Origin of the sequence: uncultured Shewanella sp. (genome assembly GCF_947501665.1) — a bacterium.
In the GTDB taxonomy this organism is placed as follows: domain Bacteria; phylum Pseudomonadota; class Gammaproteobacteria; order Enterobacterales; family Shewanellaceae; genus Shewanella.
In genome coordinates this window covers 57,672-173,014 of record NZ_CANMWS010000008.1, presented here as the reverse complement: position 1 = coordinate 173,014, position 115,343 = coordinate 57,672, and the positions used below count along the sequence as shown (strand labels likewise).

The 115,343-nt window shown below is 40.9% G+C and carries 92 protein-coding genes and 1 pseudogene (1 of these 93 only partly in view); 55 read left to right on the top strand and 38 right to left on the bottom strand.

The features are described 5' to 3' along the window. From Q0976_RS07960 to Q0976_RS07950, 3 genes are all read left to right on the top strand, one after another. Positions 1-1,003, top strand: partial view of a class I SAM-dependent DNA methyltransferase gene (locus tag Q0976_RS07960; protein ID WP_299492766.1) — the 3' portion only. The gene continues 728 nt to the left of window position 1, outside the view; only the last 1,003 of its 1,731 coding nucleotides appear in the window; its start codon lies beyond the left edge, outside the window; the stop codon is at positions 1,001-1,003. Next, on the top strand, positions 993-2,348 hold the full coding sequence (locus tag Q0976_RS07955) for a restriction endonuclease subunit S (protein ID WP_299492764.1): 1,356 nt from the start codon (positions 993-995) through the stop codon (positions 2,346-2,348). Before Q0976_RS07960 ends, Q0976_RS07955 begins: the two co-directional genes overlap by 11 nt. Before the next feature lie 319 nt (positions 2,349-2,667). Next, positions 2,668-5,955 carry an HsdR family type I site-specific deoxyribonuclease gene (locus Q0976_RS07950; RefSeq protein ID WP_299492762.1) on the top strand — a complete coding sequence of 1,096 codons (3,288 nt, stop codon included), beginning with the start codon at positions 2,668-2,670 and terminating at the stop codon, positions 5,953-5,955. Positions 5,956-6,300: 345 nt separating this feature from the next. On the opposite strand, the gene Q0976_RS07945 is transcribed toward Q0976_RS07950, so the two are convergent. Beyond that, entirely contained in the window at positions 6,301-7,209 is a 909-nt protein-coding gene (locus Q0976_RS07945; protein WP_299492760.1) for a LysR family transcriptional regulator, read from the bottom strand. 137 nt (positions 7,210-7,346) lie between these two features. Between Q0976_RS07945 and Q0976_RS07940 the strand changes: the two genes are divergently transcribed. Then, on the top strand, positions 7,347-9,365 hold the full coding sequence (locus Q0976_RS07940) for an alkyl sulfatase dimerization domain-containing protein (RefSeq protein WP_299492758.1): 2,019 nt from the start codon (positions 7,347-7,349) through the stop codon (positions 9,363-9,365). Positions 9,366-9,609: 244 nt separating this feature from the next. Here the strand turns inward: Q0976_RS07940 and Q0976_RS07935 are convergent, their stop codons facing one another. Together Q0976_RS07935 and Q0976_RS07930 are read right to left on the bottom strand one after the other, a co-directional pair. Then, complete coding sequence (locus Q0976_RS07935) at positions 9,610-10,950, bottom strand: hypothetical protein (RefSeq protein ID WP_299492756.1); 1,341 nt, start codon at positions 10,948-10,950, stop codon at positions 9,610-9,612. A gap of 828 nt (positions 10,951-11,778) precedes the next feature. Continuing rightward, positions 11,779-12,828 carry an OmpA family protein gene (locus tag Q0976_RS07930; RefSeq protein WP_299492754.1) on the bottom strand — a complete coding sequence of 350 codons (1,050 nt, stop codon included), beginning with the start codon at positions 12,826-12,828 and terminating at the stop codon, positions 11,779-11,781. A 938-nt stretch (positions 12,829-13,766) separates the two neighbouring features. Here Q0976_RS07930 and Q0976_RS07925 point away from each other — a divergent pair. Next, complete coding sequence (locus Q0976_RS07925; RefSeq protein ID WP_299492803.1) at positions 13,767-14,360, top strand: LysE family translocator; 594 nt, start codon at positions 13,767-13,769, stop codon at positions 14,358-14,360. Positions 14,361-14,639: 279 nt separating this feature from the next. Beyond that, positions 14,640-15,500: an alpha/beta hydrolase gene (locus Q0976_RS07920; RefSeq protein ID WP_299492752.1), complete on the top strand. Its 861-nt coding sequence runs from the start codon at positions 14,640-14,642 to the stop codon at positions 15,498-15,500. Positions 15,501-15,591: 91 nt separating this feature from the next. On the opposite strand, the gene panC is transcribed toward Q0976_RS07920, so the two are convergent. The 7 genes from panC to sfsA all read right to left on the bottom strand — a co-directional run bounded on the left by panC (position 15,592) and on the right by sfsA (position 21,619). Next, entirely contained in the window at positions 15,592-16,437 is an 846-nt protein-coding gene (gene panC, locus Q0976_RS07915) for a pantoate--beta-alanine ligase (RefSeq protein WP_299492750.1), read from the bottom strand. 42 nt (positions 16,438-16,479) lie between these two features. Continuing rightward, complete coding sequence (panB, locus tag Q0976_RS07910) at positions 16,480-17,274, bottom strand: 3-methyl-2-oxobutanoate hydroxymethyltransferase (protein WP_299492749.1); 795 nt, start codon at positions 17,272-17,274, stop codon at positions 16,480-16,482. A gap of 30 nt (positions 17,275-17,304) precedes the next feature. Next, positions 17,305-17,814 carry a 2-amino-4-hydroxy-6-hydroxymethyldihydropteridine diphosphokinase gene (gene folK, locus Q0976_RS07905; protein ID WP_299492748.1) on the bottom strand — a complete coding sequence of 170 codons (510 nt, stop codon included), beginning with the start codon at positions 17,812-17,814 and terminating at the stop codon, positions 17,305-17,307. After that, complete coding sequence (gene pcnB, locus Q0976_RS07900) at positions 17,811-19,115, bottom strand: polynucleotide adenylyltransferase PcnB (RefSeq protein WP_299492747.1); 1,305 nt, start codon at positions 19,113-19,115, stop codon at positions 17,811-17,813. Before pcnB ends, folK begins: the two co-directional genes overlap by 4 nt. A 225-nt stretch (positions 19,116-19,340) precedes the next feature. Next, complete coding sequence (gene gluQRS, locus Q0976_RS07895) at positions 19,341-20,219, bottom strand: tRNA glutamyl-Q(34) synthetase GluQRS (protein WP_299492746.1); 879 nt, start codon at positions 20,217-20,219, stop codon at positions 19,341-19,343. Between the two features lie 83 nt (positions 20,220-20,302). Beyond that, on the bottom strand, positions 20,303-20,746 hold the full coding sequence (gene dksA / locus Q0976_RS07890) for an RNA polymerase-binding protein DksA (RefSeq protein ID WP_299492745.1): 444 nt from the start codon (positions 20,744-20,746) through the stop codon (positions 20,303-20,305). A 168-nt stretch (positions 20,747-20,914) separates the two neighbouring features. Then, on the bottom strand, positions 20,915-21,619 hold the full coding sequence (gene sfsA / locus Q0976_RS07885) for a DNA/RNA nuclease SfsA (RefSeq protein WP_299492744.1): 705 nt from the start codon (positions 21,617-21,619) through the stop codon (positions 20,915-20,917). A gap of 182 nt (positions 21,620-21,801) precedes the next feature. On the opposite strand from sfsA, the gene pepB reads away from it, so the two are divergent. From pepB to Q0976_RS07815, 14 genes are all read left to right on the top strand, one after another. Continuing rightward, a complete protein-coding gene (gene pepB / locus Q0976_RS07880) occupies positions 21,802-23,112 on the top strand; it encodes an aminopeptidase PepB (protein ID WP_299492802.1) in 1,311 nt (436 codons plus the stop codon). 379 nt (positions 23,113-23,491) lie between these two features. Beyond that, complete coding sequence (locus tag Q0976_RS07875; RefSeq protein WP_299492743.1) at positions 23,492-24,010, top strand: Hcp family type VI secretion system effector; 519 nt, start codon at positions 23,492-23,494, stop codon at positions 24,008-24,010. A gap of 217 nt (positions 24,011-24,227) precedes the next feature. Continuing rightward, a complete protein-coding gene (tssI, locus tag Q0976_RS07870; protein ID WP_299492742.1) occupies positions 24,228-26,942 on the top strand; it encodes a type VI secretion system tip protein TssI/VgrG in 2,715 nt (904 codons plus the stop codon). Next, entirely contained in the window at positions 26,926-27,414 is a 489-nt protein-coding gene (locus Q0976_RS07865; protein WP_299492741.1) for a hypothetical protein, read from the top strand. Before tssI (Q0976_RS07870) ends, Q0976_RS07865 begins: the two co-directional genes overlap by 17 nt. A 7-nt stretch (positions 27,415-27,421) precedes the next feature. Continuing rightward, the gene (locus Q0976_RS07860; RefSeq protein WP_299492740.1) at positions 27,422-27,910 is read left to right on the top strand and encodes a hypothetical protein; all 489 of its coding nucleotides are present in this window, start codon (positions 27,422-27,424) and stop codon (positions 27,908-27,910) included. 276 nt (positions 27,911-28,186) lie between these two features. Then, entirely contained in the window at positions 28,187-28,663 is a 477-nt protein-coding gene (locus tag Q0976_RS07855; protein WP_299492739.1) for a hypothetical protein, read from the top strand. Continuing rightward, positions 28,605-29,969 (top strand): hypothetical protein, encoded by a 1,365-nt coding sequence (locus Q0976_RS07850; RefSeq protein WP_299492738.1) that lies wholly within the window; start codon positions 28,605-28,607, stop codon positions 29,967-29,969. Before Q0976_RS07855 ends, Q0976_RS07850 begins: the two co-directional genes overlap by 59 nt. Continuing rightward, positions 29,962-30,372 carry a hypothetical protein gene (locus Q0976_RS07845; RefSeq protein ID WP_299492737.1) on the top strand — a complete coding sequence of 137 codons (411 nt, stop codon included), beginning with the start codon at positions 29,962-29,964 and terminating at the stop codon, positions 30,370-30,372. Before Q0976_RS07850 ends, Q0976_RS07845 begins: the two co-directional genes overlap by 8 nt. Positions 30,373-30,547: 175 nt before the next feature. Then, positions 30,548-30,895: a hypothetical protein gene (locus Q0976_RS07840; RefSeq protein ID WP_299492736.1), complete on the top strand. Its 348-nt coding sequence runs from the start codon at positions 30,548-30,550 to the stop codon at positions 30,893-30,895. Further along, positions 30,888-31,301 carry a hypothetical protein gene (locus tag Q0976_RS07835; RefSeq protein WP_299492734.1) on the top strand — a complete coding sequence of 138 codons (414 nt, stop codon included), beginning with the start codon at positions 30,888-30,890 and terminating at the stop codon, positions 31,299-31,301. Before Q0976_RS07840 ends, Q0976_RS07835 begins: the two co-directional genes overlap by 8 nt. Positions 31,302-31,536: 235 nt before the next feature. Then, on the top strand, positions 31,537-31,986 hold the full coding sequence (locus Q0976_RS07830; RefSeq protein ID WP_299492732.1) for a hypothetical protein: 450 nt from the start codon (positions 31,537-31,539) through the stop codon (positions 31,984-31,986). Then, a complete protein-coding gene (locus Q0976_RS07825; protein WP_299492731.1) occupies positions 31,976-32,203 on the top strand; it encodes a hypothetical protein in 228 nt (75 codons plus the stop codon). The genes Q0976_RS07830 and Q0976_RS07825 overlap by 11 nt, the downstream gene beginning before the upstream one ends. A 165-nt stretch (positions 32,204-32,368) precedes the next feature. Next, the gene (locus Q0976_RS07820; protein WP_299492729.1) at positions 32,369-33,850 is read left to right on the top strand and encodes a hypothetical protein; all 1,482 of its coding nucleotides are present in this window, start codon (positions 32,369-32,371) and stop codon (positions 33,848-33,850) included. A gap of 30 nt (positions 33,851-33,880) precedes the next feature. Further along, the gene (locus Q0976_RS07815; protein ID WP_299492727.1) at positions 33,881-34,132 is read left to right on the top strand and encodes a hypothetical protein; all 252 of its coding nucleotides are present in this window, start codon (positions 33,881-33,883) and stop codon (positions 34,130-34,132) included. A 144-nt stretch (positions 34,133-34,276) separates the two neighbouring features. Here the strand turns inward: Q0976_RS07815 and Q0976_RS07810 are convergent, their stop codons facing one another. Further along, complete coding sequence (locus tag Q0976_RS07810; protein ID WP_299492726.1) at positions 34,277-34,549, bottom strand: hypothetical protein; 273 nt, start codon at positions 34,547-34,549, stop codon at positions 34,277-34,279. A 975-nt stretch (positions 34,550-35,524) separates the two neighbouring features. On the opposite strand from Q0976_RS07810, the gene Q0976_RS07805 reads away from it, so the two are divergent. Both Q0976_RS07805 and Q0976_RS07800 read left to right on the top strand, forming a co-directional pair. Continuing rightward, on the top strand, positions 35,525-35,998 hold the full coding sequence (locus tag Q0976_RS07805; RefSeq protein WP_299492723.1) for a hypothetical protein: 474 nt from the start codon (positions 35,525-35,527) through the stop codon (positions 35,996-35,998). Further along, complete coding sequence (locus Q0976_RS07800; protein WP_299492721.1) at positions 35,986-38,238, top strand: hypothetical protein; 2,253 nt, start codon at positions 35,986-35,988, stop codon at positions 38,236-38,238. The genes Q0976_RS07805 and Q0976_RS07800 overlap by 13 nt, the downstream gene beginning before the upstream one ends. Positions 38,239-38,772: 534 nt before the next feature. On the opposite strand, the gene Q0976_RS07795 is transcribed toward Q0976_RS07800, so the two are convergent. Continuing rightward, on the bottom strand, positions 38,773-39,762 hold the full coding sequence (locus tag Q0976_RS07795; protein WP_299492719.1) for a transposase: 990 nt from the start codon (positions 39,760-39,762) through the stop codon (positions 38,773-38,775). A 641-nt stretch (positions 39,763-40,403) separates the two neighbouring features. Between Q0976_RS07795 and Q0976_RS07790 the strand changes: the two genes are divergently transcribed. The 9 genes from Q0976_RS07790 (at position 40,404) to Q0976_RS07750 (ending at position 55,145) form a co-directional block, all read left to right on the top strand. Further along, a complete protein-coding gene (locus tag Q0976_RS07790; RefSeq protein ID WP_299492717.1) occupies positions 40,404-40,922 on the top strand; it encodes an Hcp family type VI secretion system effector in 519 nt (172 codons plus the stop codon). Between the two features lie 266 nt (positions 40,923-41,188). Beyond that, positions 41,189-43,438, top strand: coding sequence for a type VI secretion system tip protein TssI/VgrG (gene tssI / locus Q0976_RS07785; protein ID WP_299492708.1), 2,250 nt, complete (start codon positions 41,189-41,191; stop codon positions 43,436-43,438). 5 nt (positions 43,439-43,443) lie between these two features. Then, on the top strand, positions 43,444-44,373 hold the full coding sequence (locus Q0976_RS07780) for a DUF4123 domain-containing protein (RefSeq protein ID WP_299492706.1): 930 nt from the start codon (positions 43,444-43,446) through the stop codon (positions 44,371-44,373). Then, a complete protein-coding gene (locus Q0976_RS07775; RefSeq protein ID WP_299492704.1) occupies positions 44,363-47,911 on the top strand; it encodes a hypothetical protein in 3,549 nt (1,182 codons plus the stop codon). The genes Q0976_RS07780 and Q0976_RS07775 overlap by 11 nt, the downstream gene beginning before the upstream one ends. Before the next feature lie 39 nt (positions 47,912-47,950). After that, on the top strand, positions 47,951-48,955 hold the full coding sequence (locus Q0976_RS07770) for a hypothetical protein (RefSeq protein WP_299492702.1): 1,005 nt from the start codon (positions 47,951-47,953) through the stop codon (positions 48,953-48,955). A gap of 113 nt (positions 48,956-49,068) precedes the next feature. After that, complete coding sequence (locus Q0976_RS07765; protein WP_299492700.1) at positions 49,069-49,944, top strand: hypothetical protein; 876 nt, start codon at positions 49,069-49,071, stop codon at positions 49,942-49,944. A gap of 186 nt (positions 49,945-50,130) precedes the next feature. Further along, the gene (locus tag Q0976_RS07760) at positions 50,131-50,301 is read left to right on the top strand and encodes a hypothetical protein (RefSeq protein WP_299492698.1); all 171 of its coding nucleotides are present in this window, start codon (positions 50,131-50,133) and stop codon (positions 50,299-50,301) included. 255 nt (positions 50,302-50,556) lie between these two features. Beyond that, positions 50,557-50,841, top strand: a complete 285-nt coding sequence (locus tag Q0976_RS07755; protein ID WP_299492696.1) for a type VI secretion system PAAR protein — start codon at positions 50,557-50,559, stop codon at positions 50,839-50,841. A 356-nt stretch (positions 50,842-51,197) separates the two neighbouring features. Continuing rightward, on the top strand, positions 51,198-55,145 hold the full coding sequence (locus Q0976_RS07750) for a DUF6531 domain-containing protein (RefSeq protein ID WP_299492694.1): 3,948 nt from the start codon (positions 51,198-51,200) through the stop codon (positions 55,143-55,145). A gap of 134 nt (positions 55,146-55,279) precedes the next feature. Here Q0976_RS07750 and Q0976_RS07745 read toward each other — a convergent pair whose 3' ends face one another. Then, positions 55,280-56,065 (bottom strand): oxidoreductase, encoded by a 786-nt coding sequence (locus Q0976_RS07745; RefSeq protein ID WP_299492692.1) that lies wholly within the window; start codon positions 56,063-56,065, stop codon positions 55,280-55,282. A gap of 260 nt (positions 56,066-56,325) precedes the next feature. Beyond that, positions 56,326-57,669: an aldehyde dehydrogenase family protein gene (locus Q0976_RS07740; protein WP_299492690.1), complete on the bottom strand. Its 1,344-nt coding sequence runs from the start codon at positions 57,667-57,669 to the stop codon at positions 56,326-56,328. Positions 57,670-57,837: 168 nt separating this feature from the next. Between Q0976_RS07740 and Q0976_RS07735 the strand changes: the two genes are divergently transcribed. Continuing rightward, positions 57,838-58,734: a LysR family transcriptional regulator gene (locus Q0976_RS07735; RefSeq protein WP_299492688.1), complete on the top strand. Its 897-nt coding sequence runs from the start codon at positions 57,838-57,840 to the stop codon at positions 58,732-58,734. 11 nt (positions 58,735-58,745) lie between these two features. Here the strand turns inward: Q0976_RS07735 and Q0976_RS07730 are convergent, their stop codons facing one another. After that, complete coding sequence (locus Q0976_RS07730; protein WP_299492686.1) at positions 58,746-59,228, bottom strand: hypothetical protein; 483 nt, start codon at positions 59,226-59,228, stop codon at positions 58,746-58,748. A gap of 248 nt (positions 59,229-59,476) precedes the next feature. Here Q0976_RS07730 and Q0976_RS07725 point away from each other — a divergent pair, with 248 nt between their 5' ends. The 6 genes from Q0976_RS07725 to Q0976_RS07700 all read left to right on the top strand — a co-directional run bounded on the left by Q0976_RS07725 (position 59,477) and on the right by Q0976_RS07700 (position 67,039). Further along, on the top strand, positions 59,477-59,734 hold the full coding sequence (locus tag Q0976_RS07725) for a hypothetical protein (protein ID WP_299492684.1): 258 nt from the start codon (positions 59,477-59,479) through the stop codon (positions 59,732-59,734). A gap of 30 nt (positions 59,735-59,764) precedes the next feature. Continuing rightward, on the top strand, positions 59,765-60,421 hold the full coding sequence (locus Q0976_RS07720) for a hypothetical protein (protein WP_299492682.1): 657 nt from the start codon (positions 59,765-59,767) through the stop codon (positions 60,419-60,421). Continuing rightward, positions 60,418-60,870 carry a hypothetical protein gene (locus Q0976_RS07715; protein ID WP_299492680.1) on the top strand — a complete coding sequence of 151 codons (453 nt, stop codon included), beginning with the start codon at positions 60,418-60,420 and terminating at the stop codon, positions 60,868-60,870. Before Q0976_RS07720 ends, Q0976_RS07715 begins: the two co-directional genes overlap by 4 nt. A 184-nt stretch (positions 60,871-61,054) precedes the next feature. Continuing rightward, positions 61,055-63,697 (top strand): ATP-dependent helicase HrpB, encoded by a 2,643-nt coding sequence (gene hrpB / locus Q0976_RS07710; protein WP_299492678.1) that lies wholly within the window; start codon positions 61,055-61,057, stop codon positions 63,695-63,697. A gap of 25 nt (positions 63,698-63,722) precedes the next feature. After that, the gene (mrcB, locus tag Q0976_RS07705) at positions 63,723-66,068 is read left to right on the top strand and encodes a penicillin-binding protein 1B (protein WP_299492676.1); all 2,346 of its coding nucleotides are present in this window, start codon (positions 63,723-63,725) and stop codon (positions 66,066-66,068) included. A 209-nt stretch (positions 66,069-66,277) separates the two neighbouring features. After that, a complete protein-coding gene (locus tag Q0976_RS07700; RefSeq protein WP_299492674.1) occupies positions 66,278-67,039 on the top strand; it encodes a hypothetical protein in 762 nt (253 codons plus the stop codon). A 3-nt stretch (positions 67,040-67,042) separates the two neighbouring features. Here the strand turns inward: Q0976_RS07700 and Q0976_RS07695 are convergent, their stop codons facing one another. The 3 genes from Q0976_RS07695 to Q0976_RS07685 form a co-directional block, all read right to left on the bottom strand. Continuing rightward, positions 67,043-67,612 carry a DUF4879 domain-containing protein gene (locus Q0976_RS07695; protein ID WP_299492672.1) on the bottom strand — a complete coding sequence of 190 codons (570 nt, stop codon included), beginning with the start codon at positions 67,610-67,612 and terminating at the stop codon, positions 67,043-67,045. A 590-nt stretch (positions 67,613-68,202) separates the two neighbouring features. Beyond that, entirely contained in the window at positions 68,203-69,144 is a 942-nt protein-coding gene (locus Q0976_RS07690; RefSeq protein ID WP_299492671.1) for a hypothetical protein, read from the bottom strand. A 160-nt stretch (positions 69,145-69,304) separates the two neighbouring features. Beyond that, positions 69,305-69,766 (bottom strand): hypothetical protein, encoded by a 462-nt coding sequence (locus Q0976_RS07685; protein WP_299492670.1) that lies wholly within the window; start codon positions 69,764-69,766, stop codon positions 69,305-69,307. 326 nt (positions 69,767-70,092) lie between these two features. Here Q0976_RS07685 and Q0976_RS07680 point away from each other — a divergent pair, with 326 nt between their 5' ends. Then, on the top strand, positions 70,093-71,052 hold the full coding sequence (locus Q0976_RS07680; protein WP_299492668.1) for a DUF4097 family beta strand repeat-containing protein: 960 nt from the start codon (positions 70,093-70,095) through the stop codon (positions 71,050-71,052). 74 nt (positions 71,053-71,126) lie between these two features. On the opposite strand, the gene rsuA is transcribed toward Q0976_RS07680, so the two are convergent. Continuing rightward, positions 71,127-71,819 (bottom strand): 16S rRNA pseudouridine(516) synthase RsuA, encoded by a 693-nt coding sequence (gene rsuA / locus Q0976_RS07675; RefSeq protein ID WP_299492667.1) that lies wholly within the window; start codon positions 71,817-71,819, stop codon positions 71,127-71,129. Between the two features lie 241 nt (positions 71,820-72,060). Between rsuA and Q0976_RS07670 the strand changes: the two genes are divergently transcribed. The 4 genes from Q0976_RS07670 to Q0976_RS07655 all read left to right on the top strand — a co-directional run bounded on the left by Q0976_RS07670 (position 72,061) and on the right by Q0976_RS07655 (position 76,119). Next, positions 72,061-74,145: a M13 family metallopeptidase gene (locus Q0976_RS07670; protein ID WP_299492665.1), complete on the top strand. Its 2,085-nt coding sequence runs from the start codon at positions 72,061-72,063 to the stop codon at positions 74,143-74,145. A 183-nt stretch (positions 74,146-74,328) separates the two neighbouring features. After that, on the top strand, positions 74,329-75,117 hold the full coding sequence (locus tag Q0976_RS07665) for a RelA/SpoT domain-containing protein (protein WP_299492663.1): 789 nt from the start codon (positions 74,329-74,331) through the stop codon (positions 75,115-75,117). Positions 75,118-75,163: 46 nt separating this feature from the next. Further along, entirely contained in the window at positions 75,164-75,571 is a 408-nt protein-coding gene (locus Q0976_RS07660; RefSeq protein WP_299492661.1) for an SMI1/KNR4 family protein, read from the top strand. Positions 75,572-75,618: 47 nt separating this feature from the next. Next, the gene (locus tag Q0976_RS07655; protein ID WP_299492659.1) at positions 75,619-76,119 is read left to right on the top strand and encodes a DUF4447 family protein; all 501 of its coding nucleotides are present in this window, start codon (positions 75,619-75,621) and stop codon (positions 76,117-76,119) included. 71 nt (positions 76,120-76,190) lie between these two features. On the opposite strand, the gene Q0976_RS07650 is transcribed toward Q0976_RS07655, so the two are convergent. The 3 genes from Q0976_RS07650 to Q0976_RS07640 all read right to left on the bottom strand — a co-directional run bounded on the left by Q0976_RS07650 (position 76,191) and on the right by Q0976_RS07640 (position 81,293). After that, the gene (locus Q0976_RS07650) at positions 76,191-77,468 is read right to left on the bottom strand and encodes a glycerophosphodiester phosphodiesterase family protein (protein ID WP_299492801.1); all 1,278 of its coding nucleotides are present in this window, start codon (positions 77,466-77,468) and stop codon (positions 76,191-76,193) included. Positions 77,469-77,912: 444 nt separating this feature from the next. Further along, positions 77,913-78,578 carry a glutathione S-transferase family protein gene (locus Q0976_RS07645; RefSeq protein WP_299492658.1) on the bottom strand — a complete coding sequence of 222 codons (666 nt, stop codon included), beginning with the start codon at positions 78,576-78,578 and terminating at the stop codon, positions 77,913-77,915. Between the two features lie 102 nt (positions 78,579-78,680). Beyond that, on the bottom strand, positions 78,681-81,293 hold the full coding sequence (locus tag Q0976_RS07640; RefSeq protein ID WP_299492656.1) for a TonB-dependent receptor: 2,613 nt from the start codon (positions 81,291-81,293) through the stop codon (positions 78,681-78,683). Positions 81,294-81,773: 480 nt separating this feature from the next. Here Q0976_RS07640 and Q0976_RS07635 point away from each other — a divergent pair, with 480 nt between their 5' ends. The 4 genes from Q0976_RS07635 to Q0976_RS07620 all read left to right on the top strand — a co-directional run bounded on the left by Q0976_RS07635 (position 81,774) and on the right by Q0976_RS07620 (position 86,809). Next, positions 81,774-83,039, top strand: coding sequence for an Nramp family divalent metal transporter (locus Q0976_RS07635; RefSeq protein WP_299492800.1), 1,266 nt, complete (start codon positions 81,774-81,776; stop codon positions 83,037-83,039). Between the two features lie 134 nt (positions 83,040-83,173). Then, positions 83,174-84,199, top strand: coding sequence for a methyltransferase (locus tag Q0976_RS07630; protein ID WP_299492654.1), 1,026 nt, complete (start codon positions 83,174-83,176; stop codon positions 84,197-84,199). An 88-nt stretch (positions 84,200-84,287) separates the two neighbouring features. Beyond that, positions 84,288-84,752 (top strand): DUF1456 family protein, encoded by a 465-nt coding sequence (locus Q0976_RS07625; RefSeq protein ID WP_299492652.1) that lies wholly within the window; start codon positions 84,288-84,290, stop codon positions 84,750-84,752. Between the two features lie 368 nt (positions 84,753-85,120). Continuing rightward, entirely contained in the window at positions 85,121-86,809 is a 1,689-nt protein-coding gene (locus Q0976_RS07620; protein WP_299492650.1) for an NAD-dependent malic enzyme, read from the top strand. 83 nt (positions 86,810-86,892) lie between these two features. Here the strand turns inward: Q0976_RS07620 and Q0976_RS07615 are convergent, their stop codons facing one another. The 7 genes from Q0976_RS07615 to Q0976_RS07585 form a co-directional block, all read right to left on the bottom strand. Continuing rightward, on the bottom strand, positions 86,893-87,339 hold the full coding sequence (locus tag Q0976_RS07615) for a DUF3069 domain-containing protein (protein ID WP_299492648.1): 447 nt from the start codon (positions 87,337-87,339) through the stop codon (positions 86,893-86,895). Between the two features lie 71 nt (positions 87,340-87,410). Further along, the gene (locus Q0976_RS07610; RefSeq protein ID WP_299492646.1) at positions 87,411-87,764 is read right to left on the bottom strand and encodes a cupin domain-containing protein; all 354 of its coding nucleotides are present in this window, start codon (positions 87,762-87,764) and stop codon (positions 87,411-87,413) included. Between the two features lie 69 nt (positions 87,765-87,833). Then, positions 87,834-88,334, bottom strand: a complete 501-nt coding sequence (locus tag Q0976_RS07605; RefSeq protein ID WP_299492644.1) for a phosphatase PAP2 family protein — start codon at positions 88,332-88,334, stop codon at positions 87,834-87,836. 177 nt (positions 88,335-88,511) lie between these two features. Next, positions 88,512-91,673, bottom strand: a complete 3,162-nt coding sequence (locus Q0976_RS07600; protein WP_299492642.1) for a CusA/CzcA family heavy metal efflux RND transporter — start codon at positions 91,671-91,673, stop codon at positions 88,512-88,514. A gap of 12 nt (positions 91,674-91,685) precedes the next feature. Next, entirely contained in the window at positions 91,686-92,945 is a 1,260-nt protein-coding gene (locus Q0976_RS07595) for an efflux RND transporter periplasmic adaptor subunit (RefSeq protein ID WP_299492640.1), read from the bottom strand. After that, entirely contained in the window at positions 92,945-94,264 is a 1,320-nt protein-coding gene (locus Q0976_RS07590; protein ID WP_299492638.1) for a TolC family protein, read from the bottom strand. Before Q0976_RS07590 ends, Q0976_RS07595 begins: the two co-directional genes overlap by 1 nt. Before the next feature lie 100 nt (positions 94,265-94,364). After that, positions 94,365-94,748 (bottom strand): hypothetical protein, encoded by a 384-nt coding sequence (locus Q0976_RS07585; RefSeq protein WP_299492636.1) that lies wholly within the window; start codon positions 94,746-94,748, stop codon positions 94,365-94,367. A gap of 317 nt (positions 94,749-95,065) precedes the next feature. On the opposite strand from Q0976_RS07585, the gene queG reads away from it, so the two are divergent. After that, positions 95,066-96,271, top strand: a complete 1,206-nt coding sequence (queG, locus tag Q0976_RS07580) for a tRNA epoxyqueuosine(34) reductase QueG (RefSeq protein ID WP_299492799.1) — start codon at positions 95,066-95,068, stop codon at positions 96,269-96,271. Between the two features lie 805 nt (positions 96,272-97,076). Further along, positions 97,077-97,961, top strand: coding sequence for a hypothetical protein (locus Q0976_RS07575; protein WP_299492634.1), 885 nt, complete (start codon positions 97,077-97,079; stop codon positions 97,959-97,961). 99 nt (positions 97,962-98,060) lie between these two features. On the opposite strand, the pseudogene Q0976_RS07570 reads toward Q0976_RS07575, so the two are convergent. Continuing rightward, positions 98,061-98,298: pseudogene (locus tag Q0976_RS07570) on the bottom strand (fructose-1,6-bisphosphate aldolase); the annotation flags it as partial. Between the two features lie 342 nt (positions 98,299-98,640). Between Q0976_RS07570 and Q0976_RS07565 the strand changes: the two are divergent. Then, on the top strand, positions 98,641-100,311 hold the full coding sequence (locus tag Q0976_RS07565; RefSeq protein ID WP_299492632.1) for a trypsin-like serine protease: 1,671 nt from the start codon (positions 98,641-98,643) through the stop codon (positions 100,309-100,311). 103 nt (positions 100,312-100,414) lie between these two features. On the opposite strand, the gene fba is transcribed toward Q0976_RS07565, so the two are convergent. The 4 genes from fba to tkt all read right to left on the bottom strand — a co-directional run bounded on the left by fba (position 100,415) and on the right by tkt (position 106,120). Further along, positions 100,415-101,479, bottom strand: a complete 1,065-nt coding sequence (gene fba / locus Q0976_RS07560) for a class II fructose-bisphosphate aldolase (protein ID WP_299492630.1) — start codon at positions 101,477-101,479, stop codon at positions 100,415-100,417. A gap of 203 nt (positions 101,480-101,682) precedes the next feature. Then, on the bottom strand, positions 101,683-102,858 hold the full coding sequence (locus Q0976_RS07555; protein ID WP_299492628.1) for a phosphoglycerate kinase: 1,176 nt from the start codon (positions 102,856-102,858) through the stop codon (positions 101,683-101,685). Positions 102,859-102,900: 42 nt separating this feature from the next. After that, positions 102,901-103,926, bottom strand: coding sequence for an erythrose-4-phosphate dehydrogenase (epd, locus tag Q0976_RS07550; RefSeq protein ID WP_299492626.1), 1,026 nt, complete (start codon positions 103,924-103,926; stop codon positions 102,901-102,903). Between the two features lie 202 nt (positions 103,927-104,128). After that, complete coding sequence (gene tkt / locus Q0976_RS07545; protein ID WP_299492624.1) at positions 104,129-106,120, bottom strand: transketolase; 1,992 nt, start codon at positions 106,118-106,120, stop codon at positions 104,129-104,131. A gap of 1,112 nt (positions 106,121-107,232) precedes the next feature. Between tkt and metK the strand changes: the two genes are divergently transcribed. Both metK and Q0976_RS07535 read left to right on the top strand, forming a co-directional pair. Beyond that, complete coding sequence (gene metK / locus Q0976_RS07540; RefSeq protein ID WP_299492622.1) at positions 107,233-108,387, top strand: methionine adenosyltransferase; 1,155 nt, start codon at positions 107,233-107,235, stop codon at positions 108,385-108,387. 82 nt (positions 108,388-108,469) lie between these two features. Beyond that, positions 108,470-108,898 (top strand): GNAT family N-acetyltransferase, encoded by a 429-nt coding sequence (locus tag Q0976_RS07535; RefSeq protein ID WP_299492620.1) that lies wholly within the window; start codon positions 108,470-108,472, stop codon positions 108,896-108,898. Positions 108,899-108,912: 14 nt separating this feature from the next. On the opposite strand, the gene Q0976_RS07530 is transcribed toward Q0976_RS07535, so the two are convergent. Continuing rightward, positions 108,913-109,458 (bottom strand): GNAT family N-acetyltransferase, encoded by a 546-nt coding sequence (locus tag Q0976_RS07530; protein WP_299492619.1) that lies wholly within the window; start codon positions 109,456-109,458, stop codon positions 108,913-108,915. 158 nt (positions 109,459-109,616) lie between these two features. Between Q0976_RS07530 and Q0976_RS07525 the strand changes: the two genes are divergently transcribed. After that, positions 109,617-110,069, top strand: a complete 453-nt coding sequence (locus tag Q0976_RS07525; RefSeq protein WP_299492617.1) for an META domain-containing protein — start codon at positions 109,617-109,619, stop codon at positions 110,067-110,069. Between the two features lies 1 nt (position 110,070). Beyond that, a complete protein-coding gene (locus Q0976_RS07520; protein WP_299492615.1) occupies positions 110,071-110,511 on the top strand; it encodes a GNAT family N-acetyltransferase in 441 nt (146 codons plus the stop codon). A gap of 68 nt (positions 110,512-110,579) precedes the next feature. Here the strand turns inward: Q0976_RS07520 and glpT are convergent, their stop codons facing one another. The 3 genes from glpT to Q0976_RS07505 form a co-directional block, all read right to left on the bottom strand. Next, positions 110,580-111,920 (bottom strand): glycerol-3-phosphate transporter, encoded by a 1,341-nt coding sequence (gene glpT, locus Q0976_RS07515; protein WP_299492613.1) that lies wholly within the window; start codon positions 111,918-111,920, stop codon positions 110,580-110,582. 879 nt (positions 111,921-112,799) lie between these two features. Then, the gene (locus tag Q0976_RS07510; protein ID WP_299492611.1) at positions 112,800-113,237 is read right to left on the bottom strand and encodes a hypothetical protein; all 438 of its coding nucleotides are present in this window, start codon (positions 113,235-113,237) and stop codon (positions 112,800-112,802) included. 87 nt (positions 113,238-113,324) lie between these two features. Continuing rightward, entirely contained in the window at positions 113,325-114,182 is an 858-nt protein-coding gene (locus Q0976_RS07505) for a PA4780 family RIO1-like protein kinase (protein ID WP_299492609.1), read from the bottom strand. Positions 114,183-114,455: 273 nt separating this feature from the next. Here Q0976_RS07505 and cobA point away from each other — a divergent pair, with 273 nt between their 5' ends. After that, positions 114,456-115,223, top strand: a complete 768-nt coding sequence (gene cobA, locus Q0976_RS07500) for a uroporphyrinogen-III C-methyltransferase (protein ID WP_299492608.1) — start codon at positions 114,456-114,458, stop codon at positions 115,221-115,223. Positions 115,224-115,343 lie beyond the last annotated feature (120 nt).

Sequence of the window (115,343 nt, the reverse complement as noted above, 5' to 3'; positions counted from 1 at the left end):
CATCGCTATTTATGGTCAAGAGCTGACCTCGACCACCTATAAACTGGCGAAGATGAATTTAGCCATTCGTGGCTTATCGGGCAACTTGGGTGAGCGTGCAGCCGATACCTTTTTTGCTGATCAGCATAAAGACTTAAAAGCCGATTACATCATGGCCAACCCGCCGTTTAACTTAAAAGCTTGGCGCAATGAGGCAGAATTAACCGATGATCCCCGCTTTGCTGGCTACCGCACACCGCCAACAGGTAATGCCAACTACGGCTGGATTTTACACATGCTCTCGAAATTAAGTGAAACAGGCACGGCGGGCTTTGTCTTAGCGAACGGCTCTATGAGCTCAAACACCTCTGGTGAAGGTGACATTCGCCAGCAGCTTATTGAGAACGACCGCGTAGAATGTATGATTGCGCTGCCGGGGCAGCTGTTCTTCACCACACAAATTCCAGTGTGCATTTGGTTTATCACCAAAGATAAAACCGAGAACATTGCCAAAGGCTTTCGTAACCGCCAACAAGAGACCTTGTTTATTGATGCCCGTGAAATGGGCACTATGATCAGCCGCACCAATAAAGCATTGACAAAAGATGACATCGCGCTGATTGCCGACACTTACCATGCTTGGCGTAGTACCGATGAAGCGTGGCAAAAACGTCGCGTGGAGAGGGTGACCGCGAAGGAGGAGGTGGCCGACAAGCATGGCGAAAATGCCAATCCTTTGCCAAAAGAGGGTACAGGCGCGCTTATCGGCGAGAAATATCCAGTCGAGAAGTATCAAGACCAAGCAGGCTTTTGCAAATCCGCCAGCATTACTGATATCAAAGCCAATGATTTTGTGCTGACGCCGGGGCGCTATGTGGGCGCAGCCGAAGTTGCAGATGATGGCATTGCGTTTGAAACTAAGATGCGCGCGCTTTCACAAACCCTATACAGGCAAATGGATCAATCCAAGGAATTGGATAAAGCAATTCGCCACAACTTGGAGGCGTTGGGTTATGGGGAGTGATACTTGGGAATTAGTTAAACTTTCAGATTTAGGGGAAGTGGCGAGAGGTCGCTCAAGGCACAGACCGAGGTATGCTGAGCACCTTTATGGTGGAAATTACCCGTTTATTCAAACAGGGGATGTTAAAGCTTCACAAGGTCGGATTACATCACATGAACAAACATACTCTGAAGCAGGTTTAGCTCAAAGCCGAATATGGCCTGCTAATACTATGTGTATCACTATTGCTGCGAACATCGCAGAAACAGGGATTCTGCAATACCCTGCCTGTTTTCCTGATAGTGTTATTGGGTTCGTTGCTGATGAAAGTAAAGCCGACGTTTATTTTATCGAGTATGTATTTAGGAAACTAAGAAAAGATCTTCAGAGACAGGCGACAGGTTCCGTACAGGATAATATTAATCTACAAACTTTAGAGAGGTTAATGTTTAAGATACCGTCGTTACAGGAACAAAAGGTGATATCAAGCTTTCTGAATAAGCTTGAGGATAAAATTACCCTCAACAACCAAATCAACCAAACTCTAGAGCAAATGGCGCAAGCGCTGTTCAAGTCTTGGTTTGTCGATTTTGATCCCGTTCGTCACAACATGCGCAATAAAGAGCCAGACAATATCAATGGTGAGCAAGCAAATGGGTTGGATGCGCCCTTGCTTGCAAAAGAGGTTGACCTTGCCTCGCTTTTTCCAGATAAGCTGGTTGAGTCTGAGTTGGGGTTGATCCCTGAGGGTTGGGAAGTAAATCAGCTATCTGATATCTGTAAGAATCATTCCCAATCATATAACTTGAAGAGTGTTGATGAAGTTGTTTTTGTGAATACCGGTGATGTTCAGGAAGGCGACTTTTTACATAAAAACTACTCACCTGTTGTAGGGTTACCCGGACAAGCAAAGAAAGCCATCAAAGAAGATGATATTCTTTACAGTGAGATTAGGCCGAAGAACAAGCGATTTGCCTACGTAGATTTCGATGTAAGTGATTATGTTGTATCAACTAAGTTCATGGTTATACAAGCAAACGAGAAGGTTCACCCTCGGTTGCTATATATGATATTGACTCGTCAAAACACCATCGATGAATTTAATATCATTGCAGATTCGCGCTCAGGGACATTCCCTCAAATTACTTTTAAGGCAATTTCAAATCTTGAGTTCTGTATGGCTCCAAGAGAAATCCAAGACGCTTTTGTTTCTCAAATAATGCCAATGATTAAATTACAAAGCTCCCTTAAGAGTGAAAATAAACAATTGGCTGAGTTGCGTGACACCCTGCTGCCTAAATTGCTTTCCGGCGAAATTGATTTAGAAAGCGTGCAAGTAGCACAAGCGCAAGCGATGGTGGGTTAACGCTGGGTTAGTATGGGGCTAGCAGCCCAATAATAGGTTAGCAGCCCAATAATAGGTTAGCAGCGCAATTATAGCCAATAACTCTATTATTCACTGAGTAAAAGCTTCCACTGAATAGCAGCCTTACCCCTGTGGCGCGACTCAGACTCAGGATTCAGTCAGACTCAGGCTCAGACTCTAAATAAACAGGCAAACAGATAAACAGGTAAACAGGTAAACAGGGGCAAGCTTTTTTGTTGTATTTGTTGTTGTAGTTTTTGTTGTATTTTTTGTTGTAGTTTTTTTTGTATTAGCGCAGTGATAGGACGGATCCCACACCATGAGCTTAACCTTTACAGAAGCCAAATTAGAGCAAGCCATTATTGAACTGCTCACTGAGCAGGGCTACCCGCACTTTATGGGGAGCGACATTGAACGTAGTGATCAAGAGCAAGTATTGATTGTCGATGATCTGCGGCGCTACCTTGCCAAGCAGTACCGAGGCGATGGGATCACCGAGAGCGAAATCGACACTATCCTTCGTATGCTTTTAACGCTGTCTGCCAGTGATTTGTACCATAGCAATAAAACCTTCTGCCAATGGCTCAGCAATGGCTTTTTGTTTAAGCGTGAAGATCGCGCCAAGAAAGACCTTCATATTGAGTTAATTGACACTAAACATTTGGCACCAGCCTTACGTTTAATGTTTGTTCCGCTGCTAGAAGATAAGCGCACAACAGAAGACAGGAAAGTCGCTGAAAGTGAGGTCAGTTATTCGCACCCAACGGACACTAATATCTATAAAATCGTCAATCAATTAGAGATTGAAGGCGTCACGCCTGAAAACGGAGAACAGTTAAGGATCCCTGATGGCATCCTTTATGTGAACGGCTTACCGCTGGTGGTGTTTGAATTCAAAAGTGCCGTGCGCGAGAAAGACGCCACCATCTTTGATGCTTGGAAGCAAATCTGCGTGCGTTATCGCCGTGATATTCCAAAGCTGTTCGTCTACAACGCCATGTGTATCATCAGTGATGGCGTGAACAACAAAATGGGTAACCTGTTTGCGCCCTATGAGTTCTTTTATGCATGGCGCAAAGTCACGGGTAACGAGTCTACCGAAAAAGAGGGCATTAACTCTCTCTATACCATGATTGCCGGGCTCTTTAACCAAACCAGGTTGCTTGATGTGGTGAAGAATTTTGTCTTTTTCCCTGATACTTCTAAAAAAGAGATAAAGATCTGTTGTCGTTACCCGCAGTACTACGCAGCGCGAAAGCTTTACTACAACATTGATAAAGAACGTAAGCCACAGGGCAGTGGTAAAGGCGGGACTTACTTTGGCGCAACAGGATGTGGTAAGAGCTTTACCATGCAGTTTCTATCGCGCCTATTGATGAAAAGCATCGATTTTGAAAGCCCAACCCTAGTGCTTATTACCGACCGTAACGATCTTGATGATCAGCTTGCTAAACAGTTTTGTAATGCCTCTAATTACATTGGCGATGAAATGGTAGTGCCAGTTAAAAGCCGTCAGGACTTACGAGACAAGCTACAAGGCATCAAGAGTGGTGGCGTGTTCCTGACGACCATTCATAAGTTCACCGAAGACATCGAACTGCTTTCTGAGCGGACGAATATCATTTGTATTTCCGATGAAGCGCACCGCTCACAGGTGAACCTCGATAAGAAAGTGGTGATTAAATATCAAGATGGGGTCGCCGTCGATGTGAAAGAGACATACGGCTTTGCTAAGTATCTGCACGACTCTTTACCCAGCGCCACTTACGTGGGTTTCACCGGCACCCCTATTGATGCCACTTTGGATGTATTTGGCGATGCAGTAGACAGCTACACCATGACAGAATCGGTTAACGATGACATTACGGTGCGTATTGTGTATGAAGGCCGAGCGGCTAAAGTCATTCTTGATAACAGCAAGCTTGAAGAGGTAGAGCAATACTACCAAGCGTGTGCAGACGCTGGCACCAATGAACATCAGATAGAAGAGAGTAAGAAAGCCTCTGCCAATATGAACGCCATTCTTGGCGATCCTGATCGCATTGAAGCTTTGGCGAAAGACTTTGTTGAACACTACGAAGGGCGAGTGAAAGAAGGTGCTACGATAAAGGGCAAGGCAATGTTTGTCTGTGCGAGCCGTGAAATTGCCTTTGATTTTTATAAGCAAGTCAAAATCCTAAGGCCAGAATGGTTTGAGGAAAAGCTATCGATTGATGGTGTAGAGTTAACCGAGAAAGAGAAACAAGCATTAAAGCCCCTTGCAATGGTGCAAATGGTGATGACCCGCGGCAAAGACGATGATCCAGATCAGTACAGCCTGCTAGGGACAAAGGAGCATAGAAAATCCCTCGATCAGCAGTTTAAAAATCCTAAGTCGAATTTCAAAATAGCCATTGTGGTGGATATGTGGTTAACAGGTTTTGATGTGCCCGAGCTCGATACGATTTACATCGATAAGCCGTTGCAAAAGCATAATCTTATTCAAACCATCTCACGCGTTAACCGTAAATTTGAAGGCAAGTCGAAAGGGCTGGTTGTCGATTACATAGGTATCAAGTCGCGTATGAATCAAGCCTTAGCTCAGTATTCAAAGGCTGATGAGACTAACTTTGAAGATATTCGTTTTTCCGTTATTGAGGTGAAGAACCATCTCGATTTATTAAGGCAGATGTTTCACCAGTTCGATACGTCAGGGTATTACACCCAAGAGCCCTGTAAGCAGCTAGAGTGCCTCAATCAGTCGGCAGAATACATTCTTCAAACCAAGAAAGGCGAAACCCGATTCATGGCGTTAGTCGGCCGTATGAAGGCGGCTTATGATGTTTGCTGTGGCAGTGAATTGTTATCTCAGCAAGAGCGTGACCAAATTCACTTCTATATCGCAGTGCGCTCTATTATCTTTAAGCTAACCAAAGGCGATGCACCAGATACGGCGCAAATGAATAAGCGTGTTCGTGAGTTAGTGGCAGAAGCACTACGCGCTGATGGCGTCGAAGCGATCTTTACCATTGGCGATGAGCACGCCGAAGCCATCGATATTTTTGATGAAGATTACCTCGCTCGCATCAACAAGATTAAGCTGCCAAACACTAAGATCCAGTTACTTCAAAAGCTGTTAGAGAAGGCGATAAGCGATTTTAAAAAGGTCAACCAGCTACAAGGGCTGAATTTCTCTAAGCGCTTCCAATCGCTGGTGGAGCAGTATAACGAACGCCGTGAAAATGATGTGTTAAATGGTGAGGAGTTCGATAATTTCTCTCAAGAGATGACCGACATTATCTTTGATATCGCAAAAGAGATGGGCTCGTTTGAAGACTTAGGTATCGATTTAGAAGAGAAAGCCTTTCTCGATATTTTGACGCACATGCGCAAGAAGTACGATTTCACTTTTGATGATGACACGATGCTTGAACTGGCGAAGGAGATGAAAACCACGGTAGACAATGTCGCCCAATACCCAGATTGGGCTGGGCGTGATGACATCAAAGCCAAATTGAAAGTGGATTTAATCTTACTGCTGCACAAATACGGCTTCCCACCCGTCGCCAACGATGATGTTTACAAAGGCGTGTTAGAGCAGGCTGAGAATTATAAGAAGAATAACTAAACGACTATTTTAACAAAATTAGAAGGAAATCAACTAAGTCACCCATTGTTAAATTCCCTGATTATTGAATGAGAGTTTGTCTGAAGTCGTGCAATATGATGCCTCATGTACAAAAGCGCTTGGCTCACAAATTCATGTGAGCCAAGCGCTGATTTACATACTGATTTAAATACTGGCTTAAACAAGACGTGCTGACTTAGCCTTAATAACCCCATCTTAATTCATCAGGTAATCACAAATGTTTTGGGCTCTTGTCCTGATAAGTCACCCACTGTTAAATTTAAAAGAAAAGAGAGTTGTCTGCTTTTTAGATTGAGAAAGAGTAACAAGTGCAGATTGGTATTATTAGGCCTCACTATTTTGAATAAAATAAGATTTCAATTTCTCTCTTAACCAGATATTAGAGGGGCTTTTACGTTCTCGATTATGAGCAATCATTCGATAAAAAACAGGCAGGGTGTTAAATGGGCAGTTAATGATCTGAATCCTCATATTATCCGCATGTAGTTTTGCGGTACTCGCAGGCATAACTGCAATGGAATTCGTCGTTGAAACCATTGCCATTTGTGACATAAGAGAGGTACATTCTGCAGCTATATTTCTATCTTCAATAGCTTCTTCTGTAAAATAATCGATGAGATAGGTATTTTCTCGGCGCAGTTTTAAGGTGATGTGTTTTTCTTTGTAATACTGCTCCCTCGATATGTGATCTGAAATACGAGGATGACCTTTTCTTGCTATCACGCAAATGTCTTCCTTTAGAAATTCTTCTGAAAACAAGGAAGGTCGATAATTACTGGCATATTCAATAGCCAGATCAGCTTGGCTACGACTTAGATCATCTGCCAATTGTTGATCATCTGTAGATGTAGATTGAAGTTCTATCTTAATGTTACCCAAGCTATCGTCTGTTTCAATTTTTGGAGCCAATAACAGCATTGCTGGCTCAGATGCGTAAACCACAAATGTTCTTGAAGACTCAATGCTAAAGGTTTTTAAGTTTTCGATTGCATTATTAAGTTGAATAAGAGCGGGCTCCACAGTGCGGATAAACTCTTTTGCTTGGGTGGTAGGGACTATTCCTCTACCTGAGCGGACAAATAACTCTACGCCTACCTGCTGCTGCAATCTTTTCAGTAGAGCACTCACACCGGGCTGAGTTAATCCCATTTCTTCTGCTGCAAGCGTTATAGAACAATGTCTGTAAACAGCGATAAATACTGTTAATAGGTTTAAATCTAATTTATTCAGCATGTGAACACCAGTCTAACTTCATTAGATAATACATATAAATTTGTTATGTATTATATACGAAACTGATTATTTATTCGTATATTTTCACGTGGTAATTTCAGCTCAAGAATTGAAAAACACAATTTTGGAGGCTCAAAATGAACAAGATTTTTACACCATTAACTGTTTCTCTTGCAATCCTAATGTCTTTCGGCGCACATGCTGATTACACATCACTAGAGAACTACGAGGGGCTGCCAGCGACAAAGCATACCGTTAAAGCCAATGCAGAAGTGGCAAAAAATCTACCATGGGCTGATAGGGCTGCATTTGAACGCACTTCTCAAGGACTCATCGCAGCATTTGACGATCATGATGCGGGTGAGTTAAAGAGTCGATTTGACTACATGAATGGCCAAACGCCTGAGAAATACCCATCTTCTGTAAACCCTTCTCTGTGGCGTCAAGGCCTACTTAACTATGCGGCAGGGGGTCTGTACGAAGTCACTGATGGCGTCTATCAGATCCGTGGCGCTGATCTTTCAAACATGACCATCTATCGTACTGAAAATGGTTATGTTATTCATGATCCACTTCTTTCTGATGTTGCAGCCGCAGCCGCTTGGGATTTTGCGAAAAAACATCTTCCTGCCATTAATGGTAAGCACAAAATTACTGGTATGATTTACTCTCACATGCACGCAGATCATTTTGGAGGCTCTCGAGCCATTATTGATTCTGGTGACTTTGCCGACAATGCTGAAATTTACGCACCCAAGGATTTTCTGAAAGAACTTGCTGATGAAAATATTATTGCTGGTATCGCAATGGGACGCCGTGCTGGTTACCAGTACGGCATGAATCTTGAAAATAGTACTAAAGGTATCGTTGATAATGCTCTAGGCCTTGGCACTTCCCGTGGTACGGTAACCTTAGTCGCACCAACGGTGGAAATTAAAGATCGCGAAAAAGTTGTGACTATCGACGGTCTAGACTTCCACATGATTAACATGCCTGGAGCGGAAGCACCTGCTGAGGTAGTAATGTATGTACCTAAGTATCGAAGTTTAAATACAGCAGAGCTTACTTACGATGGTATGCACAATATTTATACGTTTCGTGGCGCTAAAGTGCGTGACTCCCTGCTCTGGACTAAGTATCTAACGGAAATGAAGGTGCGTTTCATTGATAGCGGCCTTGTCGATAATATTCACTCCGCTCACTCTGCACCTGTTTGGAATGATCCTAATACGGAGGAAAATGAAATCTCTGATTACATCACACTACAGCGTGACAACTATGGTTTTATCCACAACCAAGCGATGAGACTGGCTAACCACGGTGTCAGTATCAATGATGTTGGTCGTGAAATTGAAAAACTCGTTCCTCAGGCACAATTAGATACATGGCATACTAACGGTTACCATGGTTCATATAACCACAATGCGCGTGCAGTTGTGAATTTATATCTTGGCTACCATGATCTTAATCCTGTCAACACGAACCCATTACAAACTAAAGATAAGTCATGTGTTTATGTCGAAGCTTCTGGTGTAGAAATACTTTACAAAGCGGGTATGTCGCACTTTAAGGATGGTGAGTATCAAGCAGCATCACAGCTATTCAATGACTTAGTTCAATGTGATCCCAATAACGTTGAATACCGAAATGCACTAGCCAATAGTTTTGAACAGCAGGGGTATCAATCCGAAACAATGGCTTGGCGTAATAGCTATTTACAAGGTGCTGTAGAGCTACGTACAGGCAAGATAGAGCCAACAATTAAAATGGCATCTTCTGATGTGATTGCGAATACTCCAACAGGTATGTTCCTCGACTTTATGGCTGTAAGGTTAAATGCTGAAAAAGCAGAGGCTGCAAACCTAGATTTTAACTTTGCAGTCTCTCACCCAGACTTAGGCGAGCAATACTATGGCGAGGTATCCAATGCTAACATGTCAAACATCGCTGTAGACAAGTTGCCTATTGTTGATGTTGAGTTAGTCATCAATAAAACAGATTTCACTAATCTTATTCTTAAAGACGTTGAGCTAAAAGAGTTACTTAAATCTGGTCAGGCTCAAGTTAAGGGGGATGCTGACTTACTGAGTCAACTTGTAGACGGACTCGATACCTTTGATGGCCTATTTGAAATCCTGCCAATGCCAACTCAATAGTATTTAGTCTGACGTTAAAGGCAAGCGTTAAATAGCTTGCCTTTTGTCTATTTAATCAGAGCAATCAACTAAGCAGTAATCAACTCGGCCATCTATTGGTAAATGTTTAATTTAGTGGTCAATAAAGGTGTGGTTTTGCTTTGATGAAATAGCCCCCAATTTTTAAAGTGGGGGCTATTTTGATGGTGATGGATGATTCATATTATCTTTTTAACTCGATGTGAGAAACGTATAAACATTGATATTAAAAATCCCATTCAGACAGTTCTGTTACATCAGAGCAAAGTTGTGTAGTAATTAACGAGCCATCGCTGTTACTGTCTCGTGTCATGCAGCGCTCATTCCCATCAGGGTGTTCATGGCTTAAGTATCCAGTATTGCGATTGTATTGCCAGGATATGCCAACATACGGCGCATTGGTGGCACAGTCTAGCAATGTTGTATGCCCCAACCAAGATACTATGCAGAGATCATGTCGAGTCGCATTATGTATTTTGCCTGATGCTGTATCATAGATCCAAGTATTATTAGGATTTGCATTACAGTGCTGAACATAATGTAATATTTCTCCAGCCTGTAATGGGCCATTTACTTGTAGGCATGAGTTTTGGCCCGCGCCATAAAGTATTCTTCCTTCGCAGGGCTCCTTAAAGCAACGTATTGGCATTGTTATCACGACACTGCCAGAAGGGGTTGGACGAGAGGCCGGTATCAAATCGGGATCAGTTGATGCATAGCCTACTGCATAGCTTCCACCACCTCCCCCAGCGCTGACTCTATAAGCCCCCCCACCTCCGCCATAACCATCCCCACCTCTAACGACGTCAGAACCGCCTTTGCCTAGAAATTCAGAGGTGCCATTAGTATGACCCAGACCTCCTTGTCCTAATCCATTAGGGTTGCCTCCTCGCCCAAATGTTTCATTTCTACGTTCTTCACCATTAAATCCTGATGCACTCTCACCATAAGCATTGCCCCCGTTACCGCCACGTCCACCATTATCGGCATTGAAACGGCCGCTGTATTTTTGAACATTGCCACCTCCCCCGCCTCCGCCAGCAACAAGAAGGTAGGTGTCATCTGTACTCACGATTGAGGCTTGGCCAGGACCATTAGCGACCGATAATGTCAAGGGAGTTTGAAGGTTACTGACTATTTGGTAAGTACGTGCTTCACCTCCAGTTCCTCCATCTCCTACTTTACCGCCCATTCCAGATGATGATCTAGGCACTATACCTTTTGCTCCTTCAGCACCAAATGCTTGTATGAGGATAACGTCGTGATCGGCTAAGCCCAAATCATTAATATTAAAGTCTAAGGATTGTGTTGTTGTGCACACGAGTGACGTTTCATTTCTCGTTTCACTAAAGCCTTCGGGGCAAGCATTCATACTTGCAAAAGCGGTATTAGAGAAAGTTGCAGCGATAAAAGTTAAGCCCATCAAACATAATATGGTTGAGTATGAAGACCGCTTTTCTTGATTCATTGATAATCGTTTTTGGCTCATGCTCAATTGAGAAATAGAAGGATTAAACACTTTATTTCTCATTTTATGTTGGATGTTTTTCCAATTAAATAAATGCATAGTATATCTCCAAACATTATACCGTATAAAAGGAACATAAAATTCAACTTTGAATTTCTATTTACCTTATAGTTACATTAGATGGTGAGATATTACCTTATTAACAAGGTAGTTAATAAGCTGCAGAAATATTATTTTACAATTGCTTTACTAGCGGGTGATTTGTATTTTACATTGAGAGCTGATGCCTTTGTTGGCAACCACTATTTTTAAATTTTTATTTAGTTAAGTGTTTTCTATTTAGGATGTGTTTTGTTTTTGCATTTAATTTATCATGTGTGCTTGATTATATTTGCTTTTTACATTTACTTTTTATTACATTTTATTTGTTTATTAAATATTATTGTGACTTTTATTTATTTTTTATCAATATGATAAGTTTGATGTAAGTGGGTGTTTAATATTAAATATCAACATGATGAAGCAACTTTTATTTTTTTTAAGGTGTTAATGGATAAATATTAATAGGTGTTAGGTTAAGCTGTGAATAAATAGAATTGTTAACTCATTTTAACTTTTACTTTGAAACTTAAGGCATTAACTTTTTGTGATTAATTTTTGTTAACTTTATGCTTATTTGCATTATTGTTATAAAAACTTACTAGGAAAAGTCAATATTGCACCATCTTAAAAGGCAATAAGTCTTTCTCTAATATTGCTTAGGCTCTTTGAAGGTAGGTGTAAAGGCTTAGACATTGTTTTGCTATTGCTTGGGGAAAGGATGTTTTAGGGGGGAAATGTTTTCTTTGTGACTTAAGGTGGGGCATTTCAACCACAAAGAAAAGCGGTTTATTTTGATGAATCACAGTGTAAAACGTTACTCATAAATTATTGTGTGGGATCTATGATAATGACTTCTGCTTCAATACGACGGTTGGCTTCATTTGCAATGGATGAATGCCCTTGAATGAGCGGTTGAGAAAACCCATAACCTATTGAGGTAATACGGGCAGGGTCAATATCAAACTTCAATACTAACAGTGCCTCAACGGCCTCGGCGCGACGTGTTGACAGTGTTAGATTGTATTTAGCCGAGCCAACATGAGAAGCGTGACCTGATATTGTGACTTTGCTATTAGGGTGAACGTTCATAAAGTCGGCTACTCTTTTAATATCTTGATAGGCAATCTCATTTATTACTGTAGAGTCATGTTCAAACTTTGCATTAATATCAAACTTATAAGGAGTATCAACGAGGGGGAGTTTCTCTTCAGTGATCTTGTCTACTTTCGCTGCGGCTGCTGTGTTTGCTGGCTGTTTTTTGACTTGATTGCTAAAACGATAACTCAGTTTTAGACCCCAATAATTATTTTCTAAATCATAGCGGCTATTTGATGCCGCATTTAAATCTTGATAATGCCGATATATTGCCGAGAGCATGATAGTGTCAGTAATATTAAATCCGATACCCGCACCCAAATAGGGCGTGACATCCGTATGGTTTCCCGTATTCATATCGCCATAAATATTGCCCCATTTATTGGTGATTTTACTGTTGTAACCCATGGCGCCAACTTCGGTATTAATATTCCAACGTTCGGCAAGTGGGTATTGAGCGACTACCCCTAATGTGACTCCTTTTGTATTGATTTTACCGTAATCATTGACTTCACCGTTATTATCCGTCCAATAGGCTTTGCCTAAGTCTCGATAACCCAGTTCAATACCGATATATTGGTTAAGCTGGTAACCCGTAAAGAGTTCCCAGCCATAAGACGTATCATCACAGGGAGAAATAATATTCTTGTCACATTGGCTTTTATAATCATTAATGCCTGCACCGACACCGATATACCAAGGAGTGAGTTCAGTTTGAGCGAATGTTGAAAAAGAAATCATAAACGTGAGTAATGTCGATAAGATTATTTTAGTTTTCATACAACCCTTTATATTTTTATTGGTATTTCACTCAATAATCTAAACAAAGAAACAGGGAGGTAAAATCAGGTCTTATACTTAGGTATTGTTTATCTTCCTTGTTTTTAAGTTCATTATTAACGATTTTTTGGCAGAAGATGGGGCGTTTTATTTAGGTTGTAACTTGTAAGTTATTGAAAATAATCAGTTGAAGAGGTTAGTGGATGCTATGCTGGGTGATGGGTGAATAATGAGATATACAGTACAAACCTTTACACTTCAATGATGAAGTATAACGATTATGATATATACCTATGTATTATAAATGTGTTTTTTATTGAGTATATATTGGTAAATAAGACTTATAGGTTGTAATTTATTTAATAATTTATCTACTGTGTTAGTTATATTCTTTCTAACGAATAAGGCTTAACAGAAAGGAGGCAATAATTTGTAAATCTTTGAGCTTGATAAGTATTATTAACGTGATGAGTAGGGTGAGTAAAAAAATGCAAGTAGGGCTATTTAATGGGAGCGTCAATATTCTGGTTGGCATGATAAACCGATGAAAAATATATTAGAAAATGATGAGTTTAGCAAGACAGACAATAATAAAAAGCTCACAGAGATAGGTGACATTATTATTTTATTATTATGAAAAGATAAATATATAATTTGAGTATTACCTTAATTTTAACCTACTAAAAATAAATGGTTTTATTTTTCATTAACATTTAAAGTACAGAGTATTGAGTCGTTAGTAATGAGTGATTTGTATTTACCATGGGATTAATTAACAACTTATCTATATAGCTTTATATAAGCTGAATTAAGAATAGAAAATGTAAGAAATAGTATTTTTTTACTGAAGGTAAGCTGAAGGGGACTTTTTTCTGTCACATTTGCTGATTATAGTGCCGCCATCTGCTTATTGATAACGTCAAACGAAGAAAATGACTATTACCTTATTGACTAGTATTGCTGTGTTTGCTTTTTTTTATGCGATTACGCCAGGCCCAAGTAATATTACTTTGATGGCATCGGGTGTTAACTTTGGATTTAGACGAAGTTGTCCCCAATTGTTGGGTATTGGTGTTGGCTTTCCTTCATTAGTATTAGTTACAGGATTCGGCTTAAGTGGTTTTTTCCATGACTATCCTGTGGTGCAAATGGCAATCAAATATGTTGGTATTGCTTACCTTTTATATCTTGCTTGGTGTATTGCCAATAGCCGTACCAAAGTGGATCCAGACAAAAAGGTAAAGCCCTTTAGCTTTATTCAATCGGCATCTTTGCAGTGGATTAACCCTAAGGCATGGGTGGCAGCATTAACGGCCATCGCAACATTTACTTCCAGTACTCAGGCTATTGACAAGCAAGTGATCATGATTTCAGTCGTGTTTTTGTTGGTCACATTACCTTGTGCTTTGCTGTGGCTTTATTCTGGTAAGGTGTTACAGCCACTACTCAGCAATCAAGCGTATCAAAATAAATTTAACTATATTATGGCTGGCTTATTAGTGACAGCCATTATTCCTATGCTGAGTGTGTAGAAGCGTGTTGTGTAAGACAAATAGAGTTTTTATTGTAAATATTTTGATACGTTAATTACTGTGAATATCCGCGAATTTGCTATTCTATTAGGTAAAGAGTAATCGGTTTAACTAACCTTAAGATTTCAAAATGACTCGCCTTTTTTGGCTTCTTAAGCTTATGGTTTGTCGTGCTTAAAGAATATAAACATAATAATGATCTTGTCGTTTTTTATTGGTAATCAGGGAAAATATAGTAAAGGCGATGAGGGAGTGCTTTGCTTCCTAAGGAAAGCGTCAATGGTGCTAACAGATAAAGAAAGTCATTATTTTTATACTAATGATGGGGTTAAACTGCATTACCTAGATAAAGGTGAAGGTGAAGGTGAAGCAATTGTTATGTTGCCGAGTTGGTCGCAATCGGTGGAACAATATCATCACCAAATAGCATTTTTTAGTCAGCATTATCGAACGATCGCACTGGACATGCGAGGGCATGGCCGTTCTGAATTAGCAAAATATGGCTATAAAGTATATCGATTGGCCAAAGATCTGGATGAGCTATTAGTGCATCTATCTTTAGTTAATGTGGCGCTATTGGGCCATGGATTAGGCGCTGCGGTGATCTTGTGTTATTGGGATTTATTTGGTTCGCATAAAGTCAATAAACTTATTTTGGTTGAAAGTGTGGCTGCTATGGTGAGTAATCCAGAATGGGATCCCCAACAAGTTGCTGATTATGGTCCATTAGTCGATCCTAATTCTGCGATGGATATTTACAATACTGTTTATGGAAACCAAGGTAATAACTATAAGGCAATGTTATTAAGCCATGAAATTTCTAGTAAAATGTCTAAAAAAGAAAAGCAATGGCTGATTCAAAATAGTTTTAATTTTCCAGGTAAATATGCAGCAGAGTTAATTTATAATCATTTTCATCAGGATTGGCGTGATGTTATTTCACGTATTAACGTATCAACGTTGATTGTAGCCGGGCGAGCGAGCCCAATATCGGTGAGCTCGCAAGAGTGGTTACATAAGCAAATAAAAGGCTCTCAATTAGTGATTTTCGATGAAGATGAAGGGGGTAACCATTTTATGTTTATTGAGGGGGCCGATAAGTTTAATCGGTTAGTGGATGAGTTTATGAAAAGCACTTAGCTGCTAATAAAATAATGGGCGAGCCTGAGCCCATTATTTTAAAGAATGGCATTTTAAAGGATACGACTTGAAATGATATCTGAGCAGCCCGTTAACGATTTACACACTGATTATCGATAAGGCGTGTGGTGCCCACTTTGGCTGCAATTAACACAACCAGTGCGTTATCATCATCGGTTGCGGGGAATAAGTTATCGGCATTACGAATTTCAATATATTCGGGGACTAAGCCCGCATTAATAAGGGTTTGCTCATGTCGATATGTGAGTTCATTGAGGTGAAGGCCCGCTTTGATATCATGAGCAATGGCATCAAGAACACGTTTAATGCTTGCTGCTTGCTGCTTTTCATCGGCGCTTAAATAACCATTGCGAGAACTCATCGCTAGGCCTGAGGCTTCGCGTTGAGTGTCGATGCCTATAATCTCGATGGGAAGCGATAAGTCTTCAACCATGGTTTTGATGACTAACAGCTGTTGAAAGTCTTTTTTACCAAACAAAGCAAAATCAGGCTGAATAATGTTAAAGAATTTACAAACAACAGTCGCGACTCCTCGAAAGTGCCCTGGTCGTCCTGCGCCACAAAGGGTTTCAGAGATTTTAGGGACTTCGACATAGGTTTGTACATCCATACCATTAGGGTAAATCGTTGAGCAATTAGGGGCAAAAAGTACAGCGGTCCCCGCGTCGCTTAATGCTTGTTGATCGGCCTTTAATGTTCTTGGATAGGCATGAAGATCTTCATTTTGACCAAATTGCATGGGATTGACAAAAATGGAGGCAATCACATGATCGGCTTTTTGAGCGGCAGCTTCCACTAAACTGATATGCCCTTGGTGTAAGTTTCCCATGGTCATAACCAGTGCAACGGTTTCCCCTTTTTGCCGCCAGCGTCGAATTTGAGTACGTACTTCATCTATGGTGTGAATGGTGATCATAACAGCGTGATCCTATCTCAATATGGTTGTGATTTAAGCCGATTAACTAAAGGTATGTTCTGGGCTTGGAAAGGTCCCTTGTGAGACTTCCTCTATATAAGCACGGATCGCGCTGCGAATTTCGCCCGTTTGCTTTAAATAGTTCTTAGAAAAACGTGGAATATAGCCGCTTGAAATACCAAGTACATCATGCATGACTAAAATTTGACCGTTAGTATCATTGCCCGCACCAATGCCGATCACAGGAATAGTGAGTGCGTCAGTGATGGCTTTAGCTAATGTAGCTGGAATACATTCAACAACGAGTAATTGTGCGCCTGCAGCTTCTAATGCCTTAGCTTCCTTGAGAATACGGTCCGCATTATCGGCATCACGGCCTTGCACTTTAAAGCCACCAAAAACATGAACAGATTGTGGTGTTAACCCTAAATGGGCACAAACAGGAATGCCGCGCTCTGTTAATTGAGTGACGGTACTCAATAACCAATGCCCGCCTTCAATTTTCACCATATTGGCACCAGCTTTCATTAAGGTACTGGCATTTGTCATGGCTTGTTCTGGTGTGGCGTAACTCATAAAAGGCATATCAGCAATGAGTAAAGCGCGCTCAATACCCCGGCGAACACAGCGTGTATGGTAAGCAATATCTTCAACTGAAACGGGTAAGGTATCTGAATGCCCTTGTAATACCATTCCCATGGAGTCGCCCACTAAAAGCACGTCAACGCCTTCACTGTCAAAGGCACTGGCAAAACTGGCATCATAAGCGGTTAACGCTGTAAATTTTTTATTTTCTTGCTTAAACTTTAATAAGGTAGAGCCGGTAATTTTTGACATAATGATAATTTAACCCTAATGAATATTGCGTTATTGTGCCAAACAAGATGTGGCTGTTGTTGACACTTCAATGACACTTAATTCTTCTTGTATTGCCGGTGTGATATACCTTTTTAAGGGCGTACCACAAGGTAAAATGAGTGTTGGTGCTAGCTCAAATAAGGGGACTAATACAAAGCTACGTTGGGTCATTCCAATATGTGGCACTGTTAACCTTGGCAGCGAGAGTTGCTCATTACCATAGAGAATAATATCTAAATCTAAGGTTCTAGGTCCCCAATGTTCTAACCTAACTCGGCCTTGATCATGTTCAATCTTTTGAAGTGCATTCAATAAGTCAATCGCCGACAGAGGCGTATGAAAGCAAGCGATTGCATTGACAAAATCTGGCTGCACCACTTCACCCATAGGGCGAGAACGGTAATAGCGTGATACCTTAACATCAGAATCAGATAATGAAGCAAGCGCCTGACAGGCTGCATCTAACTGTGCCTCAGGGTTGGCTAAATTTGCCCCTAATGCGATATAAACCCGTGTCATGCGCTTGAGTTATCCTGATTGTTTGTCGGCTTACGGCGGCGGCCTTGGTTAGATCGACGTTTACGAGGAGAGTGTTTATTAGCTGAGCGAGCAATCACACTGCGCTGCTCTTCGCTACCTTCAACAAAGCTTTTCCACCAAGCGGCATGCTTAGCAATTGCACCTCCTTCAGCGCTTGCGCGTAAGAGCAGTAAATCGTACGCGGCTCTAAATTTAGGATGTTCAATAAATTTAAACGCGCGAGTGCCTCGATTACGTTCAAACCTGAGTTGTAACTGCCAAATATCTTTAGTGATAGTACTAAAACGTCTTGGAATACTGATAGAGCGGCATTGTTGTTCCATGACATCACCCATGGCAGCATAATAGGCATCATAAGTGCTTAAGCCACTTTCTAGTGCGATATCATCAGCACGTTGACTTAATGGATACCAAAGCAGCGCTGCATAGAAGAAAGCGGGGGTAACAGGTTTTTCCTGTTGAATTCTTTGATCTGTATTGTCCATCATTTGGCTAATGAGCGCGGTGATCGGTGCTTGATTATTTTCATTGAGCTGAGCATCAACCAGTGGAAATAAAGGATGGAACAAGCCTAATTCACGCATCATAGTGTAGTTCTTTTTGGCTTTACCCGATAAGAACATTTTCAAGACTTCTTCATACATGCGAGCAGCAGGAATGTCTTTCAATAATGGCGCCAATGTTGGAATAGGCTTGGCGGCTTTTACATCGATTGTCATATCGAGCTTAGTGGCAAAGCGCACTGCACGTAGCATACGCACTGGATCTTCGCGGTAGCGAGTATCAGGATCGCCAATTAATCTTAATGTACGTGAATCAAGATCTTGTAAACCGCCACCATAGCTGTGAATACTAAAGTCACTAATATCGTAATATAATGCATTGACGGTAAAATCACGTCTTTCAGCATCCTCATCGATAGTGCCATAAACATTGTCACGTAATAAACGCCCCGATGCATTGGTTTTAGAGATTTTTTCGCCGCTATCTACATGATGGCCCCTGAGGGTTGCCACTTCAATGACATCCCGTCCAAAAACAATATGTGCTAATCGAAAACGTCTACCCACCAAGCGACAATTACGGAATAAACGTTTAATCTCTTCAGGTGTCGCATTGGTGACTACATCAAAATCTTTGGGGGCAAGCCCAAGTAAAATATCTCGAACTCCACCGCCGACTAAGTAAGCTTTATATCCAGATTTATGTAATCGATATAAAACTTTTAGAGCATTTTCGCTAATTTGTCTGCGAGAAATATTGTGGGCTTTTCTCGGCACAACATCCAGCCTTAGCCCATCTGATGTGGCGTCTTCTGTGGTTGTTTTATCTTCAAATAGCTGTTTGCAGAATTGACTAATACGGCGAAAAATGGGACACCTCTGATTTAGATTGTCACTAAGATTAAAAATTTAGGGGCATATGATACCCCAAAAATTATAGATCCCCAAGCTGACGACAGCCGTGTGTGTATTGAGTCGTTTAGAAACGGAAAAAAACAATGATTAACGAAGGAGAATTTCTGTTTGGGTCGGGATGTTATGGTACTCAAATTGTGCGATGGCTTGAGAAAGCATAATGCGAGGGTCGGCTTCAAGTGTGACGCTTTTTTGTCCTAAAAATTTCAGCGCTTGATTAATACTGTGTTGAGGCTGATGACAATTAATTGCAGTAGCATGATTTTGCTTTGACAATTTTCTTCCTTTTTCTTCACAGGCCAAAGGTAAATGTAGCCAATGAGGGGGCGTTTTACCCAGCAAGTGAAATAAACTGATTTGTCTGCCCGTCGGGGTGAGTAAATCACTGCCTCTTACGACTTCGGTGATTTGCTGAAAAGCATCGTCAATGACAACGGCCAATTGGTAAGCATAAAGGCCATCACTGCGCTTAATGATAAAGTCTTCTGCTGCAAAGTCCGCAGGTATGTGGACTGTACCTTTAATTTTATCGTCAAAGTCCGTGATGGCAATCGGGTTACGTATGCGAATGGCACCGAATGTGGAAGGGGTTGAGGTTTGTCCGCAACGACCATCATAAAAGCCTCCCATGCTTTTGATGTCTTTTCGAGAGCATTGGCAAAAATAGGCTTGATTATTGCTTAGCAGTTCATCAATGAGGGTTTGATATTGTAAGCGTCGCTGACTTTGATATAACACATTTGCGTCCCATTCAAAACCAAAGGCGTCTAAAGTATGCAATATGAGATCGGCAGCGCCCTCTTGTTCTCTTGGAGGGTCAATATCTTCCATGCGAATGAACCATTGGCCTTGCTGTGAGCGTGCACGTAAATAGCTGCCCAGTGCGGCCACTAATGAGCCAAAATGTAAGGGGCCTGATGGAGAAGGCGCGAATCGACCTCGATAGATAACAGGGGGAGTTGTCATAAAGGGAATGAATATCTAAGGCTGGCAGCAAGAATAAAATAAACGAAGATCACTGCATGATCTTCGTTTACGAATTAGCGGCATTAACCCGCTAGTTGTTTTTCTTTGATTTCAGCTAAGGTTTTACAATCAATGCATTGATCTGCAGTAGGACGAGCTTCAAGACGACGAACGCCAATCTCGATACCACAAGAATCACAGAAACCAAAATCATCTTCTTCGATTTTTTGGAGTGTTTTTTCAATTTTCTTGATTAATCGACGTTCTCTATCACGAGCACGTAATTCTAAGCTAAACTCTTCTTCTTGAGCTGCACGATCGACAGGATCTGGGAAATTGGCAGCTTCATCTTGCATATGGTTGAGGGTACGATCTACCTCCTCTCGCAGTTGTCCACGCCACGCTTCAAGGATAACCTTGAAATGGGCTAACTGCTCTGAATTCATGTATTCCTCACCCGGTTTTTCTTGGTAAGGATCGACTCCTGCTATAGCGAGTACGCCAAGTTTTTTGTTGCCTTCAGGCATAACGCATCTCCTGTTAATCGTTTGCGTTCTGGGTGTCCATAATTAATGGCCGCTATCTATACCAGAATACATAAGTATAATCAAATAATTTATTTTTATTTTATTTTAGCAAAAACTTATTAAAGACTATGGGGCCGAAAGGCCTTTTTATCAATACTTGATGTAAATTTAATCGTTAAACGCACAAGCTTTAATCAATTTGATTTCTGTCGGATCCATGCTGCAGCGATACGCCAAAACTTCTACGCCTGCTTTTTGTGCTTGTTTAAGTAATTTAGCATAGTCTGGATCAATATGCTCAGCGGCTTTAACACTTTGTATCCCCGTATGTTGTACTACAAAAAGTAATACAGCTCTGTGACCTGCACTCACCATCTCCATCAGCTCTCGCAAATGTTTTTGACCTCGAGTGGTGACTGAATCAGGAAAATAACCTTGTTTGCCTTCAAGCAAGGTGCAACTTTTGACTTCTATATAGCAAAGTGGCAAATTTTCATCTTCTAATAAAAGATCAATTCGACTATTTTCGTTACCGTATTTCACTTCTCTTTTTACTGTTTTGTAATCTAATAGTTCAGTAATGATCCCCTCTTTAATGGCTTCTTCGGCCAGTGTGTTTGCGCGAGCGGTGTTGATGCCGATATAGTCATTATCAGGAGTCTGCATTAATTCCCATGTGCGAGAATATTTACGCTTGGGATTAGTGGAGGTTGAAAACCACACTTTATGATCGGGATACAAACAATTTTTCATGGAGCCTGTATTAGGACAGTGTAATGTGACTTCAGTGCCATCTTCCAATGTAATATCTGCTAAAAAGCGTTTATAACGTTTAATTAAGGTGCCGGATCCAAAAGCGGGGGAGAATTTCATTGTATGGGCGTTATATAAAGAAGGGTGGCGACAGCATAGCAAGATTACGGATTGAAAATAAGGTCTAAACAGTGTGCTTAAGAGGACTAATCAAGTAAACTATTTGCATTATAAAATATACATTTTCATAACGTTTATCCCATAAACACGCGCTAACGGTTTTAAGGGTATATAAAGAGAGTATCACAGGAGTCAAAATGCAAAATACAATGACAGTGAAATTAACCCATGAAGCTGCGCCTGCCCATTGGGGGCAAGCGACAGTGAGTTTTCAAAATGATCACGCTTATGTGCACTTAAGAAAAGGGGATAGATTACGTCAAATTCAGCAAGCGGCGCGTAAATTACGCACTCAAGGTGTGACAGCGGTTGAGTTACTCGGTGGTGAGTGGGATCTTGACAGTCAGTGGTCTTTTGCCCAAGGTTTTGCTACTGCGCGTGCTAAGGCTGATATCCATTGGCATGGGGATGAAACGGTGCGTAATACATTGACCCATAGATTAGAAGCAAGCTTCTTTGCTCGTCAATTGGTTAATGCGACACCTGAAAATTTATCGCCCGTTATTTTAGCCGAGCAAGCGGCGACTTGGTTGGCCAAAATCGGTGGTGATAAGGTGTCTTATCGCATTATTGAAGGCGAGGCATTACTTGCTGAGCAATGGCACGGTATTCATGCTGTAGGCCGAGGCAGTGAGCGTCCGCCTGCATTACTTGAACTGGATTTCAATCCATTAGGCGATGATGCGCCTGTGTCTGTGGCATTAGTCGGTAAAGGGATCACTTTTGATTCTGGTGGTTACAGCATTAAAAGCTCTGAAGGCATGTTAGGCATGAAGTGTGACATGGGCGGGGCGGCGACAGTCAGTGCTGCATTGGGGTTAGCGATTCAATCAGGCTTAAATAAACGGGTGAAATTATTTTTATGCTGCGCTGAAAACTTAATCAGCGGACATGCTTATAAGTTAGGTGATATTTTAACTTATAAAAATGGTGTTACCGTTGAAGTGGTCAATACCGACGCCGAAGGGCGTTTAGTACTAGCCGATGGCTTGCAAGCGGCCAGTGAAACTGGCGCCGATTTAATTATTGATGCGGCAACGTTAACGGGCGCTGCAGTCATGGCGTTAGGCACGAATTACAATGCTATTTTTTCACCCCAGACAGAGGTATTAGGTTTAGCGCAAGAAAAAGCGGCCCAAGTGGGTGAACGTGTGTGGCCATTACCCCTGGATCCTTGGCATCGAGATATGTGCCCATCAGCTTATGCTGATACTGCCAATAGCCGTGCGATGAAAGGGGGCGGCGCGGGCGGTGCATCCAATGCCGCAGGTTTCTTATCGCGCTTTGTTAATCCAGAAATAAACTGGTTACACATGGATTTAGCGTCAGCATTTTCGGATTCTGGTGACAGTTTATGGGCTGCGGGTGCAACGGCCCATGGGGTATTAACCATAGCAAATATTTTGCAAAAGCCTGAGACGAGCACAAGCTAAAAATAAACGAGACTTGAAAAAGCCCATTATGTTTAATGGGCTTTTTTATGGCATTTTTTATTTAATAGGTTAAAAAATATGGGCAACTTATTGCTCAGCTGGGCAATATATTGCTCAATTCAGGCAACTTATTGCCTGAAAAAATAACAGCCAAAATAAATGCCAATTAAAAACAACAACTTAAAACTTGGCACGCTTAATGCTTTAACTTATATGAACATTACGCTGCGAGATAAGAGTATGGATAAGAAGCGCATATTCTTAGCGATCAGAACATAGTATGTGATCCCTTGAATATAGGTTGAAAACGATACAACACAATGCACAAGGGATCATCGCAATAATTTAATACAGTTATAAAAAATAAAAGGAATTAATCATGCCAACACCATGTTATATCTCAATCGAAGGTCAAACCCAAGGTAATATTACAGCAGGTGCATTCACCTCTGATTCTGTGGGCGATATCTTCGTTGAAGGTCATGAAGATGAAATGCTAGTACAAGAATTTAATCACGTTGTGACAGTGCCAACCGATCCTCAATCAGGTCAGCCTTCAGGCCAACGTGTGCATAAGCCTTTCATTTTCACTGTGGCATTAAATAAAGCGGTACCGCTAATGTATAATGCCTTATCAACGGGTGAAAAATTAAATTCAGTGGTACTTAATTGGTACCGTACATCGATTGAAGGTAAACAAGAGCACTTCTTCTCAACAACACTAGAAGGGGCAACCATTGTGGATATCGATTGTCATATGCCTCATTGTCAAGATCCTACTCAAGCTGATTTCACTCAGTTGGTGAAAGTGTCGCTTGCTTACCGTAAGATCATTTGGGATCACACCTCTGCAGGTACATCAGGTGCAGATGACTGGCGTAAGCCGACTGAAGCGTAAGGCTCAGTATTAATAGTATTTTTGCCCTACCACTAATCAAGTTTGTTAGGGCGATAGTGCAATATTTAATAAAGGCTTCAACATGAAGCCTTTTATTTTTTATTTAAATCAATAGAAAAGGGTAAAGCGAGTATATTGCTAAGTTAAGTGTAAAAGTGAGTTGACGAGAATTTAGCAATGCGCGCGTTTTAGGGACAGAAATAAAAAGGATTTTACTATGACGGGATCGGCAAGTGGCATACTGGCAGGCACAGGGTTAAGGTTTCAATTTCAATCAGAAGGCTTGCCAAGCGATACCTTTAATTTGGTGCACTTTGATTTTAAAGAGGGATTATCCACGCCTTTTGAGATTAATTTGACCCTTTTGAGTCCCATTCATGATTTAAACCCTAATGACATCGTTGACTTATCAGGTTTAATGCAGTGGGCGGTCGATGGTGACATTAAAAGGCAAGTTCATGGCATCGTTAACGCCTTTTCAAAAGGCGACACAGGTCATCACCATACTCTGTATTATATAACGTTAGTCCCCGCTTTATCTCGGCTCAAATTACGTCAAAACAGCCGGATCTTTCAAGCGCAAAGCAGCGTATCGATTATTTCCACTTTGTTGAGTGAGATGAATATTACTGACGTGGCGTTCAATTGCGATCCGGCATTGGATGAGCGAGTGCGAGAATATTGCGTGCAATATCGTGAAACCGATTTTGATTTTGTCACGCGTCTCGCCAGTGAAGAGGGCTTGTTTTATCATTTTGAGCACACTGAAACAGGCCATACACTCGTGTTCAGTGACAGCACGCAAAAGCTCAGCAATATCGGTTTTCCTTTTCCTTATAATGCCCTTAGCGGCGGCGTAGCTGACACGCCTTATATGGGAGAATTTGCCTTGACTCATCAAGTGAGACCGGCAATCGCCCGTTTAAAAGACGCCAGCTTTAAAAACCCAGCGTATTCTTTTTTACTTGAGAGTGAAAGTGATGAACTGGATGAGCAGCAAATGCACTATGAGCATTTTGATTTCCCCGGTCGTTTTAAAGACGATGATAGCGGGCAAGTCTTTACCCAAGCAAGATTGGATTATTTAAGGCGGGATGTCAAGGTGGCGGTGGGTAAAAGTAATATTATGCAGGCCAGTGCAGGGTATAAATTTGATTTAGCCGAGCATGTTGACGATACCTTTAATCGAGATTGGCTATTAGTGCAGATAAAGCATCAAGGTATTCAAGGAGCGGCCAGCGAGGGTGCTAATACGTCTGTGCCCACCACTTATCATAACGAAGTCACTAGCATTCCCGCCAGCAGCGCTTGGCAAGCCAAGCCTCAGCCAAAACCTCGCGTGACTGGGCCGCAAATGGCCACTGTCGTCGGCCCAGAAGGGGAAGAGATTTTTTGTGACGAATTTGGCCGCGTAAAATTACAATTTCCCTGGGACAGATACAGTAACGGTGATGATTGCTCAAGTTGCTGGGTGCGTGTTAGCCAAGGCTGGACAGGGGGGCAGTATGGCATGATGTCGGTGCCGCGAATTGGTCATGAGGTTATCGTCTCCTTTGTGGAAGGGGATCCCGATCAACCCATTATTACTGGGCGCACTCACAATGCCATTAACTTGCCGCCGTATGCACTGCCGGATCATCAAACCCGTACCGTCTTAAAAACCCAATCGCACAAAGGTGAGGGAAGCAATGAACTGCATTTTGAAGATCAAGCAGGTGAAGAGGCTGTGTATTTTCATGCTCAACGAGACATGCACATCGCTATTGAAAACGACCAAAGCCAGCATGTGTTAGTTAATCAACACTGGGATGTGGCTCAAGACAGTCTCACTCAAATAACAGGTAGCGATCATCAAACCTTAGAGTCGGATAACCGCAGTTTAATCAGTAAAGATAAGATGCTGGCAGTGAAAGCCAATCATTACCAAAAAGTGGGCAAAAAACAGCTCATGCAAGTGGGCAGTGAGGTACATCTTAAGTCCAAAGGCGAACTTGTGCTCGATGCAGGCAGTGAGATCACCCTAAGCGCAGGTGGTAGTTTTCTCAAAGTGGATCCCGCAGGTGTGCATTTGGTGGGCGCGAAAGTGAACCTCAATTCGGGAGGTGGAGCCGGATCGGGTAGTCAATGCAAAGTCAAGAAACCCGAGATTGCATTATGCCTAGATGACGCCATCCTACCCGAAGAAGGCGAGCTGATTCAGCAGGCTGCGACCTTGGAAGCAGCCGAAAGCGATGAAGTCGTGTTTGAGTATGAAGCAGTGGAGCTGGAGCAGTCGCAGGGTGCTATGAGTGGAAGTGCTGGCAGTAATAATAATGGTAATAGCGAAGGTGCTGGTGGAAGTAGTGATAATGGAGGTGCAGCTGGAGCGGCAGGAGCCAGTGCAGCGAGTGAAAATGAAGGTGTGGAAGAGGCCGAAGATGAACCAATTGCAGAAAAAGCATTAACGATTAGTGTCGCGGGTGAAGAGTTCATCCATTCTTGGGAGGCTTCTACTGGCCCTAATTTAACAATTTATCCAGATTTAGCGGGTTATGGAACTATTGGTTATGGGCATAAGTTAACGAAAGCAGAAAAAGAAAGTGGTGTGTTTGAACAAGGAATAACTAAGGAACAGGCATTAGCCTTGTTTAAAAAAGATGTGCAAATCGTGGAGGCCGCGATTCTCCGCTTGGTGTCAGCGCCGTTAAATCAAGCACAATTTGATGCTACAGCCTCATTGATTTTTAATATTGGTGCGGGGCGGTTTGCGAGATATAATGCGAGAAAGCAAATGGATAAAGGCAATTATGATGCTGCGATTGCTGAATTTGCCGATATTAATAAAGCAAGAAACCCATTAACCAAAGAACTAGAGTTGAGTGAAGGGTTAGACAATCGAAGAAAAGCGGAAATAAAATTATTTAAAGAAGGGATATATGAAAATAATCAATAAAGTAGTTAATATTTTTGTAGCATTATATTTACTACTTAGTTTAAGTGTTAATGCACATTCAGATGTTAATCTTGATACTAGCGATAATACTTCGATTCAAGTGCCTGAAAAGCATTTCTACAATTCAGGTATAGATTCAGCGAGTGAGCTAAAGCAATTTGTTGATGAGTTGAAAGCCGATATTGCAGCTAATTGTCGGCAGCAAGTAGCAGAAAAGGTACGCTATCCCATACTGATTAATCCGAATAATAATAATCAATTGGAAATATTAACAATAAAAGATTTTTTGCTGTATTACGATAAAATCATTAATCAAAAAGTGAAAGATGCCGTTGCTAATCAAAATTTTAATGACATCAAAGGAAATTCATATGGCGTGATGTTGGGCAGAGGTGTGGTTTGGATCGGCTCGATTAAGTTACATGAGAAAGATGACTTTAAAATAAAAATTATTGGTATTAATAATCAGTGAATCTTTGATGTTTTTAATTAATCAAATAGGGAAAGTTGTCGTTTGCATTCTATTGGCTTTGCTAGCAATAGAGATTGCATATGCTAAGAACGGATATGTTCGGAGTGAAATAAACAATTATTATGGCCATTACAAGGTAGTTGATGTTCAAAGGTATCGAGGTGGCCTGACAACAGTGGAGCAAGCTAAACAACACATTGGAGATAAAATTATCTTGTGCCCGACTGTTTTTAGTGATTTTATCAGCCAGATAAAACCACCAATTTACAAAGTGGTTATAGAAAAAGTAGAAAAAGAAGAGGGAGTGGTTCCGCCAAAAAATAGTGTATTTTACGGATTTATGCCAGAAAGAGATTTTATTCATTACATAGAAGTTTTCGAAAAGAGTGATATAAAAAATTTTTATACTCGTTATGAAGTAATTGGCCAGAATAAGCTAATGGAAAGTTATGATGGTTTTTTTTATAAAATGGATAAAATTGCTTCTTGCCAATAAGTGTGATTAAGAAGAATAAGAATTACATAGGCAGGCATTGTTAATACCAACCCATAATCACGGGATGCACCCGCAATGCCATTAACTTGCCGCACTCTTTACTCTCTTGTGCAGCTTTAGCATATGGGCGGCCTTATTATATGCATTTGGGATCACCAAACGCGAACTGTGTTAACAAACCGCGATCTATGATAAACCTGAGGCTACAAAGAGGAAGGCAGTAACGAGCCCTCTTTTGAAGAGTAAATAGTTGAAGATCAAGCCGGTGAAGAGGTGGTGTATTTCCACGCCCAAAAAGACATGCAGCAGTTAATTGAAAATGATCAGAGTTCGCATATTTTAGGTAATCAACATTGGGATATTACGCAAGACCGTTTTATTCAGGTGACTAATGATGATCATCTTACCGTGGAAGCAGACAGTTTATTATCAGTGCAAAAAGACAGCATGTTAGCGGTAAAAGCTAGCCATCATCAAAAAGTGAGTAAGAAACAGCTCATGCAAGTGGGCAGTGAGGTACATCTTAAGTCCAAAGGAGAGCTGATCCTCGATGCTGGCAGTGAGATCACCTTAAGTGCGGGCGGCAGCTTTTTAAAAGTCGATCCCGCAGGCGTGCATTTGGTTGGCGCGAAAGTGAATCTCACTCTTTATAAAAGTTGGGGGAGGCGGAGCGGGTTCAGGTACAGGATGCAAAGTGAAAAAGCCCCTAATAGCAACCACATTAGACGAAGCGATTTGCCCAGAAACAGGTGAAATCATTAAGCAGGCCGCGACGTTGGAAGCAGCCGAAGGCGACGAGGTCGTGTTTGAATATGAAGCGGTGGAGATTGAGCAGTCGCAGGGGGCTATGAGTGAGGGTGCTGGTGGTGCGAATGCACAAAGCAATGATGGGACTGGTGCTGGTGGAAGTAGTGAGAATAGAGGTGCTGCAGCGGCTGGTGCTAATGCAACGAGTGCCAATGAAAGCAATGAGAGTGCAGCGGGTGAAGGTACCGATGATGTGTATTTGGTATTTTCTGATAAGCGCACCAATGTTGAAGAGTTCGCTGAAGAAGTTTATTTGTCAAAAGAACCTGAAATTATCGAACATGTGCTCAATACTAACCCGCATTTAAAGCAAAGCTTCAGTCAAATTCTTCCGGGTATGCCAGTAATAGTGTCGCCATGGAAATACACCCATGAAGATGAAGCCGATACTATCGAGCAAGCCGATGAACTCATGACAGAATATCTGAAATTAAATGAAGAGCAGCGCACTTGGTTTGCCGAGCATCATGAATCTGCCACGAACGCGATATTGATGATGGCGACGTCAGGGTTAGAGATGAGTCTTGGAGAAAGTGGCAGTGATGAGCTAACTGAGTGGAATTTGGGGCACATGCTTGCAGGAACGGGAGCGGTCATAGCTGGCGCGCAAGTACAAGGCAATCGAATTCAGCAAAAAATGGAGAGTTTTGCAAAATACTCTCGTGAAGTCTCGGAGCGCACCAAAGGCTTGTCTGGGCAGGCTTTGTATTCAAATGAAGTCTATAAAGACTGGCGTAAGGATGCGAATCGCTTTAAAGGCGAAATGAAAGCCTTGATGTCACAAGTTGGCCAGCCAGGTTATGTGAAGAATATTCAGGTAAAGAATATCAATCGCTACTTAAACATTGATAAACGTCAGCTATATCGAGCCAAGAACTTCTCTCAATCCCTTGCGGGCATCAATATGAGCGGCTTGTATAAAGAAGCGATGAAGTTCAGTAGCCAACTGGGTAAGGTTGGCTGGGGAGTGACGTTACTTGGTTTGTATAGTAATGCAGCGGATATTTATGAGCAATGTACAGCAGATAGTGAGTTTAATGAAGCTTGTAAACGTGCGACAACTAAAAATGGGGTTTCGATGTTTACAAATGTAGTAGTTGGTTGGGCTATTGGTGCCGGTATTGGTTTAATTCCTGTAACAGGTGGTCTTTCGATTGTCCTTGTGGGGGCAGGGACTTTAGCATGGGGACTTAATGGCGGTGATATTTCAAATGACCTTGGAGACTGGGCGGAGGAAATGATTTTTGAATAATATTGAAGTTATAAGAAATATTGCTGGTTTTTCAGCTGTTATAGGTTGTTTATTGAGTTTTGTGTCTGTGTTTTTTTTGAGTATTAAATTAAGAAAAAAAAAGTGGCATATGATGAGAGAAATAATAGAACAGACCCCTGAAAAATTTAAAGAACGTGCAAGGTTTTTAATGGAAAGTAATATGTCATGGCTTATAGGTAGCTTGGTTAGTTACACTTGGTTTGGTTACCCTATGATGCGTTATTTGTGGTCAATTAATCGTTCGGAAATCATACAATGGCAAGAGGGCATCAAAATTATTTTTTCTAAAGATTATTTACTTTATCGATTGCTGGCTCTTTTTTTTAATATAGGAATATTAGGTTTTATTACTTTTGTTATTTTAGGTTATGTTATTAAATAAATAGGACAGCTATTGTCAACCCGCATTATTCACCTAAATACATAATTTAAATAGCATTAATTTGCCGCACTCTTTTCCCTGTGCGGCATTGCCGGATAACCATCATATCGATAAACGCTAATCATATAAAGTATATAAAGCCAAGAACTTCTCTCAATCCCTTGCGGGCATCAATATGAGTGGCTTGTATAAAGAAGCGATGAAGTTCAGTAGCCAACTGGGTAAGGTTGGCTGGGCGGTGACGATTTCAGCCTTGTATGGCAATGGCATTGATCTCTACCAACAATGTAATATGGATGGCTGGTTAACAGAGGCTTGTGGCCGTGCAACAACCAAAAATGTTACATCGGGTTTATTTAACGCTGCTACTGGTTATTATATGGGATTTGCATTAGCTGCCATTCCTGTTACTGGAGGGCTTTCCATAGCCATTGTTGGAGCTGGAGCTTTAGCTTGGGGGCTATATGGTGGAGATATTTCTAACAAAGTTGGAGATAAAGTAGAGGGATGGTTCTTTGATTAGTGTTGATGATATTGCTGTTATTGCTTTTATTATAAGTGTTTTTTGTACATTTATATTTCTTATACTCATTACTTTTTTAAGCATAAAATTACGAAAAAAAAAATATTATATGATGGATGCTATAGCAGAAAGAGCGCCTAAGAAATTTCGTAAACGAGCAATGCTGATGATGGAAAGTAGTATGTCTTGGCTTGTTGGGAGTTCTGCTAGCTATCCCTGGTTTGGATATCCTATGATGAGGTTTGCGTGGTCTATCCCAAGGTCTGAAATAATAAAATGGCGTTCTGAACTAAAGAATATATTTGGTAAAAACTATAGCCTTTACCTTTTGATGGTTACTTTTTTTAATATCAGTATGCTGGGAATTGTTATTGGTTTTTTATTTTTGTTTATAGGGGAGCTTTAATTATTTTTTTGGGGGGGGAGCAGCAGAACTTTATAATACTAATAATAACTGGGACAGGCACAGTTAACACTAACCCATAATCACGGCGTATTCGCAATGCCATTAACTTGCCGCACTCTTTCTCAGTGCGGCCTTACCTGACCATCAACCCCGTACCGTGCTAAAAACCCGTGATCTGTTATAAACCTGAAGCTACAAAGGTGAGGGCAGTAACGAGCCCTCTTTTTAACAGCAAATGGTTGAAGATCAAGCGGGTGAAGAAGCCATTTATTTCCATGCGCAAAAAGACATGCAGCAGTTAATTGAAAATGATCAGAGTTTGCATGTGTTGGGCAATCAACATTGTAATATTACTAATGATAGATTCACGCAAATAACGGGGCACGATCATCTAACCTTAGAGTCCGATAGCCTAGTGGGTATTACCAAAGATAGTATGCTTGCCGTTAAAGCCAGCCACCATCAAAAAGTGGCTAAAAAGCAGCTCATGAAGGTAGGCAGTGAGGTACATCTCAAGTCCAAAGGCGAGCTGATACTCGATGCAGGCAGTGAGATCACTTTAAGCGCAGGTGGTAGTTTTCTCAAAGTGGATCCTGCTGGCGTGCATTTAGTTGGGGCTAAGGTTAATCTCACTCTTTATAAAAGCTGGGGGCGGAGGTGGAGCCGGATCGGGATTGGCATGTAAAGTCAAGAAACCTGAGGTTGCCCTAACATTAGACGAAGCTATTTGCCCAGAGATGGGTGAAATCATTAAACAGGCGGCGACGTTGGAAGTCACTGATATTGAAGAAGTGGAGTTTGATTACACCGCAATAGAGATGGTGCAAACGCAGGGTGCAAGTGCAGAGTGTACAGGTCAACCAAAATTCATACTTAATGCGCAGCTAGAAAATTATCTGTAATAATGTGTAATATTTTTACTTATAAATTACCTATTATAATAAACAGTCATATTACTTCCTATGCCTGTATTTCTATTAATTGTAAAAATACTTTTAAAATTAATGCACAGTAAGAAGTTTCTACAACGATATTAATTGAAAAACATCATACTAAGGATTTAATTTATGCATTACTGTATAAAAATAACTGCCTTGTGCTTGAGTTTTATCATCAGTTTGTCAAGCTTATCTTATGCCGCACAAACTTGTCCCAATCCACCAGATTTGCCCATTCTCAACCCTCAATGTTTACCTGTCGAAGCATTAACAAGCGGTGAATTAACTGAATGTAAAAAAGAAAACAGCAGCATTAGCTGCCAAGAAATTGTTGATCGTTTTGCTTGGCAGCTATTTATTGCACTTAACTGGCCAGCCACCAGTAATGGTAACCCAAATTCAAGTGCTTATTTTGGAGAAGAAGGTGATACTTCTCCCGTCATTTGGGAAACATATAAAAATGTAGAAGATGTCTTTACTCAAGCGGTACCATCAACATGGGCAACCAAAAACAAAGAAAAAGTATTAGAGGCCACTTCTGCTACGGTTCATCTAACCGAGATCCTTCAGGTGGATCGTAATTGGCTTACAGATCAAAGCGGTAATCTAGTTTATTATGAATTACGCATCAATGAAGATGAATTTGACTATATTATGGATAATACACTCTATAGCCAAGCAGGTATTTATAATGCTTTTACTGGAATCGATCCCAAAGGCATCAACCTTCCTTCAGGAGAAGAGCCTAACACGGTAGGAGCCATTGAAATAAAAGCTGCCTGGCGCATCGTCCCTACAGATAAGGAAGCCTATTTTAAAAAACGTTATAAAACATCGAAGGCCCTAGTCGGCCCAAATGATGATCCCCATCTTGTTGCCTTAGTAGGGTTACACATCATTAAAAAAACCCCCAATCTACCTCAGTGGACATGGTCCACCTTTGAGCATATTGATAATGCTCCTGATGTAGGCAGTACTGCTGAAACCGCGATTAGCTATAACTTCTTTAGTCATAATGTTGCGAAACAAGATGCAAAGGCAAAGAGTGTCAGCGATATCTATAAACCTAATTATTTATCCCCACCCGATAAATATGCCACGCCTCCTACGCCCATGACAGCCCCAGTGCAAATGCTAAGAATTGATAGTATTGATACCGTCGATCCTCATGCAGCAGGGATCACAAACACAGCCCTTAATCTCATTAAAGCAAAATACCCTGACTCTGTTTGGTTAAATTATCAGCTTATTAGCTCACAGTGGCCAACAGAACCTCAAACGCTCACATTCTCTGCACAAGGAAGCCCTCTCCCTGCAGGAACACCTGCACCAGAGTTTCTTGGCAATCTCACCATGGAATCTTATTTTCAAGAAAAGAAATCTGGCGGCGGGGCTGGCTTAACCGATGGTGGGGGAATGGAGTCTGGTTTTACTGCGGATAATTTCAATAAATCCAGCTGTATAGGCTGCCATAGATTATCAGCAACCACCCCTCAATTTGTCGACCATCCAGATGCTTTTTGGTACACCGACTACAGTTCTGTCTTTTTTAAGGCTCAAAAACATGCTAGTACCGCAACACATAAAAAAGCAATGTCTCCAGTAAAATAAGTTAAAATCGTCAAATAATAAGGACGCCACATGAGCAATGCCATCACATGGAACAATCAAGTAAAAGATTACTTCACCCAAATGGAAGTCGGCTGTATGCGTAACATAGGATTAAATCTTGCTTCCTATGACGATGTAAAAAATAATGCCGATTCCATTTTAAATCGCGTTAAACGACAACCAACAGAATCAGGTTTCATGCCTAAAGGTGGTAAACGTTGGGTAGATTCTCAAATTAATAATTTTGAGCAATGGATAACTGACGGTTGTCCAGAAAATTGATCTTCAAAAAAAGCAGCTATTGTTAAATTATTCATGTTTGTTTTTTGTATGTGCTGTTTTAGCTGCAGTGTAAAATTGGAACTGAAAGCAAAACGAAGCTTTCAATTCCAATTGTTTGATACTTTAAATCGCAATGTTTAATATTTACCAATTAGATGCATCACCAACATACCAAACTGTTTGATCACCAAAGATACCATTTCCAAAGCCATATAGAATAAACCAATTGTATTGATTATTGGGGTTATAAAAACCGATATCGCCTTTTCCACCACCATCAAAATCACCACTAAAAGGTGCGCCGTAACCATGTGGTCCCCATGGCCATGCGGTTTGAGCACTAACGCTGCCGTTACCCGTTCCATATTGAATAAACCAGTAGCCTGTATTGTTAGGATTATAGGGCCTATATCCCAAAGACCATCACCATTAAAATCGCCTGTATAAATCGGGCTGCTAGAATTTAATCCAGGCTAATTCCAAGCGGTTTCTCCTCCAAAGCCACCAATGCCATTGCCGTATTGGATATACCAGTTTTGTAGGTTATTTGGGTTAAACAGGCCGATATGCCAATAGCCATCGCCATTAAAGTCACCAGTAAAAACTTGGCTACCTATCGGTGTTGAGGTTACCCAAGGCTAAACGGTTTGACTGTGAAAACCACCAATTCCATCACCATATTGGATATACCCATTTCTTAGGTTGTTAGGGTTGTAAAGGCCGATATCTAATCTAATAGGCCATTGCCATTAAAGTCACCCGTAAAGGCTTTGCCAAAATTGGTTGCCACCCATTGAAAAGTCGATTGGAAATCAAAAGCACCGGCTCCATCCCCCAGTTTAAACGTCCATTTTCAAGTGTTTGAATTATTTGATAAATTGTTTTCGAATAAGTGTTAAGTGTTATTTTGATTGCTCACTATTTTCTCCATGAAATATTACTTTAATGGGATAGGTATTGAAATTATTATGGCTAAATAATTTGATAATAAAATCCCATTGATACGCCCCGTTTTTAACCTTTTTGAGTTATTTGCTTATATCTGGTAGCGTTATTATCTTTTTGGTAACGATTGGGTTTAGAAAATGTACATACTTTTTATTTATTACAAAAACCCTATTAAGCAATATGAAAACCAAATATAAACAATAAGTTAAGTATTAATGCTGTGGTGATGAGTTTTTCATGATATTTCTACTGCTGGATGTTAAATTTCCCTGTAATTCATTTATTTTAAGTGCTTAATTGTTGTAACTGTGTTTATTTTAAGGTTATTTTATTTAACCTTACTAAGTTCATGTCATTATTAAATAAAAGAGAGGTATTTCAACTAAAACAGGCATTCTTAGTAAGAATATTATAAATAATTAAATAAGAATAATTAGGGATTTGATGATGCTAAAATATTATAAATTATTAACTTTACTCTTTCCTCTCACGCTTACGGCATTAAGTGTTAATGCGGCAGTTAATGCATCTGTTGATGATACAGAAAGGCATACAAATCAATCCAAGACACATAACGTTAATTTAGACGACGAGTTAAATTCCATTGGAGCAGGAGAATGTAAATATATAAAAAAAAGTACGCGTAAGAATAAAGGTCAGGAAGCTGCCTTTAAGTATTCTGCTACAGAAAGTTCTGAGGGAGCACTCATTATTAAAGGCTTTACGAATTTAGGGAGTAATGGTAGCCATAGATGGATGCATTTTGACTTTGAGGGACAAGCGACTAAGCAGAATATATATGTTAATGATCATCCTAATATTGAAGCACAGCTTAATTATCCTTATGCGTTAGACAAATCTTGTCGAGATGGCTGGGGGATAGTGACAAAGCAAATGATCTCCATATGTCAGCTTTGATGGGAGCTGGAAATGATATATTACGCGCAAGACAAATGACAATTTATGCTGATCTAGGTGATGGTGATGATCATTTTCGTGGTGAACTGAATACTTATGTAGGGAATACTAAGTATGCTACTGATAGTGCAATTGATGATGCTATTAACGATGGAATAGAGCGATTTATTCGTGGTGGTAGTGGGAATGACTCGCTTATTGTCGGTTTTGGCGATAATGTTGTTTATGGAGATGACGGTGAAGATAAAATTATTTGGTATGCTAATGAGCGGACTGAGTCGGGAGGGGATGGCAAGTGGTTAGATGAAGACGAGGATGGTGAAAACGATCATCACTATACTATTGTCTATGGTGGAGAAGGTGATGATAGTATTGAGAATACTTGGCCGAGTACCGCTAACGCTATCACCTTAACCTCAATTGATTCTAACGGAGAAATTTATGGAGAAGGAGGTAACGATACCATTATCGCCTCCGATTTATCAGACAAGTTATATGGCGGCGATGATGACGACAATATAGAAGCTAAGGCTGGAGACGATATTGTTAACGGTGATAGCGGCAATGATGTGCTTAATGCCGGTATTGGCAGCGACACCGTTGATGGTGGTGATGGCGGTGATTTTATCAATGCAGGACCAGCGGGTCATGGTTATCAAAATTACGTCTCTGGCGGTACAGGTGCGGATATGTTTCTGATATCAGCTTATACAGAATCACTGATCCCAGGAGGAACCAGTACAACTGGCGTATCAGGCACTGATTGGAATAATTGGTTCTTACAAACTTCATTTTCTCGTGGCTCTATTTTAGCCAGTAGTATTGCTCAGGCTGGCTTAGGTAGCTTTGGCCCCTTTGGCAGTTTCGTTTATGGTATGGGCTCATCGGCGTTAAGTACCTATATTTTTGGTAGCAATGGAGTGGCAAAAAGCGCAACCTTGCCCGATACCTATGAAGAAGATATTGTGTCTTATACCGAAATTAATGATTTTAATCCTGAGGATATATTGGTAGTAAGCCATGGTGCTGGGAATCCTTTACACTCTTTTGATAATCAAGGGGCATACTTTGAAATTGAAACTGGTGTATCACCTGCCGCGGTATCTAGTCCTAGCGGTGTACTGGCCTTAGTGCGGTTTGATTCTGACTTTATGACATATCTTGATAGCCGATTAAGCTATTCTTATAATTCATTTTCTGACAATACAGTGATTGAAAGTTACCTCGATATGCTTAAAGATACTCGAGTATCTGTCATTAAAAATACCCAAGGCACTTATGAGGATGAAGATGGTAATGATATTACCGCTGTGTTAGCTGATGATGAATTCATCAATAGCATTGATGATGACACAGAAAATGATTACAGCAGCTTATTAAATGATTCTGTCCTTGAAAATGAACAAAGCATGTATATTTATGGCAGTACGGGTCCGACAGTATATGCTGGTGTTAATAATGCTAGCACCTCAGCTAAATTCTTATTCGGCGGCAGCTTTAATGATGTGATAACAGGCTACACTTTCTCTAATATTGCCAGTGAATTGCCCGATGGTGGTGAGGTTTCGGCTTATATTATGGGCTTAGATGGTGAAGATACCTTGATCGGCTCCAATTATGCCGATGAGCTCTTTGGCGGACAGGGGCGCGATATCATTGTTGGCCTTAATGATGTGGCTGGTATTGATGTTATGAGTGGTGGTTCTGCCTATGATTTAACCGCTGAAGATGAAGAGTCAGCTGTCGATAGTTACTATGAAGGCGCTGGCGGTTGGGTTGATCGCTTTTTTGTGGGTCATGGGTATGATGCTATTTTAGATTTTGACTTTGTGGCCGTTGATACAAAAAATAATCGCGATGTTATCATAGTTTATAATGACGAAGCTTATGATGGCTCAGCAGGGGAAGAATATAGTGCATTTACTTGCTCAACCATTGCCAATGGAGATACCTTACCTGATGGTGAAGTTTATGCCACCAGTAATCCAGAAAGTGATGCCATTATCCAGTGGTACCTTGATGATAACGGCGTACCCGGTGAATTAGATAATGACAACTTTGTCGTATTAAAAGGCGATAGAAATGCCACTGTCTGTGATGATGATGAGTTTGAATACACCACCATCAGTGATCTAAATGGTGATGAATATTTAGCGATTGCCTCTGAATCTGACGTATTCACTTACTTTGATACCGACAATGACGGTAACTACGATGATATGTTAACTGCAGATTATTAAACTCATTTAATTTTTTGCTATTAAAGCTAAAAAACCATATCAATATAATGCGTATTTTTTAGTACGCATTATATTCTGTATTCTCAGAAGTAAAAGCGACGTTCAATCTAGAAAATAAAATTAGGGATCATAATTAGGACTGCCATTGTGTAGTCTTCCCATTTTTATATTTTTGACTTAACTTGAGAGGTATAAAGGTATTGATTAAGTTAGGTTGTTTCATGCTACGTCCTCGAAAAAAACAGATAAGTATCGAAGAGTCCCTCTTATTATCATTGTTGTAGTTGAGTTGTGCGTCGAGCTTTCTGGCAAGAATGAGAGCTAAAGCCAGCCATTACTAATCAATAAGATAGCTCACATTTTATAAGCGTTCAACACACTGGGCCCATCAAATTATGATCTGAGCTATTTTTAACATTGTTGCTGATAACGATATCGTAAAATAGAGTGATATAGGTGAAATGAGTGAATATTGAATGTAGGATATCGACTCAGTTGAAACTGAGCTTTCTTATCTTGAAATACAGCAGGATGCTAGCCTAGATGCATATACTGACAACATTTAGAAAAATGTCGTCGCCTTTTTTCTAAATGCCCACAATAATGACTTAATTCCTCTAACGTACCAACAGGGCCATGAAATAACTGACCAAATTCATTGACTATTTTAATCCAATTGTCTTTAGGAATATTTAGCCGACTTAAAATAGGTATGACCGCTTCATTAATAGCACCACGCTTGTCACCTCGCTTATTATTAAGAATTAGGCGACCTGTTTCATCAACAAGTTCAAGGTAGCTTTTTAATTCAAAAGTAATACCTTTGGCTTGATGTTGACTCTCATTACCGATAAAAGGCAACAGGCGTTCGGGTTGTTTACCCACTAATGCTGCTTCAATACGGAGTTTAAGGCTAGTATGTTCAGATGTCTCTGGAGTGCTTGCCATCTTCGCACGAATGGGATTGAGTTCGACATAGGCCATACAAGCCAGCAGCGCTGCTTCATCAAGCAAGGCTTGACTTTTAAAGCGACCTTCCCAAAAATGCCCTGTACAATCATCTTCTATATTCGCTTGCCTGGCTATAGGTTCATTCAAACATCGCATAAACCAACTAATATCACTTAATCGTGCACGATAGGTTGCTATTTGATGTTTTAATTGAGTCACTTGGTGGGCTTCAATCACTTCACCTTTTACAAACTGTTGCGTAATCCTTGTGCCATTAAATAGTTGATGCCACTGCTCAACGACTTCCCTATCCGACCAGGTATTCGCTTGATTGATATCAATATAAAGCACCACATGTAAATGATTACTCATTACTGCAAATGCTGCGACATCAATGGCAAAAATATCAGATAATTTAAGTAGTTGAGATTCAACCCAACCACGACGATGATCGTAATTCTTGCCTGTATGCTTGTCATCCCCACATAAATAAGCCTGCCTTACGACACGACTACAACAGTGATAATAGGGGGTGGCTTCAATGCTAATCAAACTTCTTCTTGGACGTGGCATAATAAACTCCTTCTATTGCCCGTCAATCAATATTAGTAAGAAAGTATAGTGAGTGCCATTAATGAAGGGTGTCCGGAAATTTAGTCCATAAATTTACTTTGTTATGCCGATCTGAGTTTTGAATGAGTCAATACACCTACTAGAGAATAAATCGCTTGTTTCAAGAACAATGGGGTTCGATTTGTGCTTCATTAGCAATGACAAGCTGGGCAATTTTTTGCTCGGTCGGGCAAGTTTTTGCTCATTTTAGGCAAGAAATTGCTTGGGTGATTAATGGTAAAATATTTTTTTCTTAAAAAACAGAGTGTTAAAAGTTGGCACGGTAAATGCTTTATTAAAAGATGTTAAGTGCAAAAAAGAATAAAGAAAAGCGAATAGTGAGTGATGTTTTTGACTGTAGAAAGTAAATGAGACACCGCTATTATCTTTTCACATGACTGTGTTTGAAGTGCTATTTGTTGGTAAAGCATGGCATCTATCAGATGCAGTTGTGAGTAGCTGGATCGTTCGGAGTAAGTTGACGAAAAAGGACTTACTTTGTCATTTTATCCAATGATGTTCTCGCTGATGTGAGTGAGACCCTAGGGTAAAGTAACGACAATCAACAATAAATAAGTAGTTAATTAAAAAGGAATTAAACTATGCCAACTCCATGTTATATTTCAATCGAAGGCCAAACTCAGGGTAATATTACTGCTGGTGCTTTCACCTCTGATTCTGTAGGCGATATCTTCGTTGAAGGTCATGAAGATGAGATGCTAGTACAAGAGTTCAACCATGTTGTGACAGTACCAACCGATCCTCAATCAGGTCAGCCTTCAGGTCAACGTGTGCACAAACCCTTTATTTTTACCGTCGCATTAAATAAAGCGGTGCCGTTAATGTATAACGCATTATCAACAGGTGAAAAACTCAACACCGTTGTGCTTAATTGGTATCGCACATCGATTGAAGGTAAGCAAGAGCATTTCTTCTCGACTTCGTTAGAAGGGGCTACTATCGTCGATATCGATTGCCATATGCCACACTGTCAAGATCCTAGTCAATCTGATTTCACTCAGCTGGTTAAAGTGTCGCTTGCTTATCGTAAGATTAATTGGGATCACACCACAGCAGGGACATCTGGTGCAGATGACTGGCGTAAGCCAACTGAAGCCTAAGCTTTTGCTGTTAATGTGCTTTGGATAAATAGACTTAAATACGGGTGATGGAAGGGGTCAGCTGAGTTAAACCTCCATGTTCAAGTAATTGAGTATTAAGTAAAAGGCTTCAAAAATGAAGCCTTTTTGTTTATTGATGTTTTAAGGGGATATCGATGCGATAAAAAATGTATATTGTTAAGGTGTTATTATCGAATTGAATGAGTGACATATTAACAATGCACATGTTTTGAATGGGACTGGAATAAAAGGGATTTTAATCGGCTATGACGACATCTAGCGAAGCAACAACAAGCAATGAGCCAGTGGCAAGCGGTATGTTAGCTGGCACAGGATTACGATATCAATTTACTGCCGAAGGGCTGGATCCTGAGTGCTTTGAATTAACGGCGTTTAGCTTTAATGAGGGCTTATCCACGCCTTTTGAAGTTAAGTTGAGTCTGCTGAGTCGCCAAAGTGATTTAAGTCCTGTGGATATTGTGGATCTATCTGGATTAATGCAATGGGCGATAAATGGTGAGATAAAACGCCAAGTGCATGGTATCGTGAGTGAATTTACCAAAGGAGATACTGGGCATCATCATACTCAATATCAAGTCACTTTAGTGCCCGCGATGTCACGACTCAAGTTACGGCAAAACAGTCGTATTTTTCAGGAACTCGGGTGTTTATCGATTATTTCGGTGTTATTGAATGAAATGGGGATCACCGATTTTGCGTTTAATTGCGATCCGACTTTAGATGAAAGATTGCGTGAGTATTGCGTGCAATACCGTGAAACGGACTTTGATTTTATTGCTCGTCTTGCGGCGGAAGAAGGGCTGGTTTATCACTTTGAACATACCACTACCAGTCATACTTTAGTGTTTAGTGATTCCAATTTAAAGCTGAGTTATTTACACGCCAATGTGCCTTATAATGCCTTAAGTGGTGGCGTGGCTTCTCAGCCATTTGTGCGGCAGTTTACCTTAACACATCAAGTGAAGCCATCTAGCGTGAGGTTAAAAGACGCCAGTTTTAAAAATCCTGCTTATGGCTATTTATTAGAAAGTTTGGCAGAAGAACTTGAATATCAAAATGAAACCTATGAACATTTTGATTTTCCTGGCCGCTTTAAGAATGATGATTCTGGGCAAGTGTTCACCCAAGCAAGGCTAGACTATTTACGCCGTGATGCAGTGCAAGCGACAGGTCAAGGCAATATTATGGCCATGCAATCAGGCTTTAAATTTTCACTTACTGAACACAGTGATGACACAATTAATCGAGATTGGTTGCTTATTCAAGTCAGCCATCATGGCGTGCAAGGTGCGGCTGCTGAAGAAACTAACAGTACGACTCCCACCACCTTTAATAATCAGTTCACTGTGATCCCTGCAAACGCTGCTTGGCAAGCAAAGCCGAGTCCTAAACCTTTAGTGAATGGTGTACAAAAAGCCTTGGTGGTGGGCCCTGAAGGGGAAGAGATTTATTGTGATGAGTTTGGCCGCGTCAAATTACAATTTCCATGGGATAGATACAGCAATGGCGATGATGTCTCCAGCTGTTGGGTGCGAGTGAGTCAAGGCTGGGCTGGCAGTCAATATGGCATGATGTCAGTGCCACGCATTGGCCATGAAGTAATCGTCTCATTTATTGAAGGCGATCCAGACCAGCCTATAGTGACGGGGCGTACGCATAATGCACTGAATTTACCACCTTATCCTTTGCCAGCACATCAAAGCCGCATGGTGATGAAAACCCAGTCTCATAAAGGTGAAGGCAGTAATGAACTGTACTTTGACGATGAAGCGGGTGAAGAAGAGATTTATCTTCATGGCCAAAAAGACATGAATACCTTAGTGGAACATGATCATCTACAAGACATTAAACATGATCAGCATAATCATGTCGAAGGTGAGCGTTTTACCCAAGTAGGAGGGAACGAGCATGTGAATATTGAGGGGGAGCGGCGCACATTAGTAAAAAAAGATCATCACTTACAAGTGAGCGGTCATTTGCATGTGAAAGCAGGTCAATTGTGGGTGGATGAAGCCAGCAGTGAAATGCATATTAAAGCGGGCCAAAAAGTGGTGATAGAGGCTGCAAAGGGCATTACTGTTAAAGCGGGAGGCAGTTTTGTTAAAGTCGACAGTGGTGGCGTGCATGTGTCAGGTTCAGCTATTAACCTTAACGCCGGGGGCGGTAAAGGCAGCGGTACGGGTGCCAGCCCGAAAAAACCGACATTACCTGAAACCCTTGATGATGCCATTAATCCCGAAGCGAGCGAATTGGCCATACAGGCCGCCACACTTGAAAGTGAGATCGGTGCTGCTAATTTTGATTACACCGCCGTTGAACTCGCGGCTAATGAAGCGTCTGAGGCGGGATCAAATGTAAGCCCAGCCGCAGTTACTGTCACGTCTGCACTGAAGCACAAAATGATCATCGATCAACGTGAAGACACGGCTATTACTCAGGCTTGTCAAAAACAAGCTGACGGCTCTTGCCCATTAACTGATTGTCCTTGTAGGTAAATGCGATGAGTAAGACATTTACCTTACCTAAACAAGATAGCGATGGTGTTATATTGTCACATTATTTTATAGGGCATACTCACCCCGAATTAGCCAAAGCAGTATATACCTATGCGGGTCATGCCGATATCGCCCCACTTTATATTGACACGTCACTTGCAGATTTAATGGAGCAAAGCCCTTATGTGGTGAATATTTTTCAAGATGATCCGCTTTTTGAAATATTTCAATCTAATGCTCAAAAATGGTCTATCGCTTCAAGCACAGGTTCCCATCGATCACCTTGGTCGGGGATCATTGTCTCTGTTAGGGCTAGCGTCTCTTTTGAGATGTTACTGACTTATTTACGCCATCGAGTATTGATCCAATTTTCGGGTAAACGAAAAGGGGTGTTTCACTTTCAAAACCCTAATATTGCTCGATATTTTTTTGGAGAAGCCCAGCTCAAAGACACTCAAGAATGGATGGGGCCCTTATTATATCTGCATTGGTATGAGCAATGGCGAAGTGATGCAGGAGAGACCCAAGGCCAATGGCGACAAGTGGCGAATTCAGAGCCAAATTACGATCTCTGTCTCGATATGGACACATCAGATAATCAAGCTCACTTTCCGTTATGGCAATTACGAGAGTCGCAACAGCAAGCGTTAGAGCTGCAATTTGATGACAAAAATATTGTACGCTTTTTTAAAGAGGCCATGTCATCGATGCCGAGTTTGAATGAACGCAATGTATACCGCACTTATATCAAGCAGGCTGAACAATTGGGTTTTTATCAAGCTCAAGAACTTGATGCTTACTTTCTCTTGCGTCAACAATACCCAGAGATTAATCAAGCGCGCTTGTCCGATCCCAGTTTGAACACATTAAGCGCTAACGAAAAATTACAATTTTTAGACACTATGCTAAGAAAGGATGCTCTGTATGCCAGTTAATAAAATTAGCCAAGGACCGGCCTGTGATGGTGATGGGAAAAAACTCTTTATCGAAGTCACTGGTATCCAGCATGGCGATGAACAATGTATCAAATTATTTGATGAAACAGATGAAACAGAACAAGAATTTATTGAGAAGCATCTAGAAACCGAGCTACTCGATGATTCATGTATTCATAGTTGGAATTGGAGCAAACAAACTAAACCATTGAATGCTTGGTTGGCGGTCAAAACAGGATCAGAAGACAACACAGAATCGAAAGACATTATGCTGCCTTTGTATGATGATGTCGTGCCGTCAAAGCGGGTTGCGGACGACACTCAAAACTATTTATTGCATGCCATCATGCCACTGACCTTAATGCCCAGTTTTGACACGTCCCTTAAAGACAGAGACAGGTTAGCGCCCGTACGTAATGGCTATTTATATGTGTTTTATCACGGCCGAGCATGGCGAGAAATTGAAATTCGCACTCAAGATGATGGCAGTGTACAGCTTAAAGATGTGAATCTTTATGCTTATCGTGCAGGGCGGAATAAACCTTTTAGTAACGATCCCCGTGTCGCGATAGGCGCGCCGCTCAATGATATTTGGCTGCCCGCTAAAGATAATGAGGAGGGGACTTATTTACGTATCGCTTATTCAGAGGTGCAATGGAGTGGTGCAAGGTTAAACTATCTTGAAAAAACAGAAGCTGCATTAGCTGAACGCCTGGTGGCTTTTCATCAGGTGAACATCGATAGAGATAAAGATTTAATTAAAGCATCAACGTTAAAACCCATGCGTGCACGGGCTGTTGAAGTTGAACTGGAACTGGCTAATCCTTTACTGTTTAACCGTGATTTATCAGGTGAATACATCAAGAGTTTGTATCAAAAAGTCAAAGTGGAGCAAGAAAAACTGCAACAGGGGGGGAGTAGTGCGCTTGAAGTCTTTAAAAATAAAACGGAACTTGAATTAGAATATGGCGCTAAATCTGCCGCGTTGGCTGAAATTACAGGTTCGGCCAATCAAGGCATGGCTTTTGATGATGTGGGTAAGTCTTTGGATTACCTTAAAGATGCGAAAGCACGAAAATTATATGTCTTACCCTTTGTCGATCAAAGCTTTATATTACGTCACCACAGCGCCATGACGCTGTATTGCTTTAATTATTTACAAGGCGTGCAAGCCCAAGCGGGGCAAGAACCTCATGTGCAAAGTGCTGAATTAGTTCAGCGCATTATTATGCCCAAAAAGATGGGTGATAAAACCAATCCCTACCATAAATTCAGTGATGAGCTTAATGCCAACTATGGCGCTGCCTTTCATCGCCGCATTCGCAGTATCGAGCGCAGTCAGTTTCGCGGTGATTGCCGAGTGTTACAAGATTTATTGGCTAAAGTGTTTAATGATGAGCAAACCGCCATTTGCCTTAAAGATTTCAGCTCACTTAATGACATCAATGGCGCAACGGCCCATATTATAGCGGGCAGAGCCGTGGGAGCGCTCAATATGGATCCCGATGCCATGGATACTTTATTGCCGGATGAGGACAAAAAGCCCCACGCTCACTTAGCCACGTTAGCCTCTTTGTTAAACCCTGAGGATAAACATCCCCTGCATTCGATTTTATTTGTCAGTACCGATGAGGTTCCACTCGATGGCAAGTATACGCCGCCTGAGGCGGATAACGATGGCTCAGGCTTGGCCACTCCAGCTAACATCGCTCGCTGGGCCAATGATAACTTGCTCATGAGTGAAGATAAAATCGAAACCCTTGATTTATTGCTGGCCACCAAAATGGTGGATAACGGTGAAGGTCAATTTGGCAATTTTAGGCGTATATCAGGGGTAATGGGCAATGTTTTTGAAGGTCTGTTTGAACTTTTACTCAAGTTACAAACGGAGACGATGAAGCAAAGTACGCAGATTAATTTTACCGCCTTGTATGCCCCAGTCTTAAGCACGTTAAAGGCAGTGAACTCCAAGTATTTAAGTGAAATGGTGTATGTGCCCACCACAGGTGAAGCAGTAAAAGGTTATGTGGTGGGTGTGCACGGCGCGGGGCTGAAATATGGCGTCACGGAAGCAGAGAAAGCTCATAAGTATCAAAAAGGCAAAGGCAATGTGGCCTATGGCAGCTTGCACGATGACAATGGCCAGTTAATCGCCTCCACCAAAAAGTCACAATTGGATCAAAATGCGGCCACCGCAGGAGCGGCCCTGAGTCGCCAGAAGGCTTCCGTGGTGGTCGTGCCCGAAAACAGTGAGCTGGCCAAAGATAAAATGAAGCTGAAACAAGTACTGGATGATTTGCATAAAGAAGGTCGCAGTATCAGCAACAGCTATGAAAAATTACGGCTGCCCTATTGGCTGGTGGCCATTGAGATCATCAATTTAAAGAATACACTTCAAGCTGCTGATTTAAAAAATAACCTTGGCTATACTGCGGCTACAGGATTTAGTGCAGCATTTGATTTAAGTATCGCATTAGTTAATGCTTATAAGCTGTTGGCTGGTGATGCTTCTCGCGTAGTGAAGTTGAGTAACAAAGTGTTGCACAGCTTTTCTAAAGATACCGTTGCCCGCTTTACCTTTGCCTCGGGTAAAATACAGTTAGTGGAGCACTTACAGTTGTTAAGGGTGGCCAGTTTTGCTGCCGGTATGCTTACCGCGGGCATTGCGGTGTGGGATACAGTGCGCTTAATTGGTAAGCAAGATAATGACGCAGCCATGGCCATGGGCATGGTGGCGGTGGGCACGGCCATGACCAGTATTGCCTCTACTTTCTTTACAGGCAGTGGCTTTTTAGGCTTTGGCCCCATTGCGTGGCTCGGTATAGGCATCGCGGTAGCAGGGGGCCTGCTGTACTACTATTTTAAAGACACCCCTATAGAGACGTGGCTAAAAAATGGCCCCTTTGGTGACGAGCCGGCGACCAATGGCAGTTATGCCAAGCTGCAAGAGCCTCAAGAGGCCTTTACGCAGCTGATTAATCTTGTGATGTCGCTGTCCATCAGCACTTACTCCATCGATAAAATTAAATTCCCGCCCGAGGCCATCGCCAAATTTAAGCAGCGGGGCGTTACCCACGGTATTTTAGTGCGCAGTAACTTGTTGCAGTTACTGAATGCTGAGCAAGTGAACTTACGCTTTTTTGCCCGCCAAGCCATTAAAAAAGGCACGAAGATGATCACTCGAACGACTCGTTCAGAACCTATACCTACCATAGAGATTATTCAACAAGCGAAAACCAATAGTCCAATAATTGAAACCATTGACACCATTGAAGGTAAATTATATTTAATGAGTTTTAACCTTAAGGTACCCAAGGAAAATTCTGAACTCAATATCGGGCTGTTCGAGCGTTTTGGTACTCGTATTGAGACATTTCAGCCCCACTTTAGTGTGCGGGCGCAATTAAGCATTGGTGATTTAGCCTTTCCCCGTTTGCCCCTCGATCAGCTGACTCAAAAAGCGGATCCTAAAGCTGCACCCAAATTTACCGATAAAGATTACTATTGGGCCGATGAGCAGCATTATCCGCTGAGATAAGCATAATACTTTTTTATGAAATAGATTTTAAGGAAGAACATGAGCGCATCGTTAGAACAAGTTGGCTATCTCGAGACTGCCTATCGCAGTGATAAGCCGATAGCAGACAAAGTGATCCCGCCAAAGGGCTTATGGGAACTGTCTATCCGTAAAGGGACAGAGCTTCCCTTTGTTAAACCCAGTAGCATGATATCCACTCAGTTGGCCTTGGGGTTTAAGCCTTCAGAATATCTAGAAATAGAAGATAAGCTGGCCTCTGGTGAACGGCATTTATACTGGAATGAGACAATATTAAAAGAAGAAAAAATGAGTGGCTGGGGGGGATTGTATTTAACGACTTCAGTGGTAGCAAAGTTCATAGCCTTATATATGATGCCATTCTTTTTTTTGTTTTATTTTGGGCTAGTTATTTTTTCAGATGCATCAGCTCAAGATAAATGGGAGGTCTTTTTCAATGCTGTTATGTTTATTTGGCTTCCTTCAGCTTTACTTTGGGGGCAATTGGTGTTGATGGATAAAGGCTATTTTACTCCTTGGTTTCTCAAGGCCAAAAAGCATTATGAGCTCAATCGCAAAACAGGCATGGTGACCCTGTATAAAGGTAATGGTAAAGCTCGCTTTAGTCATCCGTTTCATGAGTTTGATTGTATTTTGACTTCCAGCCCCACGCCGCAGGGGGCCATGAACTATGGGCTATTTCTAGTACATAGGTATAACGGCTACTCCTTTGGTGTGCCGCTGCACAGCTTGATGCCGGGCAGCCCGTTAGTGGCGGAATATCATTATCTTTGGAATATGATACAAGCTTATATGGATGTGACGTCCCCCATGCCGGATATTCTTGTTTTGGAAGAAGCGCGAGAAAAAGACCCCACCACGAAAGCCTTTGATGATAACGGCCAGCGGGGGACTGCTTTTGGCGTACCAGCTCATAATGTTAAAAAAGGAGATTTACTGAAAAATCCTCGTGATAGCCATTTTTGGCGCAACATGAGTGATGACGATTTTGAGCAAACCTTAACGGCTATCGCTAAAAACCAGTAATGCAGCCTTAAAATTATCATTGAGGATTAACCCTGCAGGGAAGCAATTTAGAGGCTTATTTTCTTTTTCTCTAATAGAAATTGAGCGCCTTCAAGGAATAATCAAGGACGAACATGAGCGCATCGTTAGAACAAGTTGACTATCACCAAGTTGATAATAGTCATCATTATGAGATGAGTGCCTATCGCAGTGATAAGCCGATAGCAGAACGTGCTGTACATCCCATGGGATTATGGGAAGGTTTAATGCGTCAAGGTACGCCATTACCTTTGACTCAACCAACGGATAAGATTTCAACCACGGCTATTGCCGATATGACGCCATCTGAATATCGCAAGGTTGACCAAGATCCAGAAAATAAACATAAAGGTTTTTTTTGGACGGAAACGAAATTATCGCAAGAAAAGTTAAGTGGTTGGACAGCAATTTACTTATACGCCTCAGGATTGGGAAAAATTATTTGTTGGATTTTTCCACCTATTTTTTTTCTAGTACTCCTACATGCAGTTATTTTTGAAGGGGAGCCTATTATAGGTGCTATAGAGATTTTTTTATTAGCATCAATGTATGTTTTACTGCCCAGTGGGTTGCTATGGGGACAATTCGAATTAATGAATCGAGGCTACTTTACTCTTTGGTTTTTAAAGGCCAAAAAGCATTATGAGCTCAATCGCAAAACAGGCATGGTCACGCTTTTTAAAGGCAGTGGTAAGCCACGATTTAGTCATCCGTTTCATGAGTTTGATTGTATTTTGACTTCCAGCCCCACGCCGCAAGGTGCCATGAACTATGGGCTATTTCTGGTGCATAGATATAACGGTTATTCCTTTGGTGTGCCGCTGCACAGCTTGATGCCGGGCAGCCCGTTAGTGGTGGAATATTATTACCTGTGGAATATGATACAAGTGGGATCCCCAAGCTATCTAAAAATGCGAGTTTCAGAAGCACTCAGATTTTACAGTTCAAGACGCATTATTGAAATAATGTAGGTACCTTTTAAGATGATGTACCGTAGAAATGGAATAGCTGAGTGTTTCCCAAGGGCGAGTTTGATACACTTTTAGACTGCGTTACAGGATCTTAACTTAGAATAACTAGGTATACGATCCTAAGCCTTGCCTAAATATGTATCAATTCTCGCTGAATTCTGTCTTTTTAGGTAGTTTGGGGATCGAATGGATGTGACGTCCCCAATGCCGGATATTTTGGTTTTGGAAGAAGCCCGTGAGAAAGACCCCACCACCAAAGCTTTTGATGATAAGGGCTTAAGGGGAAGTGCTTATGGTGTTAAGGGAAGCTATAAGCAAAAAAGAAACGGAAAAAGAATAGAAGAAATAATCCTATAAAAGTGAGATCTAAGCTAGAAACACCTCATGACGAGAGTCGCTTATTGCTTCATGCTGACGATGTGAGTCTTTTCTGATCCTGAATGGTAAGAGTAAGATTAAAGCTTGTGAATATCATGGTCATAAGTGAGTTTAGCCTTTTACGTGTAAGAGAAGCGCTGTCACAATAAGGTTTTTTATAAGAAAGATTTGTAAGAGAAAGCGGTTTTTATTATTTCAATTTATTTTAAACGACAAAACGTTAAGGACAACACTATGGGTAATGCAGTAAAAGTGGGTGATATTGGCTCAGATCATGATGGTTTTTTTCCAACGCCTGTGGTGTCGGGATCGGGTACAGTGATAGGCGATGGTAGTCCTTTGGCCAGAGTGGGGGATCCGCTATTGCCACACATTAAGCCGAATAATCCGCCCCATGGACGTTCGATTAAGGCGGGTTCCAGTAGCGTATTTATTGATGGTAAAGCTGCTGTACGTGATGGGGATGCCATTGATTGCGGGGGGACGGTATCCGGCGGCGGCACCATTAATATTGGTTGAACTTGATGTGGGGGTGATGTTGATGGAGCATTAAATGCAATGGATGAAAACCGTTAAGCGGGGAGGCAAGAATGTTGATGGCTAAGCTGCCCCTTTAAGGTGAGATCAATGATAGAATCTTCTGACTGATATTTTTACTCATGTTTGTTACTGAAACGTGTTGTGTTTTATCGCCTTCTGCTTTTTTTGTATTGAATATGTATAAAAGTCAGCAATAGTGGGTAAGACAGTAGGCGGGTCGTCTCTTAGGCTTTAGAATTAACACTTAAATAGGTGGAGTGAAGCAGGAAAGATTTGCCTGTAAGCGGTGATATACAATGATGTTTGAGATCGAATTGAGGGATTAAATCGGTGGTATGATGTTAAATAAAATAAAAAATATGAGTATCAACTTTTTTGAAAAAGCGGCAAAAATTGCGCCGTATTGTTCATATTTCACTGAGTCTCTGATTAAAGCCTTGTCGGCGGAGCCCATATCGGATCGCGTGAACCTGTCTTCAACACATCGTAAGTCTTCTCAAAAGGTGTTTGACTGGAGTGTCAATTGGTCTCAGGCGCCTTTAAAACACTTCGATAGTTTACTCAAGCCTTATATTCCTACACTGAATGCGTCGAGTCGACGTTTGTTTGACAGAGTACCTGACAAGAATAATGACGAGGTGCTTAATCCATTTCATTTTAAAAATAGTGGTTTTAACTATTACGCTGGCACATATTCCGGTAAGAAAAAAGGCAACTGGAATGCGAGTGAGTTCACTCGAGAAGGTTGTTTGAGCCCGTGTTTTAATAGCCGTTATTTGATTTATCCTTCACGCTCTCTAATGGAAATCTATTGTTCCCATTATGACACTGAGATGGCGCACAGTGTTATAAAGGGGGGGACATTAACGGGTTTGTATCAAGGCCTAAATAATGTGCACACAGATGATAAGGCTTATCATGCTTACCTGCGTCGTTTGGGCTCTTCTTACAGTATTGAGCACCTTTTTGATTGTGTGGGAGATGCCTTATTTGACGAAGCGGGACTGTCAGCGAGTGCGTTGTGTGATAAGGATAAGAGCTGTGATTATCTAGGTGATGTTTTCTCTAGAGAGGCTGATAATAAAAAGCATCAAAATGGTACATTACATACCCTAGAGCAAGAGATTGAACAGTCTGTTTTGACTCAGACTAATGCCTCTTTGTTCAAGGCGGATACCTTTGAAGACTTTTCTCGTGCTCAAGGTTTACAGATGAATCAAGGAGCCCATGAAAATATCGATATCAGAGGTCATTTACTGGCTTGGCAGGTCGATGTCCGTCTTTCAAGTTTTATTCCGCTGATGTTTAAACGTTGCTATTCGTCTGCTTGGTGCACTGAGGTGAAAAATGATGTCAGCGCTAAAGGTTTATTAGGTCAATCTTGGTGGTGTAACTGGGATCTGTGTTTATTGATTGAGCCTGGGCAACTTTGTTTTATTGATGAATCGCGACAGAAAATCCGCTTTGCTTTTCCACTTGAAGGGCAAGAAGTGCGATCGTCACATTCACCCGCATGGCGTCTTAAACGTTTTCAAGGACGTTATTATATGCGCCATGTGAGTGGTTTAACCTTTGGTTTTCATATGAGCGGTTTTCATGTGAATGGCGCTAATCGTTTATTATTGTCTGAAATTATTGATGAAAATAATAATAGTATTCACTTTATCTATGAAAAAGGATCACTTGCTTGGGTATTATTAAGTGATGATCGCTATATTAGAGTTTTCATGGAAAATAGGTGTATTACTAAGCTTGTGCTAACCGATACTAAAAAACAGCCGATTAGCACCTTATTGGATTTGGCTTATGATGCTGAGCAGCAATTGAGCAGCAGTCATGCTCATGGACGGCATCAGGTTTATTATGAATATGATGCCCAAGGGCGTTTATTGACAACCGCTGATAATGCGGATGTGATAGCAGAGGTAGCATCGGACGCTCTATCGCCGAGCCCTCAAGGACACAAGCCTTTAGCGACTGAGTCTGGCGTTTCATCTCACCCGTCGTGGCTAAAATACACTTATGATGAGCAGAATCGAGTGATATCTCGCCTTGGTGCGCAAGGATTAGGGCAAGCGCAGTGGCGATATGATGATGACAATGGCATTACTTATTACAAGAACAGTTATAAAGGCATTGTTTGTTATCATAAAAATGAGCAACACCAGTTAATAAAATGGATTAATGCCAAAGGTGGTGTAACGTCCTTTGAGTGGCAAGATAATCAATTAATCAGTCAAAGGGATCCATTGGGGCAACAAACGACATGGCAATATGATGATTGGGGGCAAGTGTGCTCTATTCAACAGGCAGACAATAGTGTCTATCGTTATCACTTTAATGCTCACGGTAAATTAGAGTCTGCCATTGATTGTGAAGGAAACCGCTGGCAATATCGATATGATAAAAAAGGGAATCGTATTCAAGTTTGCTTACCTTCGGGGGAGCTGATTTTTTACCAATATACTGGCCGAGGGCAATTGGCTTGGATAGTTAGGCAAGATGGCAGCCAAATGGGTTTTCAGTATCAAGGGGACAGCCAATTAAGTGCTGTTTATTTGCCTGAGCGTATTGAAACCGTATCAGGAAAAAGTACTCAAAATGAGCAGTCAAATGATGATAATGTCAATGTTAGCGCTAACACTCAGTATCAAAGGGTGAAAAGTCACTGCTGTTTTGCCTACGATGCATTGGGCAGACTCATATCACAGCAATGGCAGACAGACCGCTATTCCATGAAAGCCTATACAAGGCGCATTAAATTGGATAGAAAAGCGGATCATTTGTTGAGCTTTAGGCACTTAGCTGTGTCTTCTTTATTAACTCAAAAACCTGTAACGCATATTAAGGCGCAATATTGGTCTTATGATAGTGACTCTATGCAAGCCACTGGTTGGATACGCTACGACAAGACTCGCCGAGGGTTTCAGTACGATAAGCAAGGTAATCTGATAAAATTAAGCGTGTTTGATGTGCCAAGCTCTGTTCATTCTCAAGTTGTGGCGGGGAGTGGGGAGCCAAATCAGAGTCTTAATATGACACTTAGGCCATCGCAGTTCGAACTTAAATCCAAATCTGAGAATAAGTCTGCGTCATTTCCGTGTCAAATCTACCGTTTTACCTATGGTGCGTTTGCTTGTTTGCGGTTTTACGAAAGCACGCCTAATGAATTAAATCAAACTCAAAAAGTGCAATTTAGCTATCATGGGCAAGGGCGGTTGATGGGCATGAAAAGTGAGTTGAGTCATTGGGGTTATCGAATGGATCAATCCGGTGAGATCAGTACGTTAATGTATGGTGATGGTCTGAGTGTGCATTATGAATATGATGAAGTGGGGCGACTTTTTCAGCGTACAGGACTTGATGGAACCCAATTACGGTTTTATTATGATAAACGGGGCCGCCTCATTCAAAAGCAAGCGCTGAGCGGCACTAAAATATCATCTGACCATGGGGGCAATGCTTCTGGCCAAAATGGTGAGAGTGATATGGGTGTCAATAGCGCAGAAAATCATACCGCTGTCGTGATGAATAATACGTTTTATGGTTATGACACTCAGTCATATTTGTTAAGCGTGAACAGTGATGAGGCTCGCGGAGAAAAAATACTGGTGAATTACCGACTCAGCAGAGAAGGGAGCGTTGAGCAAGAGCGGATTGATATTCGAGAGCATTCCGCTGCGGGCAAGCTTAGGCATCGCTATCATCATAGAGAGATGCATACTGCTTCTAATGAATCGATAGCTAAACAATGGCGTGGGGAGTATTTAACTGCAGCTTTTTTCCAGCATGCAGGTTGCGAGCATAGAGAACTCATTGATTATTTTATGCAGTTACGTGAGCAAGGGACGTCGACGCTTTTGGGGCGAAACGCTGAACAAACTTGTTTGTTTGAGCGGGATCCCATTTTGTTGCAACAGCGCATCTTGCAAAGCATGGACAGTTTACAGAGTAATAGACGCGCTATTGAAGAGCGTCATGAGCAAAAAGCACAGACATCAAGTGTGGTTAAGATGAGCTTCAATATTGATAGCCGCTTAATTGATAGGCGCCTTGCCAATAGTGTGCAGGTTTTAGATCATACAAGCTACCGTTTCGATGTGAGTGGTCGAATGATTGAAAAGGTGGTAAATGATGACAAGCTTAGCCCTAAGCAGACGCAATACACTTGGGATGAAGAAGATAAATTAATGGCCATTCGCTTACCCACTGGGGACAGTTGGCGTTGTCATTATGATGGTTTAGGTCGGCTTATTCATTTGAAATACGTGCAGAGCTGTTGATATTATTTTTAAATAAAAGCAGGCCCTGTGAAGTACAGGGCTATTATGTGACTTATTGCTGAGTGCTAGAGTGATACCAGTTAGACCTTGGGGATGAATACCCGTAATGCCGTCATACCAGTAATACCGTTATATTAGTTCTCAAATAACATATCGGTACGAATAATGTATTTGGTACCTTGAGTGATGCTATCTGAGCTATGTAGGCAATGGAGTGGGTGCATGCCGTGAGGAAAGCACAGCACGCCGCCCGCTGGAGTATGAACATTGACTATATTCGCCTGCGCTAACACGCGAGTGGGCTGACTGGGGTCATTTTTGTCTACCCAAAATTGTGTGGCTCCGCCTTTGAAGTCATCATTGAGTAAGATCAGAAAGGTCATTTGGCTCCAGCGATCAGGGTAAGCGTTACTAACGAGATCATTATCCACTACACGGCTTCCAGGCCAAGAGCCATCAAGGTGAGTCTTAAAAAAATCTCCTTTTTCATAACGGTAAAAACGAAAACGAGCATTAATCCCCAGCGGCTTTTTACCTTGATAATGGATTGCGGCTTGTTGAGCCAATGTACTGACTCTGTTCCAAATGGCCTTATCGGTTGCTTCATCAACGACCCAAGTTACATTCTGGTTATGCCTGACTTGTCGAGGCAATGAAACCGCTGCATCGGGGAGATATCCTAATCCTTCAGAGTAGTTTATTAGGCGTTGACACTCCTCGTTTGATAATACATTGAGAAGTTGAAATCCCCCTGGAATACCAATATTATCGACGAGTTCAACGGACTGTGTATGTTCCTCACTTAATTGGATGGGATCGATGTCATTATTGGCCCATGTGGGTAAAGCGGGGTTTTCGGCGCCAGCTTCGTATTTAACCACAAAAGCTTGCTTGGGCGTTGTGGTGTTGATTGCTGTCATGCTCGACTCCTGATTGATTAATATGTGCTGATTAACCTGAACTCGGGATAAGAGTGTCAGATATAGATTAAATTGCTTTTAAAATTAATTCTTTAATTGACTTACTTATTTTTATTTCACTTGTAGATAAATGCCGATATTTTTGTCGATATCAAGGCGGGATTTCGTGCCTAATAGCCCGCTATTAGTAGAAAACACAACACAGATAGGGGCTAAAACAGCAATATTTAATGGCGCTACTTAATCCGAGTTCAGGTTGATTAATGATTGGTGATTAATTTGGCTTGAGCGAATTGCCTATGGCCATCTGCTGAGCCATGAAACCCATAGCCACTTTTTTTGGCGCCAATCCAAGGTGCATCGCCACCAGCTCCCACACCACTGTTGATGGCCACCATGCCCGCTTCTAATTGGTTAGCAACCTCAGTTGCACCTTGTGCTCCAAAGACAACGGCACCTAAACCAAATTCAGAATCGTTACTGCGCTTGATGGCTTCATCGATGTCAGTAAATTGGGCTATGGCAATCACAGGGCCAAAGGTTTCCTCTTGCTCCAGTAACATATCGGTTGTGATATCGGTAATCACTGTCGGTTCAATATAGGGGGGCTGTTGCTCAGTGCTCCCTAATAAAAAGCGTGCGCCTTTTTGCTTCGCATCGATGAGATGAGTCATCACCTGTTGGTGTTGTTTTAGATTGATTAAGGGACCAATATTGACGCCTATTTTATCCCAAGGGCCGACTCGATAACGGGCTGCAAGGTGAGTGACTTTGTCTTCAAATTGCTTTGCAACACGTTCATCGACATAAATGCGTTCGGTAGAAGTACACATTTGCCCCGCATTTTCCACACTGCTGGCTACGGCAAAGCTTGCGGCGGTATCAAGATCAGCGTTATGCATGACAATCATGGGATCGTTTCCACCCAGCTCCATGACTAACCGTTTAAGAGTAGGCGCACTGCGCTGCATAATGTCAATACCCGCCGCTTTTGAACCCGTAAAGGCAATTAAATCGATTGGACTATCAACAATAGCCTGTCCTAACTTTGCATCACCAAAGACGATTTGAAGCAAATTTTTAGGCAAGATTTCATTAATGTACGCAATAAAAGCTTGGGCAATTAAGGGAGTTTCTTCTGAGGGTTTAAAAATGACGGCATTCCCCGCAATAAGTGCAGGTACCAATAAGTTACAGGCCATGGCCAATGGATAATTCCAAGGTGAAATGACGGCAGCGACACCTAATGCTTGATAATGAAGGCTGGTATTATGATTTAATTGGCGTGGAGCCAAGGCGTCAGCTGCCGCAGCCGAAATGGCTTCTCCCACGTATATCGCGCCCATGACTTCACCACTTGCTCGGCGAATATCTTTGCCCATTTCTCGGCTGAGTAACTGAGCAAGCGTATTTTGATGGGGTTGGGCTTTGGCAAAGGCCTGACTAATAATGTGAACTCGCTCTTGCAATGACCGTTTTTTCCATTGTTGTTGAGCCTGTTGAGCCGCCTTGATATGACTTGGAATATCGGCAATAGGTGTAATAGGAACTGAGCCTAGGCGTTGTGAATTACTGGGGTTGTATGAAAATAATTGCTCTGTCATTTTATTCACCTATTCATTACTTAATCGTCAGTTATTTTTTAATGCAGCGCAGGGACATGAACGCTGCCATTTAGATTGTTTAAAAGTGCTTGTGGCTTGTTGATTGAGGTGAGCTTACTCAATCAGTGATACAATATAAAACAAGTAAAAAATGTATTAGGTACAAGCATGAGTGGTATCAATCGGCTGGAATTGAAACAGTTGCGCTTATTAAGTGCATTATTAGTACATAAAAATGTGTCTAAAGTGGCATCAAAAATGGGGTTAACTCAGCAAGCCGTGAGTGAGCAACTTAAGAAAATGCGAGATATTTTTGATGATCCCTTATTCATTCGTAGCAGTTATGGTGTGATCCCTACGGTGAAAGCGGAAGGGCTGGCTGAGCCGATTGAACAGATCCTATCAAAAGTGGAAGCCTTACTAGAGGATGATACATTTGATGTGAGTCAAGTGGAGCGAGTGTTTACTATTAGTACCAGCGATTATGCCATGTTAGTTATTCTACCTGAACTCTTGAGCCATATTGCCTTGTTAGCTCCTAAATTAAAAATGATTGTGAGAGAGTTTGAGTCTGATAATTTAGAGAGCTTAATGGCCTCGGGAGAGATTGACTTGGCGCTGACGTTTCCCGAGTTTATTGCTAATAATATGTTGTCTGAAATGTTATTTACCGAACGGCATGTGTGCGTGTGTGCTGCAAACTCCAGATTTTCCAATAAAACCTTATCATTAAAAGAGTTGGCCTCATTACCACAAATTATTGTGTCGCCGTCACGAGCTAATTTAAAAGGGTCACACGATGCATGGTTTTCCAAGCAGGGATTAAAACGTAATATTGTGATGTCTCTGCCAAGCTTTTCAGCTGTGTTAGCTTGCGTTGGGGCGACGGATAGAGTGGCCTTTATTCCGGCAAGGTTATTGCCCAATGCGCAAGTGGGTGTCATCCACTTAGAAGAAAATCCCCCCAGTTTTGATGTGATCCAAGCGTGGCATCAAAGATCCCAGCGCGATCCGTTACTCAAGTGGATGTTAGGGAAAATACGTGAAGCTATTGAAGTCGATTAGGCTGGCGCCAATTAATGTTCATTTGAATGTGTTCGTTTTGATCGGTTAGCAAGAAACAGGCATAAAAAAGCTAATCCCCAGCAGTATGCGCCGATTAATGGGGTGGCTGTTGAATAAAATGTCAGGCTGTCTTCATCAAATACCACTGGCTTGATAAAGAACAGCGCCACAATCAATAAGGCTGCCAGACTGAGATTATATTTGAGCTTGAACTTAATGTGTAATATTTGAGTGAAGTGCAAAGGGAGGTATAAATTAGCAAACCAAGGAAGTAATAAAGGCGCTAACCAAAGTAGGTCTTCAGCACTGGTGTAACTAACAAGATTAATGGAGGCAAAAAACACGTGAGGTAAGCCTAATAGCAGGGCTTGCCAACCAAAAAAATATTCCCCATCTGTGCGTTCAATGGCAGGTAATATCAAGGCGAGCACATAAAGCAAAGCAGCAAAATGCGATAAGTTGCCAGTGGGGTTAAAGCGTTTTAATGTCGTCATATCCATCTCTTTTTAGAGAGATTATATCTTAAACTTGATTTATTTGTTAAATAATGATTAATTACTGTTTAATAAAGCATCTTTTGCGTTAATCTTTTACGTTTAAAGTACGCAAGAATTTTGAGCTTTGGCCTGTTTGAGGTGCGAAAGCGATGGGCGTTTAGCGCCTTTTTTAAATAGGTGTTGTTCGTTTTTTATAAAATAACAAGTACAAATAAACAAGTGCAAAGTGCACACAAGGAAAAATTATGTTCATGGATATGCCTCCCGTTGTTGATATCAATCCCGTTGCCATCCAAGTGTCTACAGTAAGCGCTGTATCAAGCGTGGCAATATCTCCTATTAATACCCAGTATTTATTGAGTTCTTCTAGTCAAGATAATGCCATTGCATTGAGTGCGAGTTTTTTTGTGACGCTTAACGGGGAAAATTGGGTGCCACCTGTGCCGATGTCAGGTGGTGGAGGAAAACCAGATCTGAAGCATTCTTTTCATCAGGTAAGTTAAAATTTATTTATGGATGTATGGTTTGTTACATTGTTAGCTTTTGGTTTAATCGGCTCGGGACTCATTTATTTTGCTAAACAGAAAACTTTGTTGTGGCTAGGGGCGTTTGCTTTAAGTGGTTTATTGTCGTTGACAGTTTTAATATCAGTATTATTTCGGGACTTGTACTGGTTAGAAAATATTGGAATGAGCATAGCCCTTATTGCAAGCATTAGTATGTGCCGACGTTTACCTAACTGGGCTTATTTACTCATTATTCCTATGGGAATGAAGCTGTTAGATGTATTATGGATAAATCCTTATTTACTGAATAAAGTGCCCAGTTGGGTGTTTTATTTCAGTTATATTGCCTATGACGTGCTGGTGATGACCTTGATTTGGTATCGCGGCCCGATAGCTCAAGCGTTAAAGCTTAACGTACACTATAAACGCTTCGCGCAGGAATATTTATTATTGGTGGTGTATGGGCTAGCCGTGATGACGAATGTTCTGGCCGGTACTGAGGATTTAATTCGTAATAATGTGCTTGGTAGTGCTTTTGTGGGCTTTGAGCCAAGATTCTTTTACGATATTTATGAGTATATACGTTTACCGATTAATATGGCAGAAATGGTAGTCTTAATTGGTATGGGCTATGTGGCGGTGAAGGCGGGGACGTCGAAACGATTAACAGGAGCAGGGATGTGAGGGAGCTGGAAAATATACGCACAAGTTTCGATTTAACTGAAACACAATTGGCCGAGATCATGAATGTGAGCGAGGCGGAGGTGCAGCAGTGGCAGGCGGGGGAAGGCCAGCCAAGTATGGGTAAAATGTTTAAATTGTTGGGCTTTATTGCCAAAAATTATGGTCGCTATTTTCATCAAGCAGCCGAAGATGAATACCAGTTAGACCGTGAGTGTGAGCCTGAACCTGAACTTGAACAACTGAAGTTTAATCCTGCTTGCGAAGACAATGCCCCCATCGCGGAGCTAAGTCAGGAAGACAATGAGAAAGTGCGTAGCAAGCTTAACCAAGTGACATCAGCAACCAATATGTTGCTTCTGGCAACGGATGAAAATGAGTTACATCATGGTACGCTAAGCTTGATGTCCGATACCTTATGGGACATGAAACAGATTTTAAAAAGTGGATGATACCTTTTTGTACTTTTAATATGAACTTTTAATATCAGTTCTCAATATGAGCTTCCAATCAACCGACGTCCCTACGTCGGTTTTTGTTTATTATTGTTCAAAAAGAGTCTTATTTTTAATTTATGCGAGATCCGAGTACACTGTTTATCATTATTTTGTATCGATTAATTTATTTGAGTCTGTTTTGAGTCAACTTCCTGTTCTTGATCTGCTGAGTGATTTACGCGCCGCCTTTCGTCAACATAATCAAGTGATCCTTGAAGCCCCAACGGGGGCGGGTAAGTCAACCGCGTTACCCTTAGCTATGCTCGATTGGCCTGAAATTTCAGGTAAAATTATTATGCTGGAACCTCGACGCATCGCCACTCGCAGTGTGGCGCGTTATATTGCTGCTCAGCGTGAAAAAGTGACAGGTAAAGCCTTAGGCCAAGAGGTGGGCTACCGTGTGCGTGGAGAGAGCAAAACCAGTGCGGGCGTGAAGCTTGAGGTGGTAACGGAAGGGGTTTTGACGCGAATGATCCAGCAAGATCCTGAGCTGAGTGGCGTCGGCATGATTATTTTTGATGAAATTCATGAGCGTCATTTGACCACAGACTTAGGTTTAGCTTTGGCTCTAGAAGTACAGCAAAGCTTTCGAGAAGATTTAGCCATTTTGGCCATGTCGGCGACCTTATCGGGCATGCCTTTAACGACTTTGATGCCTGACGCGATAGCGCTGAAGAGTGAAGGTCGAAGCTTTCCTGTTGAACAGGTTTATTACCCTTTAAAGCGTATCGCTTCCCAACATGGGCAAGGATGGATTGACCCTATGGGGGCAGCCATTATTGCCTTACTTGAAGCAAGTCTCTATGGTGGTATTCCTGATAAGCTGTCGACTTTATCCTCTTCTTCTTTTTTAACGCAAGTGACCCAGTTTGATGGTTTGAAAGACAAAAGCCTATTGGCTTTTTTACCGGGGCAATATGAAATCAAGCGTTTGCAAATATATCTTGAATCCAGGCTTGATCCCAATCTTTATGTGATTTGCCCTTTATACGGCAGTTTACCTGCGAAAGCTCAAGATCTCGCCATTGCCCCAGTAATCAAAGGTAAGCGAAAAGTGGTGTTAGCCTCGAATGTGGCCGAGTCCAGTTTAACCATCGAAGGCATAGGCATAGTGGTGGACTCAGGTTATCAAAGACAAGCGATTTTTAATGCTAAAACTGGCAGCAGTAAACTGAGTCTAAAGCGCATCAGTCAAGCCTCAAGTGCTCAACGCAGTGGCCGGGCGGGTCGTTTATCCAAAGGGATTGCATTGCGTCTTTGGGGGCAAGAAGAGCAGGGCCGATTGGCTAAAATGGACTTAGCTGAAATTGAGCACAGTGAATTGACCGATCTCGTGTTTGATTGTGCACATTGGGGCGTAAAGGCGGTGAACGAACTGCCGATGTTGACAATGCCCAGTGCACGTAATGAGGATTATGCATGGCAATTATTGCAATCCTTATTGCTGGTGGATAATGAGCGGAAAATGACGGCTCATGGTCGCAGTGCTTATGAGCTAGGGGGTCATCCTCGTTTAGCGCATATGATGCTTAAAGCCAAGATGTTAGCAAATCACAATAGCGATGAGAGTTTAGTGGGGTTGGCTTGTGTGTTGGCAGGATTATTGAGTGCTCGCGCTCGAGTGGGCATGAGTGTGAATATCTTAGATCATTTGCAGTCAGCCTTAACAGGAGAGCCGGCTCAACTGAGTCAACAATTTATGCGCAAGTTGAATGTCAATGGCTTGAAGATGAGTACTGTGGTGTATCACGCGAGCCCATACAATGTCGCTTTTTTGTTAGGACTGGCTTTTCCAGACAGAATTGCTAAAGCCAGAGGAAATAAAGGCTATCAGCTTGCTAATGGCACTGGTGTGGAATTGCCCGATAACAATCCTTTAAGCCAAGAGCCTTGGTTAGTGGTGGCTGATTTCCAAGAGAAGTCGCAAATGGCAGCGAGAGCTTATTTAGCTGTGCCTTTCCCTGTGGCATTACTCACGGCAGGCTTGGCTCAAGGTGGGGGGGAGCAGTCAAATATTTCACCTGATCATTCACTCGCTTTTTTGGTATCTTCGATTAATTTTTGTGAATGGGATGATGAGAAAGGACGCTTTTATTCTGAAGATAGGCGTTATATCGGTAAGATTTTACTCAGTAAAGTGGCAGGTCCTAAGCCTAAGCCTGAAGATGTTGTTCAAGCATTATTAGCACAAATTCGCAGCAAAGGGCTGCAAATATTGAACATGAATGATAAGGTGCGACAGCTGCAATATCGCATAAAGCTGGCAATAGAGCTTGATACCAGTGAAAAGTGGCCTGATATATCTGATCAATACTTGTTAGAAAGCTTAGAAGATTGGTTAGCGCCTTACTTAATCGATGTAAGCAATTTAACCCAGTTAATGAAACTTGATTGTTATCAGCTGTTATTGAATACCTGTTCATGGCAACAACAACAAAGATTAGATACGCTGTTGCCTAGCCACTGGCCGATGTTAACGGGAACACAAGCAGTCATTGAATATGATAATGCTGGACGTGCCACCTTAAGTGTGCGTCTACAAGAAGCCTTGGGTATGAAAGAGAGCCCATGTTTAGCTCAAGGCAAGTTGGTGGTGACAATGGCGTTATTATCGCCAGCAAGACGGCCTTTGGCGCTAACGGCGGACTTAGCCAGTTTTTGGCAAGGGCCTTATGTTGAGGTGAAAAAAGAGATGAAAGGTCGCTACCCTAAACATCTTTGGCCTGATGATCCTGCTAATACACAACCGACTAAATTTACAAAGAAAAAGATTCAAAAATAATAGGTTTGAGTCCTTTGGATAGACAATGAAAACGAAAGCAAGCGGAAAAGCAAAAGAGTCGACAGCTAAGCAGTCGAATAAAAGTACGGCTAAAAAAAAGCATCAGAAACGCAAAGGTTCACTCGGCGCGGGGCGTAAAATCTGGTCCATGTGCTGGAAACTGGGTCTAATTGTGTTTGCAGCAGTGAGTCTTTATTGTATTTATTTAGATCAAATTATTGCGAATAAATTTGAAGGACAAAAGTGGCATTTGCCAGCGCAGGTATTCAGCCGTTCGATGGCATTATATCCTGGTGCGGCCATCAGTCATAATCAATTATTATCAGAGCTTAAATTACTTGGCTATCGTAAGGTGGCTAACCCTCGCCAAGTGGGTGAATTTTCAGCCTCAAAGACCAAAATTGATGTTTGGCGCAGGCCTTTTTTACACCCTTTAGGTCAACAGGTTGCCCAGCGCGTGATGGTGACGTTTAATGCTGAAGGGGTGAGTTCGGTGGCCAGATTAAGCGATCATCGTCAATTGGCCGTTTTTCATTTAGAACCTGTGTTACTCGATCGTATTATCACTGGCGATGGCGAAGACAGGTTATTTGTGCCGATGGCCCAAATCCCGACGCAGATAGTCAATGCATTAATTATGACAGAAGATCGTACCTTTTATGAGCATTATGGTATTAACCCTTTCGCAATTCTTCGCGCCGCGATGGTGAATATTAGTGCAGGCCATACAGTACAAGGTGGCTCGACGTTAACTCAGCAGTTAGCTAAAAACTTTTTTCTGTCGAGTCAACGTTCACTGACGCGAAAATTACGTGAAGCCTTGATGGCGATCATTATTGATTTTCGTTACTCAAAAGATGCCATATTAGAAGCTTACCTTAATGAAGTGTATATGGGGCAAGATAAAGCCCGTGGTGTGCATGGTATGGGACTGGCATCACAATTTTATTTCGGTCGGCCAATTGCTGAATTGACCTTGCCTCAGCAAGCTTTTCTCGTGGCAGTGATTAAAGGCCCTTCTTATTATAATCCTTGGCGTTACCCAGAGCGGGCGCAAGCGCGTCGAGATTTAGTGTTACGTTTATTGATGGATGCAGGTAAATTAACCGTGCCTGAATATAAGGCTGCGGTGGAATCGCCATTGGGGCTACGTAAAGCCGATAAACCTGTTCACCAAAAGCTGCCCGCTTTTTTTGCAGTCGTCAAACAAGAGCTGAATGATAAATATGGCGGCGCATTATTAAAGCGTTCAGGTGTCAAAGTGTATACCACCCTTGATCCTATTGCACAGGAAGCTGCAGAAAAAGCCGTTAAAGGTACCATGAAGCGCCTGAGTCAAAATGATAAGTCCTTGCAAGTGGGCATGGTGGTTACAGATAAATATTCTGGTGGCATTGCAGCCATGGTCGGAGATAAAGTCCCTGGATATCATGGTTATAATCGCGCTGTTGAAATACGACGGCCTATTGGTTCATTGATCAAACCTTTTGTGTATGCGACAGCTCTGAGTGAAGGAGATAAGTACAGTTTAGCGACACCGCTAAAAGATCAGCCTATTACTCTGAAAAATGGACAAGGAAAAACTTGGTCCCCTCAAAATGTTGATAGAAAATTTCGAGAGCAGGTGCCTTTACTTACTGCTTTTAAGAAGTCCATGAATGTGCCGACTGTGAACTTAGGGATGGCCATTGGTGTGAAAAATGTGGCGAATACATTAAAGGTTGCTGGTTGGCGAGGGAAAGTCTCTCAATACCCGTCAATGTTACTTGGCGCGGTTAATGGCTCACCATTAATGGTGGCGCAAGCGTATCAAACCATTGCAGATAATGGGCGCTATCGTCATTTATCATCGATTACTGCTGTATTGGATTCTGATAATAAAGCCTTACCTGTCAGACGGGAGTCTCGTGAGCAAGTCATTGCTCCAGCAACGGATTATTTAGTCAAGTATGCGATGACACAAGTGGTGAAATCGGGGACGGCTACTCGATTAGGGCAAGCTTTTCCTGGCGTAAAACTGGCTGGCAAAACAGGAACCAGTAATGATTCAAGAGACTCTTGGTTTGCTGGGTTTGATGAACGAAATGTGGCTGCGGTTTGGGTTGGCCGAGATGATAACGGTAAAACAGGGCTTTATGGAAGTAATGGGGCCATGGCTGTTTATCAAGCTTTTTTAAAGAACCGTCCTCCAATGAGCTTACGTATGACACCGGTGACAGGTGTGGTTAATGGTTATTTTGAGCGTACATCAGGTGTCGCGAAACAAGGTGATTGCGGTAATGTTGTTGCTTTACCAGCGTTGAGCGATAGTTATCACCCTGCTGCTAATTGCGGTAAACCTTTATCTTGGTGGCAACGTATTTTGAATTAACCTTGTTATTAACGTATTGTTGATATTTATAGTTAGTTGATTATAAAAGGTTTATCTTTATTCTGTGCATTTAAACTGTTTTGAGATTAGTATTTCATAGCCGTTTAGGTGTAAAGTGATAAAGGTACATTGTTGCGAAGGAACGTCTTAAATGGCTATTACGCACTTATTTTAGTGTGTTTGGCCTTCATTAATGAGGTATGACGTTTATGAAACCTTTCGCTCCCGCTATCGTGTTACCTTTGCTACGGTCCGGGCAACCCGTTGCTGCTAAGGTTGATTCTAATAAGTCTTTAGTGTCTGAAGGTAAAACAGAATTAACCGAGTTGCTGCTTAGTGAGGCCATTTTTTCTCGTCTCAAGACACAATTGGGGGATGCGGCATTGGCCAATGATTTGACTCAATTTGTAATGCAACAAGTTCTCACTTGGAAGGCTGAAATGCGAGATGTGGAGCAAGGTGATAGTATCATTGCCTATTCTTTCGGGAATAGGATTGATGAAAAAGGCAATAAATTACCAGGCCCCATGAACGAGCAGATTGCAGATCGCGTCGTTGATATTTTTAAACAAAATCCAAAACCTGTTTATGCCCAGTGGGAAGTGGCTGAGGCGATAGGAGAGCGGATCCCCCCAGCGTTTTTATTTTCAATTTATCCTAAAATAGATGCCAAAGGAGAAGTGATTTATTTAAATACCTTAGGTGTGGCTAAAGAAGCAATAAGGCTGGCTAAAGGCGTCGAAGGTTTAGGCACTGCTATTGTCGTGGCGTTTGCTGATCATAGTTTACGCGCGGTTAATTTATCAAGGGAAGTGGGGATTGATGCCTATTTACCTAAAGGTGTGAGTTTACCTCAAGATTATGATGCTGATTCTGGACAACCTTGGACTCGAAGTCGTGAAGCGTTTACTTTGTATGAGATTAAAACGCGTGCAGCTTATGAAGCGGAAGGAATGAAAAGAAAAAAATAGCGTTTATTGAATGTAAAGTGTGTCACTCCAATAGAAGGGGTGACTATTAGAGTAAGATGTCACATTTAAATGGCCATGTTGTTGGCCGCTAAAATCAAAGTAATGTAACCAAGCAGTAATCTTTTCGCCTACTTGACAGAAATGAAGTTGGGATAACTCTCCACATAAATACTCAGAATGCGCCGCATTTTTCTCTAAGCCATTTAAACTGGCTTTTGCTGAATGGCCTTTGCCATATTGAAACACCACAACCAGTAATTGTTCCCCTTCATGATCAAATTCAGTGGCCTTTTGGGATTGGGCGACATCAATCCAACCTAGCTGTGTTGAACCAACAGAGACAATTTCAAAATAAGTGATGCCCTGTTTATGAGGGCTGAATGAGTATTTGTTGTTAGGTAATAAGGAGAGTAATGCCTTTATTGTGAACTCATCACCTTGCAAACTAGGCCTATTGGCGAAGCGATTAATATTTATGATGGTATCATCTTTTATTGTTGCGGCTTGTGTTGTAAGGCTAAAAAACAAAATGCCAGTGAGCATGATATACGTTAGGCGTTGTAAAGTACTCATGGGCAGCTTTTACCTCTGCTAATGATTTGAGCTTACATTTGGGTATAGGATAGTTTGTTTGAAAACTCAAATTATCCTATCTAACCTGAACTCGGGATAAGCTGCGCCACTTAATAGCGCTATTTTGTCCCTATCTATGTTGTGTTTTCTACTAATAGTCCACTATTAGACACGACATCCCGCCTTGATATAGACAAAAATAGCAGTATTTAGCTAAATTAAACAATAAAGAATAACGGGACCTGATTTTAACCTATTGACTTTAAATGGATGACTAATGTTCTTTGACACTTATTATCCCAAGTTCAGGTTATCTAAAGTATAGCTAAATCAATATAAAATGACATACTCAGCTGGAATGAAAAGTGATTTAGGCTAGGCGAATGGTTAAAAGCATAGTCATTCTACGGTAAAACAAATCAACAACGTATAAATCACTTTTAAACCAGCCTTTTAGGAGCTTCATTTGAGCGACACTTCTTTGTTGCATTATCTCGAAAGGTGCCTACATTCCATCAATAATGCGCCTCAAATTGCCGCTCAATTGAGCGCTCTGAGACTATCATTTTATATTGATTTAGCTATAGTGCCTAAGAGAAGTGATGGGTGATGCTCAACAACCTTCGTTCATTTGATGGGCTTAACTTAAGGTGTGTAAACAAATAAACGATTGCTGCGGTCAAGGTGATTTGGTGCAGGTTATTTTTTTGCTTTAGTAGTAATTGCCGACAAGCATATTCAAGTGGCGTTCTCTTGCCGTCTGATAAGTCCATTTTATTCAGTGTCGTGATGTTTGGTGCATCGCAGTCTTCGGTGAATACCCAGTGACATTGATTATAGAGATTAAGTAAACACTGATGATATTGCGTTTCAGTCAATACGGCTTTGTTTTTTATTACCCAACTTAAAGTGATGAGATTATGTCCCCAAAAGCCAGGTTGAGTCAAACAGGCGTTCAAAACCGTGTCTAACTCGGGATAACCTTCAGCATTGAGCAGAGGAATAAAAGAAGGTGAAAGTGAGTATTGTTGTTGGTTATTCCCATAAAAAGTGCTGGTGACAAATTCACAAAACCGCTCAGTGAATCGATAAGTTTGTTGGGGATTGTTAACCAGTGAATGAGCTTGATTAAAGCTCAATAAAATAGAGAGATGATGACTAAGGTAAAGGTTGTTTTTCACGCATTCAGTGAGGTAATAATGAAAGACGGCTTGAAAACCTTCTTCTTCTATCCACTGCTGCATGATGAAATAAGCATAAGGATAAAGCCCGTGCTTTAATATCCAATGTCGCCTGCGAACAACTACATTAATGTTTGTATCTTGCCCAAGTGTCTTTTCAAGAAAAAGGGGTTCTTCTATGTCAATGATGGAAACGACTTGCCGCCAGTCTTTTTCAGGCCAACTAAAATGCTCTTGTAACTCATACAGTGATAAATAACATTTCAAACTGTGCTGTTGATGAATAATGGCAATTCTTTGCAGTGCATTGTCGAGTGTTATAGTAGAAGGGGTCATTGTAGAGAGTGTCATTGAAATGATTCATCATTAATCCATTAATTTTCAAATATTAACATATAATTAAATGCGTATAAAATGATAGTCTCAGCTGGGGTTAAGTGAGATTTAGCTATAACTTAACGAAGACACTTAGCAGTTTTTAGGACTAGTGCCAATGAACACTCTTTAAACATCAATTCGACTTGTTTGGAAAGTAGTTTTGTAATTGGCTGGGAAAGTCATTTTGTTTGAGCTTATCGGGATTAAGGGTATTGAGTAATTGTCCTGTTGGGCTAATGAGGTAATAGGCATTGCCTCCATCTCCAGGAAAATAGATGCGTACTTTTGTAAATTGACCAAACTTTGATAGGGTAAGCTGTGAAGCGAATACGCCTAAAAAATCGGCTAGTTGTCCTGTTTGCTGGCATGAAGGAAACTGCTTAATAGTATTGGTAAGACAGGAAGCGTGGTGGCTATTTTGATAGGATGGGCACTGAGCTAATTGAGGCTGACATTGTTGATAGTCAGTTAAATTGAATCCACCTTTAAGAAAATCTGGGTGCTGAATACTGGTGATAGGAATAGGCATGGCTAACGTGTAGAGGGGGAGTAAGATGATACTTAGTAATAGGATTCTACAGGATTTATTATGCATGATTGAATGACCATTTAGTTGGTTTTCAGTTTGATATCTTGAGTATAGAAAGAGTGTAATGAAAAAATAGCTATTATCAAACTGTGATACTGTAAAGTTTAGAGGAACAGTTGATTTATTTTATTAAGCATTTATTTTTGTATGATTTTGTTGTTTTGCATTGATTTTTTTAGCAGGAATGCGTTTATACTCAGTTAAGTACTCAGTAGAAAAATAATGTCATCAAAATAAGTCTAGAATAATAGATAAGGGTTATACAAAATTTAGGGAAATAGTCACTTAAAACAATCGATGGAAATTAAATAGAACAATCGAGGAGAAACAGGATGCGATCCACAATAATGATCAAATTTTTACTCATTCCTTTTTTACTTTTTAGTCAAGCCAGTTTTGCAGCCAAAAATGTTAATAAACAAATGCAATTACAAGGTGATGTGGCCTTGAATGTGAAAGTATTGCGAGGAAAAGTATTATTTAAATCTTGGCAAAAAAACGCCATTAAAGTGACGGGAAGTTTAGATAAACTGAGCGAAGGTTTTATCTTTGAAAAGCAAGGTAATAAGGTTGTTATTGAAGATGAACTCCCTGATAAAGTGACCGGTGAAAATAAACAAGGTTCAGATTTGGTCATTACAGTACCTTCTTCTCTAAACCTTGAAGCGTTAGGGGGGTCGGCTAATTATGATGTGAGCCAGCTGAGCGGAGAGATCAGCATGGAAACGGTCAGTGGGCATATTAAAGCTCAACAGATTTCAGGCACTATTTTGTTCCATACGATTTCAGGCGATATCATTACTAAAGGCTTGCAGGGCGATGCGAGTTTAGACACGGTTTCAGGGGTGATAGCCGATCACGACAGTCAAGGCACGATGCGTTACCGCTCAGTGAATGGAAAACTCAGTGCGAATAACCAAGCCAAAAATGTGTTTGTTGAGCAGATTTCGGGTAATACAACGCTGCGTTTAACAACAGTAGATAATTTAAGTGTGAAAAGTATCAGTGGTGATTTGGAGTTGAATTTAGACAACTTAACAAATGCCGCAAATATCAGTAGTGTGAGCGGGAGTATTTTTGCCCAGTTTTCTGATATCCCGAACTGTAATTTTGATATAGATGCAGGTCCAGGTGGGAAAGTGACCAATACCTTAACGAAAGATAAGCCCACAAAAGAGAAATATAGGCCTAATACTTATTTACGTTTTATGACGGGCAACGGCTCGGCTGATTTTTTTGTTAAGACGATAAGTGGGCATATTCAATTGAGAAAACAAAGAATAATTGAATAATACCTTGATGTTAAAATGTGAAAAAGCGCCCGTCATTGAGGGCGTTTTTATCATGGTTACTTAAGTTACTTAAGTTACTTAACTGATTGTATTTCATCTGTTGTCAGGTAGCGCCATTCACCTAAAGCAAGAGTGGGATCGAGTTCAATGTCACCGATAGCTTCTCTGTGTAATTTAATCACTTTATTACCCACTGCTGCCAACATGCGTTTGACTTGGTGATACTTACCTTCGGTGATAGTTAAGCGCGCTTGATGGCTGCTTAATATTTCTAAAAGAGCAGGTTTGGTTAATCCATCTTCATTATTGAGGGCAATACCGTGTTTAAAGGTGTCTATTAACGTTTCATTTAGCGGTTCGGCCACGTCTAATAAGTAGCGCTTCGCGCAGTGCTTTTTAGGAGAAGTGATACTATGAGACCATTGGCCGTTACTAGTGATTAAGGTTAATCCCGTTGTATCTGCGTCAAGACGACCTGCAATATGCAAATTATCGACTTTGACAACATCAATAAGACCTAACACTGACGGATAGTGCTCATCAACCGTTGAACATAAGGTATTAAGCGGTTTGTTGAGCATAATAAAGCGAGCGCCGAGTAAATGCAGTTGCTCGCCATTTAGGCGAATAACATGTTCATTTTGCACTTTAAAATCAGCGCTTTTGACGATTTCATCATTACAAGTGACATCACCTCGATGAAGGGCCTTTTTAGCTAATGAGCGAGTAAGCTCAGTGGAGCCACAGATAAATTTGTCTAAACGCACAATATACTCAGAGTAAAAAATAATATGGCGTTATTATACTGAACCTCTAGCCTGTTGAATATGCTATGCAAATAAAATAGTGGCATTAATGTGAAGGGGGTTTAAGCGAGGTATGCATTTTTACACGCTTAATGTGATGTGGTAATGATGAATCCTTTGTTTTTCAGTTCGCTGAAGAATGGAACGAATATTTGGCTTAATACATCAATAGAATAAATTGACTTTAGATTAAGGAATATCAATGAAAAAAATAGTATTAGGAGGCTTATATGCTTCCTTGATTGTCGGGGTAAGTGCTTGTGATACAGATAAAGTCGTACCAAAAGAAACACAAGTAAGCCAGACTGATAGCGCCATGCCCATCCAAAAAGTATTAAGTTCAGGTGTCGATTTTGATAATTTTGATTTATCGGTTCGCCCACAAGATAATTTTTATAATTATGTCAATGGGAATTGGATTAAAACTGCTAGGATCCCAAGTGATAAAACCAGTATTGGTGCATTTTATGATCTGAGAGATAAATCCCAAGAAGATATAAAAGGTATTATTGAATCACTGTCTAAGCAAGAAGGATTAAAACAAGGCAGTGATGAGCAGAAAGTAGCTGATTTATATAGTTCTTTTATGAATGTTGATAGGTTGAATCAATTAGGGATTATGCCGATAAAGGCAGAGTTAGATAAGATAGCGGCAATTGGCAATAAAAATGAGTTAATGGCATATTTTGCTCACAGCCAGGTTATTGGCAGTTCGAGTCCACTGAACTTTTATGTGGATGTCGATGCAAAAGATTCGAGTCGATATGTCAGTTCTCTTTGGCAAGGGGGCTTAAGTTTACCGGACAAGGATTATTACACTAATTCAGCACCGAGATTTATTAAAATACGCCAAGCATTTGTGAAGCATATTGAGAATATGTATACCTTAGCTGGATTTGATGAGCCTAAAAATAATGCTGATAAAGTGATGGCATTGGAAACTAAACTGGCATCAAATCACTGGGGAGTCGTGGATAATCGAGACAGTACAAAAATCTATAATTTATATAAAGTATCTGATTTATCTACGCTTGCACCCAATATCAATTGGCAGGTGTATTTAAAGGCCATAGGTGTACCCAAAGCGGTTGATATGGTGATCAATCAGCCTAGCTACATTGAAGGTTTCAATCAGTTGATTAATACAGTCGATTTACCGACATGGAAGACTTATCTTCAATGGCAACTTTTGTCGAATATGGCAGGTGATTTAACTACAGCATTAGACAATGAACATTTTGCTTTTTTTGGCACCATATTGAATGGGCAAGAGGCGCAAAAGCCTCGATGGAAGAGAGGGGTCGCTATTGTCAATGATCAATTGGGGGAGGTTGTCGGTAAAGTCTATGTGAAGCGTTATTTTTCTCCTGCGGCTAAAACGCGCATGCAAGAATTGGTAGAAAATTTAAAAACCGCTTATGGTGATAGCATCAAAGATTTAACTTGGATGAGCGAGACGACCAAGGCGGCGGCAGAAGAAAAGTTGATGTTGTTTACGTCTAAAATTGGTTATCCCGATAAATGGAGAAATTATGATGCGCTAACCATTAAATCTGATGATTTAGTAGGAAATAGTATTCGATCCCATGAATTTGAGCATCAAGATGAACTTTCAAAATTAGGTGGCCCCATTAGAAAGTGGGAATGGTTTATGACACCGCAAACGGTGAATGCTTATTATAATCCTTCGATGAATGAAATTGTTTTTCCTGCTGCAATTCTACAGCCCCCTTTTTTCAATATGAAGGCAGATGATGCGGTTAATTATGGCGGTATTGGCGCGGTGATAGGGCATGAAATGGGCCATGGTTTTGACGATCAAGGTGCCAAATTTGATGGTCAAGGCAATATGAGAGACTGGTGGACAGAGCAAGATTTAACGCAGTTTACTCAAAGAGGAAAGGCTTTGATAGCCCAGTATAATGGTTATTCTATTTTTGAAGGGTTAAATGTCAATGGTCAGTTGACCTTAGGGGAAAATATTGGTGATTTATCAGGTCTTACTATTGCTTACAAAGCGTATCGGCAATCTTTAAAAGGAGAGCAAGCACCTGTGATTGATGGCTTAACGGGTGATCAACGTTTCTTTATTGGTTTTGCACAAGTGTGGCGAGCCAAAATAAAAGAAGCAACCATGCGTAAATATGCGGCAATTGATCCCCATTCTCCAGCAGAATTTCGCTGTATTGGCGCACTTTCAAATATGCCGGAATTTTATCAAACTTATGGGGTAAAAAAAGGCGATAAAATGTATATCGCACCCGCTAATCGTGTAAAAATTTGGTGACATAGAAAGTGATAAGACCACTTTATAGTGGTCTTTACAATTTATTTAATAGTTTTTTTATTTATATTTTTCAATAGTAAAGAGCATTTAAACCAAGAATAAATGAATTTTAATTCAAAGGCAGGGTTTAATTTTTTGTTTGAGTCCTTATATTTTTAATATCGTTATTGCATAAGGATTGCTATGAAAAGATTATTTAGAACGTCTTTTATTTTCTTATTTTTATTATCGACTCGCACAGGATTTGCACAAACGCCCCATTTTGATAAAGGGGAGCAAACGGAAAATATTCCGTTTTCAGTCTCTTCTTTGCCTGTTACTGATTTCGACAAATTACTCAGTTTTCCCTCACAACAATTCACCCCAGCTACACAATCAAGTGCTGATTTATCACTTCTCTATCAACAAGCTTTTCATACCAAAAAAGATTTAGACACACTGCTAGGCACCATCAGTACGACGACACAAACTCAAGCCATTTTTGCACCTCTTAAAACAGCCCAGCGTGCCGATGAAAAAATTCAAAATAAGTTTGATGGCGATAGCAGTAAAATAACGGATTTAGTGCGTGGCAGTTTAGTGGCGGATAATGTCAATGGATTGGTGAGGGCCTATGAAGCGTTAACTGCTCAGGTTGAAGTTGTTCGAATCAAAAATCGGTTTGCAGCGCCAAAAGATTCAGGCTATAGGGATCTTAATTTATTGGTAAAATTACCTCATTCAAACATGATCTGTGAAGTACAACTTCACCTTTCACAAATTGCGCAGATTAAAAGTGGAGCAGAGCATGAAACTTATCAAAAGATCCAGAGTATTCAAGCGAAAGCGAAGCATAACCAGCGAGATTTATCTGAAATTGAATTGGCTCAAGTGACTCGTTTGAGGCAGGAATCTTTTAAGTTGTATCAAAGAGCCTGGCTAAATTATAAAAAATTAAGTGATGGGCGGTTATTACCCGTAGCGGCGGCCTAGTGGTATACTCTTGGTTAAATTTATTGCCGATAGTTGATACAACAGAATGAACGAAATCATTGAGCAATTGCAAAGTGTAAGTGAATCAGTGCCAGTGCCATTAGAGCTGCCAACGTTTGAGCAACTAGTGGAAGTAGAAGAACAAATTTTAATCCCTTTGCCTATGGATTTAAAAGAATATTTGCTTTATGCCAGTGATGTTATTTATGGGTATTTAGAGCCTGTGACTGTGAGCGATCCTCATTCTCACACTTATTTGCCTGAAGTCACAAGCTATGCTTGGTCTATTGGCATGCCAAGGGAGTTCATTGCGATTTGTCAGCAAGGCGACCGATTTTTTTGTATTGATCAAGAAAGCCAAGTGATGCTTTGGAGTGAAGGAGAAATACAGGAAGATAGTTGGGAATCTTTTTGGCAATGGGCCGAGGAAGTGTGGCTACAAGAAGCAGACTAAAAAAGCTTAATTATTAAAAGAAACGAATAATCATTGGAACATAAATCATGGCTAAAGATGTAGGCTATAATGCCTTAGAAATGCAATATCTCCGTCTTTCACTGGCATTAAGCACTGCTCAAGTTGCTGAATTGGGTAAGATATCCGAAGCTGATGTGATTGCGTGGGAGTCGGGTGAGAAGCCCGTTTCTATCCCAGTGCAAAAAAAATTATTAGCAATCGATGAGACCATTGAAATGCAAGTACTTAATACTTGTGATGGTATTGAAGCACTCTTTGAAAAAGAACCTAAACGACGTTTAAGTTTTGTGGTGTATCCGACTCAAGCGCTATATGCTCAATATAACTCTGAGTTTTTAGGCGCATTACCGTTTAGTGAGCTTTATAATACTTCGGCTTGGCGGATCAAAAAAGAATGTAAATTAATGCAGGAAGTGGATGTCACTTTGGTGCCATTATCCATGGAATCTTATAAAATTTTTAGAGAAAAAGAAGGGTTAAAAGAAAGCCCTGACAGTCGAGCCAAGTGGGCGGCGACGCAAATTTAGTATGCTGTGTACTATGATGGTTAAAAAAGTGTGTAATCATAAAATTACACACTTTTTAATCTAGACTCAGATTATTTATTTTTGATACCGATTAAACTTTCAGTATCATTGGGTGCTTTATTGCCTTGTTTACTGGGCAGGTTCATGCAATTAGCATAGTAAACAACGGTTGCGGGCCAATCAGAAAATACGCCTATGACGCCCACATCTTGTGCAAGTACATCAAGTAGCTTCAGTGTATCTCCATCATTGGTAATGGCTTTACTAATACTTTGATAATACCAGCCACCATTATCTGTTGTCAGTGGGCCTGAACGTTCTAAAGACCAAGCGATAATATCAAGGCCTGCTTCTTTCGCCGCTTTTGCATAGGCAGAAGGAATAATCTTGTTATTGTCATCAAGGGTGACTAGCACCCAAAGTGGTGGAGCAATAATTTTAACGCCAGAGTCTTTAAGTTCTTCCATGGTTGGCGTCCACGTTGTTGCATCGTTAGGGTCTAAATTGGCCGTATCATAACGATCATCAAGAAAAACAGCTTGTTTGGCAAATTTAGGATCATTCGCTATCCAATATTTGATGTCATCAAGGTTAAAAGATTGAGCAAAAACTTGAGAAGGATCAACACCGGCTTCGGTATACTCATCTAACATTTGTTGAGCATATTGTGCTTGTGTATAACCATCAAAGGGCATGGTAACACTGGGTTCTTTCAGCTCAGGGACCATTTTGACGCCTGCTTTTTTGAACATATCAATGCTTTCTTTATGGGTCATGACGGTTGCACAACTGGCATAAAGGTCGGTGCGCCACTCTGGTGTACCATCCATAAATGCTTCCGCTGTCGTGGCATCAGGGTTTGTACCATCCATCTTCGCACATAAACTCTTAAATTCTGCCAGTGTAATGTCACTGGTACAGCATGTGGCTGCCGCGGGGGTTCCTGTCACGGGATCGGCGGGAGTGAAAGGTTGAGTGCATTTATTGGCTAGCGTTGGGTTGGCCAATATGTTAGTTGTGGATGCTAAATCACATTGAGAATGGCGGCAAACTAATTGTTTATCGGCTGTAAAAGTGACATCACATTCAACGATGCCGGCCCCTGAATTAATCGCGGCTTGATAAGATTCTTTACTGTGCTCGGGAAATTGCATTGAAGCCCCTCTGTGTCCCAAGGCAAATTCAGTACGATAAAAAGGTTTATTGCTGCATTGAGCCAGTTTACTCTTAAGCTTAGGATCATCTAGTTGGCTTAATAAATAAAAGGGACGCACACCCACTCGAGCAAGGGACTTTTGTGGATGCGATGGATTGCTGCTTTCGATAGTGGTGTCTTTAGGGTGTTTCATATCTGAGACATTGGCAAAGCTGGAAAAACTGACGAACGCAGCAGTGCTTAAAATCGTGCACAAAATAGAATAAGGTAATAATCGCATATAACGGCCATCCTTCATAATGACAAAAACGGGTTTAGCATTAATAGATGAACCTTGTATAAAGACTAGATTAATTTAGATCAATATGAAAATTAGGGGAACTAATGAGAAAGCAGAATGCTGTGTTTACTTAGTTAATTGATTTAAATTATTTTTATTTAAATTTGTTAACGTACGAAAAGATTGTAATAAATCTTGTTTGTTACTTATTTGTGTTTATTTTGGAAGAGCGGTGAGGGTAAGCCGTTTGAAAAGTGTTTTTATTTTGTATGTATTCATCTTAATGGTTTAGGTGAAGTATAGTGGGGCGTAATAGATCGACGACTTTGCGATCTATTTATCTGATTTATATTGTTTTTATGCAACCTTTGTTGCGGTAGTTTCTTCTTTTTTCAGTGCACGAGCCAGTGCGGGACGAGTCGAGAGTCTATCGCGATATTGGGCTAATTTTGAGGGGATCGTGAAGCCAGATTTTGTTGCCCATTGCAATGTGTGGGTGAGAAGAATATCAATGATGCTTAAGGTATCTCCTAATAGATAATCTTGTTCTGGAACCCAAGATTCAGCAACAGCAGCAGCTTTATCAAATTCCCAAATGGCCACTGTTTGCATGTTTTCTTGCCTAATCGCCTTGGGCAATGCAAATTTGTGTTTGGCTAAGGTCCACAAAGGTTGTTCTATTTCACAGATAATGAAACTGAACCATTGATGATATAAAGCTGAATTTGGGGTGCCTTTTTTGGGGATGAAAAGAGGCGTCTCTGATTCAATATTGTATGTTTCAACTAAATAAGTACAGATGGCAGCAGATTCAGATAAGGTAATGGGGGTATCTGTTGTTGATTGATTTTCATCGATGAGGATTGGGATTTTTCCACTTGGACTGATTGCCAAGAAATCAGGTTGTTGGCTGTCTCCTTTTGCAAAGTTAATATACTGATATTGCCAAGGGAGGCCTAATTCTTCAAGTAACCAAGAAACGCGAGTCGAGCGGGTTCGAGGCGCTCCATAGAGAGTGATCATTGTATTTCCTTATTTTATAAAAATGTTTAGCTAGCGACTGCTTTGTCGCTAGCTAAACATTAAGTTTTATATCAATGACTTAAAAAGTGTAATCAAGTTTACTTAAAAACGGTAAGTGGCGGATGCGTACCAAAAGGCCCCAATAGCCGAATAAGTATTTTGATCGTAACCCATGAAGTCAACCTTGCTAAATGGTGGGTCTTCATTGAAGACGTTGTTCGCCCCCATGGTGAGTGACCAATGATCAAACCCGATATAGGTAACATTGAAATCAACGGTTGTCATGGCATCAATATCACCTTCAGTGTTTTGCTCTTCGGTGTAAGAGACTTCACTGATGTAATTTAAACGAGTAGTGGCTTGCCAATCATTAATGGCCCAATTAAGCCCCCCTGTCCAGCGATATTCTGGATGCTCGTAACGTCCCTTTAACTCAACCACAGATCCATCAGCACGTACTTGCTCAAATTCATGTACCCAAGTGAGGTTGTAACTCAGACCAAATTCACCATAATTACCTGTATCGAACATGTATTGCACATCAAAATCAATACCGTCTGTGGTTTGCTCATTGAGGTTGTCAAATTGATCGTAGACACGAATAATACGGCCTGGGATCCCACCTGATGAGGCTTCTCGAACCACAACCGATGAATCGTTGCCTTGAGTATTAATCACATATTGTGGATCAGAATCAATCAAACCATCGACTTTATAATACCAATAATCCACGCCTACACTGAGGTTATCAATAATTTCCCAAACACCGCCCACATTATAGGAGGTCGACTCTTCAGCTTTTAAATCAGGGTTACCTGAGAAATTAACTGTTTTTTCTTGAGCAGTACAATCTTCAGCTGCATTGGTAACAGCACAGCGCTGTGTATCAATGAGTTCTGGTGATTCTTGACTGGCGCCGAGTCCTAGCTGAACCAGTGAGGGAGCTCTAAAGCCTTCGGCCCAACTTGCTCTGAATGTGAGAGTATCTAATGGCGTGTATAATAGGGCAATTTTGGGGCTGGTAGTGGTACCAAAATCACTATAGTTTTCGTAGCGTCCAGCGAGTTGTGCTTCTAAGGTATCAAAAACGGGGACAGCAAACTCTAAAAAGACTGATGTTTGATCTCGATTTCCGTAGGCTTCGGTGGCTTCGGTACCAAAAATTTCACCCCGTAAAAAAAGCTCATCGGGACTATCAGATAAATCTTCTTCACGGTATTCAAATCCCACAGCCATACCGACATGACCTGCTGGAAGCTCAAAAATCTCTCCTGCTATGGTGCCATCAAAAGCGGACGTGGTGGATTTTGCATTACGAGTGGTGTTTACTGAAATCTCATCAAGTACTGCAGCAGTTTGTGTAGTGGAAAAGGGGTTGAAATTCCCCGAATTAATTTCATCTTGTAGGACTGAGGTCCATACATAACCATTTTGGCCAAATTCATAATTACGATTATAGGAATAAGTGTAGGCTAATTCCCAATCCCATTCGCCCAGCATGCCATCAAGACCCATGACTAAACGGGCACTGTCAGATTCGGCTTCTTTTTTACGCCCCCCGGTCTCGGTGACGCGGCGACGCATGGTTAAGTCTTCCCCTGAAGATGCATAAGGGTTATTTGCTGAGTTATAGTTTGGGTTGTCGGCAAGCATATACAATTCTGCATTGGAAGGGCTACCGGCACCATAAACAGTACTTTCGTTATGTTGATACATCATTTCGGCAAATAAGGTGATATCGTCATTGATGTAATAGTCATGAAAAACCGATAAACCGACTCGTGTCGTTTCTGGGGTGGAGGTCATAAATGGGGCATAGTCATAACGACAGAAGGTACCGTCATTACTATCTGCGGGACAGTTTGTGTCGGGCTGCCAACTATATTCATCTGATAATGTGGTAATTGAGCCATCACTGCCAATGTCCGCTGGAATATAACTGCCGGGGTTGCCCATTGAAGATCGAGAATCACTGCCGCCTCGAGCGGTTTGGTTAGCCGATTTAGAGTAGCTTCTATCGGCAAGTGATGTTTCATTTTCATGGAAATAATTTAAAATAATACTGGTGTGGGATTTTTCTGCATGGCTACCCCATAGAATGGAGGCCGAGGTTTGACCGCCGCCATCTTCAACAGTGTCACCGGCTTTAGCATTGATTTCAAACCCTTCAAAATCTTTCTTCAATATGATATTGACGACACCGGCAATGGCGTCAGATCCATATGTGGCAGAAGCACCGTCCTTAACAATATCCACTCGTTCAACGGCTGACATAGGAATGGCATTAATATCAACGAAGGAGGTATCGATATTTTTTGCAAAAGAGGACACGGCAACACGGCGACCATTGAGAAGGACCAGTGTTGCATCAGCACCTAGTCCACGTAATGAAATTGCGGCCCCGCCATTGGCGGTATCATCAGAGTTATTGCCTTGGGTGGCGAAAGTGCCTGCACCTGCAATAGGGAGTTTACTTAATAGTTGTGACATATCTTGGGCCCCAGAGCGGGCAATGTCTTCATCTGTTAGCACTGTCATGGGGGACGCACCTTCTAAATCAGTGCGTTTAATATGTGAGCCTGTGACAGAGATATGTTCCAGAGGCTCTTCTTCTTTTAAGCGAGTGTCATTTTCTGCGGCAAAAGCGATGGGTGATAAAACGCTTGAGACTGCCAGCGCGCATAGGCTGGGCCATAGGTGAGGTTTTTTCATCATAATCCTTTATCATTATTATTTTTAAAAGTTAAATCACGCAGTCATATCGCTCAGCTGATGCCAACTTAAATAAAAATAAGCGACAGCTAAATTAAATCGCTAAACTTTGACCGCTCAAATTAACAACAAACGAATAACAATTTAAATACTAAATAAATAATGTCAAACAATTGTTAATGAAAAACATGAAACCTTTTTGTGTTCTCACAAAGTAAGGGCATTAAATAATGAGTCGAAAAATGATTAAGTATGATGTTGTGTTTTTATTTTAATGTTTGATATTTAATGATTATTTTATATATATGAAAGAGGGTTTTAATGTCATTGGTTCCGTTATTTTCTGGTGAAAAGTTGATAGATTTCTTTCAAAACATTTTTATCAAAATAAATTTTGTGGTATTGCTAATGCCAACTTTTTAGGGATTATGCTGTTTTTGTCACTAAATACTCACTTGTTAGCTAAGGTAGTGTATGAAAGAAATGTTAGAGATAACGAATAACGCGACAGGTAAGGGCTTTTTTCGCTTGTTCAAAGCAATGGGGCCGGGGTTATTAATGGCCGCTGCAGCCATTGGGGCGTCACATTTGGTGGCATCAACGCGGGCGGGTGCAGAATTTGGCTGGCAATTGGCTTGGGTTATTTTAGCGGTTAATGTGATCAAATATCCTTTTTTTGCCGCAGGCGCTCGGTATACCGTTGCTACCGGAGAAAGTTTACTGCAAGGTTATTATAATCAAGGGCGAGGCTATCTTGTTTTATTTACTTTACTTAATGCGATTGCAGCGGTAGCCAGTACGGCGGGTGTGAGCATGCTCACAGCCGCGATGTTGACTTTATTTGTGCCTTTATCGATTGATATTTTGGCCCTGATTGTACTTATTTCAAGTTTAGCATTAATCATTTTAGGCCATTATCGTCTGCTCGACAGGCTAAGCAAGTTTATCATGTTTGCACTCACGTTAACGACATTAACTGCAGCCGCATTGGCATTGAATATTCCTTCGGTGATAAATAGTGATTTTGTGTCAGTTTCTCCTTGGCAATGGGCAAATATTGGTTTCTTAGTGGCGATGATGGGATGGATGCCCGCGCCTATCGAGGTCAGTGTTTGGAATTCTCTATGGCTGATTGAAAAGCAAAAACAAATGCCGATTAGTAAAAAGCAAGCCTTAATCGACTTTAACGTAGGCTATGTTCTTACCATTATTTTAGCATTAGTTTTTTTATCTTTAGGTGCATCAGTGATGTACGGTACCAATGAACATTTTTCTGATTCAGGGGGATTATTTGCTAATCAATTGATAGAGTTATACAGTGATGTTATGGGAGGAGAAAGTCGTTATCTTATTGGTGTTGTAGCGTTATTATGTATTTTCAGTACGACAGTCACCGTCATTGATGGCTATAGCCGAAGTTTGGCTGAAAGTTGGGCACTATTGACGCATCATTCTAAAGATAATTATAAAATAGTAGGGTTAACACGCATTATGATATCGATGAGTGTATTGAGCTTATTCATTATTTTGTTTTTTCAAGGGTCGTTATTACCTTTGTTAGAGTTTGTCATGATATTGGCTTTTATTACGACAGTCGTGTATGCCGCGCTCAATTTTAGGTTAATGCTCTCTGAACAGTTATCTCCTGAAGACAGATATGGGCCAGTGATGAAACTATGGTCTTGGTTAGGCATTGTTTATTTTGTGAGTTTTTCAATATTATTTATCTATTGGAAGTTTATTCAATAAGTTAAGTTTATTTTAATAAAGTCAGATTGGCATACTTTATGGGTAAAGGTGCCAAAAGCTTATTTGTTTCATTTCTTGATGTTCTGAATATCAGCACTAGAATTTAGGTATGTTTATGATAAAAGAATAATATTATGTCTATTGATAACTTCTTACATCGTGATACCCCCAAAGAGCAGTTGTTAGATTTTACATTAGTGTCAATTGTGGCTCAATTGATTGGCGTCGTTGCTAAATTGGGGGTAGCTGATTTATTAAAGCAAAAACCCATGTCGGCAAGCGAGCTTGCTACAGCGATAGATGCTAATGCGCCTTTTCTTTATAGAGCGATGAGAACATTGGTCGCTTTTGATGTCTTTAGGCAAAATATGCAAGGAAAATTTGAATTAAGTCCAATGTCTGAGTTATTACAAATAGACAATCAAAATGGGTTGCATCATATTGCAATTTTAAATGCCAGTAACTTAGGCTGGAAGCCTCAAGGGGCTTTATTTGATGCTATAAAAACAGGCGAAACACCATTTGAAACTATTTTTGAGAATAACCTATATGATTTCTTAGATAACAACATTAATGATGCGGCACTGTTTGGCGCGGCTATGACTAACTTAACCAATGTTGATTTAGCTGGAATTGTTGAACATTTGGATTGTTCTGGTATTGAAACCTTGGTGGATATTGGGGCCGGTGAAGGTGAGTTGTTATCAGAGTTATTAGTTAAACATCCAAAACTTAAAGGCATTGTCGCGGATAATGAAAGCACGGTCTTAAGAGCACAAAAAAGGCTTGAATTTAAAGCGTTGGGTGCGCGTTGTGAGTTTATTCCTATTGATTTCTTTAAATCTGTACCGCTTGGTGATGCATATATAATGCGAAAAGTTATTCATAATTGGAATGATGAGAAAGCGCGTATTATTTTAAAAAACTGCCGAGCGAAAATGTCTTTAAAAAGTAAGCTCTTTATTGTTGAAGCGGTATTGGCTAATGATAATTCAGGTGCACGTGCAAAGATTCGAGATATCGAAATGATGATTTATCTCAGTGCGAAACAACGGACGAAATTGGAGTTTCAACGTTTACTTGAAAGTAGTGGTTTCACATTAACGAGAGTGATTGAAACAAATGTTCCATCAAGTATTATTGTTGCAACGCCCGTTTAAGGTATTTTTGTTGATTTTAGGTGTATGTATTACAATATTGGCGCATGAAAGCGCAGCCGCGCCTTCCTATACCAAAAGATAAAAAATTATGACTAACAATGATATTTTACGTCGAATACGTTTTGTGTTTGATTACAGTAATGCAAAAATGATTAAAATTTTTGCTAAAGCCAATCATGAGATGGCAACAGATGTTCTTATTAACATGCTAAAAAAAGAGTCTGAAGAAGGCTATAAGGCTTGTAATGATAAGACGTTTTGTTTATTTCTTGATGGGCTAGTCATTGAAAAGAGGGGATTAAGGGAAGGCAGTGAAGTGCCTGCGCCTGTGTCACAGCTAACGAATAATTTGATTTTTAAAAAATTGCGGGTCGCATTGGAACTTAAAGAAGATGACATCATTGCGTTATTAAGTTTAGCGGAATTTAGAATGTCTAAATCTGAATTAGGTGCTTTGTTTCGAAAGCCTGGACATAAACATTATAAAACTTGTGGTGATCAAGTCTTACGTAACTTTCTTGCAGGTCTTTCAGTTAAACACCGCGGAATGTAAACACATTTAATAAAAGTTTAATAAGCACGGTTAAACGTGCTTTTTTTGTTTCTTTTGTTTGTCTATTTAAGATATGTTTTGAGTAATTAAAACAAGTAGTTTCAAAAAAAAAGTACCCATATAGACTCAATAAAAGGCAACAAAGTGTCGATTTCATGATAATCTAAGAGTATTAAAAAATGACTCATTTTACGATGCGATAGACTGTTTGACCTTGTTATCATATTGAAGTGTATAACGATGATGATGTCATATTTCAAATAAAAAGTGTTATAGAGTATTTGGTCTTGGCTTAGAGCTAACGATCGCCTTAAATCATCTATAATGAAGTGTTATGTATTTAACGGTAATATTTAAAAAGGTTTCCAATGGACGATAATAAACGCCCGCTCTATCTTCCTTTTGCAGGTCCTGCAATTCTTGAAGCGCCCTTGATTAATAAAGGCAGTGCATTTACCAATGAAGAACGGATTTTCTTTAATTTAGAGGGGTTATTACCTAGCGTTATTGAAACCATTGAAGAACAAGCTTCTCGTGCTTATGCCCAGTATAAAAACTTTACCAATGATCTTGATAAGCACATTTATTTACGCAATATCCAAGATACTAATGAAACCTTATATTATCGGTTATTACAGAATCACATTACTGAAATGATGCCGATTATTTATACGCCAACGGTGGGTTCTGCGTGCGAACGTTTTTCTAAAAACTATCGCCGTAACCGGGGGTTATTTATTTCTTACTCCAATAAAGATCGTATTGATGATGTATTGAATAATTCGACTCGTCAGAAAGTCAAAGTGATTGTCGTGACAGATGGGGAGCGTATTTTAGGATTAGGCGATCAAGGCATTGGAGGCATGGGGATCCCCATTGGTAAGCTTTCTCTTTATACCAGTTGTGGTGGAATTAGCCCAGCATACACTTTACCGATTACGTTAGATGTGGGAACGGATAACCCACAGTTATTGGACGACCCTATGTATATGGGATCTCGTCATCCTCGCATTGGTGGGGAAGAATATACTGAGTTTGTTGAGGCTTTCATGGAAGCGGTTCATCGTCGCTGGCCTGATGCGCTTATTCAGTTTGAAGATTTTGCGCAAAAAAATGCGATGCCATTACTTGAGCGTTATAAAGATAAGTATTGTTGTTTTAATGATGATATTCAAGGTACTGCAGCTGTTACTGTGGGCTCTTTATTGGCGGCTTGTAAAGCGGCAAATAGCCAATTAAGTGAGCAAAGAGTCGCTTTTCTTGGAGCTGGCTCAGCAGGTTGCGGTATCGCCGAAGCGATTGTGGCTCAGATGGTCGCGGAAGGTATTAGTATTGAGCAAGCGCGCTCACAAGTCTTTATGGTGGATCGTTGGGGGATGCTAGTGGACAGCATGCCAAACCTATTGCCTTTCCAGCAACCACTGGCACAAAAAGCAGGTAATGTATCGAATTGGCAAACGGATAGTGGCCATATCTCATTATTAGATGTCGTGAATAACGGTAAACCAACAGTGCTTATTGGTGTGTCAGGTGCGCCTGGTTTGTTTAGCGAACAAATTATTAAAGCGATGCACAGTCATTGTGAGCGTCCGATTGTGTTTCCTTTATCGAATCCTACGAGCCGTGTTGAAGCGACACCAAAAGATGTGCTGCATTGGACGAAAGGGCAAGCTTTAGTCGCAACCGGTAGCCCATTTGAACCTGTTGTGGTTAACGGGACGACTTATGAGATTGCTCAGTGTAATAACAGTTATATTTTCCCTGGTATTGGTTTAGGAGTATTAGCTGCGGGTGCAAAACGTGTGAGTAATGAAATGTTGATGGCATCAAGTCGGGCTTTAGCTGAATGTTCGCCACTTGCGATAAATGGTGAAGGTCCATTATTGCCTAGTCTTGAAGAAATTCATGCCGTCAGTAAGCATATTGCTTTTGCAGTGGCAAAAGTGGCAATAGAGCAAGGTCATGCACTGCCGACGTCTGACGATCTCATTCAAAAATTAATTGAGAAAAACTTTTGGACTCCTGAGTATCGCCGTTATAAGCGTACTTCGTTCTAATCATATCCTGTTTTAATGGATAAAAGAAAAAGCCACTCCATTTTTATGGAGTGGCTTTTTTGTTTGGGTTATTGGTAGGAGAATTATCCTGCGATAACTTGTTTGATGCTATTAAGCATCGCCCTATCAGTACGGGCTTTTTTGAGTTTTCGGCTACTTTCTTTTAATGCACTGTCAGATAAGCGGGTAAAAATTCCATCATATTCTTTTTCATTGATAGCATCATCTGAGTCGGCCATGTCGGCTATGTCTTGAGCAACGCGGCTGAGTTGGAACCAAGCGTTAGCAATATAAAATCCATGAAAATCAGCTTGCGGTAACAGCTTTTTAGCGCTGCTAGGGAGATTATTCCATGTTGTTGAGAATTTATTCTCCTTGTCTTCAATGAGCTCATTGCATAGATTGGCATAGGCTTCAAACAGGTTTTCTGGAAGCTGTGTCATTGGCATGACACTATTACAGACATTGAGTGATACGGTTTCAACTTGCTTAAGGTAAGCGGGTGTGAGAGGAGTATCTAATTCGGCCATGAGTAAGTAACTTAGTTGATGAGATATGTTGAGCCAATTTTACGCCCCTCAATGTTAAAGATAAACTGTTATTAGGCTGGTATTGAATTTACAACAACAATGACAGCTCTTCCTTTGCTGAGAGTATGAGTGATATGGCCTTTTCCTTGAGTGTCATTGGCAAATAGTATGTCACCTGCTTTAAAGGTTTTTTTTGTACCATCGCTTGCTGTGATGTCGACTTGGCCTTCGAGGTAAAAGATAAACTGGGCTTGTGGGGCGGGGTGCCAATCAAAATATTGCCCAGATTCAAAATCACGAAACTGTAATCTGGAAACAGGATATGGAAGGGAGTATATGCCTAGGGCTTGTTTTATTTCCCCTTTTGATTGTCTCGTGATGAAAGAGGAAATGCCATTTTTACTCGCCAGTTCGATATATTCCATGATGATGAGAGGGCAGATGAACCTTGATATTAAGCGTAGCTGCTTCTCATTTTACATGTGGATTTTAACTTAGAAAGCGTAGTTTATATTGACGCCATAGTATTTTCCTGTAGCAATAGGTGTAATTTTTATCCCTTGATAAGGTTCGGTGAAATACCATGCACTTAAGATCCCTATTGCGGCGCCAGCTAACACATCTTCAACGTAATGTTGGTCGCTGTTTATTCGGCTATAGCCGACAAAACTGGCTGCCGCATAGGCGGGTATGGCCCATTTCCATCCATAACGTTGCTGAATAAAGGTTGCGGTGGCGAAGGTATCGGCAGTATGTCCTGATGGAAAAGAATCATCACTAGAACCATCTGGTCGCATTTTATCAACGCTAAACTTGAGCGCCTCAACACTGAGCCTTGAAACGCCAACACTTTTTATAAGTTGTAAGCTGCCTTGGTGATCATCCTCGTAAAGAAAAGTTGCGCTTAAGGTCGCACTTGGCAGCAGTAAATGAATAATGTCACCGGAGCGTTCAATATCTGCGTAAGCGAATTGAATACTGCTAAGAAGAAGCATAAGTGAGAAAAGAGGTACTTTAAAAAGAGATTATGATAATGACATAGTGCTTATTTTTTAATATGAGGAGAAAAATTCAAGGAGGCTGTTATACAGAGTATTAATCAAAAATGCAAAACTTTAACAAATAATAAAAAGAGAGCTGGATGTGCTCTCTTTTTATGCATCAGTTGTCGTTTATTTCATATTAGAAGCTGTGGAAGAGGGGGTTACCGTAAAAGGCAACCGTACTTTATATACCAATTGGTAGAGTACCGGCAGAACAATTAAGGTGAGTAAAGTGGATGAAACAATTCCCCCAATAACCACTGTGGCTAAGGGGCGCTGTACTTCAGCGCCAGTTCCAGTGTTCAGCGCCATTGGAATGAAACCAAGACTTGCCACAAGGGCCGTCATGAGTACGGGCCTTAATCGTTGACTGGCACCTTGTTTTATCGCATCAAGAAGGGGGGAACCTTTCTCTATTAGCTCTTTAATAAAAGAAAGCATAACGACGCCATTGAGCACCGCAATGCCTGATAATGCAATGAAGCCAATACTGGCTGAAATAGATAAGGGCATATCACGAAGTGCAAGTGCGAGCACGCCTCCTGATAATGCTAAGGGAACACCAGTGAAAATAATGAGTGAATCCCGTATTGAGCCAAATGCACTATAGAGTAAGCCAAAAATCAGCAGTAAAGTGAGGGGAACAACGATCATTAATCGTTGAGTGGCTGATTCTAGCTGTTCAAAGGTGCCGCCATACTCTATCCAATAACCGCTTTTCAGTGTGAGCTTATCATTCATTAACTGCTTGGTATCTGCAATGAAAGATCCTAAATCTCGATTCTCTACATTGGCAGTGACGATGACATGGCGTTTGCCATTTTGACGGTTGATTTGATTCGGTCCTATTTTGGGCATGATGTCGGCAACCTCCCTTAAGGGGACATAGCTCAAGTCTGGATTGAGTTCAGCAGGGAGTGCGATAGGGAGATTACCTAGAGATTGAATATTCGCATCATCAGGGGAAAGGCGTACCATAAGTTTAAAACGGCGATCACCTTCATAAATCAAACCAGTTTGAACACCTGAAATAGCGGTTTGTATGGCTTGTTGTACGTCGATAATATTCAATCCAAGGAGTGCTAAATGTTCGCGATTGGGTTCAATAGACAAGGTAGGCAGACCTGACATTTGTTCCATTCGAGCATCTTTAGCACCATCAACTTGGGCAAGTAAATTGGAGGCTTGTTCGCCTACGGCTTTAAGTTCAGCTAAATTATCTCCGTATATTCTTAAGGCTACGTCTGTTCTTACTCCAGCAATGAGTTCGTTAAAACGCATTTCAATGGGTTGAGTAAACTCATAATTATTACCTGGTATAGTGCTAACGAGTTCACGTAGTTCATTGATAAAATGCTCTTTTGTTTTATTTGGGTTAGACCATTGTGATTGAGGTTTCATCATAATAAAGGTGTCAGCAACATTGGGGGGCATAGGATCTGTGGCGACTTCGGGTGTGCCTATTTTTGAAAAAACACTGTCAACCTCATCCATCTGCAAAATTAAACTTTCAAGCAATGTTTGCATTTCAACGGATTGTTGTAATCCCGTTCCTGTGATCCTCATAGCATGCATTGCCACATCGCCTTCATCTAATTGTGGTAAAAACTCAGAGCCCAAACGGGTTGTTTGTACCAAACTGGCAAGCATTATTCCAGCAGCAATAATGACTAAGGAAAAGGGATGCTTTAAAGAGAAAAATAATACAGGCTCATAGAGTGAACGGGCTTTGACCATGAGGAAATTTTCTTTTTCGTTCACTTTACCTTTCACAAAAATGGCAATAGCGGCAGGGACGAAAGTCACAGAAAAAATCATGGCGCCAATGAGTGCTGCGACAACAGTGAAGGCCATCGGATGGAACATTTTGCCTTCAACACCACTGAGTGCAAAAATGGGCAGGTAGACTAACATGATAATGAGCATACCAAATACCGCGGGACGGAAAACTTCTTTTGTTGACTTAAATACGACGTTAAGTCGTTCTTCTAATGTGAGTAACCGCCCATGAAGGTGTTGGGCCATACCTAATCGACGTAGGGCATTTTCAACAACAATAACTGCGCCGTCGACGATGACGCCAAAATCAATAGCGCCTAAGCTCATAAGGTTGCCAGAAACACGATGAGTGGCCATGCCACTAATGGCAAAGAGCATACTGAGTGGGATCACTAAAGCGGCAATAAAAGCAGCTCTAAAGTTGCCCAATAATGCAAAAAGGATAACGATAACCAATACCGCACCTTCAAAAAGATTTTTACGTACCGTATTGATAGTTTTATCGACCAGATTGGTGCGATCATAAACTGGTTCAGCGATGATACCTTGGGGAAGGCTTTTATTGATCTCTATGAGTTTTTCCCCCACTTTTTGGGCGACGACTCGGCTATTTTCGCCGATTAACATAAAGGCAGTGCCGAGAACCGTTTCTATGCCGTTTTGTGTGGCTGCGCCAGTACGAAGTTGTTTGCCATAAAAGACGTTTGCGACATCACTAATGCGCACAGGCGCATCGTCACGTTTTGTGATCACCACATGACCAATGTCATCAAGGTTGCTGAGTTGGCCTGGAGAGCGGATGAGCCATTGTTCACCATTATGTTCGATATAGCCCGCACTCGCATTTAAGTTATTTTGCTCTAATGCTTGAATCACATCATTTAAGGTAACTTTAAATGCCAGTAACTTACTGGGATCTGGGGCAACTTGATATTCTCGCTCATACCCTCCAATACTGTTAATTTCTGTGATCCCTGGAATATTCACTAATTGAGGGCGAATGATCCAATCTTGAATACTGCGAAGATCTTCAATGTTATAAGTACTGCCGTCAGGTTTTAGTGCTCCCTTTTCAGCGCGTACGGCGTAGGTAAATATTTCGCCAAGTCCGCTGGCTATTGGGCCCAAAACGGGCTCAGCATCGTTAGGTAGCTCACTTCTTATACCTTGTAATCGTTCACTTATTTGCTGCCTTGCCCAATAGAGGTCGGTCCCTTCTTCAAAAATAACGGTGACTTGAGAAAGTCCGTATTTACTAATAGAGCGGGTATAATTTAGCTGCGGGATCCCAGCCATTGCGTTTTCTACAATATAAGTCACTCTCTGTTCAGATTCTAAAGGGGAGTAACCTTCTACAGAGGTGTTAATTTGCACCTGAGTATTGGTAATATCAGGGACAGCATCAATGGGCAGTTTAAGGGTGTTATAGATGCCAAAAGCAGCCATTAACAATGTGATGCCTAAAATAAGATAGCGTCGCTGCAGGGCAAAGGAAATAATGGCATTCATCATAATCCAGATCTCCTAATGTTGATGCTTAGCTGCATTTTTTTGAATATCAGCTTTGATTAAAAAGCTGTTGCTTGTGACGTATTCCACACCCACGTCGAGCCCATCAAGGACTTCGATATATTGTCCGTCGCTTTCGCCAAGCGTTAACATGCGTACTTCAAAAGTGTTACCATATTTAGCAAAGACGACAGGTTCTCCCCGAATGGTTTGAATTGCATCCACTTTGACTGCAAGGGGGACCGTTTGTGTGTCGATTTGTATTTCGGCTTTAACATGCATGCCGGGGCGCCAATGGCCTTGTATATTATCGATAATGGCTCTCGCTCGAGCAATGTGGCCGCCCGTCATGGTGGGAGAGATGTAATTAATTTGAGTGGAGACATTGTCTTCATTGTGGTTATCTAAAACTTTAACGGCTAGACCCACTTTGAGTTTTTCTATATGAGATGGAAAGGCGGAAAGATCAATCCAGACAGATGAGAGGTCGCTAATACGCACCAAAGGAATATTCGCTGTATGATCGCCCTTATTGAGGTTTTGTTCTGTGATTTGACCTTTTGCAGGACTCTGTATGTTATAGACGCTAAGTGTATCGTTATTAATGACACTGGCTAACACTTGTCCTTTCTCAACATTATCGCCAATGCTGACATACATTTTATCGATAATGCCGGCATAAGGTGCATGCACGCTAAAGACGTTATCAGTGATAGGGGAAACGATACCAAAGAGTTGTTCGGTGAAAATTAACGTTTGTTGGGTGGCTAATTCGGTTTTGACATGAGATAAATTCAATAATCGGTCACTGATCTCAGTACGGCCTTCAAAGTTGTTATATTCCCATTGATACGCTTGTTGTTGGTATTTAGCTGTGACATTGACCACAAAAGAATGAGGCTCTGTCACGACTTGCTGACTCACCAGATAATCTTTTTCAGCAATAAAGGTTAGCGTGTTTTGCGCTCCCCCAAGTCGATTTAATTCCACATTAATATTGACTGTTTTAGGATTTATCAGTTTACCTGATTGATAAGCGTAAATACGCATTTCAGGTGATATACCCGCCTCATAGAGAGTGATTTCAATTGTAAAGTCTCCCTTATGGAGCACTTTTCCGCCATGAGGGCCTTCAGTTTCTTCGTGAGCATCGTGTGCCCCATGATCATCGCCACTGGATAAGCTGGCATTGGAGAAGGTTAACATCACAATCAATAAGCAACTTAACAAGGCGAGTAATGTTTTTTGAGGGTGGGAAAATGATATATGCGGCATTATTTCATCTCCATAGCATCGACTAATATTAATCTTGTTGCTGGAATTGCTTGGCCAGTAATATGAGCCAGTTCAAGCCGTTGCAGATATACTGCAGTATTGGCTTCGATGATTTCACGTTCGATGGAAAAGAGCTCTTTTTGAGCATCAACTAACTGTAATACTGTGGCATGTCCAGTTTGATAAGCTGTTTGAGTATCGATTAATAATTGTTTTGCAAGGGGGAGTAAGCTTTGGTTTAACCTGAGAGCTTGCTTAGCGTTGTTGATCATGGCTTGATGGATTTCAAGCAAAGTTAGTCGCAGTTGTTCACGTAATAATTTTTGTTGCATGAAGACTTTATCTTCTTCTATTTTGGCTGCGAGTATATTCCCTTGATTAGGGTTGGTGAGGTTCAGTGGCATTGAAAATGAAAAGACTAAAGCCGTATCGTTATAATCTTCAAAACGTCTTATTCCCATGCCAAGATTAATATCATAATGTCCTTTTGCTTCTTCTAATCGTCTTTTTGCTTGCCGGACTCGTTCTAAACTGAGTAATTGAATATATTCTGGTGCGGTTTCAATGGCGTTAAGCACATCGGCTTTACTTGGATAAGTCACGGGCAATGTCAAAGTGCCTTCAACAGATGAAAAATCAGTTTCTTTTGCCCACATTGATGCTAGTTTTTGTTTTTCTACTATTAACAGACCTTCTAAGTTTTGTAATTCAACACGAGAGTGCGCAAGCTCCAGTGTCATTTTTGAAACATCAGCTTGTAAAATATTCCCTGCTTTGGCGCGTGTTTGTATTGTTTTTAGCGCTTGAGCTTCAAATGCAATACGGTTGTCATTCCACTCTTGAAGGGCCTGTAAACGTAATACTTGATAAAATCGACGCGTGGCCTCAGATAAAATATTGAGACGTAGCACTTCATAGCTTTGAATTTGCTGTTGTTTATTGCTAACAGCTAAATCAATACGATGTTGTCGTTTTTCACCTAATTCGATGAGTTGACTGAGTAACAGCGTCGTCTCAGTACTATCAATACCTTGTACTTCCCCTGTCCCGAGTACATTATCGACAGCGAGGGATAGTTCAGGGTTAGGGGTGATACCCGCCTGCAGTATTTGTGCTTCCTCAATTCGAAGATCAAAAGGGAAGGTTTTCAGTTGAGTATTATTGAGTAAGGTTTGTTCAAGCACGTAAGGTAAACCTAGTATGTTTTGTGTTTTTTCTTGGGCAAAGCTGATGTTGGGGAGCGCGCCAAGCATACAGCTTATGGAGACTGTTAACATATATAGATATGCTAACAGTAAGCTGGGTTTATTCTTATCCACGGGATATGACTCCAGTTTTTAATATATAAAAGGCACTGAAAAATAAAATTATAAATATTAATAAGTTATTTTTTAACAGTTAAATTTAATTATGTTGTGATTAGACTAAAAATGAAGAGTGGGGAGGGCGAACAGGAGGTGCGTAACGGCGTGCTTGATAAACGCAAGCATTGAAAGCGATGCCATGACTTTTAGGAAAGGTTGCTAGCGGATCCATTTCAACGGGGGGATGACATGAAGTGTGAGAGTGAAAATCATGTTCATGATCTGAGTCATCATCATTATTGAAATCAGTGAGGCTGATACTAAGGGAATTACTGTCATGAAAATGGCATTTCATCACATTAAACTCGTGTCCACTTTGAGGATATTGGTTATGGGCTGACACGCAGCTAGCAAAAAATTGGCACACAAATATCAGAAACACTAAGCTCAGCGTTAATTTTGATTTCACTTGGTGATGTGACATCTTTGTGCGGTGCAAAATATCAAATTCCTTTTGAGTGGATATTAAGAATTGAAATATTAAATTATTGCGTATACTTAATGTCCAATTTAACTTGCATATTTTTAACAATGGTAGCCTAAATAAAAAAAAAATAACGGAAAGGCTTATATTATTCAGCGAGTCTAACATGAATATTACAGATACGACAAATGTAAAAGCGGTGAGCAAAGTAAATGTGTATTTACTGATATATTCAAATCTTCGTCAACGAAGAGGGAAAAGTTTGGGGATAGCACAATAGCTGTTATTATAGTGTGATTGAATTGATTGTTAAGTACCCCATGTCTGACAGTATGCCTGCTATTTCACCTATCCATGACTATCCTAAGCTGGATCCACTTTTGCTGACACGGCTTGCTCTGCAAATAAAAGCCTGGGGCAAAGAATTAGGGTTTGCTCAAGTTGGTATTTGTGATACCGATCTAGCCAGTGAAGAACCGAAATTACAAGCTTGGCTCGATAAAGGTTACCACGGTGAAATGGCTTATATGGCAGCGCACGGCATGATGCGAGCAAGGCCCCATGAATTACATGCAGGCGCTGTGAGAGTGATTTCTGCAAGGATGAATTACCTCCCCGCTAATGCAGGTTTTGCTTATAATTTGAAAGATCCGAATCTAGGTTATATTTCTCGCTATGCGGGGGGGCGTGATTATCATAAACTCATTCGTAATCGACTTAAAAAATTAGGTCAAAAAATAGAAGCTGAGCTTATTCAGCTTGGATTACAAAAACCAAATTTCCGTCCTTTTGTTGATTCAGCCCCAGTATTAGAAAGGCCGTTGGCAGAGAAAGCAGGACTGGGCTGGACAGGAAAACATTCACTTATTCTCAATAAAGATGCGGGAAGTTGGTTTTTTCTCGGTGAACTCTTGATTGACTTGCCATTGCCTGTGGATATTCCGGTGAGCGATGGCTGTAATACCTGTGTGGCTTGTATAACGTCTTGTCCAACTCAAGCCATTGTGGAGCCTTATGTGGTGGATGGACGGCGTTGTATTTCTTATTTGACCATCGAATTAAAGGGGGCTATTCCAGAAGAGTTTAGACCTTTAATTGGTAATCGTATCTATGGCTGTGATGATTGCCAATTAGTTTGTCCGGTTAATGCCGTGGCGCCATTAACAACTGAAACCGATTTCCATATACGATCGCAAATTAAGCAGCCTGATTTACTCAATTTATTCGACTGGAATGAAGCCACTTTTTTAAAATTAACCGAAGGCAGTGCTATTCGCCGAATAGGTCATAAGCGCTGGTTACGTAACATTGCCATTGCGCTAGGGAATGCCCCTGCCAGTGAAGCCATTGTAGTAGCATTGAAAAATAGAAAAGAGACCGATGAAGTGGATGAGGTTGTGCTTGAGCATATTGATTGGGCGCTTGAGCAGCAAGCAAGTAAAGCACTTGAAATAAGCAAAGGCGTGACATTAGTCGGTAGTCGTAAAACACAAAGGGTCATTCGCAGTATAGAGAAAGGCTTACCAAGAGATGCTTAAAGGTAGTGCAAGGTCTTTTCAGATTGTTTGCGTATAAATATTATTTATTGAATGCAAAAAATTAATTGAATTAAACTTGAAGTCACTTTTTAAAAAGTAGCTATTTAACCTAAAAATAGCGTTATTGGCACAAGTTCGTGGCTGATTATGTCAGTGATATATCCTTCTTATCATTTTAACGTTAATGTGTTCGTAATAAAATTATGATTAATGCATTGTAATTTCATAATGAGTCAAACATCCCATAAAAAAGCCTCGAGTAAATACTTAAAGATTTTTATGGCTCGTCCTTCTTTTCAAATATGCATACTGCTTCCTTGTTACGCACTATAAATTAACAAAAATTCATATCTGGGTAATACTAAAGTACTAGTTTAAGTCTTATTTATATCCATTGGTATGTGGGCGATATCATACCTGAGTATGATGTTAATCATAGGTTATTACGCCATGATTGTCTCAGTGTACATTAACTTTTTCTTATAAAGTTATCCCATAAAAAATATAATATATGAAAAAAGAAAATATTTAATATATAGGTATCTAAGGTATTGAATTGAGTTCTAGGTAGTCATAAATAAAAATACTTTAAACAATCAATAAAGGTTACCTCAATTAAATATTTTTAGAGGAGACTATCATGAATTATTTAATATTTACTGACAATGTAACACAATATATCACATCGAAAGGAAGTAGGGTATTTAAGAGCGTACTTGTTTTCACTCTATTTTTGTATAGCGCAATAGCATTCAGTTTGGAATCAAGACTTTCACCATTGGAGGAGCAACAAATGGAGGATGGAATGAGACAGCTGACGCTCACAGCTTGTATTGAAGGTCATGATCATTCAATCATTTTACCAAATGGGGACATGAAGGTATATACACCGTTTTCCGAAGCCGTTCTCAAGTTTGAGATAAAGACTAATGGGGAGCTAGTCATATATAGTGACTCTCATCAGCCAGTGACGACTTATTTAGAACAGGAGTTAGTGCATAAAATGATTAAAAACGTACAACGTGGAAACCAGGTGTGCGTATCTTATCCGGCACCAGAAGAACTGGCTGCCAATGAGGAGCCTGTCATTGCTCCAGAGCCGGATTTAACGGATAGTGATAATGATGGTCTTTCAGATGAGTACGAATTAAATGATAGCTTGACTGACCCTATGCTGGCAGATACTGATGGGGATACTATTTCAGATAGTGATGAAGTGCATTTATGGGGCACAAATCCCACTTTTGTGGATACTGATGGTGATAACATTCCTGATGGTTATGAGGTGAATACTTCATTAACCGATCCATTAACCCAAGATTTATGTTTTGGCGAGAAAGCCACCCATTGGGGGACCAGTGGAGATGATCATATCGACGGCACTCATGACGAGGATGTTATTATGACCTTTGGCGGTAATGATACGGTATATGGTTGGGATAAAACTGATAAAATCTGTGGCGGTGACGGTAACGATATCATTTATGGTAAGCGAGGGGCTGATTTCATTGATGGTGGCGCGGGTGATGATTACGTGTTTGGCGACGCCGGTCATGATGTCATATTAGGTGGGGATGGCAATGATCAACTTATTGGCGGTAATAAAGATGATCTGCTTGACGGCCAAGTGGGAATGGATACCTGTGATGGGGGGACAGGCATTAACGAGACTTTAAATTGTGAGGCATGATAATAGCCTGCACAAATATCAGATGAATATCCTTATGAAATAAAAATAGCCTTAACTGAGGTCGTTAAGGCTATTTTTTCATCTTTTTATTAATACTATTTAGTTAATTTGTGGATCTAACTCACCAGCTTGATAGGCTTTGTACATGGCTTGTAGTGATAACGGCTTAATTTTAGAGCCCATGCCTGCACTGCCAAAGGCTTGATAGCGTTCGCTACAGATAGCGGCCATGGCATCCATTGACGCTTTTAAGAATTTACGCAGATCAAACTCTCAGGGGTTTTCAGCCAAGAATCTTATACACAGCGTCGGTGGCAGCTAAGCGCAGATAGGTATTGAAATATGCTCAAATCTAATACCGAAGGATTAGGTGTCACTGTATTTATAGCTCTATGTCTAAGCTAGATCTAAGACTTGAGTATGATGTTAATGCTTAGAGTATAAGTCACAATACGTTATCGACTGGTTACATAGTATCGTTATTGATGTTTACATTGTAGTTAATTTGTTTTTAGTTGCTTGTATGCTGGGTTCAAATATCTAAGGGCAGCTTTATAGCTTATTTCGCTACCATGAGTGGCAATGCAATAGGGAAATTAATGGGCCTAAACAACAAGTAAGTCTTGGTGTGACGTCGTAGATTGTAATGGTTAACGATGAATGATGAGAGGTTGGTCTTATGTTAAACTTTATCAATGTTTATAATCCATTGGCTTGGTGTGCGATGTCCATCTACTTACTGTCTTTTTCTGCCACGGCAATAATAGGAGGTACAGAAGTGGCGCCTGGAGATGAGTCCCATAACGTTTCTCTGTCTGATGATCTGGGTCACTTTTGCTCTGGCACGCTCTTGACCCCAGATGTGGTTATTACCGCCGCACATTGCACAGGCGGCGCATATGATGTAATCGTCAATCGCGTGTCGTTATCGAGCAATGACGGTGAACAGATAAGCGTGAAGCAAGAGATAATTCACCCCGACTATAATGCGAGTAACACCAATTATGACGCCGCGTTGCTTATTCTGAGTCGACCGTCGACAGGAACACCTATCGCCCTAGATGATAGGCCACAGGATCATATAGATGAACAGCTAGTCGTGTCAGGCTGGGGTGACACTGACCCTAATCCACTTAACTCGGATCTGTCTGACAAGTTAATGTCAGTAGACCTCGACAGGATAAGCAATGCGGAGTGTGAAAGCCACAGCGATGGGGTTGAGACTTACCATGGGCAAATCACCTCTGCCATGATGTGCACCAAAACGCCTGAAAAAGGGACTTGTCAAGGTGACAGTGGTAATGGCCTCACTAGAAGAGTGGATAACGAAAAACACACACTCGTCGGTATCTCCTCATGGGGGCATGGTTGTGTTGGCCTTCCGGATGTGTACACTCGAGTTGCTGCAATACATGATTGGATCACAGAGATAACGTGCGAAAATAGTATGGCGCTCGACTCATTCGACTGTAACACGATGACTGACCCTACTGACCCTACTGACCCTACTGACCCTACTGACCCTACTGACTCAACGGCCCCAACGGCTCATGTGGCCAAGGTGCCAACAACTTGGGTGGGAGATAGCGTCTTACTCGATGCTAGTGGCAGTCATTTACATCCCGATAGCGACAGTCGTACTTTGTCTTTTCATTGGAATGTGGCAGCGACGCCAAAAGGCAGTCTTATCGATGTGAACCATCTGAATGATAAGGGTAATATGATGTTTAATTTTACCCCGGATGTGGTAGGCGATTATGTGTTCTCATTGATGGTGAGCGATGGCAGCTTTGACAGTGAAGCCGTGACGGCGAGTGTGATCGTCACTGATGGCGCTATCGATACGGATAATGATGGCTTAACGGATGAATATGAAGTTAATCATAGTTTCACCGATCCTATGTTGGCGGATACCGATGGCGATAATATCCCGGATGGCCATGAAGTGAATGCATCACTGACCGATCCGTTAACCCAAGACTTATGTTTTGGTGAAAAAGCCACCCATTGGGGAACCAGTGGTGACGATCGTATTGATGGCACAAAAGGTGAGGATGTGATCATCGCCTTTGGCGGTAATGATACGGTCTATGGTTGGGACAAAAGCGATAAAATCTGTGGCGGTGACGGTAACGATATCATTTATGGTAAACGAGGGGCGGACGTTATCGATGGCGGTGCGGGAGATGATGTGATTTATGGCAATAACGGTGATGATATGCTATCAGGCGGCGTGGGTAATGATCAGTTATATGGCGGCAATAAAAATGACTTCCTTGACGGTCAAGCAGGTCTGGATAGCTGCGATGGCGGTAAAGATATCAACGAAACCCAAAACTGTGAGGCTTGATAATAGTCGGCGACATATTAAATAAGGATCACTTTTCGATAAAAACAGCCTTAAGTGATATACTAAGGCTGCTTTTGTTCATCTTTTCTACGAACTCTTTCTGCTAGTTAATTTTGGGATCTAACTCACCCGCTTGATAGGCTTTGTACATAGCTTGTAGTGATAACGGCTTAATTTTAGAGCCCATACCTGCACTGCCAAAGGCTTGATAGCGTTCACTACAGATAGCGGCCATGGCATCCATTGATGCTTTTAAGAATTTACGTGGGTCAAATTCACTGGGGTTTTCAGCCAAGAATTTACGCACAGCGCCGGTTGAGGCTAAACGTAGATCCGTATCGACATTGACTTTTCGCACACCGTGCTTAATACCTTCTACAATCTCTTCTAATGGCACGCCATAGGTTTCAGGAATAGCGCCGCCATATTGGTTGATAATTTCTAACCATTCTTGGGGGACTGATGATGAACCGTGCATCACCAAGTGGGTATTGGGAATACGGGCATGGATTTCTTTAATGCGATCGATTCTAAGCACATCACCGGTTGGTTTTCGGCTAAATTTGTAAGCACCATGACTGGTACCAATGGCAATAGCGAGTGCATCGACATGGGTATCGGCCACGAAACGAGCCGCTTCTTCTGGCGTGGTGAGCATTTGATCTTCGCTTAATGTCCCTTCTGCGCCGATACCATCTTCTTCACCGGCTTGACCGGTTTCTAAACTGCCTAAACAACCTATTTCACCTTCAACGGAGACACCACAGGCATGGGCAAAAGCCACGGTTTTACGAGTGACATCAACATTATACTCGTAAGAAGATGGGGTCTTGCCATCAGACATTAACGAGCCGTCCATCATCACTGAGGACATACCAAGCTGAATGGAGCGCTGACAAACATCAGGGTGTGTGCCGTGGTCTTGATGAATACAGACAGGAATATCTGGATATTGCTCTAAGGCTGCGGCCATCAGGTATTTTAAAAATTGAGGGCGAGCATATTTACGTGCGCCTGCTGATGCTTGTACGATGACAGGGCTGTCACAGGCTTCGGCTGCTTGCATAATAGCGCGCATTTGTTCTAAATTATTGACGTTAAAAGCAGGTACGCCATATCCGTGTTCAGCTGCATGATCTAACATTTGACGCAAAGAGATTAAAGCCATTGTTTACTCCAAGTTGTAGGGTGACAAAGGTTATCAGTGATGTCCGCTATCGTGATCCTTAAGTCATTTGGATATTAATATTGGTTGTATTTAGGTACTTTTTCTCGCACACCCTAACGCGCTATTTGGCTAGGGCTGTGCTCAGGTAGTGAGTGGTCCCACTTATCACTGAGCACGATTTTTTTATTGTATTTTTTAACTACTTATTTGCCTCGGCTTTCTAACATGGTAACAGCAGGTAATGCTTTACCTTCTAAAAATTCAAGGAAGGCACCGCCGCCAGTGGAAATATAAGAGACCTTGTCGGCAATATTGTACTTATCTACAGCGGCAAGTGTATCACCGCCGCCAGCGATGGAAAATGCTTTTGAATCAGCAATGGCTCTGGCAATACGTTCTGTGCCTTGACCAAATTGATCAAATTCAAATACTCCAACAGGGCCATTCCATACTACAGTGCCCGCTTTGCTAATAATATCGGCCAATACTTCACTGCTGTCTGGGCCAATATCAAAGATCATGTCATCAGGAGTGACATCTGTGACATTTTTTAATGTGGCAGTCGCGGTGGGGCTGAACTCACAGGCAACAACGACGTCACTAGGAACAGGAATACTGCCGCCTCGACTTTGGGCGTGTGAGACGAGTCTTTTCGCTTCATCGACTAAATCGGCTTCATATAATGATTTACCGACTTTGTGATCAGCGGCTGCAATAAAGGTATTGGCAATACCGCCGCCTACAACAAGTTGATCGACAATGCCTGAAAGGCTTTCTAATACCGTCAGTTTTGTTGACACTTTTGAGCCACCAACAATGGCAACCATAGGACGAGCGGGGTTATTGAGTGCTTTGCCAAGGGCGTCGAGCTCACCTGCTAGTAAGGGGCCAGCACAAGCAATAGGTGCATGTAATCCAACACCATGGGTTGAGGCTTGAGCGCGATGCGCAGTACCAAAAGCATCCATCACATAGACATCACACAATGCGGCCAGTTTTTTGGCCAGTGACTCATCATTACTTTTTTCACCGACATTAAAGCGTACATTTTCAAATACCACGACTTCGCCGATGTTAGCCTCAACACCATTAAGGTAATCATTGGCTAAACGAACGGGGCAGGATAATGCTTCATTGAGATAATCAACAACAGGTTGCATTGAAAATTCAGCATTAAACTTACCCTCTGTTGGGCGGCCAAGATGAGACATCACCATCACGGCAGCCCCTTTTTCAAGGGCCAGTTTTATTGTGGGTAATGCTGCACGTAAACGTGCATCACTGCTTACTTTCCCCTCGTTAATTGGCACATTGAGATCTTCACGAATGAGCACACGTTTAGATTGAAGATCTAACTCACTCATATTAATAATAGCCATTAGGTAAGCTTCCTTTAATGTTTAAAAAATTGTTTAATTCTGCTAAATGTGTGCTGTCCGCTTGGCCTTTATCATGGCTAAACTGGTGTCTAGCATGCGATTGGCAAAGCCCCACTCGTTATCGCACCAAAGTAGTAACTTGACTAAGTGGCCATCACTGACACGTGTTTGCGTGCCATCGACCACACTTGAGCGAGGATCATGGTTAAAATCGCACGATACGAGAGGCTCATTGGTGAAGCCGACAATGCCATTAAATTGCCCTAAAGTTGCCTCACGTAGTACACCATTAATGGTATCAATATCAACCCGTTTTTCCAGTGTTAACGATAAGTCTATTGCGGTGACATTAATAGTCGGAACACGCACTGAAATCGCTTCAAACTTATCTTTCATGTGAGGTAAAATACGCTCTATCCCTCGAGCCAATTTGGTGTCAACCGGAATGATAGATTGACCTGCTGCGCGAGTACGACGAAGATCGTCATGATAGGCATCGATGACTTGTTGATCATTCATCGATGAATGTATGGTGGTGATAGCTCCACTTTTGACATTAAAATGTTTGTCGAGTACATCGATGACTGGGATCACACAATTGGTGGTACACGAGGCATTTGAGACGATGGTTTGATTGGCGTTTAATATGTGCTCATTGACGCCATAAATGATCGTGGCGTCGACATCATTACTTGCAGGTTGACTAATCAGCACTTGTTTTGCACCTGCACTGATATGGGCTAAGCAAGCTTGTTTATCGCTTAATACCCCAGTGGCTTCATAGACAATATCAATGTCTAGTGCTTTCCAAGGAAGCTTAGTTGCATTCGCTTCACTTAATAAATGAATACTGTCATCGCCAATCAGCATGTGATCGTCTTGTAATTGGACTTGTGTGTGAAAACGGCCATGAGTGGAATCGTATTGAGTCAAATGGACCATGGCTTCAGGTTTGGCCAACTCATTAATGGCGACAATTTGAATTTTATCGCGTTTATCTGATTCATAAACAGCACGAAGAATAGAGCGTCCTATACGGCCATAGCCATTGATTGCGACTCGGATCATGATGCTTTGTTACCTCTAATCTCAACGTTTAATGCTGTGTGAGTGTATATGCAAGTGACGTGAGTATATCAACTTTTTATCGATAAAATAACGGCCTACCCTAAGGTAAGCCGCTATTTATTTTTCTATAGATTTAAGATGTTAACTGACATCGTTGTCGTGACATGCCTAAATCAAGTTGCGTCATAGTGCTAAACCCGTATTAAAGTAATTCGTTAGCGGCTGCAACAACTTTCTCAACAGTAAAGCCAAACATGTCGAAAAGTTGGTTAGCAGGCGCAGACTCACCAAAGGTTGTCATGCCTATGATACGACCATTAAGGCCAACATATTTGTACCAGTAATCAGCAATACCCGCTTCAATGGCAACACGATTTGCCACATTGCTTGGTAATACAGACTCTTTGTATGCAGCATCTTGCTTATCGAACACATCGGTTGCAGGAATAGAGACAACACGGACTTTATGGCCAGCATTAGTTAGCTCTGCTTGTGCATTCACGGCAAGTTCTACTTCTGAACCTGTTGCGATTAAAATCACATCCGGTGTCCCTTCACAATCGACTAAAATGTAACCGCCTTTGGCAATGTTTGCCACTTGCTCATCTGTACGCCCTTGTTGAGCAAGGTTTTGTCGAGAGAAAATTAATGATGTTGGACCATCATTACGCTCAATTGCGTATTTCCAAGCGACAGCAGACTCAACTTGGTCACAAGGACGCCATGTGCTCATATTAGGCGTTAAACGTAAAGACGCCATTTGTTCTACGGGTTGGTGAGTTGGACCGTCTTCACCTAAACCAATAGAGTCATGAGTGTACACGAAAATAGAACGTTGCTTCATAATGGCAGCCATGCGCAGAGCATTACGCGCATATTCCATAAACATTAAGAAGGTTGCGCCATAGGGGACAAAACCGCCATGTAATGCAATGCCATTCATAATGGCTGACATACCAAATTCACGTACACCGTAGTGTAAGTAGTTACCCGATGCGTCTTCAGCAGTTAATGGCTTAGAGCCAGAATACATGGTCAAGTTAGATGGGGCTAAATCTGCGCTACCACCCATAAATTCTGGTAGCATTTTTCCATAGGTTTCTAATGCATTTTGAGATGCTTTACGTGAAGCAATGTTCGCCGGATTAGCTTGTAAGTCTTTAATATAGGCTTCTGAATCCGCAGCGAAGTTTGCAGGAAGCTCGCCTAATGTGCGGCGTTTAAGTTCTGCAGCAAGTTCTGGATAGGCTGCACTATAAGCGGCAAATTTTTCGTTCCAAGCTTGCTCAGCAGCAAGTCCTGCTTCTTTAGCATCCCACTGGGCATAGATGTCTGCAGGAATATCAAAGGGAGCATGCTCCCAACCTAAGAACTCACGAGTCGCGGCGATTTCAGCATCACCTAATGGGGCGCCGTGGCAATCGTGGCTACCACCTTTATTAGGCGAACCATAGCCAATAATTGTTTTACAGCATAATAAGCTTGGGCGAGGATCAAGTTTAGCAGCTTCAATCGCCGCGTTGATTGCATCGCTGTCATGACCATCTACACCAGCAACAACGTGCCAACCGTAAGCTTCAAAACGTTTTACGGTATCATCAGTAAACCAGCCTTCAACTTCACCATCAATAGAAATACCATTGTCATCCCAAAAGGCAATAAGCTTACCAAGGCCCAACGTGCCCGCTAAAGAGCAGGCTTCATGTGAAATACCTTCCATTAAACAGCCATCACCCATGAAAGAGTATGTGAAGTGATCAACGACGTTATGGCCTTCGCGGTTAAATTGTGCAGCTAATGCACGCTCGGCAATCGCCATACCAACGGCATTAGTGATCCCTTGACCTAATGGACCTGTGGTGGTTTCAATGCCCGGTGCATAACCGTATTCAGGATGGCCTGGTGTACGAGAATGGAGTTGACGAAACTGCTTTAAATCTTCAATGTTTAAATCATAACCCGCAAGATGCAGTAACGAGTAATGCAACATAGAACCATGGCCGTTAGATAAAATAAAACGGTCACGGTTAGCCCATTCTGGGTTAGCAGGGTTATGGCTTAAATGATCACGCCATAAAACTTCAGCAATGTCAGCCATGCCCATGGGTGCACCTGGATGACCAGATTTTGCTTTTTGAACAGCGTCCATGCTAAGTGCGCGGATAGCGTTTGCGAGTTCTTTACGAGATGACATGCTCTCTCCTGCTTATGATTGAGGTGTAGTCTGCAATTATGGAGGCATATTTTCCCCTACTAAGCCTGTTGAAGCAAATAAAATTCGTTAACAATGAGGCTTTATCTAGGTCTATCTTATAAAAAAATAAGTTTTTAATTTCGAATATCAATAAATACAGATAGTTGTTAAGAATTGTGAGCATTATAGGTAGCAAGTTATTTTGACTGTATTGTTAAAGGAAAGTGTGCTCGTAAGGTTACCCTGATGGGATTATAAGCATTTCAGATAAAATGAAGGTTAAATTATGCCCATGAGATGTTGTAGGAGCAGGGGATATGGCCTCTCATTGCCTTTATAAAATAGCTTATGTTTAAGCAATATTGATGTTCTATTTTGAGCCTGTTGTATGACGTAACAATAGCGAGCGGTCAACGGGAGAGTAACATCCAGTGCCTGCACCGACTAACATACAGCCTAGATAAAATGCGTTAAATGAATGTGCATTTGTAAGTAATAATAACCCTAATAAAGATGTTATTTGGGCATATAAAATATTCGATAATATACTGAATAAAATCGCTGAAAGTGAAAATAAGAAAAAGTAAACTGAGCCTTTAATGCACCTGATTAATATTTACCATCAATGTGCCGCTAATGACATGCTCTAATGGGGTGGAAATCATCAATGTCATATAGCTTACTCAGGATAAGCTATAGGCAAGTGAATTAAATTGAGAATGAAAAAGTAATTTCAAACTGACTTTACTTTAAATGGATCATGATGATCAGTATAGATAACCATGAGTGCGCATGAAGGAGTATGAGGTATTTAAGTGACTTTATTCAGTTTGATAACTTTTTGATCTTGGTTGACCCAGTCTATTTATCTTTGACAAATTATTGTGTTAAAGGTGTATCATTTTAACAGAATACAGATTTTGTTATTTTTATAGCATTGACTTTATTAATTATAAAATTATTTTGTGGCTTTATATCACCAGGCGGCTTTTATTCATACGAATAAAATTTAACGTTTAAGGCTGTTAACTTATGTGGTTTTCTACTAAGATAGACGTCTAGATGTAGATACTTCTACACATTCAAATTGTAATAAGACGGGATTTTCCATAATGGCAAAACACTTGTTTACCTCTGAGTCGGTCTCAGAAGGTCATCCTGATAAAATCGCCGATCAGATCTCTGATGCGGTCCTTGACGCTATTTTAGAGCAAGATCCAAAAGCGCGTGTTGCTTGTGAAACCTATGTTAAAACCGGAATGGTAATGGTTGGTGGTGAAGTCACGACATCTGCATGGGTCGATATTGAAGAAATTACTCGTAAAACGGTTCGTGATATTGGTTATGTGCATTCAGACATGGGATTTGATGCGGATTCATGTGCGGTGTTAAATGCCATTGGTAAACAGTCTCCTGATATTAATCAAGGGGTTGACCGTGAGGATCCAAAAGCTCAAGGTGCTGGCGATCAAGGACTCATGTTTGGTTATGCCAGTAATGAGACTGATGTATTAATGCCTGCTCCTGTGACTTATGCGCATAAGCTTGTAAAGCGTCAATCTGAAGTGCGTAAAGATGGCACTTTACCTTGGTTACGCCCAGATGCAAAAAGCCAGGTGACTTTTGCTTATGACAATTCAGGTAAAATCGAAGGTATTGATGCTGTTGTTTTATCTACTCAGCATTGTGAAACAGTCAGCCAAGCTGATTTGATTGAAGCGGTAATGGAAACCATCATTAAGCCGGTGTTACCTGAACAATGGCTAAATCGCGACACTAAGTATTTCATCAATCCCACAGGTCGTTTTGTGATCGGTGGGCCTGTTGGTGATTGTGGTTTGACTGGCCGCAAAATCATTGTGGATACTTATGGCGGTATGGCAAGACACGGCGGTGGTGCATTTTCAGGTAAAGATCCTTCAAAAGTGGATCGTAGTGCTGCTTATGCCGCTCGTTATGTTGCAAAAAATATTGTTGCTGCGGGTTTAGCCGAGCGTTGTGAGCTACAAGTGTCTTATGCTATAGGTGTGGCAGAGCCGACTTCAATCAGTATTGAAACCTTTGGCACCGAAAAAGTATCTCATGACATCTTGATTGAGTTAGTTCGTCAACATTTTGATTTACGCCCATATGGTTTAACTGAAATGCTGAATTTAGCGCGTCCAATTTATCAAGCAACTGCAGCATATGGTCATTTTGGTCGTAATGAGTTTCCTTGGGAACAAACAGATAAAGCGGAAGTATTACGCAGTGATGCCGGACTTTAATATTCGTTTTATTTGAGAATATATTATGAATATAAAAACCGCTATTTAGCGGTTTTTTTGTATTTATGGCTTAGGGTATGTGATGAATTTTAAGCAATTGAAACTTAATTGGCTGGCTGAAAGCAATAGGAGAGAGGTGAAAGCTTTTTATCGTCAATTTATGCCTTATGCAAGGTTGCATCGTAAGGAAGCGATTTCAGTGTTTCAATTGAGTCATGGGCAGATAATCGCAAGTGTACGTTTTAGGCCAATAGGTAAACTGCTTCTATTAACAGGATTGATGGTGGACCCTGTTTTTCAACGGAATGGCTTGGCGAAGGAGTTAATGAGTCGAGCTTGCTCTCATATGAAAGAAAAGCCCATTTATTTATTGACTGAAGCTGATTTGTTGGACTTTTACCTGCGCAATGGTTTTAGGAAAATTCAGCAAAGCCCTAATGATATTGAACAGTTATCGCTTAAGTATCAAAAGCAAGGAAAATCCTTGCTTGTGATGCAATATGTAGAATAATTGAATGATCACGCTTAACCTTTTGTGTGACTCAATAGCAAATAGTAGTCACGGTCTTCAAAGGTGAAGAAGTCGATGACTTGCATCGCCGCCTTTTGAGTATGGGCAGCAAAAGAGCGTTCATTATCTTCAGCAATAAAGGTGATCATATAGGGAAACTTAAGGGCGACTTGCTGCTTTATATTATTCACTAAAGTGTTAAACACCCCTTGGCCTCGATAACTAGGATGGATCCAAATGGGGCCATATTGGCAACAATTGTGTAGTGACAATGAAACCGTGTCTAATTGCAGTTGTGTTATGCGGCCCAAAAGCATCTGATATATAGGCCAACGTTTAAAAAAAGACCAGCTTCCAGCAATGACATAAGCGATGATGTTATCTTCCACTTCAGCAACCCAGACATATTCTTTGTCAATCAGTAGGGCGAGTTCATTTGGATTGAAACTCTGGCCTTGCATTAATTTTGTTTGGCCTTGTGATAATTCATCTTGTAGGTATGTTTGTTCAAGCTGGGCTAACGCGTTAACGTCTTTAGCATGAGCGACTCTGATCCTCATAATATTCTCAACATAATATTTTAAATAGTGCTTTTAGGGATCATAACGTATTTAGAAACACAATTGCTTGAATTTGTTTAATCAAATTAACTTTATCTTACTGATTTTTACGTTATAATTATTAAAATCTAATTAAATTAATGGCTTTGAGACTGAATATGATAATTTTAAGATTGATGATAGCCAGCATGATAGTATTGCTTGCTGGTTGCCAATCGACAGGGGTAACAGTAGATAATCAACTTGAACTTGAAGGTGCATGGCATATTGAAACCATTAATGGTCAATCTGTCGTTAACTACAGTCCTGCTCAATTATATTTCAACAACAATGGTGTATTGAGTGGTAATAATAGCTGTAATACATTTACGGGCCATTATACCTTTACAGGTGATGCATTGACTCTGGTACCTGAAGCCGGAACCACGAAAGCTTGTGTTGATGCGTTAGAGTCACAAGAAAAGCAAGTGATGAGTTTAATGCCAAATGTGACTCAGGCCAATTTAATTAAAACACAATTATTATTACAAAATAAAGATGATAAAACATTATTTATATTGAAAAAAATACCGATAGTTCAGAGTGATGAGCTTTCAGGAAAGGAAAAGTGAGATGCAGATCCGTCAGGCTAAATATGATGATAAAACAGCGTTAGTGGGTTTTAATCTTGCAATGGCAAAAGAAACGGAAGGTCGTGAACTCGATATAGAACGTTTGACTCAAGGAGTGAGTCGGTTACTTGAATCGCCAGAGAAAGGCTTTTATCTTGTCGCGGATATAGACGGAGAAATTGTAGGCTCTTTGATGGTCACCTTTGAGTGGAGTGATTGGCAAGCAAAAGATTATTACTGGATCCAAAGTGTGTATATTACCCCTTCTTATAGGCGTAAAGGGATTTATAAACAGCTTTATCAAGCTGTCAAAGAGAGAGCAAAAAAAGCGGAAGGAGCGGCGAGTTTTCGCCTCTATGTAGGGCAAGACAATGAGGGAGCTCAGCACACTTATCAAGCGCTAGGAATGACGCAAAGCCACTATTTATTATATGAAGAATAAATGGTTACGGTTTAAATAATAATAGCCATCACTATTGTATTGATGGCTGTAAAGTACTTATCTATAGATCAATTGCTGACTTTATGATGATGCAGCTTTGGGTTCCAAGCCAGTGCGAGAAAAAAGCAAGCAAAGAATACAGAAGCAATCAATAAATAAAAGCTAGTGTTCCAGCCTGAATATTCAATAACAGCCCCCATAATGGCATTGGCGGGAACCGTCCCGACAAAATAGCCAAATAGCCCTGTGAAACCTGCTGCAGTGCCTGCAGCTTTTTTGGGCACTAAATCTAATGCATATAGCCCGATAAGCATAACAGGGCCATAAATAAGAAAACCTAATGCGGTGAGTGAGGCCATGTAAATCCAAATTTCATGAATGGGATTAAGCCAATATACGAGGATTGCAACGAGCATGAGTAATAAGTAAATAATGCCAATAGGTGCACGTTTTCCTTTGAATAGTTTATCCGAAAGCCAGCCACATAAGATGGTGCCTGGGATCCCGGCATATTCAAACCAAAAAACAGACCAAGCAGCTTCACTATTTGAGAAACCTTTGCCGCTGACTAGATAAGTGGGGGCCCAATCAGCAATGCCGTAGCGGAGAAAATAAATAAACGCATTCGCTAGGGCGATAAACCATAAATATTTATTATTGAGTACATATTGAAAGAAAATCGCTTTCGCAGAGAGTTCTTGTTCAAATTCCTCATGAGTCACCACGCCATGATCATGCTTATATTCTTCTATGGGAGGTAAGCCTTGAGATTGAGGGGTGTCTCGAACCGTATATAAAATAAAGATCACTAGAAGCATTGCAGCAATAGCGGGAAAATAAAATAAGCTTTGCCATTGGCCAAAGATCATTATGCCAAGTAGGGCTAGCGGTCCAATCAGTCCACCGCCAACATTGTGCGCAACATTCCATATCGATACATAAGTCCCCCGTTCTTGAGGAGAGAACCAATGGACTAAGCTTCTTCCACAAGGTGGCCAGCCCATGCCTTGAAACCAGCCATTAAGAAACATCAATATTCCCATCATGACTAAGCTATGAAGTGCCCACCCACTGAGGCCGATAACAAAATTGATAATGGCCGATAGAAATAACCCAGCGGCTAGAAAGTAGCGCGCATTTGATCTATCAGACACGTTACCCATAAAGAATTTACTCAAGCCATAAGCAAGAGAAATCATTGATAAAACGATCCCTAGCTGGGCAGTAGTGTAGCCTTCTTGTTGCAGGTAAGGGATGGCTAGACTAAAGTTTTTACGAATGAGATAGTAGCCAGCGTAACCCAAAAAAATACCTAAAAAAACTTGTATTCTTAATTTTTTATATGCGGGATCGATATCATCTTTAGGCCGCTGCTGAATGTGCCGAGCTGGTTTAAAAAAACCTATCATAATATAGGGGATATCCGCTGTGAGTTAATTGAGGTTGGACATAGTGTCTATGATTTTTTTGAGTGTCTAGTTTAAATATATCGTGCTTAGGAACTTCAACAAATAAGATACATATTGATTAGTCTTTATTTTTAATTATTTAATTGATTTTATACAAGTTAAATGGATTTTATTTTCTTTGTATTGTTTTATATAAACACAGTTGATTAATATTAGACCAACGAAAATAATACAAAAATCAAGGAGGGAAGTGGAAGAGATATTGTTGTGATATTGTTTTAATAGCTCTAAGTATTAAATATTTTTCATGTTTTTAATGTTAAATTTTTTTGTTTATTTTTGTAAATATATTGATTCAATATAATGGTGAAATTTTTATATTATTAGCAAAAGTCACCGTTTTTAGGTGAGTAATTGTATTTTTTATTGTGCATTTTATAGAACAAGCCTTAACAGGCTTATTCAGAAAAGACAGTGCAGAAATAAAAATGTTTTACTAGTGAGTGTTTTTTGATCTTTTTATGTTTTTATTTTGTATTTTTGTATTTACAGTTAGCACTTTAATTGTAATTTTGTGTGATTATTGTTGGTATTTTAAAGTGAAGGCTTTTATGTTATTTAAAATCAGCTAATATTGAGATTGGAAATGAGACTTTAGTCTTAAGTTGTTAGGGTCAATAAAAGAAATACAAGAATACTATAAGAAGGGTAGTAAAGGGGGTTGATGATGTCACAATCGTATAAGTTAGTTATAATCTGGTGTGGATTAGTGTGGTTAGTGTGGTTTGATATTGTCAATTTAGTTGGGTTTATTTGAACGATTATTCGCTTACACAGTTTGAATGTAGATTGTTGCCACATTAAAGCATAAGAATTTTGTTAGCTTTTTCTATTATTGTTAATTTGATTCGTTTTAAGCTGAACCAAATAGATAATAGGTAAGGTTATGATACTTGTGGTGATGATATCAATGACACTGTGATATTGTTGATATCGCATTAATAGGCAGTAAAGTACCATTGAGAAAATAGCCCAAAAGCACTGCTTTGTGGATTGAAGAGAAAAATAAACCACAAAAACCAGCGCTAATGCAGTATGGGTACTGTAATCAAGTCCTAGTCTAGGCCAAATTGTCATGATTTGATCTAACCACATGAGTCCGTAAATAAAACAAATTGACAATAATATCCCAAAGATTGGCTGCTTGGCGGTTGCCCAATTTTGCCTTAAACTTGTTCTGACAATGGTAATGATAAAGCTTATTCCAAGTAATGGAATATAACTATCTGCAATGACGCCCCATTCTTGATATGTCATGTGTTTTCATCAGTTGTTGTGGTTGTTTACTTTATTTTTAAAGAGAGCCATTAATACAAAAAAACATAAATGGCTCATTTTTATTCGCTAATCACTCATATTGGCTTGTAAAATCCGATCTTTTCTTTCTTGTTCTTCATCGAAAGCGGCTTGAATTTCAGCTAATACTGAGTCGACATTCGCAGCTTTAGTGCTCTCTTTAAATTGACCCGTTAATTCTGTATCGGGAGTGAGCTTTCCTGATTCAAATAATGCCCACATTTCTTTTCCGTAGCGACTGGATAAAATCTCGGGTGCATATTGGCCGTAATATTGGGTCATGTTATTCACATCACGCTCTAACATACGCTTTGCATTATTATTTGCCGCGGCATCGACAGCTTGAGGAAGATCGATAATAACAGGACCTGTGTGATCCAGTAGGACATTAAACTCAGATAAGTCGCCATGAATAAGACCAGCACAGAGCATAAGCTGAACATCTTTCATGAGTTTTTTATGATGAACTTTGGCTTGTTCTGCCGTTAATGAAACATCATTGAGTCTTGGGGCAACAAAGCCTTGTTCGTCAGTAATAAGCTCCATCAAAAGCACGCCATCAAAACAACCATAAGGCTGTGGGACTCTTACGCCAGCATAAGATAGACGGTATAAGGCGTCGACTTCCGCGTTCTGCCATGCTTGTTCTTGTTCTTGCTTGCCAAATTTAGAGCCTTTTTCCATTGCTCGTGCGCGGCGGCTATTGCGTCCTTTGCGTCCTTCACGGTACTCAACGGCTTTTTTAAAGCTGCGTTTATCCGCTTCTTTGTATATTTTGGCGCAACGGATGTCATTTGCACAGCGAACCACATAGACATCAGCTTCTTTACCGCTCATCAGGGGTCTTAGTACTTCATCCACTAGGCCTTCATCGACGAGTGGTTGTATTCGTTTTGGAATTTTCATTGGGGTCTTATACCCTACTTAAGCAAGAGATGGAATATATAACGGAACTTTATTTTCTACGCGTTAATAATATCGTCAGATTAGCATAAAAAATGAGGATATTAGCGTAAAATCATACAAAATCTGTTTTTACTGAATTAAGTAATAGGTTAGATACGGGTAAAACCTCTTATATCATAAAGGTATAATTTTTAACTTTTATATATTTATTAAGTTATAAGAGACAAGGTATATTAGCCTTAAGAAGTGAATAGTAATAAGTGAGCGATAGCAGTGGTTAATACAAGGGACAATAACCTTAAAGGTAAAGTATGGTTAGTTGGTGCAGGTCCTGGTGATGTTGAGCTGCTAACACTGAAAGCGTACCGCATTTTGCAATCAGCTGAAGTGGTTTTATATGATGCTTTAATCAGTGATGAGATTATGTCTGTGCTGCCGAATACGGCAGAAAAAATTGCTGTAGGCAAAAGGGCGGGTAAACACAGTGTGCCTCAAAATGAGATTAATCACTTGTTGGTCGAACAAGGGCAAACGGGCAAAAAGGTTGTCCGCTTAAAAGGGGGGGATCCTTTTATTTTCGGTCGAGGGGGAGAAGAGTTACAAGCCATTGTTAAGGCTGGGTTAGATTTTGAGGTTATTCCGGGGATCACCGCTGCAAGCGGCACGTCAGCTTATGCTGGAATCCCACTGACCCATAGGGATTATGCTCAAGGTGTGACTTTTATGACAGGTCATTGCAAGTTAAAAAGTCAGCCTATTGATTGGAATACCTACGCAAACCCTAACAATACATTGGTTATTTATATGGGTATTTTAAATGCTAATTTAATTAAACAAGGTTTAATGGCCGCAGGACGAAATGCTAATACGCCTGTGGCAATAGTGTCAAAAGCAACAACATCAGAACAAATGAAATTTATTGGTACGTTAAATGAATTAGATCGTTTAGCGGCTCATCCCGATTTAGTCATGCCAGCACTGATGATTATTGGCGAGGTGGTTCAATTGTCAGATACGCTGAATTGGTATCAATCTTTTTGAGCGAATTGGTAGCCTATTTACCTCGATGGTATAGTATTCCTTTTCTTTTTCATTGATTTTATAGCATTGATGTACGCTTGCTGAAGTATCACGGGATGTTACTGATATTAGCCCTTTTTT

Coding starts and splice junctions, on each gene's coding strand:
- Q0976_RS07955 (WP_299492764.1), top strand. CDS start 993: ATGGGGAGTGATACTTGGGAATTAGTTAAACTTTCAGATTTAGGGGAA.
- Q0976_RS07950 (WP_299492762.1), top strand. CDS start 2,668: ATGAGCTTAACCTTTACAGAAGCCAAATTAGAGCAAGCCATTATTGAA.
- Q0976_RS07945 (WP_299492760.1), bottom strand. CDS start 7,209: ATGCTGAATAAATTAGATTTAAACCTATTAACAGTATTTATCGCTGTT.
- Q0976_RS07940 (WP_299492758.1), top strand. CDS start 7,347: ATGAACAAGATTTTTACACCATTAACTGTTTCTCTTGCAATCCTAATG.
- Q0976_RS07935 (WP_299492756.1), bottom strand. CDS start 10,950: ATGCATTTATTTAATTGGAAAAACATCCAACATAAAATGAGAAATAAA.
- Q0976_RS07930 (WP_299492754.1), bottom strand. CDS start 12,828: ATGAAAACTAAAATAATCTTATCGACATTACTCACGTTTATGATTTCT.
- Q0976_RS07920 (WP_299492752.1), top strand. CDS start 14,640: ATGGTGCTAACAGATAAAGAAAGTCATTATTTTTATACTAATGATGGG.
- panC (WP_299492750.1), bottom strand. CDS start 16,437: ATGATCACCATTCACACCATAGATGAAGTACGTACTCAAATTCGACGC.
- panB (WP_299492749.1), bottom strand. CDS start 17,274: ATGTCAAAAATTACCGGCTCTACCTTATTAAAGTTTAAGCAAGAAAAT.
- folK (WP_299492748.1), bottom strand. CDS start 17,814: ATGACACGGGTTTATATCGCATTAGGGGCAAATTTAGCCAACCCTGAG.
- gluQRS (WP_299492746.1), bottom strand. CDS start 20,219: ATGACAACTCCCCCTGTTATCTATCGAGGTCGATTCGCGCCTTCTCCA.
- dksA (WP_299492745.1), bottom strand. CDS start 20,746: ATGCCTGAAGGCAACAAAAAACTTGGCGTACTCGCTATAGCAGGAGTC.
- sfsA (WP_299492744.1), bottom strand. CDS start 21,619: ATGAAATTCTCCCCCGCTTTTGGATCCGGCACCTTAATTAAACGTTAT.
- Q0976_RS07875 (WP_299492743.1), top strand. CDS start 23,492: ATGCCAACACCATGTTATATCTCAATCGAAGGTCAAACCCAAGGTAAT.
- tssI (WP_299492742.1), top strand. CDS start 24,228: ATGACGGGATCGGCAAGTGGCATACTGGCAGGCACAGGGTTAAGGTTT.
- Q0976_RS07865 (WP_299492741.1), top strand. CDS start 26,926: ATGAAAATAATCAATAAAGTAGTTAATATTTTTGTAGCATTATATTTA.
- Q0976_RS07860 (WP_299492740.1), top strand. CDS start 27,422: ATGTTTTTAATTAATCAAATAGGGAAAGTTGTCGTTTGCATTCTATTG.
- Q0976_RS07840 (WP_299492736.1), top strand. CDS start 30,548: ATGAGTGGCTTGTATAAAGAAGCGATGAAGTTCAGTAGCCAACTGGGT.
- Q0976_RS07830 (WP_299492732.1), top strand. CDS start 31,537: ATGGTTGAAGATCAAGCGGGTGAAGAAGCCATTTATTTCCATGCGCAA.
- Q0976_RS07820 (WP_299492729.1), top strand. CDS start 32,369: ATGCATTACTGTATAAAAATAACTGCCTTGTGCTTGAGTTTTATCATC.
- Q0976_RS07815 (WP_299492727.1), top strand. CDS start 33,881: ATGAGCAATGCCATCACATGGAACAATCAAGTAAAAGATTACTTCACC.
- Q0976_RS07805 (WP_299492723.1), top strand. CDS start 35,525: ATGATGCTAAAATATTATAAATTATTAACTTTACTCTTTCCTCTCACG.
- Q0976_RS07800 (WP_299492721.1), top strand. CDS start 35,986: ATGTCAGCTTTGATGGGAGCTGGAAATGATATATTACGCGCAAGACAA.
- Q0976_RS07795 (WP_299492719.1), bottom strand. CDS start 39,762: ATGCCACGTCCAAGAAGAAGTTTGATTAGCATTGAAGCCACCCCCTAT.
- Q0976_RS07790 (WP_299492717.1), top strand. CDS start 40,404: ATGCCAACTCCATGTTATATTTCAATCGAAGGCCAAACTCAGGGTAAT.
- tssI (WP_299492708.1), top strand. CDS start 41,189: ATGACGACATCTAGCGAAGCAACAACAAGCAATGAGCCAGTGGCAAGC.
- Q0976_RS07780 (WP_299492706.1), top strand. CDS start 43,444: ATGAGTAAGACATTTACCTTACCTAAACAAGATAGCGATGGTGTTATA.
- Q0976_RS07775 (WP_299492704.1), top strand. CDS start 44,363: ATGCCAGTTAATAAAATTAGCCAAGGACCGGCCTGTGATGGTGATGGG.
- Q0976_RS07770 (WP_299492702.1), top strand. CDS start 47,951: ATGAGCGCATCGTTAGAACAAGTTGGCTATCTCGAGACTGCCTATCGC.
- Q0976_RS07765 (WP_299492700.1), top strand. CDS start 49,069: ATGAGCGCATCGTTAGAACAAGTTGACTATCACCAAGTTGATAATAGT.
- Q0976_RS07760 (WP_299492698.1), top strand. CDS start 50,131: ATGGATGTGACGTCCCCAATGCCGGATATTTTGGTTTTGGAAGAAGCC.
- Q0976_RS07755 (WP_299492696.1), top strand. CDS start 50,557: ATGGGTAATGCAGTAAAAGTGGGTGATATTGGCTCAGATCATGATGGT.
- Q0976_RS07750 (WP_299492694.1), top strand. CDS start 51,198: ATGATGTTAAATAAAATAAAAAATATGAGTATCAACTTTTTTGAAAAA.
- Q0976_RS07745 (WP_299492692.1), bottom strand. CDS start 56,065: ATGACAGCAATCAACACCACAACGCCCAAGCAAGCTTTTGTGGTTAAA.
- Q0976_RS07740 (WP_299492690.1), bottom strand. CDS start 57,669: ATGACAGAGCAATTATTTTCATACAACCCCAGTAATTCACAACGCCTA.
- Q0976_RS07735 (WP_299492688.1), top strand. CDS start 57,838: ATGAGTGGTATCAATCGGCTGGAATTGAAACAGTTGCGCTTATTAAGT.
- Q0976_RS07730 (WP_299492686.1), bottom strand. CDS start 59,228: ATGACGACATTAAAACGCTTTAACCCCACTGGCAACTTATCGCATTTT.
- Q0976_RS07725 (WP_299492684.1), top strand. CDS start 59,477: ATGTTCATGGATATGCCTCCCGTTGTTGATATCAATCCCGTTGCCATC.
- mrcB (WP_299492676.1), top strand. CDS start 63,723: ATGAAAACGAAAGCAAGCGGAAAAGCAAAAGAGTCGACAGCTAAGCAG.
- Q0976_RS07700 (WP_299492674.1), top strand. CDS start 66,278: ATGAAACCTTTCGCTCCCGCTATCGTGTTACCTTTGCTACGGTCCGGG.
- Q0976_RS07695 (WP_299492672.1), bottom strand. CDS start 67,612: ATGAGTACTTTACAACGCCTAACGTATATCATGCTCACTGGCATTTTG.
- Q0976_RS07690 (WP_299492671.1), bottom strand. CDS start 69,144: ATGACACTCTCTACAATGACCCCTTCTACTATAACACTCGACAATGCA.
- Q0976_RS07685 (WP_299492670.1), bottom strand. CDS start 69,766: ATGCATAATAAATCCTGTAGAATCCTATTACTAAGTATCATCTTACTC.
- Q0976_RS07680 (WP_299492668.1), top strand. CDS start 70,093: ATGCGATCCACAATAATGATCAAATTTTTACTCATTCCTTTTTTACTT.
- Q0976_RS07670 (WP_299492665.1), top strand. CDS start 72,061: ATGAAAAAAATAGTATTAGGAGGCTTATATGCTTCCTTGATTGTCGGG.
- Q0976_RS07665 (WP_299492663.1), top strand. CDS start 74,329: ATGAAAAGATTATTTAGAACGTCTTTTATTTTCTTATTTTTATTATCG.
- Q0976_RS07660 (WP_299492661.1), top strand. CDS start 75,164: ATGAACGAAATCATTGAGCAATTGCAAAGTGTAAGTGAATCAGTGCCA.
- Q0976_RS07655 (WP_299492659.1), top strand. CDS start 75,619: ATGGCTAAAGATGTAGGCTATAATGCCTTAGAAATGCAATATCTCCGT.
- Q0976_RS07650 (WP_299492801.1), bottom strand. CDS start 77,468: ATGAAACACCCTAAAGACACCACTATCGAAAGCAGCAATCCATCGCAT.
- Q0976_RS07645 (WP_299492658.1), bottom strand. CDS start 78,578: ATGATCACTCTCTATGGAGCGCCTCGAACCCGCTCGACTCGCGTTTCT.
- Q0976_RS07640 (WP_299492656.1), bottom strand. CDS start 81,293: ATGATGAAAAAACCTCACCTATGGCCCAGCCTATGCGCGCTGGCAGTC.
- Q0976_RS07635 (WP_299492800.1), top strand. CDS start 81,774: ATGTTAGAGATAACGAATAACGCGACAGGTAAGGGCTTTTTTCGCTTG.
- Q0976_RS07630 (WP_299492654.1), top strand. CDS start 83,174: ATGTCTATTGATAACTTCTTACATCGTGATACCCCCAAAGAGCAGTTG.
- Q0976_RS07625 (WP_299492652.1), top strand. CDS start 84,288: ATGACTAACAATGATATTTTACGTCGAATACGTTTTGTGTTTGATTAC.
- Q0976_RS07620 (WP_299492650.1), top strand. CDS start 85,121: ATGGACGATAATAAACGCCCGCTCTATCTTCCTTTTGCAGGTCCTGCA.
- Q0976_RS07615 (WP_299492648.1), bottom strand. CDS start 87,339: ATGGCCGAATTAGATACTCCTCTCACACCCGCTTACCTTAAGCAAGTT.
- Q0976_RS07610 (WP_299492646.1), bottom strand. CDS start 87,764: ATGGAATATATCGAACTGGCGAGTAAAAATGGCATTTCCTCTTTCATC.
- Q0976_RS07605 (WP_299492644.1), bottom strand. CDS start 88,334: ATGCTTCTTCTTAGCAGTATTCAATTCGCTTACGCAGATATTGAACGC.
- Q0976_RS07600 (WP_299492642.1), bottom strand. CDS start 91,673: ATGATGAATGCCATTATTTCCTTTGCCCTGCAGCGACGCTATCTTATT.
- Q0976_RS07595 (WP_299492640.1), bottom strand. CDS start 92,945: ATGCCGCATATATCATTTTCCCACCCTCAAAAAACATTACTCGCCTTG.
- queG (WP_299492799.1), top strand. CDS start 95,066: ATGCCTGCTATTTCACCTATCCATGACTATCCTAAGCTGGATCCACTT.
- Q0976_RS07575 (WP_299492634.1), top strand. CDS start 97,077: ATGAGACAGCTGACGCTCACAGCTTGTATTGAAGGTCATGATCATTCA.
- Q0976_RS07565 (WP_299492632.1), top strand. CDS start 98,641: ATGTTAAACTTTATCAATGTTTATAATCCATTGGCTTGGTGTGCGATG.
- fba (WP_299492630.1), bottom strand. CDS start 101,479: ATGGCTTTAATCTCTTTGCGTCAAATGTTAGATCATGCAGCTGAACAC.
- Q0976_RS07555 (WP_299492628.1), bottom strand. CDS start 102,858: ATGGCTATTATTAATATGAGTGAGTTAGATCTTCAATCTAAACGTGTG.
- epd (WP_299492626.1), bottom strand. CDS start 103,926: ATGATCCGAGTCGCAATCAATGGCTATGGCCGTATAGGACGCTCTATT.
- tkt (WP_299492624.1), bottom strand. CDS start 106,120: ATGTCATCTCGTAAAGAACTCGCAAACGCTATCCGCGCACTTAGCATG.
- metK (WP_299492622.1), top strand. CDS start 107,233: ATGGCAAAACACTTGTTTACCTCTGAGTCGGTCTCAGAAGGTCATCCT.
- Q0976_RS07535 (WP_299492620.1), top strand. CDS start 108,470: ATGAATTTTAAGCAATTGAAACTTAATTGGCTGGCTGAAAGCAATAGG.
- Q0976_RS07530 (WP_299492619.1), bottom strand. CDS start 109,458: ATGAGGATCAGAGTCGCTCATGCTAAAGACGTTAACGCGTTAGCCCAG.
- Q0976_RS07525 (WP_299492617.1), top strand. CDS start 109,617: ATGATAATTTTAAGATTGATGATAGCCAGCATGATAGTATTGCTTGCT.
- Q0976_RS07520 (WP_299492615.1), top strand. CDS start 110,071: ATGCAGATCCGTCAGGCTAAATATGATGATAAAACAGCGTTAGTGGGT.
- glpT (WP_299492613.1), bottom strand. CDS start 111,920: ATGATAGGTTTTTTTAAACCAGCTCGGCACATTCAGCAGCGGCCTAAA.
- Q0976_RS07510 (WP_299492611.1), bottom strand. CDS start 113,237: ATGACATATCAAGAATGGGGCGTCATTGCAGATAGTTATATTCCATTA.
- Q0976_RS07505 (WP_299492609.1), bottom strand. CDS start 114,182: ATGAAAATTCCAAAACGAATACAACCACTCGTCGATGAAGGCCTAGTG.